The following is a 112,014-nucleotide window of genomic DNA, read 5'->3' as shown; positions in this document are numbered from 1 at the left end:
GACGAGAGCGGCTCCCTGCTCGGCGCGGTGACCGTCGACGACGTGCTGGACCACCTGCTGCCGGACGACTGGCGCGAGACCGAGTTCCACGAGGAGGAGGGGGCGGGGCATGGCCGCTGAACGCACGCAGGACCGGGAGCGCGAGCGCGAGCGGGCCGTGCCCCGGATCCGGCTCGACCTGCCGAGGGAGCGTCGGGCCCGGCTGCTGCCGGAGTACGACCCGGAGGCCTTCGGGCGCCTGTCGGAGCGGATCGCCCGCTTCCTGGGGACAGGCAGGTTCCTCGTCTGGATGACGCTGACGATCGTCGTCTGGGTGCTGTGGAACATCTTCGCGCCGGGGCCGCTGAAGTTCGACGAGTACCCGTTCATCTTCCTGACGCTCGCGCTGTCCCTCCAGGCCTCGTACGCGGCCCCGCTGATCCTGCTCGCCCAGAACCGGCAGGACGACCGGGACCGGGTCAACCTGGAGCAGGACCGGAAGCAGAACGAGCGGTCGATCGCGGACACCGAGTACCTGACGCGGGAGATCGCCGCGCTGCGCATGGGCCTCGGCGAGGTCGCCACGCGCGACTGGATCCGCTCCGAGCTCCAGGACCTCCTCAAGGAGATGGAGGAGCGCCGGGATCTATTCCCGTCCGGCGACGCGCGCGGAAGTGACGTACCCGACCGTTGACGGCCTTACGTGGGCCGGCGCTCCGCGCCGTACCATCGTCGGTATGGCTACGGAAGACGCGGTGCTCGAAGCACTGGCGACGGTGAACGACCCCGAGATCAACAAGCCGATCACTGAGCTCGGCATGGTCAAGTCGGTGGAGATCGAACCGGACGGCAGGGTCGCCGTCACGGTCTACCTGACGGTCTCCGGGTGCCCGATGCGCGACACCATCACGCAGCGCGTGACCGAGGCCGTCTCCCGGGTCGAGGGCGTCACCGGCGTCGACGTCTCGCTGGACGTGATGAGCGACGAGCAGCGCAAGGAGCTGGCGGCCGCGCTGCGCGGCACGACCGCCGAGCGCGAGGTGCCGTTCGCCAAGCCCGGCTCGCTGACCCGGGTCTACGCGGTGGCGTCCGGCAAGGGCGGTGTCGGCAAGTCCTCCGTCACCGTGAACCTGGCCGCGGCGATGGCCGCCGACGGCCTGAAGGTCGGCGTCGTCGACGCCGACATCTACGGCCACAGCGTGCCCCGGATGCTGGGCGCGGACGGCCTTCCGACCCAGGTCGAGAACATGATCATGCCGCCGTCGGCGAACGGCGTGAAGGTCATCTCGATCGGCATGTTCACCCCGGGCAACGCGCCGGTGGTGTGGCGCGGCCCGATGCTGCACCGCGCGCTCCAGCAGTTCCTCGCGGACGTGTACTGGGGCGACCTGGACGTCCTCCTCCTCGACCTGCCGCCGGGCACCGGCGACATCGCGATCTCGGTCGCGCAGCTCGTGCCGAACGCGGAGATCCTGGTCGTCACGACCCCGCAGCAGGCGGCGGCCGAGGTCGCCGAGCGGGCCGGCTCGATCGCCGTCCAGACGCACCAGAAGATCGTCGGCGTCGTGGAGAACATGGCGGGCCTGCCGTGTCCGCACTGCGACGAGATGGTGGACGTGTTCGGCACCGGAGGCGGCCAGAAGGTCGCGGACGGCCTGACGCAGACCACGGGCGCGACCGTCCCGGTCCTCGGCTCGATCCCGATCGACGTGCGGCTGCGCGAGGGCGGCGACGACGGCAGGCCGGTCGTCCTGTCCGACCCGGACTCCCCCGCGGGCGCGGCGCTCCGCGCCATCGCCGGCAAGCTGGGCGGCCGCCAGCGCGGCCTGTCGGGCATGAGCCTGGGCATCACGCCGCGCAACAAGTTCTGAGCGGGTCACGAAGAAGGGCGCCCCGGTTCGCCGGGGCGCCCTTCCGCCGTTCTCAGGCGTACGCGTCGAGGTCCTTGATCTGCGCGAACCCGAGCCCGTACGCGCTCATCCCCCGCCCGTACGCCCCCAGGTGCACGCCCGCCGCCGACCCGGCCAGGACCCAGCCGAACTCGGACTCGCGGTAGTGGAACGGCACCGGCACCCCGTCCACGGGCAGCGAGAGCGTCGTCCAGGCGGGCCCGTCGAGGTCGTCGGCGAGCTCGAAGGCCGTCTCGGTCTGCTGGTCCAGCCAGTGGTCGCGGGTCACGTGGTCCAGCGAGGCCGGCCAGGTGTGCACGAGCAGTCCGGAACCGGCCAGCCAGGCCGCGGAGGAGACCGTGGTGGCGTCGAGGACGCCCGTCCCGTCCCCGGTCCGCCGGACGGGGCTCGCCGCGACCGTCACGACGACGGCGAAACGCTCCTTCTCCGCACCGCTCGCGTCCGACCTTATCGACGGCGTGTCACCGTGCCCGATCGATCCGTGCTGCACGCTGCCGTCCGCCGCCGTGCCGACCTGCATCAGTCGCCGTGGCCCGGTGAAGGCCTCGTCGAGGCCGTACCAGGCGAAGGGCGCCCGCAGGAAGCCCTCGTCGATCCGCCGGGCCACGGGCATGCCCTCCACCCGGGTCGTGGTCTCCATCTCGGCCGCCTCCTCGTTCCGTCAACAGAGCGAGGATAGCCACCGGTACGCGCCGGGGCGGTGACAGCCCGTCGTCAGGTCGCGTCGGAGTCGTACGGGGGGCGCTCGGCGGCGCCCGGTTCGTCCCGCTTCTTGAGGAGGTCCGGGGTGCCCGCCGGCGTCCCGCCGGCCGCCGCCCCGCCGGTCGCCGAGCCGTTGACGGCGGGCAGGGTCTCGCGGCCGTGGACCGCGTCGGCGACCTCGTTCATCTCCTTCTTGAGGTCGAAGGTGCCGCGCAGGTCCTTGAGCTCCCTGAGGTCCTCGTTGTTCTCCAACTGCTTGCGGAGGAACGTCTTGGGGTTGAGGTCCTCGAACTCGAAGTCCTTGAACTCCGGTCCCAGCTCGCTGCGGATGTCGTTCTTCGCGCTGTCGGAGAACTCGCGGACCTTCCGGATGAAGCGCGAGACGTCCTGGATCACCTTCGGGAGCTTGTCCGGCCCGAAGACGAGCACGGCGAGGACCACGAGCGTCACCAGCTCGAGTGCGCCTATGTCGCTGAACACCTAGTAGCTCCTTCACGCCGGTCCGGGGCCCGGTCCACGGTACCCGCCGAAACTGCCGGGCGGGTACCTCGCGGTGTCCGCCGCATGGCGCTCAGGTGCCCTGCGAGGAGCCGAGCGTCAACGTCTTTGTCAGCTCTTTGCCGTCGCGGCGCAGGGTGAGCTCCAGACGGTCGCCGGGACGGTGGGCGCGGATCTTCACGATGAGCTCCTCGCCGTTGTGCACCCGCTGGCCGTCGACCTCGGTGATGACGTCGCCGGACCGGAGCCCCGCCCGGGCGGCCGGGCCGCCGGGCGTGACGGAGGCGGTGCCGTCCTTGCCCTTCTCGCCGACGCGGGCGCCGTCGCCGTTGTACTGCATGTCGAGGCTCACGCCGATGACCGGGTGGGTCGCCTTGCCGGTGCTGATGAGCTCCTCGGCGACCCGCTTGCCCTGGTTGATCGGTATGGCGAAGCCGAGGCCGATGGAGCCGGGCTGGCTCGCGCCCTCGCCCTCGCCGTCGCCGGAGCCGCCGGCCGCGCGGATCGCGCTGTTGATGCCGATGACCCGGGCCTTGGAATCGAGGAGGGGCCCGCCGGAGTTGCCGGGGTTGATGGGGGCGTCGGTCTGGAGCGCGTCGACGTAGCTGATGTCGCTGCCGTCGCCCTTCTCGCCGCCGGCGGTGATCGGGCGCTCCTTGGCGCTGATGATGCCGGAGGTCACGGTGTTGGAGAGGTCGAAGGGGGCGCCGATGGCGACGACGGGGTCGCCGACGCGCACGTTGTCGGAGTTGCCGAGGGGCAGGGCCTTGAGGCCGGAGACGCCGGTGACCTGGACGACGGCCAGGTCGTAGCCGGTGTCCTTGCCGACGAGCTTGGCGCGGGCGGTCTCGCCGCTGGAGAAGGTCACCGAGATGTCCGCGGAGGACCGGGCGCCGTCCACGACGTGGTTGTTGGTGAGGATGTGGCCCCGGGTGTCCAGGACGAAGCCGGTGCCGGTGCCGGACGAACCGCTGCCCTTGACGTGCAGGGTGACCACGCCGGGCAGGGCGCTGGCGGCGATCCCGGCCACGCTGTCGGGGGCGCGGCCGGTGTCCTCGGCGGCGGCCTGGGGCAGTTCGACGGCGGTGAGCCCGCCGTTGCGCTCGACGTACGCACCGATGCCGCCGCCGATGACGCCGGTGATCAGAGCGAAGACGAGCGCCCCGGCGACGGCGAGCCCCTTGCGGGACCGCTTCGCGGGCGGGGGTGGGAAGGCGGGCCCGCCGACGCCCCAGGGGTCGTACTGCCCCCAGGGCGCGGGCCCCTGCGGGTGCGGCTGGTGCTGGGGGTGCGCCTGGGGCGGTACGGGGCCCTGCTGGGGCGGTACGGGGGACGGGGGCCGCTGCACGGGCGGCGCGGGCGCCCACGGCCCGGGCTCGCCGTAGGGCGGCGTCCGGTACTCGTCGGGGGCGTGCAGGGGCCGGGCGGCGGCCTGCGGCTGCTCCTGCGGCGCGGGGGCGGCCTCGGTCGCCGGGGCCCGGTCCTGCTCCTGTGCCGGTTCCCGGTCCTGCGGCTCACCCTTGGTCAGGACGACGGAGGGGGCGACGGCCTCGGGGTCGGTCCCGGCGGCTCCGGCGGGCGCGATGGCCTCGGGGCCGGCCGGGGCGGTCGCCGTCGGCGGCTCCGGGGCCGTCGGCGGCTGTGGTGCGGGCAGGGGAAAGTCGCCGTCGCCCTCACCGGACGGAGACGGCGCGGGTATCCGCGCCGCCTCCGGTGTGCTCGAAGGACGGCTCCACCAGTTCGGCTTCCCGTTGTTCATGCTCTCCCCGCAACCGCTGACCCGTCCGCGCCCCTGGGTCGGGCGCCACTCCCCCTGGATTCAACCAGGTCGCGGGTCAACGGGGGGAGCCGAGCGGCCCGGTCGTCGGGCCCGGCGCCGGACCGGGTCCGGGAGCGAGGGCCGGCGGAAGGACCACCGGACCCGCCGCCCGCACGAACGGAGAGAGGGGGAGTGGGGGACGGGAAGGCGGGTATGCGAGGCCCACGGCCACCCGGGGCGAGACGAAGGAGTGCCCGGCCGTCAACGGGACCACGGCCGCCACGGGACCCCGCGGAACCGCCGCCGGGGCGAGCGCGGCGAGCGGCTCGGCGGCGACGAGCGCCTGGGCGCCCGTGCGCTCGCCGGAGCGCGTGCCGCGGGCGAGGGGCGTGCCCGTGCCGCCGCCCGCGGTGGTGGTGCGCAGCGGGGTGACCGCGCTGCCCGTGCCCTGGGCGCCGCGCCCGGCCGCGCTCACCGACGCGTCCAGCGGCAGCGTGCCGCCGAGGGCGATGGCCGCGAACGAGACGGCGCTGGCCGCCGCGAAGGCGAACCGCCGACCGCGTCCGCCGGATCCCGGGGAGCGGTCACCGACCTCGTGTATGCGGAAGCCCGTGGCGGGTCCCCCGGGGTGCGGGGTGACGGCCGCCGCCGTGGCGAAGCCGTCCGACTTCACCCCCCGGGTGCCGAGGAGTTCCTCGAAGGGGCTTTTGGGACCCCCGGAACCCCTGAGGCCGCCCGGGCCGCCCGGGCCGCCGAAGCCCCCGGGATCCCCCGACGGTTCGCCGGGTCCTCCCGGAAGTCCCTGGAGGCGGGCGAGGAAGCCCTCGGAGGGCGGTGGGGGCGCCGCGGAGGCGAAGACGCTCTTGAGGGTGCGCTGCGCGTCGGCCTCGGCCTTGCAGCGGGCGCAGGTCGCCAGGTGGGCGAGGACCCGCTCGCGGGCGTCGTGCCCCAGCTCGCCGTCGACGAGCGCGGCGAGCCGGTCCCCGAGGTGGTGCTCCGCGGGGGTCGGTGACGTGGGGAGTGTGCCGCTCACGCTGTGCCCGCCTCCCATCCGACGGAGGCGAGCGCACGCTCCGCCCGGGCCTCGGGCGAGCGGTGCTTGAGCGCCTTGCGGAGGTGGGAGCGCCCGCGGTGGATCCGGCTGCGGACGGTGCCGAGCTTCACGCCGAGGGTCGCGGCGATCTCCTCGTACGACAGTCCTTCGATGTCGCAGAGGACGACGGCCGCGCGGAACTCGGGCGCGAGGGTGTCGAGGGCCTGCTGCACGTCGGCGTCGAAGTGCGTGTCGTTGAAGGCCTGCTGCGGCGAGGGCTCGCGGCTGGGCAGCCGCTCGGCGGCGTCGTCGGCGAGCGCGTCGAAGCGGATGCGCTGCTTGCGGCGGACCATGTCGAGGAAGAGGTTGGTGGTGATGCGGTGGAGCCAGCCCTCGAAGGTGCCCGGCGTGTACGTCGACAGCGAGCGGAAGACGCGGACGAAGACCTCCTGGGTGAGGTCCTCGGCGTCGTGCTGGTTGCCCGTGAGGCGGTAGGCGAGGCGGTAGACCCGGCCACTGTGCGTGCTGACGATCTCCTCCCAGGTGGGAGGGGTCCACGCCTGCGATTCCGCATCCGATGCGAAGGTCGCCGTGGTGGGTGCGGAGTCCGCGGTGCGGGAACGGTCAGCGGTGTCGGTCACGGATTTCGGCTCACCCGCCGACCTGAGAAGGCGCCGAAGCACTCCTCCCCGATCCCCAGGCGCAGCCGCACCTCCCCTGTCGGCTCTGGTGGTGTCCAGTGGAGCCCCTACCATAGCCACCTCGCCCGTTAGTTCCGGATAAGAATCTTTACGCGAATTTGGAACCGGCTCGCCCGGCTGCCTCCGTCGCGTCCCTCCCCTGGTGAACGCCCGGTCCCATCTGCGGGTTCCCGCCGGCAGCGGATACAGTCACCGTTGCGTCAACTACGGGGACAGGAGAGGGCCATTACCGCCAACCGGCAGACGAGCTGGGCGTTCGCCGACGCCTTTGTCGCCGAGGACGAAGCACTGCGCTGGGCCCGTGAGCGGGCCCACGAGGCAGGGCTCCCCTCGGTGTCGCCGGGCACCGGCGGGGCGCTGCGCCTGCTCGCCGCGACGGCGGACGCCAAGGCGGTGGCGGAGATCGGCACCGGTACGGGCGTGTCGGGCATCTACCTGCTGCTCGGGATGCGGCCGGACGGGGTCCTGACGACCGTGGACCTCCAGCCGGAGCGGCAGCAGGTGGCCAAGACGGCCTTCCGCGCGGCGGGCTTCGCGGGCAACCGGGCCCGGTTCATCCCCGGCCGCGCCCTGGACGTGCTGCCCCGGCTCGCGGACGGCGGGTACGACCTCGTGTTCTGCGACGGCGACCGGCTCGAGTACCTGGACTACCTCGCTGAATCGTTGCGCCTGCTGCGACCCGGGGGCCTGGTCTGCTTCGAGGGCGTCTTCGCGGACGGCCGGACGATCGACTCGTCGGCGCAGCCGGCGGAGGTCCAGCGGGTCCGCGAGCTGCTGCGGGCGGTGCGGGAGAGCCAGGACCTGGTGGCCTCGCTGCTGCCGGTGGGCGACGGCCTGCTGTGCGCGGTGCGCCGCGGCTGACCGGTTCCACCGGTCCCGGAGCCGTACCCCTTTCCGAAGGGACCGCCCCCTGAGGCCGTACGGATCCCGGAGACACCGCCGCCCCGGCACGGCGGACCGTGCCGGGGCGGCGGTGGAAATCCTGGAGAGAGGGTCAGCCGACGACCTTCTTGAGGGCGTCGCCGAGTGCCTCGGCCTCGTCGGGAGTCAGCTCGACGACAAGCCGACCGCCGCCTTCGAGCGGAACGCGCATGACGATGCCCCGCCCCTCCTTGGTCACCTCGAGCGGGCCGTCACCCGTCCGCGGCTTCATGGCCGCCATGCTTGTTCCCCTTCCTGAAACCAGCCCATCGGCAACCGGGCAGCTCCTTGGTGTGGAGCACGCGTCACCGGCTTCGAACACATTGCTTCCAGGTCATTATCCCGCATGGCAGGACCCGATGACCAACATCGAATGGCATCGCTTGCGCAACGCGCTCTCTCATAACCCCACATTTCGGCGATCGGCCTGCGATACTTCGCCGCCCGGCGTCCGGTCGGCCACCCCCTTTCTTTGACGCAGCTCACATGTGCGGCGGGGGTGATCTCCGCCATGCTGTGCTGGTCAACCACGCGACGAGGCGGAGGAAACCCATGGCCGACACGGTGCTGTACGAGGTGAGCGACGGGCTCGCCACCATCACGCTCAACCGGCCCGAGGCCATGAACGCCCTGAACGTGGCGACCAAGGTCGCCCTCAGGGACGCGGCGGAGACGGCCGCGTCGGACCCCGCCGTACGGGCGGTGCTGCTCACGGCGGCCGGGGACCGGGCGTTCTGCGTCGGGCAGGACCTGAAGGAGCACGTGGGGCTGCTCCTGGCGGACCAGGAGTCCGGCACGCGCGACACCATGAACACGGTCCGCGACCACTACAACCCGATCGTCCGGGCGTTCGCCGGCATGCGGAAGCCGGTGGTCGCGGGCGTGAACGGCGTCGCGGCGGGGGCCGGCTTCGGCTTCGCGCTCGCGGCGGACTACCGGGTGGTCGCGGAGACGGCCTCCTTCAACACCTCCTTCGCGGGCGTCGCGCTCACCGCCGACTCGGGCGTGTCCTGGACGCTGCCGCGCCTGATCGGCGCGAGCCGCGCCTCCGACCTGCTGCTCTTCCCGCGCTCGATCAGTGCCCGGGAAGCGTACGAGCTGGGCATCGCGAACCGCCTGGTCCCGGCCGCCGACCTCGCCGCCGAGGCCGCGAAGACGGCCCGCGCCCTCGCGGACGGCCCGACGGTGGCGTACGCGGCCCTGAAGGAGTCCCTCGCGTACGGCGCCGACCACTCGCTCTCCGAGGCCCTGGACAAGGAGGAGGAGCTCCAGACCCTGGCGGGCGCGTCGGAGGACCACACCATCGCGGTCCGCGCCTTCGTCGCCAAGGAGAAGCCGGTCTACCTGGGCCGCTAGACGGTCTCCGCCGGGGCCTTCCCCGGGGTGGCGGCGAGGCCGCCGCCCCGGGCCGCGCAGTCCGCGAGGTGGTCGTCGACCAGGCCGCAGGCCTGCATCAGGGCGTAGGCCGTGGTGGGGCCGACGAAGCGGACGCCGCGCTTCTTGAGGGCCTTGGACAGGGCCGTGGACTCGTCGGTGACCGCCGGGACGTCGGCGAACGTGCGCGGGGCCGGGCGGGTCGCCGGATCGGGGGCGTACGACCAGATCAGGGCGTCGAGTTCGCCCGGCTCCCAGGTGGCGAGCAGCTTCGCGTTGGCGAGGGTGGCGTCGATCTTGGCCCGGTTGCGGATGATGCCCGCGTCCAGGAGGAGCCGCTCGCGGTCCGCGTCGCCGAAGGCCGCGACGGCGGCGATGCCGAAGTCCGCGAAGGCGCGCCGGAAGCCCTCGCGGCGGCGCAGGATGGTGATCCAGGACAGGCCCGACTGGAAGGCCTCCAGGCAGAGGCGCTCGAAGAGCGCGTCGTCGCCGTGGACCGGGCGGCCCCACTCCTCGTCGTGGTACGCCACGTAGTCCTCGGTCGACAGGCCCCAGGGGCAGCGCGCGAGGCCGTCCGGGCCGATGAGCGTCCCCGTGCCGGTCACGGGCGGCCGCCTTCGGCGTCGCCGGAGCCGGGGAGGGGACGGGAGCCGGAGCCGGGGAGGGGATCGGAGCCGGAGGCGGGACCGGAGTCCGAGCCGGAGCCGGGACCCGAGCCGGAGGCGGGACCGAGGCCCGGACCCGTGCCCCCTCCCCCGCCCGTGAGCGCCTCCTCAAGTTCCGCGATCCGGGCGTCCCGCTCGGCCAGCTCCGCGCCGAGGCGGACCAGGACGTCGTCCACGTCCGCCATCCGGTAACCCCGGGCGGCGACCGGGAGGCGGAGCGCCTCGACGTCGGCGCGGTCGACCGGCCGGGCGACCGGCAGGGGGTCGACGAGCTGCTCGGGCGCCGCCTCGGACAGCACCTCGCTCTCACCGCCGCCGACCACGGCCAGGGTCACCGCGGCGACGACCACGACCATCGTGATGAGCAGAAACCAGAACACCTGCGTGCCTCTTCCCGGAGTGGAAACCGTCCGGTGCCGATCGTGCCATGCGTCACCGACGGTTAGGGTCGCAGGCGAACGGACGCGAGGGAGGACAAGAGGGATGCTGCGCTTGGGACGGCGTGAGTTCGGGCCGCACGAGCCGGTGGTCATGGCGATCGTGAACCGGACCCCGGACTCCTTCTACGACCGGGGCGCGACCTTCCTGGACGAGCCCGCGCTCGCCCGGGTCGAGCAGGCCGTGGCCGAGGGGGCGGCGATCGTCGACATCGGCGGGGTGAAGGCGGGCCCCGGCGAGGAGGTGACGGCCGAGGAGGAGGCGCGGCGCACGGTCGGCTTCGTCGCCGAGGTCCGCAGGCGCCACCCGGACGTGGTGATCAGCGTGGACACCTGGCGGGCGGACGTCGGCGAGGCGGTCTGCGAGGCCGGGGCGGACGTCCTGAACGACGCGTGGGGCGGGGTCGACCCGCGGCTCGCGGAGGTGGCGGCGACGTACGGGGCGGGGCTCGTCTGCACCCACGCGGGGGGCGCGGAGCCGCGGACCCGGCCGCACCGGGTGGAGTACGAGGACGTGATGGCCGACGTCCTGCGGGTGACCGTGGGCCTCGCGGAGCGGGCGGCCGCGCTGGGGGTGCGCCGCGACGGGATCATGATCGACCCGGGACACGACTTCGGGAAGAACACCCGGCACAGCCTGGAGGCGACCCGGCGGCTCGGCGAGATGGCGGAGACCGGCTGGCCGGTGCTGGTGTCCCTGTCCAACAAGGACTTCGTGGGCGAGACCCTGGACCGCCCGGTGCAGGAGCGGCTGCTCGGCACCCTGGCGACGACGGCCGTCTCCGCGTGGCTGGGGGCCCGGGTGTACCGGGTGCACGAGGTCGCGGAGACCAGGCAGGTGCTGGACATGGTGGCGTCCATCGCCGGTCACCGTCCGCCGGCCGTGGCGCGGCGCGGACTGGCGTAGGGCGGCGAGAGGGGGCGCCGCGGTACGGCGCCCCCGGAAGCGGACCGGTCCTACTTGCCGGTCTCCTTGCTCACCAGCGCGACCGCCTCCTCCACGTCGTCCGTGACGTGGAAGAGCAGCAGGTCCTGCTCCGCGGCCTTGCCGCCCGCGACGACCGCGTCGCGCAGCCAGTCGACGAGACCCTTCCAGTACTCCGTCCCGAACAGGACGATCGGGAAGCGGGTGACCTTGCGGGTCTGCACCAGGGTGAGCGCCTCGAAGAGCTCGTCGAGGGTGCCGAGGCCGCCGGGCAGCACCACGAACCCCTGGGCGTACTTCACGAACATCGTCTTCCTGACGAAGAAGTACCGGAAGTTCATGCCGATGTCGACGTACGGGTTGAGGCCCTGTTCGAAGGGCAGCTCGATGCCGAGGCCGACCGAGACGCCCTTGGCCTCGCTGGCGCCCTTGTTGGCCGCCTCCATGGCGCCGGGGCCGCCGCCCGTGATGACCGCGAAGCCCGCCTCGACGAGAGCCCGGCCGAGCCGCACGCCCGCCTCGTACTCGGGCGAGTCCGGCTTGGTGCGGGCCGAGCCGAAGACGCTGATCGCGCTCGGCAGTTCGGCGAGGGCGCCGAACCCCTCGACGAACTCGGACTGGATGCGCATGACCCGCCAGGGGTCGGTGTGCACCCATTCCGAGTCGCCCTCGGTGTCGAGCAGCCGCTGGTCCGCCGTGCCCGGCTGGACCTGGTCCCTGCGCCTGAGCACCGGGCCCTGACGCTGCTCCTCGGGCTTCGCCACTCCCTCGGGAATGCCCATGGCCTGCTCCCTCCGCCGACCGGCGGCCCGTCGTGGACCGCCGACTGATCTTCTGGTCCGGTCAGGGTAGGACGACACAGGTGACGAAACGCGAAATTACGGAAGTCGGGCAGTCAGCCAGTCGCGGAGCCGGGCCTCGCAGTGGTGGATCCGCTCGACGACGACGTGCTCGTCCCGCTTGTGCGCGTACGTGGGATCGCCGGGCCCGTAGTTGACGGCGGGGACGCCGAGGGCGCTGAAGCGGGAGACGTCGGTCCAGCCGAACTTGGGGTGCGCGCTGCCGCCGACGGCCTTCATGAAGGCCTCCGCGGCGGGGTGGGAGAGGCCGGGCAGGGCGCCGGGGCTCTCGTCGTCGACGACGAGTTCGGCGACGTCGCAGTCGGCGAAGACCTCGCGGACGTGGGCCAGGGCCTCGGCCGGGGAGCGGTCGGGCGCGTACCGGTAGTTGACGGTGACGGCGCAGGCGTCGGGGATGACGTTGGTGGCGACGCCGCCCTCGATCGCCACGGCGTTGAGGCCCTCGTGGTACTCCAGGCCGTCGATGACCGGCTTGCGCGGCTCGTACGCGGCGAGGCGGGCGAGGATGGGGGCGGCGGCGTGGACGGCGTTGGAGCCCATCCAGGAGCGGGCGGAGTGGGCGCGCTCGCCGGCCGTGTGCAGGATGACGCGGAGGGTGCCCTGGCAGCCGCCCTCGACCTGGCCGTCGGAGGGTTCGAGGAGGACCGCGAAGTCGCCCTCCAGCCACTCGGGGTGCGCGGCGGCGATCTTCCCGAGGCCGTTGAGGTCGGCGGCGACCTCCTCGTTGTCGTAGAAGACGAAGGTGAGGTCCCGGTTGGGCTCGGGGACGGTGGCGGCGATCCGGAGCTGGACGGCGACGCCGGACTTCATGTCGGAGGTGCCGCAGCCCCACAGGACGCCGTCCTCGTCGAGGCGCGAGGGCACGTTGTCCGCGATCGGGACGGTGTCGACGTGCCCGGCGAGCACGACCCGCTCCGCGCGGCCGAGCGTCGTGCGGGCGACGACGTTGTTGCCGTACCGGTCGACGGTGAGGTGCGGCAGGGCGCGCAGGGCCCGCTCGATCGCGTCGGCGAGCGGCTTCTCGGTCCCGCTGACGGACGGGAGGTCGACGAGGGCTGCGGTGAGCGCGGCCCCGTCCAGGGACAGGTCGAGGGGGGCGTCGAGCGGGGTGATGTCAGCCATATGCCGACCCTAACCCGGCCTCCAGTACGGTGGGCCCCGTGTCCGAGCCCATCCGCCCCGCCCGCCGTGGCCGCCTCGCCCGTTCCGGGGTCGCCTTCGCCGTGCTCATCGGCCTCGCCTCGTACGTCGGCCTCCACCAGACGACGGGGAGCAGGGGCACTCCGCGGTGCGCCGTGGGCGGCGGCGACCACCGGTACGAGTTCACTCCGGAGCAGGCGTCCAACGCGGCGACGATCTCGGCCGTGGGCACCACCCGGGGGCTGCCGGAGCGGGCGGTGACGATCGCGCTCGCGACGGCGCTCCAGGAGTCGGCGCTGCGGAACATCGGGCACGGCGACCGGGACTCGCTCGGCCTCTTCCAGCAGCGTCCCTCGATGGGCTGGGGGACGCCGGCGCAGATCATGGACCCGGTGTACTCGGCGGGGAGGTTCTACGAGGGCCTGGAGAAGGTCCCGGGATACTCGCGGCTGCCGCTGACGGTGGCGGCGCAGAAGGTGCAGAAGAGCGGCTTCCCGCAGGCGTACGCGAAGCACGAGCCGGACGCCGCGCTGCTCGCCGCGGCCCTGACGGGCCGGACGCCGGCCGGCCTCTCCTGCACGGCGGACCCGGCGAAGGGCCGGCCGGGCGATCCCCGCCGGGTGCGCGCGGAGCTGGTACGGGCCTTCGGCGAGCGGGCGGCCCCGACGGTGGTGAGCGGCGGCCCGAGCGCGGGCCGGTCGGCGACGGGTCCGACGGTCCTCGTGGTGCCGGTGCGGCCGGTGGCGGGCGCGGGGCCCGGCGCGGACGAGCGGCGCGGCTGGGAGCTGGCGCAGTGGGCGGTGGCCCGGGCGGAGGTCCTGCGCATCGCGGAGGTCTCCTACCGGGACCGGGTCTGGCGCGCGGGCGAGGCCCTCGGCGGCTGGTCGAAGACCTCGGGCACCCCGGCGGGCGGCGATTCCGTCCGCGTGCGGCTGGCGGAGTAGCGGGAGATGCAGGGGACGCCCCGCGCACCGCGAACGGACCGCGGGGCGCGGTACTGACGCGTCTGCGCGGCGGCGTGCGCGGCGTGCCGGGAGCACTCGCGGGACGGTCGGACGCGGGACACGAGGTGCGGGGCACACTCGCGGGGCGGTCGAGCGCGAGAACGCGACTCGCGCGGTGATCGGACCGGGGCGTACGGGCGTTCCCCGCCTCACTCGGCCGGGGTACGGGGCCGAGGCGGGGCGCGGCGAATTCGGCGGGGGTTCCGGGCGGTTTTCCCGGAGGCTGGCACAGACCCTCAATTCTCTTTCCCCGCAAGGGAAGTGACGGTTCGCCAGGCGGCCACGCAATGACGCGTTCGTCCATTTTCCTCCCCGCCCGGCCCTGCGCCGCATTGCCAATTCTTTACCTCGGGCCGCCGCAACCTCTCCCTCCCCAGGGCCGGTTGTCACTGCGTCCGAACGCACACGTCGCACCTCGTCGAAGGAGCACCATGTCCCTCCCCCTGACCCGTCGGATCGCCCGCGCCGCCCTCATCGTCGCGGCCGGAGCAGCCCCCGTGGTCGGTGCGGCCGGCTCCGCGAGCGCCCTCGACCACGGCCTCGCGCCGGCCGGCGCCCTCGGCAGCCTGACCGCCGTGGACGTCGCCGAAGCGGGCAGCACCCTCGACGGCGCCTCGCGGTCCACCTCCGGCGTCGTCGGCCAGGCCGGCGAGGCCGCCGCCCCGGTCGCCGAGAAGGTCGCCGGCGACACCGCCGGCAGCACGGCGGGCAAGGTCGTCGGCAAGACCGCCGGCGCGGCCGCCGAGAGCGCCGAGGGCCCGACCGGCGGCGCCCTGGGCGGCGGCCTGCCGACCGGCCAGATGCTGGGCGGCCTGCCCCTCGGCGGCTGACCCTCCGCACGGAACGCCGGAAGGGCCCCGGGAGCGCACACCGCGCTCCCGGGGCCCTTCCCCGTGCGTCCGGCTCAGCCCAGGCGCTTGACGGCCGCCTCGACCCGCTCGTCCGTCGCCGTGAACGCCACCCGCACGAACCGCTCCCCGGCCTCGCCGTAGAAGTCGCCGGGCGCCACCAGGACGCCCTTCTCCGCCAGGTACGCCACCGTCTCCCAGCAGGGCTCGTCGCGGGTCGCCCACAGGTACAGGCTGGCCTCGCTGTGCTCGATCCGGAAGCCGTGGGCCTCCAGGGCCGTCCGCAGCGCCGCCCGCCGGGCCGCGTACCGCGCGCGCTGCTCGGCCACGTGCGCGTCGTCGCCGAGCGCCGCGACGGTCGCGGCCTGCACCGGGGCCGCGGTCATCATGCCGCCGTGCTTGCGGATCCGGAGCAGCTCGCCGAGCACGGCCGGGTCGCCCGCGATGAACGCGGCCCGGTAACCGGCCAGGTTGGAGCGCTTGGAGAGCGAGTGGACGGCGACGATCCCCTCGTACGAACCGCCGTTGACGTCCGGGTGCAGGACGGAGACCGGGTCGGCCTCCCAGCCCAGCTCCAGGTAGCACTCGTCGGAGAAGAGCAGGACGCCGTGCTCGCGCGCCCAGGCCACGATCCGGGTCAGCTCGTCCTTGCCGAGGACCTTCCCGGTCGGGTTGGACGGGGAGTTGAGCCAGAGCAGCTTCAGGCCGGCCGGGTCCAGCTCGGTGGGGTCGTCGTACACCACGGGCTCCGCGCCGCAGAGCCGCGCGCCGACCTCGTACGTCGGGTAGGCGAGCCGCGGGTAGGCGACCCGGTCCCCCGCGCCGAGCCCCCACTGCGTCGGCAGCCAGGCCACCAGCTCCTTGGAGCCGACGACCGGGAGGACGTTCTCGTGGACGAGGCCCACCGCGCCGAGGCGCCGCTCGCACCAGCCGGTGAGCGCGTCCCGCAGCTCCGGCGTCCCCCAGACGGTGGGATAGCCCGGCGAGTCCACCGCCGCCACCAGGGCCTCCTGGATCACGGCGGGGACCGGGTCGACGGGCGTGCCGACGGACAGGTCCACGATCCCGTCCGGGTGCGCCAGGGCCGTCTTCTTGTACGGCTCCAGCTTGTCCCAGGGGAAGACGGGGAGGCGCGAAGAGACTGCGCTCACGGGTTGGCTCACTTCCTCGTACCAGTGCGTACGGACTGACGGGCTCGGACCGGCCGTCTCGGGAAACGCGTCGGCCCCGCACGGCGGTGGGCGCCGTGCGGGACCGGATGCGGTCGATCAGCCGTTCTGCGGCGGCAGGGCGGCGACGAACGGGTGGTCCCGCTCGATCTCGCCGAGCTTGGAGGCACCACCGGGCGAACCGAGCTCGTCGAAGAACTCGACGTTCGCCTTGTAGTAGTCCTTCCACTCCTCCGGGGTGTCGTCCTCGTAGAAGATCGCCTCGACCGGGCAGACCGGCTCACAGGCCCCGCAGTCGACGCATTCGTCCGGGTGGATGTACAAGGACCGCTTGCCCTCGTAGATGCAGTCGACGGGGCACTCCTCGATGCACGCCTTGTCCTTGACGTCGACACAAGGCTGCGCGATGACGTAGGTCACGCTGTCGTTCCTCCTCGATAGGGCTGGTCTGCGCGGGAGCGCGGCGTCGTCGATGCCCGCACCTAGTATCTCCGTTCTCGGGGGCGATCCGAACAGGAGGGGTGGAGAAGCAGTGGAATTCACCGGCGGTGGACGCCTTGAGATCCGTGTCACCAGCGCTGACGTGGGAAAACGTGTCTCCGTTCGGTACGTGACCGACTCGGGCGAGGCGGGCGGCATGTTCACCGACGCGGTCGGGGTTCTCACATCCTGGGACAACGGGGTGCTGCTGATCACACGAAGGAGCGGCGAGGGCGTCCGGATCGCGGAATCCTCCCTGGTGGCGGGCAAGGTCGTGCCCGCCGCGCCGGCCCGCCGGCGGGGCCCGTCGGCCACCTTCCCGGAGCTGGCGCGGGCCACCGCGCGCGCGTGGCGGCCGGTCGAGGGCGAGATGCTCGGGGAGTGGACGCTGCGGGCCTCCGACGGATTCACCCGGCGGGCCAACTCCGTGCTCCCCCTGGGTGATCCGGGGCTCCCGGTCGCCGGGGCGCTGGCGTACGTACGGGAGTGGTACGCCGCCCGGAAGCTGCCCGCGTACGTCCAGACCGCGACCGGCGCCGAGGGCACGCAGGAGCTGCTCTGCGCCGAACTCGACCGGCTCGGCTGGCGGCGCGAGGTGTCCGCCGAGGTGCGGATCGCGGCGCTCGCCCCGATCGGGGACCTGGACGCCGACGTCTCCGCCGTCCGCCTCTCCCGCACCGCCGACGAGGCGTGGCTGCGCCGCTACCAGCGCTTCGAGGAGCCGGGTCCGGCGGTGCGGGAGGTCCTCGCCTCCGGTCCGAGCGCGTGGTTCGCGTCCGTGGCGGGCGCGGACGGGACACCGGCGGCCATCGGCCGCTGCGTCGTCGACGGGCGCTGGGCCGGCTTCATGGCCGTCGAGGTCGACCCGGCCCTCCGGCGCCGGGGCCTGGCCACGTCCGTGATGACCGCGCTCGCCCGCCGGGCCCTCGACGAGGGCGCGTCGGCGGCCTGGCTCCAGGTGGAGGCGGACAACGACGGCGCGCGGGCGCTGTACGACGGGATGGGCTTCGCGTCCCACCACCACTACCACCACTACCGATGGGCGGAGGCGTGACGGAGGAGGGGCCCCAGGGCGATCCGGCGGACGGGGCCGAGGACGATCCGGTGGACGGGGCCGAGGACGGGCCGGGGCGTGACCAGGAGCGCGCCCCGGGGCACGGCCCGGCGGGCGGTCGGGAGCACGGCCAGGAGCGCGGCCCGGCGGGCGGTCGGGAGCGCGATCGGGAGTACGGTCCGGCGGGCGGAGCCGAGGAGGAGCCCCCCGGGCCGCCCGACTGGCGGCGGAAGTTCGCGGAGGAGGCGCGGGCCGAGCGGCCCGACCTCGTGCGGCTCTGTCTGCTCATCGGGGCCGTGGCCGACCCCTCCGTCACCCGGCACGACCTCGACGCGGCCGAGATCGAGCTCGACCGGCTCGCCGGGCTCGTCCCGTACGCCACCCGCCTCACCGGCGACTGGGCCGTGGCGCTCGCCGCGCTCCTCGGCCGCCGCGAGGGGTTCGAGGGCGTGCCCGCCGACTACCAGCGCCTGGAGTCCTCGCTGCTCCACGAGGTGCTCCGGCGCCGCCGCGGGCTGCCGATCCTGCTCTCGGTCGTCTGGATGGAGGTCGCCCGCCGGGCCGGCGCGCCCGTGTACGGGCTCGGGCTGCCCGGCCACTTCGTCGTCGGCTTCGGCGACCCGGCCGACCTGGACCTCGCGGACCCGTTCGCGGGCGGGCGCGCCATGACCGGCGCGGACGCCGAGCTCCTGGTGGCGAGCGCCACCGGCGAGGCGCTCGACCGCTCGATGCTCCGGCCCGCCGAGCCCGGCGCGATCGTGCTGCGCGTCCTCAACAACATCCGCGCCTGGGCGTCCTCCCGCCCCGAGCGCTCCGGCGTCGCCCTGTGGGCGGTGGAGCTCGCCCTGCTCCTCCCCTCCCACCCGGCGAGGCTCCGCTACGAGCGCGCCGAGCTGCTCGTCCGGCGCGGGCAGTTCCTGACGGGCGCGGTGGAGATGGAGGCGTACGCGCAGGTGATGGACGCGGTGGATCCGGAGGCGGCGACCACCATCCGGCGGCGGGCCCTCGCGGCGCGGGCCCGGTTGAACTAGGGGGTGTCGTGGAACGGCCGCGGGGGCGGGTGGTCTCCCACCCGCCCCCGCGGCCGTTCGCGCTCGGACCGTCAGCCCTCGCCGGACAGGTCGATCGTCTTCGTGCGCTCGGCGGGCGTCTTGCCCAGGAGCGCGTCGCGCATCGCGAAGGCCACGTCGTCGGCGGAGACCTCGTGCTTGGTGCCGTCGCCCTTGGTGATCATGAGGCCGTCGAAGGCGCCGTCCAGGAGCCGCTCGATCGCCTTCTTGTCGTAGACCTCGACCAGCCGGCCGTCGACGGCCTTCATGGAGAGGATCTGCGGCAGCGACCGCGCCGGACCGAACTGGATCTCCTTGCCGCCCGCCCTGATCGTGATCCGGTCGGACATCGCGGGCTCCGCGAACTCCTTCATCGCCCGGTCCAGCTCGGCCTTGGTGACCGTCGGCTGGCGGGACGTCACCGGCAGCTCGACCACCTTGGCCTGGCCCGTCTCGACCTGGGCGCGGAAGGCGTCGCGGACCGAGTAGATCGAGCGCCGGACGTCCAGGCCCTTGCCGGGCTTGCCCTCGACCGGGGTCACCTTGTTCGGCGAGAAGAGGATCGTGCCCTCGGTCGCGGAGCCGGAGGCGCCCGCCAGGTCGGTCAGGGCGACGGCCAGCTTCTCCTCGTCGACCGGGAAGACCGGCTTGGCGACCCGGTCGCCGCCGAAGAGGGAGCCGATGACCGAGACGGGGTTGTAGTCGCTGCCCGCGGCGCCCCGGACGGTCTCCTGGCTGTCGAGGGAGAGGCCCGCCTTGTCCGGGGAGAGCTGGACCTTCTTGCCGCCGACGGAGAGCTGGAGCGGGGCGTGGGCGCGCTTGCCGAGCGCCGCCTCCAGCTTGTTGACGCCCTCCTCCTTCGTACCGCCGCCGATGTCCACGCCGAGCACGGTGGTGCCCTTGGGGACGTCGGAGTGGTTGAGGAGCAGTCCCGCGCCGTAGGCGACGCCGAGCAGGCCGACCAGCCCGGCGCCGACGAGGACCAGCTTGGAGCGGCCCTTCTTCGCCGGGGCCCGGCCGGCCGGAGGGGCCTGGCGCGCGGCCGGGGCGGGAGCGGGGACCGGGGCCAGCCGCTCCTCGATGCGCGGGGTGAGGTTCGGGCGGGCCGCCGCCGGCGGGACCACGGGGATGCCGCTGGTGAGCGTGTCGCCGGAGACGTGGCCCGCGGCCTCCGGGGCGCCCTGGCCGGGACCGCGGCCGGGGCCGGGCGCCGGGGCGGGCTGCTGGGGCGTCAGGATCGCGGTGTCGTCGGACATGCGGGGGGCTCCGCCGGGGAACGGGGAGCCGGCGCCCGGGACCTGCCCCTGGCCCTGCCCCCGTCCCTGCGCCTGTCCCTGTGCCCGTCCCTGGCCCGGGAAGGGGCCCTGGCCCGCGCCGACGGGGCCACCGGGGCCGCCGAGCGAGGCGGTGCCGGTGACCGGGCCGGTGGTCGGACCGGTCGGCGCCGCCGGACCGCGGTGGACGGGGGTGCCGCCGGCCGGGGTGCCGTCGTACGTCGGCGTGCCGCCGGAGGGCGTCCCGTCGTACTGCGGGACACCGCCCGCAGGGGTGCCGTCGTACGTCGGCGTGCCGCCCGCAGGAGTGCCGTCGTACATCGGCGTACCGCCCGCAGGCGTGCCGGTCTCGTACAGCGGGTTGCCCGGGACGGGGCCGGCCGGGGCCACCGGGCGGCTCGACGGGGCGCCGCCGACCGTCGGGACGCCCGAGGTCGCGGAGCCCGCGAAGCCCGTGCCCGGGGCGTCCGGGCCGGGCGCCGTCCGCTTCGGTCCCGGCGCGGGGGCCGGGGACGGCGCGGGAGCGGGCGCGGGGGGCGCGGACTTGCGCGGCGCGAACCAGTCGCTCGTCTCCTTCGCCTTCGGAGCGGCCTCCTCGGCCCTCGGCGGCTCCGGGGCCGCCACCGGCTCGGGCTCCGGCTCCACGACGGGGGCGGGCTCCGGCTCGGCCTCCGGCGCGGGCGCCTCGTTGACCGTCTTGCGGACCACGACCGGCGGGATCGGACGCGAACCCGGGATGTTGATCCGGATCCGGGTCGTCAGCGTCGTCTCGGTCTTGGGCTCCTCCGGCGGTGCGGACGCGGCGGCGGTCTCCTCCGGCGCGTCCTGCGTGGGGTGGAGCGACGGATACTGGCGGGAACCGTACGGCGGGGTGCCCGAGGGGTATGCGGCTCCACCGCGCCCCTGGGCGCCGGAGGACGAACTGTCAGTCTCTCGACCAGTTTCACGACTCAAAGCAGGATCTCCCGGTTGGCTCCACCGCCCGCTCTTGCTGGTGCTCGTGTGACCCGGGCGGTTCGGCGGCGCGCACCACCATACTGGCCGCCGCCGTCGCGCACCCGACCCCCGGGCCCCCGACGACGGGCAATCCGGCCGAAGTCGGGACGTCCCCGACCTCAAGTCCTCCTGTTCAACGGGTCGGTCGCGGCAGCCGGGACAGCGTGGCGCACATCACAGCGACACCCATGCCCCCGAAGAGGAAGAGCAGCTCGCCGACGCCCCCGCCGAACACCCCGTCGCCCTCGGGGCGTCCGAAGCTGAGCAGGACGACGGCGACGAGCCAGCCGACGCCCGCCGCGACCACGCCGGCCTGGGTGCCGGTGGCGCGCAGGCCGCCGTAGAAGAGGCCCCCGGTGGCGAGGAGTGCGAGGAGCAGGCCGGCGGGGAGCCAGGCGGCCTGGACGAGGGCGCCGGCGGCCCCGACGAGGGCGCCGAGGACGAGCAGGAGGACGTACCAGACGTAACAGACGGTGCGGGAGACGGGGAAGCCGTCGGATCCGGAACCGGACGACGAAGAACCGGACGACGGGGAACCGGACGCGCCGGGCCCGGACCGCGAGGAACCGGACGGCGAGGAACCGGACGCCCCGGAAGCGGAGGACGCGCGCCCGCGTCGGGGCGGATCCGGCGGGGAGGGGCTCACGCGGTCACCCCCGCGAAGAGGTCCGTCTCGCGCTCGCCCCCGGGGGCGCCGTGGACGCCCCGGACCAGCTCGTAGTACTCGGTGGTGAGGATCGGCTGCCCCAGGTCGTTGGAGAGGGCGAAGAAGGGCCCGTCGACCGCGACTTGGGTGGCGTGCGCGGCCATCGCGGCGCTCTTGCGGGCCGCCTGCTCCGGGGTCGCGGCGATCTCGGCCGTGATCCGGTCCTCGTCGACGACGCCGGGGACGTCGTCGGCGTCCGCGACCGCCGGGAAGGCGGAGCCCTCGGCGCGCAGCCGGGCGAAGCCGGCCTCGACGACGGGGCGCGGGACGCGGTTCCAGTAGACCTTGGCGATCGTGTGGGCCGGGCCGAGGTCGGGGCGGAAGTCCGGGTCCGCGGCCAGGTCGGCGGCGCGGGTGGCGACCCGGTGGGCCTGGATGTGGTCGGGGTGGCCGTAGCCGCCGTCGGGGTCGTAGGTGACCAGGACCTGCGGACGGGTCTCGCGGATCACCTCGACGAGGTACGGGGCGGCGGCGTCGACGTCCGTGTTCCAGAAGGCGCCGTCCCGCCCGTTCTGCTCGGCGCCCATCATCCCCGAGTCGCGGAAGCGCCCCGGGCCGCCGAGGAAGCGGTGGTCGGTGACGCCCAGCTCGGCCATCGCGGCGGCGAGTTCGCCGACGCGGTGCGGGCCGAGCCGGTCCTCGCGGTCCGGCGCCAGGTGGGCGAGGCCGGGCGGGATGACCTCGCCCTCCTCGCCGAGCGTGCAGGTGACGAGGGTGACGAGGGCGCCCTCGGCCGCGTACCTGGCCATGGTGACGCCGTTGTTGATCGACTCGTCGTCCGGGTGCGCGTGCACCAGGAGCAGCCGACGGGCGGGGAGATCGGACATGCCCCCACCCTACGAGACCCCGGGTCGCCGGACCGGGAGGAGACCCCGGGCCCGGGTGCTCAGAACTTGAGGCCGCCGATCATGCCCGCCACGTTGGTCGTGAGGGTGCTGATGGACGGAGCGATGGACGAGCTCGCCAGGTAGAAGCCCAGGAGCGCACAGATCGCCGCGTGCCCCGCCTTCAGACCGGATTTCCGGATCAGAAGGAAGACGACGATCGCCAGCAGCACCACCACGGAGATCGAGAGTGCCACGGCGGTTCACCTCCACACTTCTTCGGTCGGACTTCTTCGGTCGGTTCGTTCGGAGCGGTTCCGGCAAGGAGCAGAACGCATGTGCCAGACGGATGCCTACCCACCCAGCGCTACGGATCATAACTATCCGTGCCATCGCATCGATCGGCGGACGGAGGCACGAGGGGGGCGCACAGCGCTAGTTTCGGCCTCATGACCTTGTCTCGACAGCAGTCGGCCACACCCTCGGCCGGGCTCTCCTTCCCCCGCCAGTACGCCCGGACCCAGCGGTTCGCCCTGGGGGTCCCGCGCGGTTTCTCGGTCTCCCCGGACGGGGAGCGCGTGGTGTTCGTCAGATCCGCCTCCGGCACGGACCGTTCGCACCGGCTGTGGGTGCTCGACCTGCCGCCGGGGGGCGAGCCGGCGGAGCGGGTGGCGGCCGACCCGGAGGTGCTGCTCGCGGGCGCGGAGGAGGAGTTGTCCCCGCAGGAGCGGGCGCGGCGGGAGCGGAGCCGGGAGGGCTCGGCCGGGATCGTGGCGTACGCGGTGGACGGGGCCGTGGAGTTGGCGGCGTTCGCCCTGTCGGGGCGGCTGTTCGCGGCGGAGCTGCGGGCGGGGACGGCGCGGGAGCTTCCGGTGCCGGGGCCGGTGATCGACCCGCGTCCCTCGCCGGACGGGCGGCTCGTGGCGTACGTGGCGGAGGGCGCGCTGCGGGTGGTGGGCGCGGACGGCGCGGACGACCGGGCGCTGGCCGTTCCGGAGGACCCGCACGTCTCCTACGGATTGGCCGAATTCATCGCCTCGGAGGAGATGGGGCGGTATCGCGGCCACTGGTGGTCCCCGGGCTCGGACCGGCTGCTCGTGGCGCGGGTGGACGACCGGGCGGTGCGGTCCTGGTGGATCGCGGACCCGGCGCACCCGGAGCGGGAGCCGCAGCGGGTGGGCTACCCGGCGGCGGGGACGGACAACGCGGAGGTGCGGCTGTTCGTCCTGGGCCTCGACGGGTCGCGCGCGGAGGTGGAGTGGGACCGGGAGCGGTACCCGTACCTGGCGCGGGTCCACTGGTCGGCGGCCGGGGCGCCGCTGCTGCTCGTCCAGACGCGGGGGCAGCGCGAGCAGGCGCACCTGGCGGTGGACCCGGCGACCGGGGCGGTCTCGGCGGTGCTCGTGGAGGAGGACCCGGCGTGGCTGGAGCTGCTTCCGGGCGTGCCGGCGTGGAGCGCGGACGGGCGGCTCGTGCGGATCGCGGACGTCGCGGACGGCGGCGCGGACGTGGACACGGGAGACGGCGGGACGCGGGTCCTGGCCGTCGGGGACCGGGTCCTCACCGACGGGCGGCTGCACGTCCGGGCGGTCCTCGACGTCGGCCCCGGCGACGTCCTCGTGTCGGCCTCGGCGGGCGCGGGCGCGGAGGCGCCGGAGACCGGCGAGGTCCATGTGTACCGGGTGACGGAGGCGGGCGCCGAGCGGCTCTCCGAGGGCGTCGGCGTCCACGGCGCGGTGCGCGCGGGGGCGGTGACCGTCCTGGTGTCGGCGCGCCCGGACGAGCCGGGGAGCACGGCGCGGGTGCTGCGGGACGGCGAACGTGTCGCCGCGGTCGCCTCGTACGCGCAGCGGCCGGTGATCACCGCCCGGCCCCGGCTCACGGAGGCCGGGGCCCGGCGGATCCCGTGCGCGGTGCTGCTGCCCTCGGGGTACGCGGAGGGCGACGGGCCGCTGCCGGTCCTGATGGACCCGTACGGCGGCCCGCACGGGCAGCGGGTGGTGGCCGCGCACCACCCGCACCTGACGTCCCAGTGGTTCGCCGACCAGGGCTTCGCGGTGGTCGTGGCGGACGGGCGCGGCACGCCGGGTCGCTCCCCCGCCTGGGAGAAGGCGATCCTGCGCGACCTGACGCCGACCCTCGACGACCAGGTGGAGGCGCTGCACGCGCTCGCCGGGCGCTTCCCCCTCGACCTGGACCGGGTCGCGGTCCGGGGCTGGTCGTACGGCGGCTACCTGGCGGCGCGGGCGGTGCTGCGGCGGCCGGACGTCTTCCACGCGGCCGTCGTCGGGGCGCCGGTGACGGACTGGCGGCTCTACGACACGCACTACACGGAGCGGTACCTCGGCACCCCGCAGGACGACCCGGAGGTGTACGCGGCGCAGTCGCTGGTCACCGACGACGGGCTGTCGTCCCCGGAGGTGCCGGTCCGGCCGATGATGGTCGTGCACGGGCTCGCGGACGACAACGTGGTGGTGGGGCACGCGCTGCGGCTCTCCTCCGCGCTGCTCGCGGCGGGCCGCCCGCACGAGGTGCTGCCGCTGTCGGGGGTCACGCACATGACGCCGCAGGAGCAGGTGGCGGAGAACCTGCTCCTGCTCCAGGTGGACTTCCTGCGGCGGTCCCTCGGTCTCGACCGGGGCTGAGCCCGGGTCACCAGTGGGGCGGCCGGGGGTGCGGCGGGGGCGGGGACAGCGCCGCCGACGGGTGGGGGCCGGGCGCGGCGGCGGGGGCGCCGCGCCCGGCCAGGAGGACGAGGACGGCGACGCCCGCGAGCAGGCCGAGGACGGAGGTGAGGACGTCCGCCCGGTGCGGCGCGGGGAGGTCGGCGAGCCGTTCGAGGATCCCGTACCGCACGGCCCCGGCGGTCCCGGCGAGGCCGCGGGCGGTCAGGAACGCGCCGGCGAGCAGCCCGAAGGCGCGGCCGTGGCGGGCCCGCGCGAGGACGGAGCCGGCGGCCGTGGCGTACAGCGCGGCGAGGACGGCCGCCAGCCAGCCGGGCGGGGGCGCGAGAGCCGCCCCGACGACGGACCGGCCACCGGTGAACCGGTCGACGGTGATCTCGGAGGGCAGCCGGACGGCCCAGTACAGCTCCCAGCCGGCCGCGGTGAGGGCGGCGGCCGCGAGGAGGATCCCGGCGGCGACGGCGGGACCGGTGCGGGGGCGGCCGGGGAGCGGCTCGTACGGGGTCCGCGGCGGGCGGCGGCCGACGGCAGCGACGAGGACGAGACCGGCGGCGAGGGCCAGTTCGAGCAGGGCGGTGACGAGGGCCCCGCTCCCGGGCGTCCAGAGGCCGGGCAGGCGCAGGGCGAGGGTGGCGGTGCCGGTGGCGGCGAGCGCGGAGGCGGCGTGCGGCGAGCGGAGGGCGGCGACGGCGGTCGCCGCGGAGGCGACGAGGAGCACCGGGTCGACCAGGGAGGTGGCGGCGTGCCCGCGGGCGAGGAAGAACCGGTCCCCGGCCCAGTACCACGCGAGGTCGGCGGGCGAGCCGAGCGCGGCAAGGTCCTGGAGGATCCACACGGCGGCGACGAGGACGAGCGCGCCGCTGAGCGCGGCGCCGGTGAGTCGTGCCGGTCGTGTCACAGTCACGGCTTCGATACTCACGGTCGTGACCGGCCGAAACAAGCGGTTCCGGATATCCGGGGAGCGCGGGCGGCCGGCCGGGGCGCGCGAGGCGCTCCGGCCGGCCCACGGCACCCGCACGGCCGTACGCCGTGCAGCTTGGCGCGTCCGTATATCGGAGCCGAGTCGGGCGGGTTGCCCGGGTGTTAAGGGGTGCCGGGGGGCGGGGGGCCCGTCCTCGGGGGATCCGTCCTGTGGGGGTCCGTCCCCGGGAGGTCCGTCCCCGGGGCGTCGTCCTCCGGGCGGAGGAGGTGGCTGCCTCCCGGGGGCGGGGCGCCGCCCTCCGGCGGGGTCCCGGCGCCGGCCTCTCCCGGCTTCTCCAGGACCGGAGCACTGTCCCCCGGCTTCTCCAGGACCGCCCGGTGCTCCTCCGCGACCACGTGCTTCTCCTCCGCGAAGTGGCAGGCCGAGTCGTGGCGGGCCGGGCTGTCGGTGAGGCGGAAGACGGCCGGGACGGCGAGGAGCGGCACCTCCTGGGCGCAGCGTTCCCGCGCCTTCCAGCAGCGGGTGCGGAAGCGGCAGCCGGAGGGGATGTTCGCCGGGGAGGGCACGTCCCCGGTGAGGATGATCCGCTCGCGGTGGGCGCGCGCCTCGGGGTCGGGGACGGGGACGGCGGAGAGCAGCGCCTGCGTGTAGGGGTGGGTGGGGTGGTCGTAGATCTGGGCGTCGGTGCCGATCTCGACGATCCGGCCGAGGTACATGACGCCGACCCGGTCGGAGATGTGCCGCACGATGGACAGGTCGTGGGCGATGAACACGTACGACAGGGAGAACTCGTCCTGGAGCTTCTCCATCAGGTTGATGACCTGGGCCTGGACGGAGACGTCGAGGGCGGAGACCGGTTCGTCCGCGACGATGACCTCGGGCTGGAGGGCGAGGCCGCGGGCGATGCCGATGCGCTGGCGCTGGCCGCCGGAGAACTGGTGCGGATAGCGGTTGATGTACTCGGGGTTGAGGCCGACGACGTCCAGGAGGTCCTGGACCTTGCGGCGCCGGTCGCCCTTGGGGGCCACCTCGGGGTGGATCTCGTACGGCTCGCCGATGATGTCGCCGACGGTCATGCGCGGGTTGAGCGAGGTGTACGGGTCCTGGAAGACCATCTGGATGTTGCGCCGGACCGCCTTCAGGGCGCGCGCGGAGAGCGTGGTGATGTCCTCGCCCTTGTAGCGGATGGTGCCGGAGGTGGGCCGTTCCAGGTTGACCAGCATCTTCGCGACGGTCGACTTGCCGCAGCCGGACTCGCCGACGATGCCGAGGGTCTCGCCGGCGACGAGGTCGAAGTCGACGCCGTCGACGGCCTTGACGGCGCCGACCTGCTTCTTGAAGAGGACGCCCTGGGTGAGCGGGTAGTGCTTGTGGAGGTCCCGGACTTCGAGAATCGCCTCAGCCATGGAGGCACTCCTTCCAGAAGTGGCAGGCGCTGGCGCGCGGCACCGGGGACTCGGTCACCTCGTACAGCGGGGGCTCGTCGGTCCGGCAGACGTCCTGGGCCATCGGGCAGCGCGGGTTGAAGGCGCAGCCGGGCGGGATGTGCAGCAGGTTGGGCGGCAGGCCCTTGATCGCGTAGAGCTCCTGGCCCTTCTGGTCCAGGCGCGGGATCGATTCGAGCAGGCCCTTGGTGTAGGGGTGGGCGGGGGCCTTGTAGATCTCGTGGACGGGGGCCTGTTCGACGATCCGGCCCGCGTACATCACGGCGATCTTGTCGGCCACGTCGGCGACGACGCCGAGGTCGTGGGTGATGAGGATGAGGCCCATGTTCAGCTCGCGTCGGAGCTCGGCGAGCAGGTCCATGACCTGGGCCTGGACGGTGACGTCGAGGGCGGTGGTGGGCTCGTCCGCGATGATCAGGTCCGGTTCCAGGGCGAGCGCCATGGCGATCATGATGCGCTGGCGCATGCCGCCGGAGAACTGGTGCGGGTACTGGCCGACGCGCTCCTTGGCGGCGGGGATGCGGACCCGGTCCATCAGCTCGACGGCCTTGGCCCGGGAGTCCTTCCGGGACATCCCCCGGTGGACCTGGAACATCTCGCCGAGCTGGTCGCCGACGCTGAGGACGGGGTTGAGGGAGGACAGCGCGTCCTGGAAGACCATCGCCATCCGGGCGCCCCGGATCTTGCGCCGCTCGTCCTCCCTGAGCTTCAGGAGGTCCTGGCCCCGGAAGAGGATCTCGCCCTGCGTGATCCTTCCCGGCGGGACGTCGAGGATGCCCATGACGGCCTGGGCGGTGACGGACTTGCCGGAGCCGGACTCGCCGAGGACGGCCAGGGTCTCCCCCGCGTCGACGGAGTAGTCGACGCCGTTGACCGCCTTGGCCACCCCGTCCCGGGTGTGGAACTCCACGTGCAGGTCGCGCACTTCGAGCAGCATGGGTCCCTACCTCAGCTTGGGGTCGAGGGCGTCGCGGACGGCGTCGCCGAGCATGATGAAGGCGAGCACCGTGACGGCCAGCGCGCCGGCCGGCCAGAGCAGCATGTGCGGGGCGTTGCGGATGTACTGCGAGGCCGAGGAGATGTCGATGCCCCAGGAGACGGTGGGGGGCTTGAGGCCGACGCCGAGGAAGGAGAGCGTGGCCTCCAGGGAGATGTACGTGCCGAGGGCGATGGTGGCGACGACGATCACCGGGGCCACGGCGTTGGGCGTGATGTGCCGGAGCAGCATCCGGGAGTTGGAGGCGCCGAGCGCGCGGGCGGCCTGGACGTAGTCGTTCTGCTTGGCGGTGATGACGGAGCCGCGGGCGATGCGGGAGATCTGCGGCCAGCCGAGCAGCACCATGAAGCCGATGACGGGCCAGACGCTGTTGTTGCTGACGACGGAGAGGAGGACCAGGCCGCCGAGGACGACGGGGATGGCGAAGAAGATGTCGGTGATCCGGGAGAGGAAGCCGTCCCAGGCGCCGCCGTAGAAGCCGGCGAGGCCGCCGAGGACCGAGCCGAGGAGGGTCACGCCGAGGGTGGCGAGGACGCCGACCTGGATGGAGGCCCTGGCTCCGTAGACCGTGCGGGTGTAGACGTCGCAGCCCTGGCCGTTGAAGCCGAAGGGGTGGCCGGGCTGGGAGCCCTCCTGGGCCTTGGAGAGGTCGCAGTCCAGCGGGTTGCCGCTCGCGATGAGCTGCGGCCAGATGGCGATGACCACCAGGAAGAGGATGACCAGGCCGGAGACGATGAAGATCGGGTTGCGGCGCAGGTCGTGCCAGGCGTCGGACCAGAGGGAGCGGGCCTTCTTGTCGGGTCCGGTGCCGTCGGGGCCGCCGGGGACCCTCTCCAGGGTCTCGGCCTCGGACATCGCGAGGTCGGTGGCGCCTCCGGCCCCGGTCGAGGCGATGGCCGATCCCTCGTCGTGGTGCTCGGGCATCTCAGGCATAGCGGATCCTCGGGTCAAGGACGGCGTACAGGAGGTCGACGAGCAGGTTGGCCACCAGGAAGACCAGGACGAGGACGGTCACGAAGCCGACCACGGTCTGGGTGTTCTGGCGGAGGATGCCCTGGTAGAGCTGGTAGCCGACCCCGTGGATGTTGAAGATCCGCTCGGTGACGATGGCGCCGCCCATGAGCGCGCCGATGTCGGTGCCGATGAAGGTGACGACGGGGATGAGGCTGTTGCGCAGCAGGTGCCGGGTGATGACCCGGCGGCGGGGCAGGCCCTTGGCGACGGCGGTGCGGACGTAGTCGGCGCGCTTGTTCTCGGCGATCGAGGTCCGGGTGAGCCGGGTGACGTAGGCGAGCGACACGGAGGCGAGGACCAGGCCGGGGACGATCAGTTCGTCGAAGGGGGCCTCGGAGGAGACCGAGGGGTCGATCCACTTCCACTTGACGCCGAGGAGGAGCTGGACGAGCAGGCCGGTGACGAAGGTCGGGACGGAGATGACGACCAGGGTGAGCAGCAGCACGCCGGTGTCGACGGGGCGGCCGCGCTTGAGGCCGGTGAGGACGCCGAGGCTGATGCCGATGAGGATCTCGAAGACGATGGCGACGATGGTGAGGCGGATGGTGACCGGGAAGGCGTCGGCCATCAGCTCGGTGACCTCCTGGCCGTTGAAGGCCGTGCCGAAGTCGCCGGTGAAGACGTTGCCCATGTAGGTCAGGTATTGCTGCCAGACCGGCTTGTCGAGGCCGAACTCCTTCTTGAGCTGGGCGGCGGTCGCCGGGTCGCACTGGCGGTCGCCGCACAGTCCGGCGACGGGGTCGCCCATCACGTTCACCATCAGGAAGATCAGCAGCGTGGCGCCGAAGAAGACCGGGATCATCTGCAGCAGTCGCCGGATCACGTATCGACCCATGGGGGACTCCGGGGGTTGGCTCCGGGAAGGGATGCGGGAAGGCGTACGGCCCGGCGCGGGGGTCCGCGGGCCGGGCCGTCGGCCTTGCTACGCCGTCAGTTCACCTTGATCTGGTCGTAGACCGGGACGCTGAAGGGGTTCAGGGTCACGTTGCTCACGCGCTCCGAGTAGCCGGCGCTGCCGTTCTGGTACCAGAGCGGGATGGCGCCCATGTCGTCGCGGAGGACTTCCTCGGCCCGCTGGAAGAGTCCGACGGCCTTGGCGGTGTCGGCCTCGGCGTTGGCCTGGTTCACCAGCTTGTCGAACTCGGGGTTCGTCCACTTGCCGTCGTTGGACGAGGCGTTGGTGTAGTACAGCGGCTGGAGGAAGTTCTGGATGAGCGGGTAGTCCATCTGCCAGCCGGCGCGGAACGGACCGGTGAGCTTCTGCGTGGTGACCTGGTTGCGGTAGTCGGCGAAGGTGCCGACGGGGTTGCCGACGCAGGCGCGGTCGTTGCCGAGGGCCCGGTTGATGGAGTTGCAGACCGCGTCCACCCACTCCTTGTGGCTGCCGGTGTCGGCGTTGTACGAGATCTTCATGGTGCCGCCGGGGATGCCGCCGCCCTCGGCGACCAGCTTCTTCGCCTCGGCGGCGTCGTACTTGCAGAGGTCGCCGCAGACGTCCTTGAAGCCGCCGTCCTCGCCGAGGACGGGCGAGGTCCAGTCGACGGCGGGGGTGCGGGTCTTCTGGAAGATCGTCTCGGTGATCTGGTTCCGGTCGATCGCCCGTGACAGGCCCTGGCGGAGCTTCGCCTGGTTCGGCTTGTTCCAGTTCGCGTCGTAGAACGGGAAGGAGAGGGTCTGGATGATGCCGGCGGGCACGTTGATGTACCGGTCGCCGAGGTCGGCCTCGACGTTCTTGAGCTGGGCGGCGGGGACGTCGTCGACGAGGTCGAGGTTGCCGGCGATCAGGTCGGTGTAGGCGGTGTTGTTGTCGGTGTAGACCTTGAGGGTCACGCCGCCGTTCTGCGCCTTGTCGCTGCCGGGGTAGGCGTCCCACTTCTTCAGGACCATCTGGGACCCCTTGGAGTAGGAGTCGATGGTGTACGGGCCGTTGCCGACGGGCTTCGAGAGCCAGCCGGCGTGGTCGCTGAAGAAGGTCTGGGGCAGCGGGGCGAAGGCCGCGTAGCCGAGGGTGACGGGCCAGGTGGAGAACTTCTGGGTGAGCTTGACCGTGAAGGTGCGGTCGCCGGTGACCTTGAGGCCGGACATGGTCTCGGCGGTGGGCTCGCCCTTCTCGGGGTGGACCTGGTCGTAGCCCTGGATCTGGCCGAAGAAGTAGGCGTTCTTCTGGTTGTTCTTCAGGTGGGCGCCGTAGTTCCAGGCGTCGACGAAGGACTTGGCGGTGACCTTCTCGCCGTTGGAGAAGGTCCAGCCGTCCTTGACGGTGACGGTGAAGTTCGTCGAGTCCGTGGTCTCGATCTTCTCGGCGAGCATGTCCTTGGCCTCGCCGGTCTTGGGGTCGTACTGCTTGAGCCCCCGGAAGATCATGGACAGGACCTTGCCGCCCTGGACCTCGTTGGTGTTGGCGGGCTCCAGCGGGTTCTGCGGGTCGCCCCACGAGGAGGACACGACGCCGTCGGCCCCTCCGCCGCCGCCGCTGTCGCCGCCGCCGCAGGCGGTCGCCGCGAGGGCGACGGCGGTGGCCAGAGCGGCCCACTTGGCGTGCGTGGCTCCGCGCATGGAGTGCCTCCCGTATGTACCGATTCGCACTGAGAGCCCCAATATCACCCCGCATCAGCGCGCCTGCACGTTGTCGGCGCCCATCAGTGCGACGGCGGGGGCGCACGGAAAACGGCCGGCTCCCGGCGCCGTGGGGCGCCGGGAGCCGGCCGTGCGGAACCGCGCGGGTGTCAGTGCACCGGGACGACCTGCTTCTCCTCGGCGAAGTGGCACGCCGAGGGGTGGGCGGCCGGGGTGTCCTGGCCCTGGAAGACGGCCGGCACCGCGAGGAGCGGCACCTCCTGGGCGCAGCGCTCCTGCGCCTTCCAGCAGCGGGTGCGGAAGCTGCAGCCCGACGGCGGGTTCGCCGGCGAGGGCACGTCACCGGTGAGGATGATCCGCTCGCGGTGCGCGCGGGCCTCCGGGTCCGGCACCGGCACCGCGGAGAGCAGCGCCTGCGTGTACGGGTGCGTCGGGTGCTCGTAGATCTGCGCGTCCGTACCGATCTCGGCCATCTTGCCGAGGTACATGACGCCGACGCGGTCCGAGATGTGCCGGACGATCGACAGGTCGTGCGCGATGAAGAGGTAGGAGAGGTTGAACTCGTCCTGGAGCTTCTCCATCAGGTTGATGACCTGGGCCTGGACGGAGACGTCCAGGGCCGAGACCGGCTCGTCGCAGATGATGATCTCGGGGTTGAGCGCGAGGCCGCGGGCGATGCCGATGCGCTGGCGCTGACCGCCGGAGAACTGGTGAGGGTACCGGTTGATGTACTCCGGGTTCAGACCGACGACGTCCAGGAGCTCCTGCACCTTGCGGCGCCGGTCGCCCTTCGGGGCCACCTCGGGGTGGATGTCGAAGGGCTCGCCGATGATGTCGCCGACCGTCATGCGCGGGTTGAGCGAGGTGTACGGGTCCTGGAACACCATCTGGATGTTCCGGCGGACCGCCTTCAGGGCGCGCCCGGACAGCTTGGTGATGTCCTGGCCCTTGTAGAAGACCTCGCCCGCGGTGGCCCGCTCCAGGTTCATCAGGAGCTTGGCGACCGTGGACTTGCCGCAGCCGGACTCGCCCACGATGCCGAGGGTCTCGCCCTGGTAGAGGTCGAAGGAGACCCCGTCCACGGCCTTGACCGCGCCGACCTGCTTCTTGAAGAGGACGCCCTGCGTCAGCGGGAAGTGCTTCTTCAGACCGCGCACCTGGAGGATCGGCTCGCCGCGGCCCACGGGGGCCTCGATGGCGGCGACCAGAGCCTCTTCGTTGGCGGCGGCCACGGCCTCGTCGTTCTTGCCGAGGTCAGCCATGGATCGTCTCCTTCCAGAAGTGGCAGGCGCTCTTGCGGCCCGGAAGGTCCGTGCCGTCCTGCTCGGTGACCGGCACCAGGGCCGGGATCTCCGTGCGGCAGATGTCCTCGGCCTTCGGGCAGCGCGGGTTGAAGGCGCAGCCGGTGGGGACGCGGAGCAGGTTGGGCGGCAGGCCCTTGATCGCGTAGAGCTCCTGGCCCTTCTGGTCCAGGCGCGGGATCGAGTCGAGGAGACCGCGGGTGTACGGGTGGGCCGGGCGCTTGTACAGCTCGTGCACGGGCGCCTGCTCGACGATCCGGCCGGCGTACATCACGGCGATCTTGTCCGCGACGTCGGCGACGACGCCGAGGTCATGGGTGATCAGGATCAGGCCCATGTTGTATTCCTGCTGGAGCTCCGCGAGGAGGTCCATGACCTGGGCCTGGACGGTCACGTCGAGAGCCGTGGTGGGCTCGTCGGCGATGATCAGGTCCGGCTCCAGGGCGAGCGCCATGGCGATCATGATGCGCTGGCGCATGCCGCCGGAGAACTGGTGGGGGTAGTCGGTGACCCGGGCCTTGGCGGCCGGGATCTTGACCTTGTCCATCAGCTCGATGGCCTTGAGCCGGGCGTCCTTCTTGGACAGGCCCTGGTGGACCCGGAACATCTCGCCGAGCTGGTAGCCGACGTTGAGGACCGGGTTCAGGGAGGACAGCGCGTCCTGGAAGATCATCGCGATCTTGCGGCCGCGGATCTTCCGGCGCTCCTCCTCGGACATCTTCAGCATGTCCTGGCCGCGGAACAGGATCTCGCCCTGCGGGATCTTGCCGGGGGGCATGTCGAGGATGCCCATGATGGCCTGCGCGGTGACGGACTTGCCGGAGCCGGACTCGCCGAGAACGGCGAGGGTCTCGCCGGCGTTCACCGAGTAGTTGACGCCGTTGACCGCCTTGGCCACGCCGTCACGGGTGTGGAACTCCACGTGCAGGTCGCGGACTTCGAGCAGCGGTCCGGTGCCGGACCCGTCGCGCGGCGCGGGGACGGCCGCGGTCTTGTCGATGATGCTCATCTTTTACGCCCTCCTCAGCGCAGCTTGGGGTCGAGGGCGTTGCGGACGGCTTCGCCGAGCATGATGAACGCCAGGACGGTGAGGCTCAGCATGATCGACGGGTACAGCAGGATGTGCTGCGACGTACGGATCGCCTGAACACCCGCGGAGATGTCGACACCCCACGAGACGGTCGGGGCGGCGAGGCCGAGCCCCAGGTAGGACAGGGTCGCCTCGGCGGAGATGTAGCCGCCGAGGGCGATGGTGGCGACGACGATCACCGGGGCCATGGCGTTCGGCAGGATGTGCCGGAACAGGATCCGGGTGGTGCCGGCGCCGAGCGCCTTGGCGGCGTGGACGTAGTCGGCCTGCTTGACCGTGATCACGGCGCCGCGCATGACGCGGGCCATCTGCGTCCAGCCGAGGAAGGCGAGGGCGAAGACGACGACCCAGACGGTGCGCTCGACGAAGGCCTGCAGGACGACCATCGCGCCGAGCAGGAAGGGGATGCCGAAGAAGATGTCGGTCAGACGGGAGAGGACCGTGTCCACCCAGCCGCCGAAGTAACCGGCGATCATGCCCACGATGCCGCCGAGGACGGTGACGATCAGGGTGACGCAGACGCCGACGATGATCGAGGCACGGGTGCCGTAGATCAGGCGGGCGTAGACGGAGCGGCCCTGGATGTCGTAGCCGAGCCAGCCGGGGGAGCCGATGTCGCCGAGCTCGGGCTTGCCGACGTAGTGCTTGACGAGGTCGCCCGCCGTGGGCGAGGCGCTGGTGAACATCCCCGGGAACGCGGAGATGAGCAGCAGGAAGAAGATCAGCACCGACGACACGAGGAAGTACGGGTTGCGGCGCAGGTCGCGCCAGGCGTCGCCCCAGAGCGAGCGGGGCTTCTCCTGCTTGCCCTGCGGGGCGGACGGCTCCACCGGAGGGGTGGTGACGGCGTCCACCGCCGTCGCGGCTGTGGTCTTGGTCGCGTCAGGCATACCGGATCCTCGGGTCCAGGACCGCGTACAGCAGGTCGATGAGCAGGCTGGTGACGAGGTAGACGACCACCAGGACGGTGACGAGGCCGACGAGCGTGCTGCCCTCGCGGCGGCTGATCGACTCGTAGATCAGACCACCGACGCCCTTGACGTTGAAGATGCCCTCGGTGACGACCGCGCCGCCCATCAGGGCGCCGATGTCGGTGCCGAGGAAGGTGACGACGGGGATCATCGAGTTGCGCATGAGGTGGACGCCGATGACGCGCCGCTTCGGCAGGCCCTTGGCGACGGCCGTGCGCATGTAGTCGGCGCGCAGGTTCTCCGCCATGGAGGTGCGGGTGAGCCGCGCCACATAGGCGAGGGACAGTCCGCCGAGGACGATGGCGGGGGCGATCATCTCGGACAGGAGCTGGTCGTTGCTGACGTTCGGCGCGATCCAGCCGAGCTGGAAGGCGAACACCATCTTGATCAGGAAGCCGAGCACGAAGACCGGGATCGAGATGATCAGCAGGGTGAAGATCAGGATCGCGTTGTCGGCCATGCGGCCGGCCCGGAGGCCGGCGATGATGCCGAGGCCGAGGCCGAAGACGAGCTCGAAGGCGAAGGCGAGGGCCGCGAGCTGGATGGTGACGGGGAACGCGTCGCCCAGGACTTCGGTCACAGGCCGGTCGTTGCGGATCTGCGTACCGAAGTCGAAGTGGAAGAGGATTCCACTGATGTAGTCCCAGTACTGCTTCAGGATGTGCTGGTCGAGACCGAGCTTGTGTCTGATCTCCGCGATGGTCGCGGGCGACGCCCCCTTGTCGCCGAACAGACCGGCCACGGGGTCACCGGGCAGGCTGTAGACCATGAGGAAGATCAGCAGGGTTGTCCCGAAGAAAACCGGGATCATCTGGAGCAGTCGTCGTGCGACATAGCGCCCCATCATGCCTCCGTTGAGATGTGACGGCCGCAGCCGAGGGCCCTCCCCCGGACACGCCTGCCCGGATTCGGACAGCGCGGTGCCGTGGAAGGGCCCCCCAGCCGCTGCGTAAGGCGCCGGAACGGGACTGACGATCCGTCAGTCCCGTGACGGCGTGCGGACTACGCTTTCGGGTTTACTTGTGGACCTCGACGCCGGTCAGGATCGGGTCGCCGTCCTGGCCGTAAGCCACGCCCGAAACCTTCTCGGAGTAGCCCGCGTTGACCTTGTAGTACCAGAGCGGGATGGACGGCATGTAGTTGACCAGGTCCTTCTCGATGGCCTGATACTGCTTCACCGACTCGTCCAGCGTCGCCGCGGAGTCCGCCTTGGCGATCTTGGCGTCCAGCTCCTTGTTGGAGAAGTCGCCCTGGTTGCCCGCCGCACCCGTACGGAACAGGTCCGAGATGAAGTTGGCGTTCACCGGGTAGTCGAGCACCCAGCCGGAGCGGTAGAACGACTTGACCTGCTTGGTCTTGCGGGCGGTCAGGTCGGCCTGGAAGTCCGGCTTGCCGTCACCGACACAGGCGACGCCCGTGGACTGGGTGATGGAGTTGCAGACCGCGTCCACCCACTCCTTGTGGCCGCCGTCGGCGTTGAACTGGATGGAGATCTTGTTGCCGGGGACGCCGCCGCCGGCCTTGATGAGCTCCTTGGCCTTGGTCGGGTCGAACTTGGTGACGTCGACCGCGTTCGGCTGGTAGCCGAGCACACCCTTGGCGACCCAGCCGGTGGCGGGCTCGCGGGTGCCCTGGAGCACCGTCTTGGTGATGGTGGCGCGGTCGATCGCCATCGAGAGGCCCTGGATGACCTTCGGGTCGACCGGCTTCGGCTTCTTCCACTGGTCGGCGTAGAAGGCGACGGCCATGGTCTGGATCGCGGAGTACGCCTGGTCGACGGCGCGGTCGCCGAGGTCCTGGCGGTAGACCGGGAGGTCCTTCGGGGCGATCTGGCGCAGGACGTCGACGTTGCCCGACTTCAGGTCCTCGTAGGCGGCCTCGAGGGTGGTGTAGTTCTTGAAGACCACACCGCCGTTCTTCGCCTTGTTCGGGCCCTTGTAGTCGTCGTAGCGGACGATCTCGATCTGCTTCTTGTGGTCCCAGCTCTTGAACTTGTAGGGACCGTTGCCGATCGGCTTCTGGCCGGCGGCCTTGGTGTCCTTGTAGAAGGACTCCGGCAGCGGCGCGAAGACGATGTAGGCGAGCTTGTGCGCGAAGTACGGAACGGCCTTCGACAGCTCGATGGTGAAGGTGTTCTCGTCGACGACCTTCAGACCGTCCAGCTTGTCGGAGGTGGGCTTGGCGCCCTCACCCTCCGGGCTGAGCTTCTCGAAGCCCTTGACGTCCGCGAACCACGTGTTGAGGCCCATGGCGTTCTTGACGTTGGCGTTCCAGTTCCACGCGTCCACGTAGGACTTGGCGGTCACCGGGGTGCCGTCGTGGAAGGTCCAGCCGGGCTTGAGCTTGACGGTCCACGTCTTCGAGTCCGTCGTGGTGACCGACTCGGCGTTGATCATCTCCAGCGAACCGTCGGCCTTGTAGTCGACCAGGGTCGAGAACAGGCCCGCCATGACCGCGGAGCCGTTGGACTCCATCGTGTCGCCGGTGTACAGGGGCTTCTCCGGCTCACCGAGCTCGATGGAGAAGATTCCGTTCGGGTCAACAGCGCCCTTGGCGTCGCTGCCGCCGTCGCTCTTCCCCCCGCCACAGGCGGTCGCAGCAAGGGCGACGATGATCGCGCCCGTTACCCACTTGGCGCTCTTGGCACCGCGCATGGGTTCCTCCTCATGAGTCCACTTTGTCACTACAAGAGGGGCACTCCGAGTTTCGCCGACACCCCTGACGGCTATGCACTCAAGTGCCCCGAGTGTGCTCGTGAGTCGGCACTCCCCACAGTGCGTGACCCATTGACCCGAGCTCAATGGAGCCAACTATTAAGTACGTCCGGGCCGTAAACCACACTTAAGTGGTCTCGTTTTGACAACATCACCCCGCCCCGAGGTACCGAAATCCGGACAAAGTGAGTCCAGACAGACACCCCCGAAACGGACTGTTAATACACGTTCCGGAGAGCGATGACCGGTATCCGGACAGAGGGTCACCTAATTCGACTTGACGGCGGGACCGGGATCCACCCTCCCCCCCGGCCCTGCGGCGGCCCGTCGGCGGCCGGTCGGCGGTCCGTCGGCGGTCCGTCCGGCGGCCCTTCCGCCGGGGGAGCACGACTGAGCCCCGCCGGGGCCGGCGGGGCTCAGGTCGTACGGGCGGGACCGGTCCAACCGGCCCCGGATCAGCCGTTCTTGGCGCGCGAGGACGCGCGACCGCGCGCGTTCTGGTCCAGGATCACCTTGCGGATGCGCACGGCCTCCGGGGTGACCTCGACGCACTCGTCGTCGCGGCAGAACTCCAGGGACTGCTCCAGGGAGAGCTTGCGCGGCGGGACGATCGCCTCGAAGGAGTCGGCCGAGGAGGAGCGCATGTTGGTGAGCTTCTTCTCCTTGGTGATGTTCACGTCCATGTCGTCGGAGCGCGAGTTCTCGCCGACGATCATGCCCTCGTACACCTCGGTGCCGGGGTCGGTGAACAGGACGCCGCGCTCCTGGAGGTTGGTCATCGCGAAGGCGGTGACGGCGCCGGCGCGGTCGGCGACCAGCGAACCGTTGTTGCGGGTCGTCAGGGTGCCGAACCACGGCTCGTGGCCCTCGTGGATCGAGTGGGCGATGCCCGTGCCGCGGGTGTTGGTGAGGAACTCCGTACGGAAGCCGATGAGGCCGCGGGACGGGACGACGAACTCCATGCGGACCCAGCCGGAGCCGTGGTTCGACATGTTGTCCATGCGGCCCTTGCGGACGCCCATGAGCTGCGTGACCGCGCCCATGTGCTCCTCGGGCACGTCGACCGTGAGGCGCTCGACGGGCTCGTGCACCTTGCCGTCGACGAGCTTGGTCACGACCTGCGGCTTGCCGATGGTGAGCTCGAAGCCCTCGCGGCGCATCTGCTCGACCAGGATGGCGAGCGCGAGCTCGCCGCGGCCCTGGACCTCCCAGGCGTCGGGGCGCTCGGTGTCGAGGACGCGGAGCGAGACGTTGCCGATGAGCTCGCGGTCCAGACGGTCCTTGACCTGGCGGGCCGTGACCTTGCGGTTCTTGACGGCGGCCTTGGCGTCCGCGCCCTTGCCCGTGCCGCCGCGGCCGACGAGCGGCGAGGTGTTGGTGCCGATGGTCATGGAGATGGCCGGCTGGTCGACCGTGATCAGCGGCAGCGCGATCGGGTTCTCCGGGTCGGCCAGGGTCTCGCCGATCATGATGTCGGGGATGCCGGCGACGGCGCAGATGTCACCGGGGCCGGCGACCTCGGCCGGCTTGCGGGTGAGCGCCTCGGTCATCATCAGCTCGGTGATGCGGACGTTGGAGATCGTGCCGTCCCGCTTGATCCACGCGACCGTCTGGCCCTTGCGCAGCTCGCCCTGCTCGACGCGGAGCAGCGCGATGCGGCCGAGGAAGTTGTCGGCGTCGAGGTTGGTGACGTGCGCCTGGAGCGGCGCCTCCTCGTCGTACACCGGGGCGGGGACGTGCTCCAGGATGGCGTTGAAGAACGGCTCCAGGCTGTCGCTGTCGGCGGGAACGGTGCCGTTCTCCGGCTTGGTCAGCGAGGCGATGCCGTCACGGCCGCAGGCGTAGACGATCGGGAACTCGATCTGGTCCTCGTCCGCGTCCAGGTCGAGGAACAGGTCGTAGGTCTCGTTGACGACCTCGTCGATCCGGGAGTCCGGGCGGTCCGTCTTGTTGATGCAGAGGATGACGGGCTTGCGCTGCTGGAGGGCCTTGCGCAGCACGAAGCGGGTCTGCGGGAGCGGACCCTCGGAGGCGTCGACCAGGAGGACGACCGCGTCGACCATCGACAGACCGCGCTCGACCTCGCCACCGAAGTCGGCGTGGCCGGGGGTGTCGATGATGTTGATCGTGATCGGGGCCCCGCCGTCCTTGGGGTGGTACTTCACCGCCGTGTTCTTGGCGAGGATCGTGATGCCCTTCTCACGTTCCAGGTCGTTCGAGTCCATCATGCGGTCGTCGAGCTGCTGGTGGGCGGCGAAGGCACCGGCCTGCTTGAGCATGGCGTCGACGATGGTCGTCTTGCCGTGGTCGACGTGGGCGACGATGGCGACGTTACGGATGTCGTGGCGCGTGGGCATGGGTGGCTTGCGCTTCTCTCGGATCGTGGGAATCGGCGTCAGTTCCTCTTACGCCCGCCGGGCGGACGCGCCACGGCTGTCTCCATGGTACGGGGCTGCCGTGCAAGAGGCTTCCCCGCCCGGGTTCCGAGAGGGTCTACTGGGAGGTTTCGAGGGTGTGGGGGGAGGTCGTGCGGCCGGGTCAAGGGGCCGACGCGATCCTGCCCGCCGGGGCCACCGGCGGGCAAGGAAGTTGAGCTGGTTCTGAGGTTGTGACCTGCGCTTTCAGCCGCTTCGGCGCTTTCGGTGGTTTCGTGCCGGGCCGCTAGCCGTGCTTCCGGTCGGTTACCCCGGTCCCCTCGGGGCCCTTGGGGGTCTCCTTCTTCTTGAAACCGATGTCCTGGTAGCGGGGGGCGGCGAAGCCCCAGGCCCCCGCGTTCACCAGGTCGGCCCTGGCGGCGACGAGCTGCGGGCGCTGGTAGAGGGGGATGGAGCCGGCCGCGGCCCAGATCCGGGCGTCGGCCTGGCGCACGAGCTCCAGGGCCTCCTCCTCGTCGAGCGTGCCCGCCGCCTGGTCGAACAACTGGTCGATGCGGTCGGTGCCGACCCGGGAGTAGTTCTGCTCGACCAGGAGCGAGCCGTCCGAGGCCGCCTCGGGCTTGGCGAAGATCGGCCGGGCGTCGGTCGCGGGGAAGGCGGAGGCCGGCCAGGAGTAGAGGGCCAGGTCGTAGTCGCCCGAGGCGATGTGGTCCTTGAAGAAGCTCTCGTCGGAGACCTTGGTGACCTCGGTGCGGATCCCGACCGCGTCGAGCATCCGGACGATCCGGTCCCCCACCGTCCGCAGCGGCTCGGAGCCCGGTCCGGACGGCAGGACGAAGCGGAGGCTGAGCGCCTTGCCGTCCTTGCCGAGGGCCTGGTTCGCCCCGGGGACGGCGGCGGGCGCGGCGGTGCCGCGCGGGGCGTAGGCCCCGGCCACCCCCCGGTCGGGCCCGGCGGCCCGCGGGGCGCGGGCGGCGGCGCCCGTACCGGTGTCGAGGGCCTCGGCCCGGGCGAGGGCCCCGGTCCGGGTGTCGAGGGCTTCGGCCCGGGCCTGGAGGGCGGCGCTCTGCCGGGCGGCGGCGGAGGCCGGGGCGAGGACCCGGGTGCCGCTCTCGGGGCCGCCGGCGACGGGGGCGGGGGCGGCGCCCGGCTTGTCGTCGCCGACGACGTAGAGGCCCTCGTCGGAGGGGGTGTCCCCGGAGGCGTCGTCGCTCTTCTCCTTGGCGTCGGCGCTCGGCGTGCCCTTCGCGGGCTTCTCCGCCTTCTCGGCCGCCTCCTTCTCGGCCGCCTCCCTCTCCGCCTCGCTGCCCGCCTTGGTGCCGGCGGGCCGCTCGGCCGCCCCGCCGGGGACCCAGCCGGCGTCGGCGAGGAGCGCCCGCGCCTCCTCGGTGTTCTGGCCGCCGAGGGCGTCGCTGCTGTCCTTGTACGCCGCCTGGCCGGCGAGGGCCAGGTGGCTGCCGGGGGGCTTCGCCGGGAGGCCGAGCGGCTTGAGTACGGATTCGGCCAGTTCCTGGCGGTCGATGGCGCGGGCCACCGCGCGCCGCACCCGCTCGTCGGCGAGCGGCCCGGACTCGCCGTTCAGCGAGAGCTGGGTGTAGGCGGGCTCCAGGGACTTGCGGACCGCGTACTTCGCCAGGGTGTCCTGCGCGCTCGCGTACCGGGCGATCGCCTCCTGGTTCTCCTTGCGGGCGGCCCGCACCTCCTCGGCCTTCTCCTCGTCGGAGCCGTGGGCGAGGGCCCAGGACCTCAGGGCCTTGGAGGGGGTGATCGAGGAGCCGGGGCCGTGGGCGAGGGCCGCCTGCGCGCCGTTCCGTCCGGCGCGGGCGTCCCGGACCGCCAGGGAGATCCGCTCGGCCGTGGAGCGGTCGATCTCGGCCAGGTCGAGCGTGCCCGCGGCGAGGGCCTCCGCCCGGTCGGCCCGGGGGACGGCCTTGAGGACGAGGGTGTCGAGCTTGGCGGGCTGCCCCCACCAGCGGGGGTTGCGGGCGAGGGTGACGGCGCCGCCCTCGGTGTCGACCGACTTCAGCAGGAACGGTCCCGCGGTGGCCTTGAGGGCGGTGCGCGCGCCGTCGTTGAAGGCGTCCGGGGACCCCATCACCTGCTTCGGGTAGAGGGGGGTGAAGAGGGACTGCCAGTCGGCGTAGGGCTTGGCGAAGGTGACTCGCACCTCCAGGTCGTTCTTGCCCCGCTCGATCTTCTCGATCCGCTCGTAGCCGGAGTTCCGGGCGGTCCAGTACGCGGTGTCGCGGCCGCTCAGGGCCCGCCACTGGGCGACGAAGTCGGGCGCCCCGATCTCGCGCCCGTCGCTCCACACGGCCTGCTGGTTGAGCTTGTAGAGGACGACCTGCCTGGGCTCGGTCTCGACGACCTGCGCGGACTCCAGGTAGTCGGGGTTCCGCTGCGGCCGGCCCCGCTGGTCGAGGGTGTAGAGGGCGGGGAGCACGGCTCCGGCGATGCGGGAGGTGGCGGCGTCGGCGTCGGCCTGGAAGGCGTTGAGGGTGGCGGGGGCCGCGTCGACGGCCCAGCGCAGGGTGCCGCCGTCGGCGACCCGGTCGCGCGGGGCGGGCGCGTTGTCCTGGGCCGCGAGCGGGGCCGCGTCGGTCTCGTCGTCCGCGCTGCATCCGGCGAGGACGGAGACGGCGAGGACGGCGCTGGTGAGGGCGGCGACGGTGCGGAGCGTCCGGGCTCGGGGGCTCTTGGGGCATGTCCCCCCGTGAGGGGCGCCGATCTGGGACATGTCTTGTACCCCTTCGTCCAGATTCATTCCATTTGGGGATGATCACACCTACTGTTCATCCACTGAAAAGGAAGAAGGGAATCCGGCCATGCCGACACGGCGGCATGGCCGGAAAACGCCACCCGGGCGGCCCAACGGGGTCCCGGCGGGAGCCTGACGGGGCGGGTGGTACGGGGGTCAGGCCGCGGCCCGGCCCTCGGCACCCTTCGCCCCCGCCCCCGCCCCTGCCCCCGCCCCCGCGCTCCAGTGGCCGAGGACGGGTTCGGCCGGAGTGCGGGCGGCGAGGCACAGGGTCCGGCCGTGCCGGGCGAAGAGCTCGTCGCGCGAGGTGAATACGGAGGCCTCCCGGCGACCTCCGGACGGCCCGGCCCGGTCGCGAGGGGACATACCCGGACATAGCCTCGCGTGTGTGACGCGAAGGTATGCGGTGCGGGCGGGTGCGGTGCGGGCATGTGCGGCGCGGACGGGTGCGGCGCGGTCTCGTGGAGCGCGGACGGCCGCCCGGGTCCTTCTCGCGGTCCTGGTGGCCGTGGGGTGGCTCGTCGCTCCCGCCGCAGGCAGTGTTCCCTCCGCACAGGGCGGCCTCGCCGCGGCCGGTGCTCCCCCTGCACACGGCGCGCCCGCCGCGGTCGGTGCTCCCGCCGCACCTGGCGTCCGCGCCGCGCACGGCGTCCCCGCCGCCCCCGGCGTCCGCGCCGACGACCCCGTCGTCCTGTCCCGGGACGGGCAGATCACCGACCGGGTGGGCGCGCTGGGCGACCGCCGCGCCTCCGTGGAGCAGGCCCTCGACCGGCTCTACGAGCAGGAGCGCGTCCAGCTCTTCGTCGTCTACGTGCGGGACTTCTCCGGGCGCTCGGGCCAGAGCTGGGCCGACGCCACCGCCGAGCGCAACGGCTTCGGCGCCGACGACCTCCTGCTCGCCGTCGCCACCCACGACCGGCGGTACGGCTACTCCGCCGACCCCGGCTCCGGCCTCACGCAGGCGCGGCTCGACGAGGTCGCGCGGACCGCGATCGAACCGGCGCTGCGGCAGAACGACTGGGCCGGGGCCGCCGTCGGCGCGGCGGACGGCTACGGCGCCGTCCTCGCGGGCCGGCCCGTCACCGCTCCCCCGATCACCCCCGGGCCCGCCGACCCGGGCGGCGCGGCCGGCGACGGCCCCTCGGGCTCCGACCTGATCCTGCCCGTGGTGCTGGTCGGCGGCGCCGGGGCGGTGGCGGCCTACGCGTACGCCAAGCGGCGCCGGCGGACCCGGACCCGCACCACGCCCGCGAACGGACAGGGCTGGGGGCCGCCGAAGGAGCCCGCGCCGCCGACCCTGGAGGAGCTGGACGGGCGGGCCCGCCGGACCCTGGTCGCCACCGACGACGCGGTCCGCACCAGCCAGGAGGAGCTGGGCTTCGCGTCGGCACAGTTCGGCGAGGAGGCGGTGCGGCCCTTCACCGAGGCCGTCGCCTTCGCCCAGGAGCAACTGACGGCGTCGTTCCGGCTGCGGCAGAAGCTCGACGACGCCTTCCCCGAGGACGACGCGACCCGCCGGAGCATGCTGGAGGAGATCCTGCGGCGCTGCGGGGAGGCGGACGCGCGGCTCGACGCCGAGACCGAGTCCTTCGACCGGCTCCGGGCCCTGGAGCGGAACGCCCCCGAGGCGCTGGCCGCGGTCGGGGCCGCGCTCCGGGAGCAGACGGCCCGGTCGGGTACGGCCGAGGCGGCCCTGACCGCCATGCGCGAGCGGTACGCGGAGACGGCGGCCTCGCCCGTCGCCGGCGACGTCGAGCAGGCGAAGGACCGGCTGGCCTTCGCGCGGGAGCGGGTCGACGAGGCCCGGCGGCGGATCGACGCCGGTGACAACGGCGGGGCGGCCGTGCACGTACGGGCCGCCGAAGGAGCCGTGGACCAGGCGGCCCGGCTGATCGAGGCGGTGGACCGGCGGGCGCAGGAGCTGGCCGAGGCCGTGGGCCGGCTGCCGGGGGTGCTCGCGGAGACGGACGCGGACCTCGCGGACGCCCGCGGCCTCCTGAAGGGGACCGCCGCCGGGGTGTCCACGGCCGACCTCCAGGGCCGGATCGCCCGCGCCGAGGCGGTGGTGGCCGAGGTGCGGCGGGGCGTGGAGGCCGGGCGGTACGACCCGATCGGCGCCCTGCGCCGGGTCGAGGAGGCCGACGCGGCCCTCGACGAGGCCCTGGAGGGGGCGCGGGAGCGCGAGTCGGGCACGCGGCGCGCCCGCGCGCTCCTCGACCAGGCGATGCTGACGGCCCGTTCGGCGATCGGGGCGGCGTCCGACTACGTCGCCACCCACCGGGGCGCGGTGGGCAGCGAGGCCCGGACGCGGCTGGCCGAGGCCGGGCGCCGCTGGGAGAAGGCGCAGGCCCTCGCGGCCGGTGACGACCCGCAGGCCGCCCTCGCGGAGGCCCGGCAGGCGGACGCGCTCGCCCGGCGGGCGCAGGACCTCGCCGAGCGGGACGTCCGCGCGTACGGGAACCCGAACGGCACGGGCGGGATGCCGGGGGCGGGGGGAGGCTCCGGCGGGCTCGGCGGCGCGGTGCTCGGCGGCATCATCCTCGGCGGCCTCTTCGGCGGAGGCGGCGGAAGGGGCGGCGGGCCCGGGGGGTTCGGGGGCGGCGGCGGGGGCTTCGGGGGCGGCGGCTTCGGCGGCGGGCCCGGCAGCTTCGGCGGCAGCGGCACGCGCGGCCGGCTGGGCGGCGGCGGACGTTTCTGACGCCGGGCCGCCCCCAGGACCCTTCCCGACCTTCCCCGTCCGTCCCTCTCCCACCTCGCACCCCTCGCACCCCCAAGGAGAAGCGCCATGAGCAAGCAGACCGTCCTCGGCCGGGTCACCCAGTTGGCGAAGGCCAACATCAACGCCCTGCTGGACCAGGCGGAGGACCCGCAGAAGATGCTGGACCAACTGATCCGCGACTACGCGAACAACATCGCGGACGCGGAGGAGGCGGTGGCCGCGACCATCGGCAACCTCCGGCTGATGGAGCAGGATCACCAGGAGGACGTGGAGGCGGCGAAGGAGTGGGGCGGCAAGGCGCTCGCCGCCAGCCGGAAGGCGGACGGGCTGCGGAGCGGCGGGCAGGCGGCGGAGGCGGACCGCTTCGACAACCTGGCGAAGGTGGCCCTCGGCCGCCAGCTCCAGGCGGAGAAGGAGGCGCGGACGGCGGAGCCGACGATCGCCGCGCAGACCGAGGTGGTGGCGAAGCTCAGGACCGGCCTCGACCAGATGCGGGCGAAGCTCGGCGAGCTGGAGGCGAAGCGGGACGAACTGGTGGCCCGCGCCAGGTCGGCGCAGGCGCAGAACACGATGATGGACGCGGTGAAGAACATCGACGTCCTCGACCCGACCAGCGAGCTGAGCCGCTTCGAGGACAAGGTGCGCCGGGAGGAGGCCCGGGCCCTCGGCAAGCAGGAGCTGGCCGCCTCCTCGCTGGACGCGCAGTTCGAGCAGTTGGACGCGCTCGGGGACGACGCCGAGATCGAGGCCCGGCTGGCCGCGCTCAAGAAGTGACCGGGCGCCGCCCCCGTGCGCGTACGGCTCAGAACATGCTGAGCAACTGCTCCACCGTGGGTTCCGCCGCCTCCCCGCCCTCCGGCAGGGCCAGTTCGAACCAGACGGTCTTGCCGCGCGGGGTGCGGCGCGAGCCCCAGGAGGAGCTGAGCAGTCCGACGAGCTGGAGGCCGCGGCCGCCCTCGTCGGTGTCCTTGGCCCGGCGGCGGCGCGGCTGGACCAGGCCCGCGTCCCAGACCTCGCAGACGAGGGTGCGGTCGCGCAGCAGGCGCAGCCGGATCTCCCCCTCGCCGTAGCGCAGGGCGTTGGTGACGAGTTCGCTGACGAGGAGTTCGACGGTGTCGACGAGCGGGTCGAGGTCCCAGGCGGCGAGCTGGGCGCGGGCGAGTTCGCGGGCCCGGCCGACCGAGCGCGGCTCCCTGGGCAGGTGCCAGTCGCCGACGGCCTCGGCGGGCAGCCCCTGGATCCGGGCCATGAGGAGGGCGATGTCGTCCTCGCCGTGCCCCGTGTTCAGGCTGCCCAGGACCCGGTCGCAGACGTCCTCCAGGGGGCGGGACGGGTCGGTGAGGGCGCGCCGGAAGGCGCTGAGGCCCTCGTCCAGGGGGTGGTCGCGGGACTCGACGAGGCCGTCGGTGTAGAGGGCGAGGAGGGCGCCCTCGGGGATCTCGACCTCGACCTCCTCGAAGGGTTCGCCGCCGACCCCGAGGGGCATCCCGGGGGGCACGTCGAGCAGCAGGGCCTCCTCGCCGGGTGCGACGAGGACCGGCGGCAGGTGGCCGGCGTTGGCGAAGGTGCAGCGGCGGGTGACCGGGTCGTAGACGGCGTAGACGCAGGTGGCGAGGTAGACCTCGGAGAGTTCGGGGCCGCGGTTCTTGTGCGCGCGGGACTGCTGGGTGCCGATGGGGGCGCCGAGGCCGCGGGCGATCTCGTCGAGGTGGGAGAGGACCTCGGCCGGTTCCAGGTCGAGCTGGGCGAGGGTCCGCACGGCGGTGCGCAGTTCGCCCATGGCGACGGCGGCGCGCAGGCCGCGGCCCATGACGTCCCCGATGACGAGGGCGGTGCGGTGGCCGGGGAGTTCGATGACGTCGAACCAGTCGCCGCCGACCTCGGTGGCGTCGGTGCCGGGCAGGTAGCGGCAGGCGATGTCGAGTCCGGCGGCCTCGGGGTCGCCGGGCGGGAGCAGGCTGCGCTGGAGGATCAGGGCCCGCTCGTGCTCGCGGCGGTAGAGGCGGGCGTTGTCGATGCAGACGGCGGCCCGGGCGGCGAGTTCGACGGCGAGGGCCCGGTCGCGCTCCCCGAAGGGCTCGCTGCCCTTGGCGCGGGAGAACTGCACGAGACCGACGACGGTGTCGTGGGCGGTCATGGGGACGACCAGGGTGTGCCGGGCGAGGTCGCCGTCGTCGCCCTGCACCGTGCGGATCCGGCCGGTGCGCAGGGCTCCGGCGTACGGGGAGTTGAAGGGGTAGCGGTGGACGGCGCCGACCTCGACGGGGGCGGTGTCCGCACGGTCGGGGTCCGGGGCGTGCCCCCCGCCGGTTCTGCGGGGGGCGTCGGAGACGGCGCTGGCGAAGGCGACCCGGCGCAGTTCGGCGCTGCCGGCCCCGTACCCGACGTCGTGGGAGCTGCCCCACCGGCCCGGCGGCGCCTCGTCGCCGGTCAGCAGTCCCTGGTAGAGGTCGACGGAGGCGAGGTCGCAGAAGCCGGGGACGGCGACGTCGAGGAGCTCGCGGGCGGTGGCCTCCAGGTCGAGGGAGTTGCCGATGCGGGCGCCGGCCTGGTTGAGGAGGGCGAGGTTGCGGCGGGCGCTGGCGGCCTCCCTGGCCGCGTTGTGGCGGCGGGTGACGTCGATGCCGAGGCCCGCGACGCCGATCGGGCGGCCGGAGCCGCTGTGCACGCGGTAGAGGTTGATGGACCAGTGGCGGCGGTCCCTTGCGCCGGGGGCGGCGCCGACGATCCTCAGGTCGGTGACGGACTCGCCGGTCTCCAGGACCTTGCGGAGGGCGGTGGTCATCCGCTCGGCCTCGGCGCGGCCGAGGTAGTCGTGGACGGTGCGGCCCCGGTGGTCGTCGGCGTCGCCGCCGAAGACGGTGGCGAAGCGCCGGTTGGCCCGCCGCACGGTCAGGTCGGTGTCGAAGAGGAGGAAGCCGAAGGGAGATTGGCCGAATATCGCCTGGGAGGCGGCGAGGTCGGTCTCGATGCGGCGGAGGGCGCGCACGTCGACGACGATGCACAGCGCGGCCCGTTCGCCGGTCTCGGTCTCGCTCGGCATGACGTACATCTCGGCCATGCCGTGGGGGCGTTCCTCACCGGGCACGCGGAAGGGGACGAGGCCCGTCCACTCCTTGCCGTCGAGGATCTCCCTGACCCGCCGGTGGCCGCGCTCGCGCAGGTCGGCGGGCATGAAGACCTCCACCGGGTCCTTGCCCCTGGCCTCCTCCGCGGTGACTCCGAAGAGGTCCACGGCCCTTCGGCTCCACTGCTCGACCAGGCCGTCGGGCCCGATCGAGAAGGAGGCCACCCGGATGTAGTCGTAGAGGGAGCCGGGCGGGCTGCTCTGCCACACGACGCCGCCGCTCGCCGTCTCGGATATCTCGCTCACGCGACCGTCCCCTCCAGCTCACCGCACCGGACCGGCCATGCCCGCAGTATTCAGTACGGCGGGCCCCGGTGGTACGACGTTCACGATCACAGGGTGGTCTCGTTCGTTCCGTGCCGAGTACCGGTGATCGTTGTCCCACCCTCTTTACTCACCAGGGAGAGCCAGCTCGAACCATACGGTTTTGCCGGCCGTCCCCCCGCGGATCCCCCAGCGGCGGGCGGTGCAGGCCACGAGGCCGAGGCCGCGGCCCCCCTCGTCGTCGGGTCCGGGGGCCTTCGCGGTGGGCGGATCCGGAAGCGGATCGGAGACCTCCACGAGCAGGACCGGCGCGTGCGCCGGGCCGGCGCCGTCCGGGGGGACGCGGACCAGGCGGACCCCGATGGGTCCGGAGGCGTACCGCAGGGAGTTGGTCACCAGCTCGCTGACCAGCAGGACGGTCACGTCGCCGAGGACGCCGTCGAGGTCCCAGGAGCGCAGGGTCTCGCGCACCGCGTGGCGGGCGGTGCGCACGGCGTTCGCCTCGGCCGGGAAGGTCCACTCGGCGCGGTCGCCGTCGGTGTAGATCACACCCGATCACTTCCCCAGCCGTGCGTCAGCAGGAAGGCCCACGTGCCCTGGTGAGGTACTAATGGGGACATACCCACCATTTGGTGCAAGTTATCCCGCTGGGGGCGGTCACCGGCGCACGGTGGCACGAACGGCGTAGGGAGAGGGCCTCGCGCCCCACCGGAGGGCGCACCGCCGGAGGTGCCGACCGGGGGCCCGGCTCTCCGGCAGCCCCGGCACTCCGGGAGCCCCGGCACTCCGGCGGCCTCAGCGCTCCGGGAGTCTCCGCGCGGCCTCGGCGACGGCGGGGCGGTCCTGGTCGAGCCAGTCGACCGAGTCGACCTCCGCCCGGGTCAGCCAGCGCAGTTCGTCGTGGTCCTCCAGGGGGCGCGGCTCGCCGGAGAGGAGGCGGGCGGTCCACACCCGCAGGACGTACCCGGGCTTCAGCGGCCATTCGCCGGGGATGCGCTCCCCCGGCTCGACCTCCACGCCGAGCTCCTCCCGCAGCTCCCGGACCAGCGCCTCCTCCGGGCCCTCGCCCGGTTCGAGCTTGCCGCCGGGCAGTTCCCAGCGGCCGGCGAGGTCGGCGGGGGCGCTGCGCCGGGCGGCGAGCAGGCGCCCCCGGTCGTAGAGGGCGCCGGCGACGACCACCACGGGGACGGGGCGGGGCTCGTGGGGCGCGGCGGGCTCGGTGGTGCGTTCCGTCATGGGCGCGAGCGTAGTCCGGGGGCCGGGGCTCGCGGACGGGGCGGGCCCGGGGCTCAGAGCGCCGGGCTGCCGACGCGCTCGACCCAGTAGAGCTGCTTGTGGCCGCGGTCGTCGAGGGTGTCCGCGATCTTCTGCGCCTCGTCCTGGGTCGCGTACCGCCCCACCCGGTAGCGGTTGCCGTTGTCGTCCTGCCGGATGACGAGCCAGGGGAGGACAGGGCCGCTGTCGGTCATCGAGCTTCTCCCTCCGCCGGTCCGGTCGTCGTCGTGGATCTCCGGGAAACCGCAATCCGCATATGCCGGAGCTTACGCCTGACCTTCACACAGCGGATACGGGTTTGCACAAAGAGGCACGGTTCGGCCGGTTACCGACGGAGGGAGGCCGAAGTCAGGCGCCGGACATCGCCTTCGGGACGGTGGGCACCGGCATCAGGACGGGACCGCCCGCGCCCCCGGGCTCCTTGCGGCAGACGTCCCCGCACGCGGCGTCGAGCGAGCAGCACAGGGAGCAGATCGGACCCGCCTGGACGGGGCAGTCGGCGACGTCGGGCAGCTCGTAGGCCGTCTCGCAGACCGCGCAGGTGTGGGTCGCCCGCTCGTCGGCGACCTCGGCGCCGGGGCCGTTCACCGCATTGGGGCGGGCCAGGTAGTAGCGGCCCTTGGTGGCCCACGCGATCAGCGGGCAGAGGACCAGCGCGAGACCGGCGGCGATGAAGGTGGAGAACGCCTGCGCGTAGGTGCCGAAGAGGCCGAAGAAGGCGAGGATCGAGACGACGGAGGCGATCACCATGGCGCCGAAGCCCGCCGGGTTCACGGCGTACAGGTAGGCGCGCTTGAACTCGATGTACGGCGGGCTCCAGCCGGCCCGCTTGTTGATGACGAGGTCGGCGGCGACGGCCGTGATCCAGGCGATGCCGACATTGGAGTAGAACCCGAGCAGCTTGTTCAGGGCCGCGAACATGTTCATCTCCATCAGCGTCAGCGCGATGGCGAGGTTGAGGAAGATGTACCAGACGCGGCCGGGGTGGCGGTGGGTGACGCGGGAGAAGAAGTTCGACCAGGACAGCGAGCCGCTGTAGGCGTTGGTGACGTTGATCTTGATCTGGGAGACGATCACGAAGAGCGCGGCGGCGGGCAGGGCGAACGTGCCGAGCCAGGGCTTGAGGGCCTCGATCTGCGGGGCGATCGGCTCCAGGGCGCGGGTCGTGCCGACGGCCTCCAGGGCGACGAAGGCGAGGAGGGCGCCGCCGAGCTGCTTGGCGGCGCCGATGACGACCCAGCCGGGCCCGGCGGCGAGCACGGCGAGGTTCCAGCGGCGCCTGTTCGCCTCGGTCTTCGCGGGCATGAAGCGCAGGTAGTCGGCCTGTTCGCCGATCTGGGCGATCAGGGAGAGCGCGACGCCGGTGCCGAGTCCGAAGCCGATCCAGGAGAAGCCCGCACCGGCGCCCTCCGTGCCGCCGAAGGAGGTGAAGGCCCCCCAGGCGTCGGGTGCTTCGAAGGCGAGGACGACGAAGGGCAGCACCATGCCGACGATCCAGACCGGCTGGGTCCAGGCCTGCACCTTGGCGAGGGCGCCCATGCCGCGGAAGACGATCGGGATGACGATCAGGGTCGTGACCAGGTAGCCGATCTCGACCGGGAGGCCGACGGCCTGGTGCATGGCCTGGGCCATGATCGAGCCTTCGAGCGCGAAGAAGATGAAGGTGAAGGAGGCGTAGATGAGCGAGGTGAGGGTGGAGCCGAAGTAGCCGAAGCCGGCGCCGCGGGTGATCAGGTCCATGTCCAGGCCGTACGTCGCGCAGGCGCGGGCGATGGGGATGCCGGTGAGGAAGATGAGGGTGGCGGCGGTGAGGATCGAGGCGAGGCCGCTGCCGAAGCCGTAGGTGAACACGATCGAGGCGCCGATCGCGAAGTCGGCGAGGTAGGCGATGCCGCCGAGGGCGGTGCCCGCGACGGTGGCGGGGGACCAGCGGCGGAAGGAGTGCGGGGCGTAGCGCAGCGAGTAGTCCTCGCGGCTCTCGTCCGCGGCGAGTTTCGCGTAGCTGCGGCGGGGTTCGGGAGGGGGCGCGGCGCCCTCCGGCGCCTCGGGCGGGTCCGGGAGGGGGGCGGGGGTGGTGACCGTGTCCGTCATGAGGGTTCCTGTCGTCTCGTCCGACCGGATGCGGGTACGGACGAGGAAGGTAGGAGCCGGTCGTGACGGCCGGGGTCGGCACGCGGTTGCCGGGCGGTTACGCGGCCTGACGTGCCGTTAACTCGCGGTCACGGCGCCCGGACACGGGGCCCCGCTGAACGGTCGGACGGCCCCGGGGCGCCGCCCCCTCACCTCACCGGCAGGTGGTACGCGATGCGGTAGCGGTCGGCCGGGACCACGACGTCCGCCGTCTCGACGGCCCGGCCCGAGGCGTAGTAGGTGCGCTCCACCACCATCACCACGTGGCCCGGCACCCCGCCGAGCGCCAGGAGTTCCTCGGCGAGGCCGGGGCGGGCGCCGACCTCCTCCACCACGTTGTCCACGACGACGTCGATGGCGGCCATCCGCTCGACGACCCCGCAGCCGGCCAGGGGGCCCTCCTCCGGCAGCATGACCGGGGTCCGGCCGGTGACGGCGAGGGGCTCCCAGGAGGTGGAGACCATCATGGGCTCGCCGCCGTCCCGGTACACGTACCGCGTGCGCATCACCCGCTCCCCCGGCTCGATGCCGAGCCGCTCGGCGACCTCCGGACTCGCGGGCTCCTGCCCGCTGTTCGACTCCCAGGTGCCGCGGGCCCCCTCGGCCGCCTGCTCCTGGCGGAAGGGGCTGGCCCCGGAGACCGGGCGGTAGCCCGAGCGGGCGATCCGGCGCGGCACCGGGCGCTCCCGCACGTACGTCCCCGAGCCCGAGCGGCCCTCCACGAGTCCCTCGGCCATCAGTACCTTGCGGGCCTCCAGTGCGACGGTGTCCGACACCCCGTACTCCTCGCGGATGCGTGCCTGCGAGGGAAGGCGGGTATGGGGCGGAAGCGAGCCGTTGGCGATCTTCTCCCGCAGATCGCTCGCCACGCGCAGATAGGCGGGCTGCTCACCGAACGTCACTGGACACTCCCCTCAGGTTGACTGTCAGCTACAGACTGACAACCGTGGGTCGCGGACCGCAAGCATGGGCCAGAGTTTCACTCGAAGTGATGAACACCTGGCTACCACCCTCTCTACTCTCGGTTACCCCGGGGCGGATGCGGCCGAACCCCTTGACCCGTATTGGTACAGACCAATACGTTCCTGCCTGCGCGCCCCGCGCGCCGCACCTCTCCCCGCTCCACCGCGTTCCTCCCCTGCTTCCCCGTTCCTCCCCCGCTCCCCCGCTCCACCGCACGCTCCATCCCGCTCCGCACAGGAATGAGCCCATGCGTCCCAGAGCCACGTCCAAGCTGACCTTCGGTGCCGCCACCGCCGTCACCCTCGGCCTCCTCGCCGCCCTGGCACCCGCCGCCGACGCGCACCAGGCCCCGCGCGGATCCGCCCACGAGCCCGCCCACGGGCAGGCCCTCAAGCGGATCGGCTACTTCACCCAATGGGGCATCTACGGAAGGAACTTCCAGGTCAAGGACCTGGAGACGAGCGGCACGGCCGCCAAGCTCAGCCACATCAACTACGCCTTCGGCGTGATCGGGGCGGACGGCAAGTGCCTCATGGGCAACGCCCCCGGCTCCGACCCCTGGGCCGACTACGTGCGCCCCGTCGACGCCGCGAACTCCGTGGACGGCGTCGGCGACACCGACGGGCAGCGCCTGGCCGGGAACTTCAACGAGCTGCGCGAGCTGAAGGCGAAGCACCCCGGCCTCAAGGTCATGATCTCGCTGGGCGGCTGGAGCGGCTCCGCGCACTTCTCCGACGCGGTGCGCACGGACGCCGGCCGCAAGGCCCTCGTCGCCTCCTGCGTCGACACGTACATCAAGGGCGACCTGCCCGTGGACGGCGCCCGCGGCGGCGCCGGTGCGGCCGCCGGGATCTTCGACGGCGTCGATCTCGACTGGGAGTGGCCGGGCTCGGACGGCGCCCCGGGGAACGTGATCCGCCCCGAGGACAAGCCCAACTTCACCAAGCTCGTCCGGGAGTTCCGCGTCCAGCTCGACGCGTACGGGCGCTCGCTGAAGAAGCGGAAGCACTACGAGCTGAGCGCGTACGTGCCCACCGCCCCCGCCAAGATCGACGCGGGCTTCGAGGTCGCGAAGATCATGCGGGACTTCGACTTCGTGAACCTCCAGGGCTACGACTTCCACGTCTCCGGGGAGGCGAGGACGGCCCAGCAGTCCGCGCTGTACGCGAAGGACGACTTCAGCGTCGACCAGACCGTCAGGGCCTGGCTGCGGCGCGGCGCCCCCGCCCGCAAGCTCGTGGTCGGCATGCCCTTCTACGGCCAGGGCTGGACCGGCGTGACCGGCGGCGGCAACGGCCTCGGCAAGCCCGCGACCGGCCCCGCCCCCGCCACCTGGACGGCGGGCTCCGAGGACTACAAGTTCCTGAAGCGGCTCGCGGAGTCGGGGACGTACAAGCTCTACCGGGGCGAGCGGAACGGGCACGCCTGGCTCTTCGACGGCACCACCCTGTGGACCTACGACGATCCCACCGTGCTGCGCACCAAGGCGTCCTACGTCCGGAAGAACGGGCTGGGCGGCGCGATGGTCTGGTCCCTCGACGGGGACACCCCGGACGGCGAGCTGATCACCGCCATCGACCGGGGCCTGAACCGGCGCTGACCCCGCTCCCGTGCCCGGCCGCCCCGGGCCGACCGGGCACGGGGCGGCCGGGCACGGAGGCACGCGCGCGTGGGCCGTGCCTCAGGCCGAGGTGCCCGCGCCCTCCGGCGGAGTGTCCGTCAGCCCGAGCGCGCCCCGCGCGTCCCCGGTGCCGGGCAGGGCGTCGAAGGCCGCGTCGTAGGCCTCCCAGTACGCGTCCGGGTCGGCCGCCCCGGCCAGCTCGCGCCACCGCTTCGAGGCCGTCGCGAGGTCCTTCCGGAGCGTCGCGACCGGCTTGGTGGAGGCGCCGGGCCAGAAGTGCTCCCCGAGGCCCGCGTGCGCCCCGTCGAGCGCCGCCAGGACCTGGCCGGCCCAGGCCTTGTTGGCCGCGAAGTCCTCGTCGGGGTCCTCCTCCGGCTCCCGGTGGACGACCGTCTCGATCGGGTTCACGGACGTGAGGAAGTGCGTCTGGTCGGTGCTCAGGGTCGTGGCGTCGGAGCGCAGCGAGCCGCTGAACGGCTTCCTGTCGGCGGCGAGCGCGCAGATCACGGTCCGGTCGTCGAACTTCCAGCTCTGGCCGCTGGGCAGGTAGTAGAAGAGCCAGACCTCCTGCGGGATCGCCCAGGTGTCCATCGCGTACGCCAGGTTGGCCGTCTCGCAGCGCTTCTCCGCGAGCGCGTCGATCGCGTCCTCGCCGGGCCACGCGTCGAAGCCGGTGACCTCGAAGCCGCCGGTGACCTCGCCGTCGTGCGGGCGCGCGCAGTCGACGACGGTGATCTCCGTCGTGTACTCCTTCCGCATGCCGCGGTCGGTGAAGCACTGGCCGGTGCGCAGCGAGGACGGGGACTTGGAGCGGGCGGCCTCGTCGACGCCCTCCTTGAAGCCGCTCCACGCCGTGGAGAAGCCGCCGGTCGCCAGGCCGATCACGAGGAGCAGACAACTGAGGGCGGAGAGCACGATGCCCGCGATCGCGAGCCCCTTGCCCGCCTGGTCCCTCTTCCTGATCTGCGGGAGGGCCACGAGGCCCAGGACCAGGCCGAGGGGCGGGAGGCAGCAGACGATGCCGGAGACGAGGGAGCCGACGGCGAGTCCGTTGGTGGTCCGCGGGGGCCGCCCGTGGGGTCCGGGGCCGCCGGGCGGGCCGTAGGGACCGGCGGCGTACGGCCCGCCCGGGGAGGTGTACGGCCCGCCCGGGGAGGTGTACGGGCCCGGGGCGGGCCACCCCTGCGGCTGCGGGCCCCCTGGGGGCGGCGGGGGCGGCGGGGCCGGCTGGGTCGGGTCCACGGGTGGTTGCTCCTGCGGGGCGGTGATGCGAACAGACGAACGAGCGCGCATCGTACGCGGTCGAACGGGGGGCCGTCGCGCGCGTTTGCGGGGCGGGAGGGGCGGCCGCGCACGGCCGCGCAGACGGAAGGGGCGGCCGCCCGCAGGCGACCGCCCCCGTCATGCGGTGCTCGGGTCAGAACTGCAGGCCCCAGGAGTCGATCTTCCCGGTGTCGTAGGTCGCGTTGTCCGTGACCCGCAGCTTCCAGGTGCCGTTGGCGACCTCCGAGGAGGCGTTCACGGTGTACGTGGTGTTGATGTTGTCCGTGCTGCCGCCGGTGCCGAAGGCCTTCAGCGTGTACGCCGAGCCGTCGGGGGCGATCAACTGGACCTGGAGGTCACCGATGTAGGTGTGGACGATGTTCACCGGCACCTTGAGGGTGGCGGGGGCGTTGCCGGTGACGCCGGTGACGGCGATCGGGGACTCGACGGTCGCGTTGTCGGCGATGGCGTAGTCCGTGGTGTTCTCGAAGTTCTTGCCGGTGGGCGGAGGGGTGGTGCCGCCGTCGCCGACGTACAGGAGCCTGTTCGGGGAGCCGGAGCCCGGGTTGGTGACGACGTTCGGGGTGGCGGCGCTCGTCAGGGCCGTGGAGACCTGGGCCGGGGTCGCCGTCGGGTTGGCGGCGAGGTAGAGCGCGGCGGCGCCGGCGACGTGCGGGGTCGCCATCGACGTGCCGGAGATGGTGTTGGTGGCGGAGTCGCCGGTGTTCCAGGACGAGGTGATGGAGGAGCCCGGGGCGAAGAGGTCCAGGATCGAGCCGTAGTTGGAGTAGCTGGCGCGGGCGTCGGTGTTGGTGGTGGCGCCGACCGTGATGGCCTCCGCGACGCGCGCCGGCGAGTAGTTGGAGGCGTTGGCGCCGTCGTTGCCCGCGGCGACCGCGTAGGTGACGCCGGAGGCGATCGACCGGCGGACGGCCTCGTCGAGGACGGAGTCGACGCCGCCGCCGAGGCTCATGTTGGCGACGGCCGGCTTGACGGCGTTCCGCGTCACCCAGTCGATGCCGGCGACGACCTGGTCGGTGGTGCCGGAGCCCTGGTTGTCGAGGACGCGGACGCCGACGATCTTGGCCTTCTTGGCGACGCCGTACGAGGTGCCCGCGACGGTGCCGGCGACGTGGGTGCCGTGGCCGTGGCCGTCCTGGGAGACGTTGTCGTTGTCGATGGCGTCGAAGCCGTTGTAGGCCCGGCCGCCGAAGTCGCCGTGGCTGATGCGGACGCCGGTGTCGATGATGTACGCCGTGACGCCCTGGCCCGCGGCGTCCGGGTAGGTGTAGCTCCGGTTCAGCGGGAGGGCCTTCTGGTCGATCCGGTCCAGGCCCCAGGACGGCGGGGAGGGCTGCGTGGCGTCGATGGTGAAGACGCGGTTCTGGACGACCGACGTGACGGCGGGGTCGGCCGCGAGCCGCTTCGCCTGCGCCTCGGAGAGCTCGATCGCGTAGCCGTTGACCGCCGAGGTGTACGTGCGCTTGATCTTCGCGCCGAACTTGGCGGGGATCGCGCGGCCCCGGGCGGTCTCCGCCGGGGCGGACTCGTCGAGGGTGACGATGTAGCTGCCCGGGACGGTGTTTTCGGCTCCGGCGTTCTCGACGACGCCTTCCGGGGCGGCCGGGGCGGCGGTGGCCGGGAGGGCGGAGAGCGGGCCGAGGGTGAGGGCGGCGACGGCCACCGCGGCGGCGGTGGCGATTCTGCGACGCGAGTCACGCATCACTGACATGTGAGGGGTCCTCCTCATTGGTGGTGCGCTGCCGTGGGGGTGCGACAGGGACATGACAAGACGGCACGAGGCGTCCGGGCCGTTCCGCGTGTCCGGCTGTCGAGCGAAAGGTTGGCCGATCCATAGGAATCGCACAAGGGTGTCCGCCGCCCCGTAACGTCCGCGCCACACGGCTGCCATCCTGGCGACCATGACCGCCTACACGTGCCCCCGCTGCCGCGTCTCCTCGCCCGTGTCCGCGCTCACCTGGCGTTGTCCGGAGTGCCGGGGCCCGTGGGACCTCGACTTCGCGGGCGGGCCGGTCCCCCTCCCGTCCCTCGCGTCACGTGTGAATTCCTTGTGGCGTTACGCGGAGGCACTGCCTCCGCTGCCGTGCGCGCCGGAGGTGACCCTCGGGGAGGGCCGCACGCCCCTCGTCCCGCTGGGGGAATCCCCCTCCGGATCCGTCTCGGCCAAGCTCGACTTCCTCATGCCGACGCTGTCGTTCAAGGACCGGGGCGCGGTGGTGCTCGCCGCGCACGCCCTGCGCCTCGCGCGCGCCGGCGGCCTCGACCGGGTCGTGGCCGACAGCAGCGGGAACGCGGGCACGGCCGCCGCCGCGTACTGCGCGCGGGCCGGACTCGACTGCCGGGTGTACGTCCCCGGGGGCACGTCCCCGAAGAAGCTGGACCAGATCCGGGCGCACGGCGCCGAGGTGGTCGAGGTGCCCGGCGACCGCGAGGCGACGGCCCGCGCGGCCCGGGAGGCCGCCGACGAGCCCGGCACCTTCTACGCCTCGCACGTCCACAACCCGTACTTCACACAGGGCACCAAGACCTATGTGTACGAGCTGTGGGAGGAGCTCGGCGGACGGCTGCCCGACACGATCGTCGTCCCCGTCGGCAACGGCACCCTGCTCCTCGGCGCCGCCCTCGCGCTCGACGAGCTGCGCCGCCACGGGCTCGCGGACACCCGGCCCGCGCTCGTCGCCGTGCAGGCGGAGGCCGTGTCCCCGCTGGCCGGGGCGTTCCGCGCGGGCGCGGACGACGTCGCGGGACCGGCCGCCGTCCGCCCCACCCTCGCCGAGGGCATCGCGATCCCGGCGCCGCCCCGGGCCCGGCAGGTCCTGCGGGCGGTCCGGGCGACGGGCGGCACGTTCCTGACGGTGACGGAGGAGCGGATCCGCGCCGCCCAGCGGGACCTGGCGCGGCGCGGCCTCTTCGTGGAGGCCACCGCGGCGGCCTGCTGGGCGGCGGTGGGCGCGGCCCCGCCGCGCCCCGGACTCACGGTGGTGCCGCTGTGCGGGGCGGGGGCGAAGACGGGCCTGGCGCCCTGAAGGGCTCCGGCCCCGCACCGGTCAGAACTCGTCGGCGCCGTTGCGCAGCTCGTACGTCCAGTAGCCGGTCTTCGCGGCGGCCTCGTCGACCGCGAGGCCGCCGGCCGGGGCCTTGACGACGACGCTGCCCTCGGCCGGGCCGTCGGCGGCGAAGAGGTTCACGTGGAACTCCTTCACCACCACGTTGTCCTCGTGGACGCCGCCGAGGGAGATCCGCACGTTGGCGTAGGCGGACTCGCCGTTCTTCACCACGACCGGCACGGCGGGCCTGCTCTTCTCGACGGCCGGGACGTCCTTGGCGGTCTGGATCGGGCCGAAGGCGAGCAGCGGGTGCTTCAGCAGGGTGCAGGCGCTGCCGGAGACGTTGGTGGCGGTGAGGACGACGTGCTCGGTCGGGACCTCGTCCGCCTTCTTCACCGTGACCCTGACGTCGTCGTAGGCACAGGCCGGAGCCTTGGCGGAGGTCTTGCCGCCGGTGGAGCCGGTGGACGCGGTGGAGGCGGTCGTGCCCTTGCCGCCGGTCGTGGAACCGCCGGCGGTGGCCCCGCCGGACGTGGAGCCGCCGGCGGTGGTGGTCGAGCCGTCGGCGGCGCCCGGGTCTCCCTCGGCGGAGGTCCCGGCGTCGCCCGTGCCGGCGGCGGCCCGCGGGGCGGAGCTCGCGCTCCCGGCGTCCTTGGCGCCGGTGTCGTCGGAGCCGCCGCAGGCGGTCAGGCCCAGCGAGAGGGCGGCGGCGGCGACGGCCAGGACGGTGTTCTTGCGGTGGTGACGCATGGTGGTTCTCCCCCGGGAAGCGGTCGGTCGGCGCGCGGTCGGTGCTCCCGCGCCGGTGCACCCTTTCGGTGCGTACGCACCGGTTCGTCGATCGGTGCTGTATCCAGCTTCCCGTCCCGTACTGCCGTCCCGCTTGCGCGCCGCTAACGATCGGCTGACAGGCGCGAAAGGCGGGCGGCGGCCCGCGCCGAGCCCTCCGGGAAACCGGCCTTGTCGAAGGACACGATCGCGCGTTCGAGCTGGTCGGTGGCCTCTTCGAGGCGTCCGATCCCGGCCAGCGCCTCGCCCCGGGCGCTCTGGAGCTCGGCCCGCACGACCACCGCGTCGGGGGCGGCCAGCCCCTCCGCGCGCAGGACGTGCGCGAGCGCCGCCTCGTACTCCTGCGCCTTCAGGCAGTGGCCCGCCAGGTGCTGGAGGGTGAGGACCTGGGTGGAGGGGTGGCCGGTGCGGTCGGCGAGCGAGACCGCGTGCCGCATGAGCAGGCCGGCCCGCTCGTGCTCCCCGGTGGCGTCCAGGACGGCGGCGTGGTTGACGTGGGCGATGGCCTCGCTGATCGGGTCGCCCGCGCGGGCGGCCAGACCGGGCGCCTCCTCCAGGTGGACGAGCGCCTCGGCGTTCCGGCCCTCCGCGTGCAGGATCCAGCCGAGCAGCGCCCGGGTCCGGGACTGGGCGTCGACGTCGCCGATCCGCCGGGCGGAGGCGAGTCCGGCCTCCAGGAGCGGGGTCCAGTTGTCCCCGATCCGCACGAGCATCAGCGGCCACTGCACCAGGGCGAGCCGCCAGGCCCGGTCGTGCAGGCCGAGGGCGGCCGCGGCGGTGACGGCGCCCTCCAGGGCGGCGCGCTCGGCCGCGTACCAGTCGAGCGCCGCCGTGCGGTCCTCGAACTCCCGCGTGGCGGCGGGGCGCCGGGCGTCGGCGGGCAGCGCGTAGCAGGGCTGGGAGCCCGGTTCGGCGGCGGCGTCGGCCGCGAGCCCGGTGTAGAGGTAGTGGTCGAGGAGGCGGGGCAGCCCCTCGGGGTCGGCCTGCGGGGCGAGGTGGCGGGCGTAGAGGCGCACGAGGTCGTGCGGGGTCCAGCGGCCGGGGACGGCCTCGGTGAGCAGGTGCGCGGCGGCGAGCCGGTCCAGGTCGGCGGAGGCCTGCGCGGGCGAGGTCCCGGCGAGCGCGCCCGCCGCGAACCGGTCCAGGTCGGCGCCGGTGTGCAGGCCGAGCGCGCGGAACATGCGGGCGGCGGAGTCGGGGAGCTGCTGCACGGTGAGGCGCAGCGCGGCGGAGACCCCCCGGTCCTCGACGTCGAGCAGGGTCAGCCGGCCCTGTTCGTCGGCGAGTTCGCCGACCATCGCGCCGAGGGTCCAGGCGGGCCGTTCGGCGAGCCGGGCCGCCGTCACCCGCAGGGCGAGCGGCAGCCCGTCGCAGAGTCCGGCGAGCCGCGCGGCGGCGTCCGGCTCGGCCGCGACCCGGTCCTCGCCGAGGACGGTGGCGAGCAGGGCGGCGGCATCGGCCTCCGGCAGGTGGCCGAGCGGCACCGGCCGGGCGGCGTCGGAGGCGATGAGGCCGCCGAGCCGGTCGCGGCTGGTGACGAGGGTCGCGCAGTGGTCGCCGCCCGGCAGCAGCGGCCTGACCTGCCCGGAGGAGCGGGCGTTGTCGAGGACGACGAGCAGCCGGCGCCCGGCGGTGAGGGAGCGGAAGAGGGCGCCCCGCGCCTCGACGCCCTCCGGGATCCGCCGGTCCGGAACGCCGAGCGCGAGCAGGAACTCGCGCAGGACGGCGGTGGACTCGGGCGCGGGGGTCTCGCTGAAGCCCTTCAGATCGGCGAAGAGACGTCCGTCGGGGAAGCCGGCGCGCCGCTCGTACGCCCAGTGGACGGCGAAGGCCGTCTTGCCGACGCCGGCGGGGCCGGTGACGAGGCAGACGGGCCCGTCCCCGCCCCGTACCGCCCGGTCGAGCGCGGCCAGCTCGGCGCCGCGTCCGGTGAAGCCGCGCGGCGCCCGGGGCAGGCCCTCCGGCACCGGGACCTCGGCGGGCGGGGCGACGGGGCGGGCCGCGGGGGCGGGCTCCGCGGACCGGAGCAGCGTCGCGTACGCCTCGGCGAGCGTCTCGCCGGGGTCGACGCCCAGCTCCTCGGCGAGCAGCCGCCGGGTCCTGTGGTACCAGTCGATCGCGTCCGACTGGCGTCCGGAGCGGCCGAGGGCCAGCATCAGGGCGGCCGCGAGGGACTCGCGCAGGGGGTGGGCGACGGCCTCGGTGCGCAGCACGGCGGCGGCCCTGGCGTGCTCGCCGAGCTGTCCGTACGCCCGCGCCAGCGCCTCCACGGTGGCGAGCCGCAGCTCTTCCAGGCCGGTGGCGGCGGCCTCCAGGGGCCGGCTGTGGACGGTCCCGGTGAGCGCGGGACCCTGCCAGTACGACAGCGCCTCCCGCAGCATCCGGACCGCGTCGGCGGGCTGCCGCTGCACCCCGGCGAGCCCCACGAGCTCCTCGAACCGGTGCGCGTCCACCAGTGACTCCGGCATCCGCAGCACGTACGCCGAACCCTGGGTGGCGAGCTCGACCCCGTACGCCCCGGCGCCGTGCTCCGCGAGGAGGGCCCGCAGCCGCGAGACGTGCCCCTGGAGGACGGTCTTGGCGTGGACGGGCGGCTCCTCCTCCCACAGGGCGTCGATCAACTGCCCCACGTTCACCGCGCTGTTGGGGCGCAGCAGGAGCACGGCGAGGAGGCTGGACCGCTTGGCGGGTCCCAGGGCCACGTCCCCGTCCTCCGTCACCATCGCAACGGAGCCGAGCAGCCGGAACTCCACCTTCTCCACCTCCGCGATCACGCACCCCCGTCTTCCCCGGCAGTCGAGGATACGTGGGGGGAGGGGGCCGGCCGTGACGCGGAGTTCTCCCGTACCGCCCGGAGCGGCCGAATCCGGACGTGGCGTTTCGCACAGGGGGTGTACGGCGGTGGCCTGGTGTTTCAGCCCGGCGCGGACCACGCCGGGTGGAGGGCGACGAGATCAGACGTAGCCGTTCTCGACCGCGCGCCGGCCCAACTGGAAGCGGCTCTGGGCGCCCGGCTCCTCCATCAGCTCCGAGATCAGGCGCCGTTCGCTGCGCGGGGAGATGCCCAGGCGGCGGGCCGCGGCCTCGTCCGTGTAGCCCTGGGCCAGGAGGCGCAGCAGCTCGCGGGGCTGGGAGCCGGGGTCCTCCGGGCTGCGCCGGGGGCCTCGCCGAACGGGACCGCCTGCTGCCGCCGGGTTCCCTGCGCCTGGAGCGCTTCCGCGCCCCGGACCGGCCCGGCCTCCCCCGTCCGACGGGGGCTTCCAGGTGGAACTGCGCCGCACGGGCACGACCCTGCGGGTACCGCCCGACCGGACCCTCCTCGACGTGGTCCGCGAGGCGGTGCCGGGCGTCCCGTTCTCCTGCGAACAGGGCGTCTGCGGCACCTGCGAGACCAAGGTCCTCGCGGGCGCCCCGGACCACCACGACGTGCTCCTGACGGACGAGGAACGGGAGGCGGGGACCACGATGGTGATCTGCGTGGGCCGCTCCAGGAGCGCCCGGCTGACGCTGGACCTGTAGGACCGGAACCGGCGGGGCGCGGGCGGGCCGTGGCGCCTCACCCGAGGTACGCGAGGACCGCCAGGACTCTTCGGTTGTCGGCCCCTGGGAGCACCTGGTAGAAGAGTCCCGCACCTGACCCCTGCTCGAAGCCTCCGCAGCCCGCGCCGGCGACGACATCTTCGTCGCTCTCCCTGGATCGACCGCACCGACCTGTACCCGGAGAGGTGACAGATGCCGTTCCAGCACCCCGAGGAGATCGGCTACGGCTACGTCGTCGAGCGCTACGCGGCAAGGAAGGAATCGGGCCACGCGCGCTATCTCGTTCTGAAAAGCGGTCGGCTCCTGCGGCCCGAGTGGCCTCACGCCGAACGCTTCACCCGTCACCTCATCGACGACTCGGCCACGATCACCGACGCAGAGCTGGAAGCCCTCCTCGGCTACGAGTGGCGCTCACGCCTCACCGCCGCCTGGCTGATCGGCGTGGGCCGACGCGCCACGTTCCGCGAACGCATCGGCGACCTGCTCCTGGCCAGTGAGTTCTGCTTCTCCGGCAGCGCCTACTGCTTCGCCCTGGCCCGCTTCGGCACCCACACGGACGCCGAGATCCTCACCGCCTACCTCGACCACTACCTCCCCCGCACCGACCTCCACTACGACCAGCCGGCAGCCCTGGGCGCCCTCCTCCGCCTCGACGCCCACCTCGGCACCCACCATGCGGACCGTTTCACGGAACCCGACGGCCTCTGGGACGAGTGGACCAGGGGCACGGGACGCCTCGACCACCCCGACAACACCCCCGCCGGCCTTCGCCGCCGGACGGACCTCCACTGCGACTTCGCCCACGGCTGGACCCGGCCGTAGCCGCAGCACCCGCCCTCGGTCCGAACGCCGTCACGGCCGCAGCCACCGAGCCCGCGGGCCCTGGCAGAAGAGCCCCACCGACGCCGCGGGACCTGCGGCGCACCCCGAAGCCTCCTCGGCCATCGCTCCCCAGCCGACCGAAGTTCGCGCACCTCGGCCTCCCCACCCGCGGCCCGGCACGGTCGGTGATCATCCGGAAGGAACACGGAACTCCACCACGACCACTCTGAGCTGCGGTTATGCGGGCGCATCCCAGCACCATCCCAGCACGGGATTCACTGCAAAGTGAAAAAGATCCGAAAGCGCCAAGACTACGCATCACCACCCACCCTGGACACAGGCCGCGCAGCACTCCAGACGCTGTAATAGTATCTGTACTAGACTTGCAGCCATGAAGTCACCCCGCCCCGGCGGCACGGAGAACATCTCCGTCTCGATGCCCTCGGAACTCCTCGGCGCTCTCCGCACGCGTACCGGGAAGCGCGGCGTGTCCGCGTACGTGACGGCGGCGGTCCGGCATCAGCTCGCCATGGACGGCCTCGCCGAGATCGTGGCCGCCTACGAAGCGGAGCACGAGCCGCTCAGCGAAGCCGAAGTCCAGGCTGCGCAAAGCGAACTGTTTGGTGACGCACCGGCGCCGTACGCGTCGAACGACAGCGCCGCGTGAAGGAGCCCACGGCCAGGTCCCTGGTTCTCGACTCCCAGGCGCTGTCGCTGCTGTTGCGCAACGATCGCCAGATGATCACCCGGATCGAGGCCGCTCGACGCGTGGGGGTGCCGGTCCTCGTGTCGGCCCTGACGGCGGTGGAAGCCGTCCACGGGAAGACGGATACCGCCCGGCTGCGATGGCTTCTCTCCCGCCTTCAGGTCCAGGACGTCACCCAGGCGGACAGCCTCACCGCGGTGCAACTGCTGAGCGACGCCGGCGGCCTGCACGGCCACAAGTACGCCATCGACGCCCTCGTCGCCGCGATGGCGCTCCGCTCCCCGGGCCCCGTCCTCGTACTGACCTCGGACCGCGACGACTGGTCGAAACTGTGCGGCGACCGCGTACGGATCAAGGACGTCTGACCTCTCGGCGCTTACTCAGGTTGCATTCACCCGCTGATCGACTGCTGCTTCGTGAAAGGCGTCCGCGAGGGCAACGACGATCGCGTTGATGGCCGGCCCGCCGGTGGAGAAGTAGTCGGCCATCATGCCGTGGGCGTCCTGGTTGTCCGCGACTGCCTCCGTGACGGCCGCCTGGAAGTCTGGCGACTCGGGGAAAACGAGAAAACGGCCCGACCTGCTCCGGGGCAGATCGGACCGGCCTCTCGCCGTACGCGTCAGACGTTGAAGCGGAACTCCACCACGTCCCCGTCCTGCATCACGTACTCCTTGCCCTCCATGCGGGCCTTGCCCGCCGCGCGGGCGTCGGTGACCGAGCCCGTTTCGACGAGGTCGGTGAAGGAGATGACCTCGGCCTTGATGAAGCCCTTCTGGAAGTCGGTGTGGATGACGCCGGCCGCCTCGGGGGCCGTGGCGCCCTTCTTGATCGTCCAGGCGCGGGATTCCTTGGGGCCGGCCGTCAGGTAGGTCTGGAGGCCGAGGGTGTCGAAGCCGACGCGGGCGAGGGTGGCGAGGCCGGGCTCCTCGGCGCCGACGGACTGGAGGAGCTCCATGGCGTCCTCCTCGTCGAGCTCCGCGAGGTCCTGCTCCAGCTTGGCGTTCAGGAAGATCGCCTCCGCCGGGGCGACCAGGGCGCTCTGCTCGGCCTTGAAGGCGTCGTCCGTCAGCTCGTCCTCGTCCACGTTGAACACGTAGAGGAACGGCTTCGTGGTGAGCAGGTGCAGGTCGTGGAGGAGCTCCGCCTTCTCCGAGCCCTGGACGATGCCCTGCGAGAAGAGCGTGTCGCCCTTCTCCAGGATCGCCTGCGCCGCCTCGACCGCGGCGACCTTCGGCGCCACGTCCTTCTTGATCCGGGATTCCTTCTGGAGGCGCGGCAGCACCTTCTCGATCGTCTGGAGGTCCGCGAGGATCAGCTCCGTGTTGATCGTCTCGATGTCGTCCTTCGGCGAGACCTTGCCGTCGACGTGCACGACGTTCTCGTCCTTGAAGGCGCGGATGACCTGGCAGATCGCGTCCGACTCGCGGATGTTCGCCAGGAACTTGTTGCCCAGCCCCTCGCCCTCGCTCGCGCCGCGCACGATGCCCGCGATGTCGACGAAGTCGACCGTCGCCGGGAGGACGCGCTGCGAGCTGAAGATCTCCGCGAGCTTGGTCAGGCGGGCGTCGGGGACGCCGACGACGCCGACGTTGGGCTCGATCGTGGCGAACGGGTAGTTGGCCGCCAGCACGTCGTTCTTGGTCAGGGCGTTGAACAGGGTCGACTTGCCGACATTCGGCAGACCGACGATTCCGATCGTGAGCGACACGGTGGCGACTTCCTGAAGTGTGGATGGTGGGCCGATCCCCCAGTTTACGGGCGGGCCGAACCGGCCAGTGACGCCGACCTTCGGTCGATCTCGGGGGCAAGGTCACCCAAAGGGCGTGTCCCGGACCCGGTTCCCGCCCCCTCCCGACCTACGTTGGTCGGGTGGAGCAGCACAGGACAAGTCAGCCCCAGGGGCGCCGACGGCCGAAGTCGTCCGGTTCGCCGGCCGCCGCCCCGCCTCCCGCCGCGCCCTCCGGCCCACCCGTGGAGGGCGCCGCCGTGTACCGCGTGACCGGCAGAGCCGGGCGTACCCCCGGCGGCGCCGCCCGCGTCGAACGGGCCCCGGCGGCCGGCGCCCCCGGCCGTGGGCAGGGAGCCGGGGCCGGGCGCGCTCAAGGGGCCGCCCCTCCCGGCCGCGCCCAGGCCCCCGCCCGGCAGCCCGGCCGCCGCCCCGTGCCGCCCGTCGTCCTCGCCCTCCGGCGGCTGCCCTCGCCCCGTCTCACCGGGCTCGGCGCCGGGCTCTTCGCCTCCGCCGTCATGCTGGCGGTCGGCCTCCTCGACCTGCTGCTCCTCGACGGCTCCCCCGTCGTCTACGGGCTGCTGTTCCTGCCCGTCAGCGCCCTGACCGCGCTCTGGGTCCGCACCGCCGACCTCGTCACCGCCCCCATCGGCGTCCCCATCGCCTTCGCCGTCGGCGTCGTTCCCGTCGCGGGCGGCACCGGCGGCCTCGGCGGCCAGGCCATGGCCGTCGTGACCGCCCTCGCCGTGCACGCCGGGTGGCTGTACGGCGGCACCCTGGTCGCCGGTCTCATCGCCAGCGTCCGGAAGGTACGGGAGATGGGGCGACGGCAGCAGCGCACCCGGACCGCCACCGGGACCACCGGAACCACCAGGACCACCGGGTCCGCCGCTCCGGTCGCCAAGAGCGCCAAGGCCGCCAAGGCCCGGTGAGCCGAAGGTTCCGTGAGCCGAAGGCCAGGTGAGCCGAAGGCCAGGTGGGCCAAAAACCCCGTGGGTCAAAGGCCCGGCGAGCCGAAGGCCCGATGGGCCACCAGGCCCCGGACCACTGGCCCCGGCCCCCGGACCCCCCGGCCCCGGCCCCCCGCCCCCTCCTACTTCGCTCCCGCCGCCATCCCCGCCCCCACGATCCCCGCGTTGTTCTGGAGCTCCGCCGGGACGATCTCCGCCCGGATCCCCTCGATCAGCGGCAGGAACTTGTCCGCCTTGCGGCTGACGCCGCCGCCGATGATGAAGAGTTCCGGCGAGAACAGCATCTCCACGTGCGCGAGGTACTTCTGCACCCGCCGGGTCGCCCAGTGCTCCCAGCTCAGGTCCTCGTCCTCCTTGGCCTTCGTCGAGGCCCGCTTCTCCGCGTCGTGGCCCTTGAGCTCCAGATGGCCCAGCTCCGTGTTCGGGACGAGCCGGCCGTCCACGAAGAGGGCCGAACCGATGCCCGTGCCGAGGGTCAGCATGATCACCGTTCCCTTGCGGCCCCGGCCCGCGCCGAAGGTCATCTCCGCGACCCCGGCCGCGTCCGCGTCGTTCAGGACGGTCACGGGGAGGCCCCCGATCCGCTCGCCGATCAGCGCGCCCGCGTCGACGTCGATCCAGGACTTGTCCACGTTGGCGGCCGTACGGATCGTGGAGCCCGTCACCACGCCCGGGAAGGTCACCCCCACCGGGCCCGTCCAGCCGAAGTGCGCCACGACCTCCGCGACGCAGTCCGCCACACCGTCGGGTGTGGCGGGCTGCGGGGTCAGTACCTTGTGGCGCTCCTCGGTGAGCGTGCCGCGCTCCAGGTCCACGGGAGCACCCTTGATGCCCGAGCCGCCGATGTCCACTCCGAAGACGTTCATGGACCCACCGTAAGGGCTGGGGCGCCGAGTTACTCTCCGATCGGTCGCTCCCCGGCGGCCGGGGCCGCCGCGCCGAGCTTCTCGGCCACGGCCCGCAGGTCCTTGTCGCGGAGCTCCTTGGGGAGCGAGAAGGTCAGGGACTCGTCGGCTGTCTTGACGATCTCGACGTCCGCGTACCCCCGCTCGGCCAGCCACTCCAGGACCTCCTGCACCAGGACGTCCGGGACGGAGGCGCCGGAGGAGAGGCCGACGCTGGTCACGCCCTCCAGCCAGGCCTCGTCGATCTCGCTCGCGAAGTCGACCAGGTACGCGGCGGGCACGCCGGCCTGCTTGGCGACCTCGACCATGCGGATCGAGTTGGAGGAGTTCTTCGAACCGACGACGATCACCAGGTCGGCCTGGCCGGCTAGCTCCTTGATCGCGGTCTGGCGGTTCTGCGTGGCGTAGCAGATGTCGTCCGACGGCGGGGAGATGAGCTGCGGGAACTTCTCCTTCAGCGCGTCGACCGTCTCCATCGTCTCGTCGACCGACAGCGTGGTCTGGGAGAGCCAGACGACCCGGGAGGGGTCGCGGACCTCGATCTTGGCGACGTCCTCGGGGCCGTCCACGAGCTGGATGTGGTCCGGGGCCTCGCCGGAGGTGCCGATGACCTCCTCGTGGCCCTCGTGGCCGATGAGGAGGATGTCGAAGTCCTCCTTGGCGAACCGGACGGCCTCCTTGTGGACCTTGGTGACCAGCGGGCAGGTGGCGTCGATGGTCGCGAGCCGGCCCTGCCGGGCCTCCTCGTGCACGGCCGGGGCGACGCCGTGCGCGGAGAACATCACGATGTTGCCCGGCGGCACCTCGGTCGCCTGGTCGACGAAGATCGCGCCCTTCCGCTCCAGGGTCTGGACGACGTACTTGTTGTGGACGATCTCGTGCCGGACGTAGATCGGGGCCCCGTACTGCTCCAGGGCCTTCTCCACCGCGATCACGGCACGGTCCACGCCCGCGCAGTAGCCGCGGGGAGCGGCGAGCAGGACACGCTTCGGGCGGTTCGTCGCGGGGGCGTGATCGGGCGTCGACGCGGGCGTTGCAGTCATGCGTCCCATCGTAAGGCCGCCTCCCCGTGCGCCCGCGTCACCGCCCGCGCCGACGGACGCGCGGACGGGCTCGCCGACGGACCCGGTCCACCACCACCGCCGCGTCGCTCAGCGATTCCCCCGCCCTCGTGGCCGAAACTGGCCCCATGGCCGAGGAATCGCAGGTGGCGGCGGGCGGGAACGACGGCGGTGGCGGCAGCGGTGGCGGCGGTACGGAGCACACGGGGCTCCGGCGGAACCTCGGGTTCCGTGACCTGGTCGTCTACGGGCTGCTCTTCATCGCGCCCATGGCTCCCGTCGGCGTCTTCGGGACGCTCGACGCCAAGTCGCACGGCGCGGTCGCGCTCGTGTACGTGGTGGCGACGGTCGCCATGGCGTTCACGGCGTTCAGCTACGCCCAGATGGTGCGGGTCGCCCCGCAGGCCGGCTCCGTCTTCACCTACGCGCGCAAGGGCCTCGGGGAGGGGCCGGGCTTCGTCGCCGGGTGGATGGCGATGCTCGACTACCTGCTGATCCCCGCCGTCGCCTACCTCTTCGCGGGCATCGCCATGGAGGCGCTGGTCCCGGCGGTCGACCGGTGGGTGTGGACCGGGATCGCCGTGGTCCTCACCACCCTGCTCAACCTGTGGGGCGTGCGGGCGGCGGCCCGCGTCGGCTTCGCGGTGCTCGCCCTGGAGATCGTCGTCCTCCTCGTCTTCGTCGCGTCGGCCGTGGTGGTGCTCGTACGGGACGGGGCGCAGCGCGACTGGTGGTCGCCGCTGACCGGCGACGCGTCGTTCTCGCTCGCGGCGGTGATCGGCGCGGTCTCGGTCGCCGTCCTCTCCTACCTGGGCTTCGACGCGATCGCCTCCTTCGCGGAGGAGGTCACCGGCGGCTCGGCGAAGGTGGCGCGGGCGCTGCTGTTCTGCCTGGCGCTCGCGGGCACGCTCTTCGTGGCGCAGACCTGGCTGGTGGCGCTGCTGGAACCGGTCTCCTCGGCCGAGCTCGCCGCCGACCCCGGCAAGCAGGGCTCCGCCTTCTACGACGCCGTGGACACCTCGGTCGGCGACTGGCTGCACGACCTGGTGGCCGCCTCCAAGGCGATCGGCGCGGCCTTCGCGGCGCTCGCGGGGCAGGCGGCCGGCGGGCGGCTGCTCTTCGCGATGGGCCGCGACCGGCGGCTGCCACACCTGCTCGCCCGTACGGACGGGGGCGTGCCGCGCGTGGCGCTGCTGGTGTCCGCCGCGGTGACGATGGTGGCGGCGGTGTGGGCGGCGCGGCGGGACGACGGCCTCGACCACCTGGTGTCGGTGGTCGACGTGGGCGCGCTCACCGCCTTCGTCCTGCTGCACGCGAGCGTGGTGGGCTGGTTCGCCGTCCGCCGGGCGGAGGGGCCGCCGCACGTGCTGAAGCACGTGGTGGCGCCGGTCGTCGGCGCGGCGATCCTGGTCGCGGTCATCGTCGAGGCCTCGGCGGCGGCCCAGGTGGTGGGCGTGGTCTGGCTGGGGATCGGCCTGGTGGTGCTGGCCGTCCAGGGGGCCGCGCGGACGCGGTGAGCACGGGCGGCCGCGCGGGGCGGGGCGCGGGCCGTACGGACCGGGCCCGGGTCGGGGCCGTGCGGACCGGGACCCGGTCCGACCGGGGCCGAGGTCCGGACCGGGGCCCGCTCCGGCACCCGCCCCACCCCCCCGTACGCCGTCCTGACGTTGTCGTACCGCGCCGTTACGCTCGGTCCATGGCTCTGACTACGTCCGCCGAAACGCCGCTGCCCGTCGGTGAGGTCTCCCGGATGATCGGGGGGTGGATCGACCGGCTCGGAGCCGTCTGGGTCGAGGGGCAGATCACCCAGTTGTCGCGGCGCCCCGGGGCCGGGGTCGTCTTCCTGACGCTGCGGGACCCCTCGTACGACGTCTCGATCGGCGTCACCTGCTACCGGCAGGTCTTCGACGCGGTCGCGGACCTCGTGTCGGAGGGCGCCAGGGTCGTCGTGCACGCCAAGCCCGAGTGGTACGCGCCGCGCGGACAGCTCTCGCTGCGGGCCGCCGAGATCAAGCCGGTGGGGATCGGGGAGCTGCTCGCCCGGCTCGAACAACTGAAGCGGACCCTGGCCGCCGAGGGGCTGTTCGCGCTCGACCGGAAGAGGCCGCTGCCGTTCCTGCCGCGCCGGATCGGCCTCGTCTGCGGCCGCGCGTCGGCGGCCGAGCGGGACGTCCTGGAGAACGCGCGCCGCCGCTGGCCCGCCGTCGCCTTCGAGGTGCGGAACGTCGCGGTGCAGGGCGTGAAGGCCGTCCCGCAGGTCGTCCAGGCGGTCCGGGAGCTCGACGCGGACGAGGACGTGGACGTGATCGTCGTGGCCCGGGGCGGCGGCAGCGTCGAGGACCTGCTGCCGTTCTCGGACGAGCAGCTCGTCCGGGCCGTGGCCGACTGCCGTACGCCGGTGGTCTCCGCGATCGGGCACGAGCCGGACTCGCCCCTGCTCGACCTGGTGGCCGACCTGCGCGCCTCAACGCCGACGGACGCGGCCAAGAAGGTCGTCCCGGACGTCGGCGAGGAGCTGGAGCGGGTGCGCGGCCTGCGCGACCGGGCGCTGCGGACCGTGCAGGGGCTCCTGGACCGGGAGGAGCGCGGCCTGGCGCACGCGCTCGCGCGGCCCGTCATGGAGCAGCCGCTGCGCATGGTCGGGGTCCGCGAGGACGAGGTGTCCGCGCTGCTCGCCCGGAGCCGGCGGGTCCTCGGCCACCTCCTCGACCGGGCCGACTCGGAGCTCTCGCACACGCGGGCGCGGGTCCGGGCGCTGTCGCCCGCCGCGACCCTCGAACGGGGGTACGCGGTGCTCCAGCGGGCGGACGGCACGGTGGTCCGCTCCCCCGGCGAGGTCGCCGGGGACGAGGAGCTGCGGGCCCGGGTCGCGGAGGGCGAGTTCGCGGTGCGGCGCGTGGCGGACGCCGGCTGAGCGGCCTGCCGGAGGCCGCACCACCAACCACCCATCACATCATCTCGACGGATCGGCAGAAGGACGGACATGGCAGCGGGTACGAGCACGGGCAAGGGCACGGACGGGGCGGCGCTCGGGTACGAGCAGGCGCGGGACGAGCTGATCGAGGTCGTCCGGCGGCTGGAGGCGGGCGGGACCACCCTGGAGGACTCCCTCGCCCTCTGGGAGCGGGGCGAGGAGCTGGCGAAGGTGTGCCGGCTCCGTCTGGAGGGCGCCCGGGCCCGCCTGGACGCCGCGCTCGCCGCGGACGCGGACGGGGAGGACGGCGAGGACGGGGAGGACGAGGAGTGACCTTCCGGGCGCCGACGAGGGGTGACCTTCCGGGTGCCGACGGATCGGCCTTCCGGGGCGCGCCGCTCCTGGCGTAGACTCACGAGTGAAGCGGATCACTATCCGGATTGGATAGTTGAACTTTCACCAATCATGGGCGTACTGTCGAGGACGTCGCTCGAACTCTGTACGAGCAACCCCCACCTTGTGCAGTTTTGCGCAGTCCGGAAGGTACGCAGCATGTCTCTCGCCCTTGACCCCGCCGCCCAGGACCTCCTCTTCCGCGAGGCCCGCACCGCCAACACGTTCACCGACGAGCCGGTGACCGACGAGCAGGTGCAGGCGATCTACGACCTGGTGAAGTACGGCCCCACCGCCTTCAACCAGACCCCGCTGCGCATCACCCTGGTCCGCTCCCCCGAGGCCCGCGAGCGCCTGGTCAAGCACATGGCCGAGGGCAACCGGCCGAAGACCGCCACCGCCCCGCTCGTCGCGATCCTCTCCGCCGACAACGAGTTCCACGAGGACCTGCCGGCCCTGCTCCCGCACTTCCCGCAGGCCAAGGACATGTTCTTCGCCGAGCGCCCGGTCCGCGAGCAGTCCGCCCTGCTGAACGCCGCCCTCCAGGCCGCGTACTTCATCGTCGGCGTCCGCGCCGCCGGCCTGGCCGCCGGCCCGATGACCGGCCTGGACTTCGCCGGCGTCCAGAAGGAGTTCCTCGACGCCGACCACACCCCGCTGATGGTCGTCAACATCGGCAAGCCGGGCGAGGAGGCCTGGTTCCCGCGCTCCCCGCGCCTCTCCTTCGACGAGGTCGTCACCACCGTCTGAGACGCCCGGGACCGGTGACCACGGCCCGTACGGACACGGCGAAGGGCCCCGCACTCCACGAGTGCGGGGCCCTTTCCCGTATATCCCGAGGTACCGCTCAGACCTTCCGCGACCGGAGCGAGCCCGCCATCTCGGCCAGCCGCTCGAAGGACGCCGTGCCGGTCACCACGGTCGTCGCGCCACCCTCCGTCCGCACGAGCGCGTCGTACTTCGGGCCCTCCCAGCGGTGCCAGACCTGCCCGCCCACCGTCCGGGTCTTCCCGGTGTCCTTCGCCTTGTGGGTCACGTCGGGCACGAACTTGCCCGGCTCCGCCGTCGACTGGTGGATCGCCACGTACTGGGTGTCCGGGGAGAGGAAGCCGAGCTGCCAGGCGTCGGCCTTCTCCCGCTTGTACGAGACGACCGTCGCCTTCCAGCCCTTTTCGAGGCCCTCGGGGGCCAGCACCGGATACGGCGCCGCCCGCTGGGCCGTCAGGAGCTCGACCCGGTAGTCCTTCGCCTCCACCGGGTCCGCGTGCTCGTCGTGCGGGATGAAGAGATACATCACGCCCGCGGCGACCATGATCACACCGAGGGACTGGAACATCCCGCGTACCGTCTGCCTGCCTCGCATACCTGCCACGCTCCCCATGGTCGCATCACGGTCCCGTGCTCATACGTGGGCCCCTCTGCTCATTTTGTCGACCTGACGATAGAGTCACAGGACCCTCTTATTTTGCGGCCGTCGCCGTACAGAAAGGTGCGCCCCGATGACCGAGCACACCCTCCCGCCCGAGCTGGAGGTCTCTCCCGAGGCCCCCGACCGCAACCTCGCCCTCGAACTGGTGCGCGTCACCGAGGCCGCCGCCATGGCCGCGGGACGCTGGGTCGGCCGGGGCGACAAGATCGGCGCGGACGGCGCGGCGGTCAACGCCATGCGGACCCTGATCTCCACCGTCTCGATGGACGGCGTCGTCGTCATCGGCGAGGGCGAGAAGGACGAAGCCCCGATGCTCTTCAACGGCGAGCGGGTCGGCGACGGCACCGGCGCCGAGGTCGACATCGCCGTCGACCCGATCGACGGCACCACGCTCAACGCCAAGGGCATGCCGAACGCGATCGCCGTCCTGGCCGCCGCCGACCGCGGCACCATGTTCGACCCGTCCGCGGTCTTCTACATGGACAAGCTGGTCACCGGCCCCGAGGCCGCCGACTTCGTCGACATCAACGCCCCCGTCTCGGTCAACATCCGCCGGGTCGCCAGGGCGAAGAACTCCTCGCCCGAGGACATCACGGTCGTCATCCTGGACCGCCCCCGCCACGAGGGCATCGTCAAGGAGATCCGCGAGACCGGGGCCCGGATCAAGTTCATCTCGGACGGCGACGTCGCCGGTTCGATCATGGCCGTCCGCGAGGGCACCGGCGTCGACATGCTCATGGGCATCGGCGGCACCCCCGAGGGCATCATCTCCGCCTGCGCGATCAAGTGCCTCGGCGGCGTGATCCAGGGCAAGCTGTGGCCGAAGGACGACGCCGAGCGGCAGAAGGCGCTCGACGCGGGCCACGACCTGGACCGGGTGCTCTCCACCGACGACCTGGTCAGCGGCGACAACGTCTTCTTCGTCGCGACCGGCATCACCGACGGCGAGCTGCTGCGCGGGGTGCGCTACCGCGCCGAGACGGCGACCACGCAGTCCCTGGTCATGCGCTCGAAGTCCGGCACGATCCGCCAGATCGACTCCACGCACCGGCTCTCGAAGCTGCGCGCGTACAGCAAGATCGACTTCGACCGCGCGAAGTAGGCCGCGGCCGGGCGGGCCGGGCCCGCGGACGGTACGAAGAGGGGCGCCCCCATGTGCGGTGGGGGCGCCCCTTCCCGTACGGGCCGACGAAGGTCTCCGTGCCCGGCTCCGGTCCCGTCCTCCGGGTCCGGCGTCCCGGCTCCGCCCCCCGGTCAGCCCGCCTTGGCGATCCGCTCCGTCGCGGCCGCCTTCCTCAGCTCCACCTCGCGCCGCCGGCGCCGGGCGAGGACCACGCGGCGCTCCGCCGCCGTGAGCCCGCCCCACACCCCGTACGGCTCGGGCTGGAGCAGCGCGTGCTCGCGGCACTCGACCATCACCGGACAGCGCGCGCAGACCCGCTTGGCGGCCTCCTCGCGGGCGAGGCGCGCGGCCGTCGGCTCCTTGGAGGGGGCGAAGAAGAGTCCCGCCTCGTCACGGCGGCACACCGCTTCCGCGTGCCACGGGCCGCCCTCGTCCTCCCGGGCCGGGGTGCGGGCGGGGGGGACGGCGACGGCCTGGAGGGGCTGATGCGGCAGTTGCAGCACGGTCTACTCCTGACGACTGACGACGACTTCGCGGGCGAGGGGCGATGCCACGAGCCTTACCCGCTGTGCGCGCGCCTATGCACTGGGTACCGCGCCGTTCCGGACTGCGGAGGGGCGACGGCGGATTCCGGTCACCCGTCCCGGATCGCCGCCCCGCCCGCGAACTCCCGTCAGTGGCCGAGGTGTTTGCGCATCCTGTCCTGGAGGTCCGTGATCCACTTGCCGCGCTTGGGCCGCGCCTCGACGTTCCCGAAGACCGAGTAGCCGTTGATGACGACGACCGGGGCCTGCGGGTCGACGCCCTCCAGGGTGACGACCTCGAAGTTCCCGAAGATCCCGCTGCCGTTGCCGCGCAGGCTGATGTTCTCCGGGACCCGCACCTCGACGTTGCCGAAGATCGAGGTGGCGTTGATCGTGGTCAGGCGCTGGGCGAAGATCGCCTCGGTCAGGTCGATCTCGATGTTGCCGAAGAACGCGAAGGCGCTCGTCCGGCGGCTCACCCGCCAGCGGCCCTTGCGGGTGGTGCTGGAGAAGATCGCGACGAGGTTCTCCGGCTCGCCGTCCTGGTCGTCGGGCCCGTAGGCGTAGGCCGGGTCCGGCGCCGGCCGGGAGGTCCGGGCGGCCGGCAGGTCGCGGACGATCGGCTCCAGCTCCCCGACCGTCTTGGCCCGGTAGACCGCGTCGATCCGGTCCGAGTGCTCCTCGGCGTCGAGCCGCCCCTCGGCCAGGGCGTCCCTGAGGATGTCGGCGATCCGGTCCCGGTCCGCGTCCGAGGCCCGCAGCGAGCCCTGCGGATCGGCGAAGGCGGGGGCCGCGGGGGCGGTCTCGGCGGGGGCGGCCGACCGCTGCGGCTGCGGCTGCTTCTCGGGTTCGGGCTGCTTTTCGAGGTCCACGGAACCAGCCTAGCGAAACGCGATAGATCGCGACCAGGGGGCGGGGCCGGGACCTGTGGACGAAAGCGCGGCGGAGCATGATCGGGCCAAGTGAGCCTTACCTCACAGGACCGTCGAAACGGAGGCGTTCTACGCTGGAGGGCGCGTTGCCAACGGAGGCGGCGCCGCTGCCCGCCGAGTGAGGAATGACCGCCGTCATGCCAGAGTTTTCGTACTTCGATCTGCTCCCCCTGGGAGAGGACACCACGCCCTACCGCCTGGTGACCGCCGAAGGCGTCTCCACCTTCGAGGCCGACGGGCGTACGTTCCTCAAGGTCGAGCCCGAGGCGCTGCGGCGACTGGCCGCCGAGGCCGTCCACGACATCCAGCACTTCCTGCGCCCGGCCCACCTGGCCCAGTTGCGCCGGATCATCGACGACCCGGAGGCGTCGGGCAACGACAAGTTCGTCGCGCTCGACCTGCTCAAGAACGCGAACATCGCCGCCGCCGGCGTCCTCCCGATGTGCCAGGACACCGGCACCGCGATCGTCATGGGCAAGCGCGGCCAGAACGTGCTGACCTCCGGCCGCGACGAGGAGGCCCTGTCCAAGGGCGTCTACGACGCGTACACCAAGCTCAACCTGCGGTACTCGCAGATGGCCCCGGTCACCATGTGGGAGGAGAAGAACACCGGCTCGAACCTGCCCGCGCAGATCGAGCTGTACGCGACCGACGGCGGCGCGTACAAGTTCCTCTTCATGGCCAAGGGCGGCGGCTCCGCCAACAAGTCCTTCCTCTACCAGGAGACCAAGGCGGTCCTCAACGAGGCCTCCATGATGAAGTTCCTGGAGGAGAAGATCCGCTCGCTCGGCACGGCCGCCTGCCCGCCGTACCACCTGGCGATCGTCGTCGGCGGCACCAGCGCCGAGTTCGCCCTGAAGACCGCGAAGTACGCCTCCGCGCACTACCTGGACGAGCTGCCCACCGAGGGCTCGGCCGAGACCGGCCACGGCTTCCGCGACAAGGAGCTGGAGGAGAAGGTCTTCGAGCTGACGCAGAGGATCGGCATCGGCGCCCAGTTCGGCGGCAAGTACTTCTGCCACGACGTGCGCGTGGTGCGCCTGCCGCGCCACGGCGCCTCGCTGCCCGTCGCCATCGCCGTCTCCTGCTCGGCCGACCGCCAGGCCGTCGCGAAGATCACCGCCGAGGGCGTCTTCCTGGAGCAGTTGGAGACGGACCCGGCGCGGTTCCTCCCCGAGACCACCGACGAGCACCTCGACGAGGCCTCCGACGTCGTGCGGATCGACCTCAACCAGCCGATGGACGAGATCCTCGCCGAGCTGACCAGGTACCCGGTCAAGACCCGCCTCTCGCTGACCGGCCCGCTGGTCGTGGCGCGCGACATCGCGCACGCCAAGATCAAGGAGCGCCTGGACGCGGGCGAGGAGATGCCGCAGTACCTGAAGGACCACCCGGTGTACTACGCGGGCCCGGCGAAGACCCCCGAGGGGTACGCCTCCGGTTCCTTCGGCCCGACGACGGCCGGCCGCATGGACTCGTACGTGGAGCAGTTCCAGGCGGCGGGCGGCTCGAAGGTCATGCTGGCCAAGGGCAACCGCTCGAAGCAGGTCACGGACGCGTGCGGCGGCCACGGCGGCTTCTACCTCGGCTCGATCGGCGGCCCGGCGGCGCGCCTGGCGCAGGACTGCATCAAGAAGGTCGAGGTCGTCGAGTACGAGGAGCTCGGCATGGAGGCGGTCTGGAAGATCGAGGTCGAGGACTTCCCGGCGTTCATCGTCGTCGACGACAAGGGGAACGACTTCTTCCAGAACCCGGCGCCGGAGCCGACGTTCACGCACATTCCGGTGCGCGGCCCCGGCCTCGCCTGAGCCGGCGGCAGCACCCCGGAGAGCCCCCGGCCGTCAGCGGCACGGGGGCTCTTCCCTTCACGCGCTCCGTTCCGCCAGGGACTTGATGCCCGCGAGGGTCTTCTCCATGCCCGCGCGCAGTTCCTCGACGCGGGCGGCGACGATCCGCTCCTCGCGGTCCGGCCACCGGTCGAGGGCCAGGGAGACGCCGCTGCGGGCCGGGCCGAGGCGGGCCGACTGGCGGAGCCGGGTGCCGCCGTCCTCGGGCGCGAGGTCGTAGCGCCAGGTCGCCATGGGGCGCGCCGGGTCCGGTGCCGGGCCGCCGTAGCGGCCGTCCGCGTCCGTGACGGCCCAGGCGAACACCCGCCGCTCGCCCGCGGCCTCCAGCTCGGTCACGTGGGAGACGGTCCGCCACTCGCCGAGCAGCCGGTGGTGGTTGTGGCCCTCGAAGCGCGCGCCCACCCGGGGGCCTTCCGCGCCGTCGAGCCAGGCGGCGCGGCACAGTTCCGGGCTGAACCTGGCGGGCAGCAGGATGTCGGTCACCAGCTCCCAGACCCGCGGCACGGCCGCCCCGACGTGGATGTCACAGTGTGCGCTCGGCCCCTCGGCGTACCGCATGGCGCTCCCTCCCGTTCGGTCCTCCGATCATCCGGCGGGCCGGAGCGGGTCCACAACGGGACGCACGTCACCCGTACGGCACCTTGCCGGAAGCGGAACTCCCCCTCGGCGACGGGCGGTCGGAAAGTCGCCACCGACCGGTGGTCCTCCCGTGGCCTACCCGTCAGTATGAGTCGCGAGCATGTCAACCACTGAGTCGGTCGACCTCTCGGGAGCCCCCCATGCCCTCCACCCCCCTCCGCAGGCGCGCCGCCGCCGGTTCCACCGCCGCGCTGGCCCTCTCCGCCGTCCTCGTCGTCGGGCCCGCGCCCGCCGCCTCCGCCGCCACCGCGTCCGTCTCCTCCGACCCGGACGCCCACGTGGTGTCGACCGCCGCGCTCGCCGGCATCGACTACGGCACCTGGCGCCGTGACGTGGCGGCCGTCGTCGCCGAGGCGCGTCCGTACGTCGAGGAGCGCGCGAAGGACGCCGGACGCGAGAAGCAGGCGCTCGTCCTCGACGTCGACAACAGCTCCCTGGAGACGGACTTCCACCCGTTCTGGGAGCTGCCCACCCCGGCCATCGCCGAGGTCCGCGCCCTCGTCCGGGACGCCCACGCGCGCGGGGTGGCCGTCTTCTTCGTCACCGCCCGCCCCGGGATCGTCCACGGGCTCACCGACTGGAACCTGAAGAAGGCCGGCTACCCGGTCGACGGCCTGTACGTGCGCTCGCTGCCCGACCTGTTCGCCGAGGTCAGCGCGTACAAGACGGAGAAGCGCGCGGAGATCGAGGCCAAGGGCTACACGATCGTCGCGAACATCGGCAACAACACCGGCGACCTCGTCGGCGGTCACGCCGAGCGCACCTTCAAGCTCCCGGACTACGGCGGCAAGCTCTCCTGACGTCCTCGCGGGGCCGGCCCGGGGTTAGTCTGCCGATCATGAGACCTTCGATACGGCTCCTGCTCCCCGTCCTCCTCGCGGCGGGGCCGCTGCTGACCGGCTGCGGCGGCCCCGAGCCGCTCCCGGAGGTCACCCCGGGGCCGCGCCCGACGGCCGCGAAGCCGACGACCGCGAGGCCCTCGGACGCCGGGGCGCCGGGCGCGGCCGTCGCGGCGGCCTCCCTCGGCGGGCCGGGGACGGCCTGTCCGCTGCCGGTCTCCTTCTCCCTCGCGCAGGCGTGGGAGCCGAAGGCGGTCAGGAACCCGGAGGACCCGGAGTTCGCGGTGCTCACCCGCCAGGGGCCGGCCACCGTCCGCTGCGAGGTGGACGCCAAGCCGGCCGGACACATCGGCTTCCTGCGGGTGTGGACGGCGGAGAAGGGCTCCGCCTCCTCGTCCGCCCGGGCCCTCCTCGAAGCCTTCGTGAAGGCGGAGAAGGGGAGCTCCGGCGCCGCGTACCGGGAGACGACGGCGGGCGCGCTGCCCGCCGTCGAGGTGGCCTACACGGTGCGGAGCGAACTCCTCGACGAGGAGAAGGAGGAGCGCGCCTTCGCCGTCGCCACCCCGAAGGGCGCGGTCGTCGTCCACCTCGGCGGCATGGACACCGAGGAGCACCGGGCGATGGTCCCGGCGTACGAGCTGGCCCGTACGACCCTGAAGGTGCTCTGAGCCGTGGCCGTGGCCCCCGTCCGGCAGGGGACGGGGGCCACGGCGTCGCCGTGGAACGAGCGGCTACGCGAACTTCTGGCTCGCGGAGCCGTCGCAGGCCCGGAGCCTGATCTGCTCCTTCGCCGCGCCCTGGGTGAGGCACGTGCCGGTCGCGGCGGCGGGCCGGAGGGTGGCGCCGTCGCGGACGAACCTCTGGTTGGCGCCGCCGTGGCAGTTCCAGAGGATCAGGCCGGTGCCGGCGCGGTACTGGAGGTCGGGCACGTCCAGGCAGCGGTCCTGGGTGAGGCCGGTGTGGACGGTCTGCCGGGCGGAGTCGTACCACCAGGTCTGGTTGCGGCCGTCGTGGCAGTCCCAGCCGAGGACCCGGGTGCCGTTGGCGCTGGTGGCCGCGTCGACGTCCAGGCAGTCGCCGGTCGCCTGGTTCCTCAGCGGGCGGTAGGCGTCGTCCCAGGCGAGCGGGAAGAGGGTGGGCCTCCCGGTGGAGTTCACGTCGGCGCAGCTCGCCTCGCGCAGGCCCGAGGCGTAGAGCTGGGTGAGGCAGGAGGCGAAGGCGGCGTGCCCGCGCGCGTTGGGGTGGAAGGACTGCCGGACCGAGTTCTCGTCCGGGAGGCCGGGCTTGGAGAGGTCGATGTAGAGGCCCCGGGCCCAGGGGTCCTCCGTGCAGACCTCGTGGCCGTGGAAGAGGCGGGAGTTGTCGAGGTAGATGGCGCCGGTGGACGCGGCGGCCTTCCGCATGCCGCGCTCGAAGGCGGGGACGGCGGTGTTCCGGCCCCAGACGGTGTCGGAGTCGTACCCCATGCCGCCGCAGACCAGCTTGCCGGGGAAGTTCGGGTTGTCGCGGAAGTCGGGGCCGATCGGGCTGGGGTAGCCCATGAGGACGAGCTTGTAGTCGCCGTCGGCGTACCCGGCGTCGCGCATGACCGTCCTGAGGTCGCGGACGGTCTGCTCGACCTTGGGGACGAGTCCGTCGACGCGGGCCTGCCAGGTGGGGGCGTACTTGGGCTCGCAGGCGCCCTGGCTGAGCAGGTAGCGGGTGACGCAGTCGGTCATGACGGGGCCGAACTGGAGGTCGTCGTTGGCCCCGGCGACGAGCAGGACCATCTTGACGCGGGTGTTGCGGGCCTTGATGGCGAGGCTGTCGCTCTGGACGAGTTCGTCGGCGTACTGCGGGGAGCCGCCGAGCTTGATGTTTCCGGTGTACGCGCCGGAGCAGGAGACGTTGAAGGTGAGGTCCGCGGCGATCCCGGTGCGGTGGACGGCGGCGTCGGGCGAGCGGTGACACCAGTTGGAGGGGCCGTTGGTGGGGGGTTCGTAGGTGCCGACGCCCTCGCCGGAGATCTCGCTGTCACCGAGCGAGATCAGGCCGCTCTTGCGCTGGTCGAGCGGGCGTTCCTCGGGGCTTCCGTAGATCTTGGTGGCCTCGGCCGCCCGGATCGCCTCCAGGGCGGGCGGGAGGGGCACGGAAGCGGTGGCGGCGGTCCTCGTACCCGCGGTCGTGTCGGCCGCGCCGGCGGGAGCGGCGGCCGCGATCATCGTTCCGAGGACCGCGGCGGCCGTGGCGACGGCGGCGACGGGTCGGCGGAACCTGTACCTGGTGCGCGTCATTGCGCCTCCTGGAAGTGGGGTTACCCACGGTTTTTACTGGCCGGTACGCGCCTTGGGAATACATCGAACAAGACAAGTGCTCACCTTTTACGGGAGGTTGAAGAAGATGAACGACAGCGAGCAGCACGGCGGGGACGACCGGGACTTCCGGATCGAGCACGACTCCATGGGCGAGGTGCGGGTCCCCGCACACGCCAAGTGGCGGGCCCAGACCCAGCGGGCGGTGGAGAACTTCCCGATCTCGGGCCAGCGCCTGGAGCGCGCCCACATCGAGGCCCTGGCCCGGATCAAGGCCGCCGCCGCCCAGGTCAACGCCCGGCTCGGGGTGATCGACGCGGACCGCGCGGAGGCGATCGCCGCGGCGGCGGAGGAGGTCGCGGAGGGGCGTTGGGACGCGCACTTCCCCGTGGACGTCTTCCAGACCGGCTCGGGCACCTCGTCCAACATGAACACCAACGAGGTGATCGCCACCCTCGCCACCGAGCGGCTCCCGGAGGGCCGGGAGGTGCACCCCAACGACCACGTGAACGCCTCGCAGTCCTCCAACGACGTCTTCCCGTCCTCCATCCACATCGCGGCGACCGGCGCCGTGGCCCACGACCTGATCCCCGCCCTGGAGCACCTGGCCGCCGCCCTGGAGCGAAAATCGGCCGAATTCGCGAAGGTCGTGAAGTCGGGCCGCACGCACCTGATGGACGCCACCCCGGTCACCCTCGGCCAGGAGTTCGGCGGCTACGCGGCCCAGGTGAGGTATGGGGTCGAGCGGCTGCGCGGCGCGCTCCTCCGGCTCGCCGAACTCCCCCTCGGCGGTACGGCGGTGGGCACCGGCATCAACACCCCGGCCGGCTTCTCCGCCGCCGTCATCGCGGAGGTCGCCCGGACCACCGGACTGCCGCTGACCGAGGCCCGCGACCACTTCGAGGCGCAGGGCGCCCGCGACGGCCTGGTGGAGACGTCCGGGCAGCTCAGGACCATCGCCGTCTCCCTCACCAAGATCGCCAACGATCTGCGCTGGATGGCCAGCGGGCCGCGCACGGGCCTGGCCGAGATCAACCTCCCCGACCTCCAGCCCGGCTCCTCGATCATGCCGGGCAAGGTGAATCCGGTGATCCCCGAGGCGGTCCTGATGGTCGCCGCGCAGGTGACCGGAAACGACACCACGGTGGCGGTGGCGGGCGCGGCCGGGAACTTCGAGCTCAACGTGATGCTGCCGGTGATGGCCAAGAACCTGCTGGAGTCCGTACGCCTTCTGGCCAACGCCTCCCGGCTGCTGGCGGACCGCACGGTCGACGGGATCACGGCCAACGTCGAGCGCGCCCGCGAGTACGCCGAGTCCTCGCCGTCCGTGGTCACCCCGCTCAACAAGTACATCGGCTACGAGGAGGCCGCGAAGGTCGCCAAGAAGTCCCTCGCGGAGCGCAGGACCATCCGCGAGGTGGTCCTGGAGTCCGGCTACGTCGAGCGGGGCGACCTCACGGTGGAACAACTGGACGAGGCGCTGGACGTGCTGCGGATGACGCACCCGTAGGGAGGGGCCGCCCGGCTCGTGCGTGACCCGCGTCGCAGCGGCGGTGGGAGCGCGCCCCTAAGATCTGCGCATGACAGGATCGGACGCCTCTCAGCACTGGGCGCCGGGGGACCACGTCCTCTGGCGCTACCGCGGCAACGGCACCGGGGCCGTGCACATCTGCCGGCCGGTGACGGTCGTGCGGGACACGCCCGAGCTGCTCGCGGTCTGGATGGCGCCCGGCACCGAGTGCGTCCGGCCCGTGCTCGCCGACGGCACCCCCGTGCACGACGAGCCGCTCGCCACCCGCTACACCGCCCCCCGGACCACCGAGCGGGCCCGCTGGGCGGGCAGCGGGGTGCTGAAGCTGGCCCGGCCCGGCGAGCCGTGGTCGGTGTGGCTGTTCTGGGAGCGCGGCTGGCGCTTCCGCAGTTGGTACGTGAACCTGGAGGAGCCGCGGACCCGCTGGTCCGGCGGCTTCGACTCCGAGGACCACTTCCTCGACATCTCCGTCTACCCCGACCGGAGCTGGCTGTGGCGGGACGAGGACGAGTTCGCGCAGGCCCAGCGGTCCGGCCTGATGGGCCCGGAGCAGGCGGCGGAGGTGCGGGCCGCCGGGCGGCGCGCGGTGGAGCGGATCCGGGCGTGGGGGGAGCCGTTCTCGGACGGCTGGGAGCACTGGCGGCCCGATCCGGCGTGGCGCGTTCCGGAACTGCCGGCGGACTGGGACCGCACCCCGGCGCACACCGGGCCGTGAGACCCTTGTTGCACCCCCCGGGTTCAAACGTAGGATCGTCCTCCGCACGTCGGAGACGGATCGACCAGCACGTCGGAGCTACTGAACAGTACGTCAGCGACCGAACAGCACACTGGACCTGACCGCCAGTCACCCACGAGGGGGAGAGCAGTGCCGGACGTCCGCCCGGGTGTTCAGGGCCCCGTCGTCGCCGTGACGCGCGGAGCGTCCACATCCGCCGCGTACGAGGGGTTTATCCCCGCCGAAGGCGCGGCATCGGCGAGAAGAGCGAGTGCATCGCACCACCGGCCCGGACGGACGGAATCCCACGCGTGACGGAGCATCCCACCTCCCACGAAGGCCGCCAGCCCCTGGCTGCCCGGCCGCAGGAACGCGCCCGCCCCCGCCAGGAGGCGGCGGCCGGCCTGCCCGACGTGCCCGCGCAGCCGGGCGGAGCGCCGGTCCCCGGTACGGAGTCCCCGGCGGCGCCCGGCGTGCCCGCCGCGCCCCTCGGGGGCGGCCCGGGAGGTCCGGGCGCCGTGGCCGTCGCCGTCTCCCCGCAGCCGTCCGGCGGCGGGAGCACCGCGGCGCGGCGCGAGGGCGAGCGGCTGCGGTTCGTCGGGGCGGCGACCCGCCGCATCGCCCGCGGCATCGACCTGGACGAGATCGTGCTCGGCCTGTGCCGGGCGACCGTGCCCACGTTCTCCGACGAGATCCTGGTCTACCTGCGCGATCCGCTGCCGGTGGGCGACGAGCGCCCGGTGGCGCCGTTCGTGCTGCGGCTGCGCCGGACGGACCGGCTGCGGTTAACGGACCCGGAGTCCGAGGAGCTCGTCCTCGTGCCCGATCCGGATCCGACCCCCGCGGCCGAACTCTGCGAGGTGCGGTCCGGAGGGGCGCTCGCCGAGGTGCTGCGCGGGGTGCGGCCGGTCTTCGGCGACTCCGCCGCCGCCCGGGAGGCGCTGGGCGAGCTGCTCGGCACCGACCATCCGCTGCCCGGCGGGCTGCGGGCGATACTGGCTCCGCTGCGCGGCCGGCGCCGGGTGATCGGCGCGGCCGTGTTCCTGCGCCGTCCCGAGCGGTCCGGGTTCGAGCCGAACGACCTCCTGGTGGCGGCGCAGTTGGCCACGCACACCGCGCTCGGCATCGACAAGGCCGTCCTGTACGGCCGGGAGGCGTACATCGCGGACGAGCTCCAGCGGACGATGCTGCCGGACTCGCTGCCGCAGCCGACCGGGGTCCGGCTCGCCTCGCGCTACCTGCCGGCGGCCGAGACGGCCCGGGTGGGCGGCGACTGGTACGACGCGATCCCGCTGCCCGGCAGCCGGGTCGCCCTGGTCGTGGGCGACGTCATGGGCCACTCCATGACCTCGGCGGCGATCATGGGCCAGTTGCGCACCACCGCGCAGACCCTGGCCGGGCTCGACCTGCCGCCGCAGGAGGTCCTGCACCACCTGGACGAGCAGGCGCAGCGGCTCGGCGAGAACCGGATGGCCACCTGCCTGTACGCGGTGTACGACCCGGTCTCGCACCGGATCACGGTGGCGAACGCCGGCCATCCGCCGCCGATACTGCTCCACCTGGGCGGGCGCGCGGAGGTCCTCCGGGTGCCGCCGGGCGCCCCGATCGGGGTGGGCGGGGTGGACTTCGAGGCGGTCGAGCTGGACGCCCCGGCCGGTGCCACGCTGCTGCTCTACACCGACGGCCTGGTGGAGTCGCGGCTGCGGGACGTGTGGACGGGGATCGAGCAGTTGCGGGAGCGCCTGGCGGCGACCGCGCAGCTCACCGGGCCCGACCACTCGCCCCCGCTGGAGGCGCTCTGCGACGACGTCCTCGACATGCTGGGGCCGGGCGACCGGGACGACGACATCGCGCTGCTCGCGGCCCGGTTCGACGGGATCGCGCCGAGCGACGTGGCGTACTGGTTCCTGGATCCGGAGGACGCGGCCCCGGGCCGTGCCCGGCGGCTCGCCCGGCGGGCGCTGGCCCGCTGGGACCTGGAGGACCTCACGGACTCGGTGGAGCTGCTGATCAGCGAGGTCGTGACGAACGCCGTGCGGTACGCGGAGCGGCCGGTGACGCTGCGGCTGCTCCGTACGGACGTGCTGCGCTGCGAGGTCGGCGACGACTCCCCGCAGTTGCCCCGGCAGCGGCGGGCACGGGACACCGACGAGGGCGGGCGCGGCCTGTTCCTGGTGAACCGGCTGGCCCGGCGCTGGGGGGCGACCCGGCTCTCGGGCGGCAAGGTGGTCTGGTTCGAGCTGGCGACCCGTACCTGAGCGGGCCGTCCCCGGACGTGCGGAAGGCCGGACCCCGGCGGGGGGGTCCGGCCTTCCGTGCGTCTACTGCCGCTGGGCCGTCGGGCGGACGGGCCTGCCGGTTCCGTCGCCGCCCGGCCCGGGGTCGGTGCCGCCACCGCCGTCGGGCGGGTCGATCGAGGGCGGCGGGGACGGCTCCCCGGTCGTCGGCTCCTCGGTGGGCGTCGGCGCGGTGGTGGCCGGGTCGCTCGTCCGGGTCGGCGGGGTGGTGGCGGGCTCGGTCGTCGGCGCGGACGTGGTGCTCGGCGGGGCCGTGGTCGGCTCGTCCGTCGGCTCCTCGGGGGCCTCGGTGGTGGCGGTGGGGTCCGGGTCCGGCTCGGCGGCGTCCGTCCCGTCGGTCTCCAGGTCGAACCGCGCGTCGGAGCCGCCGTTCAGGGCGCGGGTCGTGTACTCGCCCCAGATCCGGGCGGGCGTCCGGCCGCCGTTGGCGCGGCCCGGGTTGATGGTGTTGGTCAGGGTGACCTGGTTGCCCTTGGCGTCCTCGCCGAAGAGGGCGACGGCGGTGACGAGTTCGGGGGTGTAGCCGACGAACCAGGCGGAGCGGTTGTTCTCGGAGGTGCCGGTCTTGCCCGCGGCCGCGTAGTCCCCGGCGGCGCGGGTGCCGGAGCCGCTGCGCACGACGCCCGTCATGGCCTTGGTGGCGGTGTCGGCGGCCTCGCGGGTGATGACCTGACCGCCGAGCGGGCTCGGGGTCCGGACCGTGCGGTCACGGTGCTCGGCGGACTTCACCAGGGCCGGGGAGACCCGCTTGCCGTGGTTGTCGAGGGTGGCGTAGACGCCGGCCATGTCCAGGGTCGAGGCGTTCATGACGCCGAGGGAGATGGCGGGGGCCTCGGGGAAGTCCTTGCCGTCCTTCATGCCGAGGGCCAGGGCGGTCTTCTTCACCTTGTCCGGGCCGACGTCGACGATCATCTGGGCGTAGACCGAGTTGATCGAGCTGTTGGTGGCCCGCTGGACGGTGACGGGGCCGTAGTCGTCGTCGTCCTCGTTCTCCGGGGCGAAGGGGATGTCGCTGCCCACGACCGGGCGCTTGCTGGTGCCGTCGTAGATCGTGCCGAGGCCGATGCGCCGTCCGTCCTGGGTCTTCGCGTGGTTCTCGATCGCGGAGGCGAGGACGATCGGCTTGAAGGTGGAGGCGGGCTGGTAGTCGCGGCGGGTCGCGTTGGAGATCCAGTGCTCGGTGGCGCCGACGCCGCCGTACATCGCGACGACCGCGCCGGTCTTCGGGTCGACGGAGGTGGCGCCGGCCTGGACGACGGCGTGCTTCTTGTCGCCCTTGCGGTCGAGCTTGGACTCCAGCTCCTCGTCCACGGCCGCGACGAGCGCCTTCTGCTTCTTCTCGTCGATGTTGAGGGTGATCGTCCAGCCGCCGGCCTTGATGTCCTCCTCGCTGACGCCCTGGCGCATCAGCTCCTGGTTGGCGGCCTCGACGATGTAGCCGGTCTGGCCCTCCATGCCGGGCAGGGGCCTGGGCTTCTGCGGCACGGGGAACCTCATGCCGGTGCGCTCGGACGACGACAGCCAGCCCTCCCCGACCATGTTGTCGAGGACGTAGTTCCAGCGCGCCTCGACGAGCTTGCGGCCGGTGGCGTTCGCGGCGGTCCAGTCGTACTGGTTGGGGGCCTGGAGCAGGGCGGCGAGGTAGGCGCCCTGGGCGGTGGTGAGCCGGGAGGCGTCGACGCCGTAGTACGAGCGGGCGGCGGCCTGGACGCCGTAGGCGCTGCGCCCGTAGTAGCTGGTGTTCATGTACCCGGCGAGGATCTCGCTCTTGGTCATGTTCTCATCGACCTTGATGGCGATGACCATTTCCTTGAGCTTGCGGGTCGCCGTCTGGTCCTGGCTCAGGTAGTAGTTCTTGACGTACTGCTGGGTGATGGTCGAGCCGCCCTGCTTGCCCTTGCCGGTGAGGGTGGACCAGGCGGCGCGGGTGGTGCCCTTGATGTCGACGCCGTTGTCCTTGTAGAAGCTCTTGTTCTCGGCGGCGACGAACGCCTGCTGGACCTTCTGCGGGATCTTGTCGAGACCGACGATCTCGCGGTTGATCTCACCGGTGCGGGCGAGGATCTTGCCGTTGGCGTACTTGTAGATGTTGCTCTGCATCGTGGCCTCGGCGTTGGCCGTCGGCACCGGGACCATGAGGTAGACGACGTACAGGGCGCCCATGCCGAGCAGGCAGGACACGACGAAGGTGCCCAGGAGCTTCTTCCAGGAGAAGAGGCGGCGTATGCCGCTCTTCTTCGCCTTGCCCGTGTCAGGTCGGCCCATGTGTTCCGTCGCTCCGCTCGTCGTGTGTCCCGGCGCTCCGGCGTGTGCCCGCGCGCGCCGGATCAGCTCAGCAAGCTAACACCGGCAGGGCGGACAAAGGAGACCGATCACGTCTTTTCAGGACGTGAGAATCAGCACCCGCGCCCAGAGGAACCGACGCCCGAAAACCCCGAACGGTTGCGCGAAGGGGGCATTCCGCTTGTCGCGCGGCGCTATACATCACGCGTATACACACCGTGTACAGTGACCGGCATGTCCATCGGTCACACCCTCCTCGGGCTCCTGGAGTCCGGCCCGCGCCACGGCTACGACCTCAAGCGCGCCTTCGACGACAGATTCGGCCACGACCGGCCGCTCCACTACGGCCAGGTCTACTCGACCATGTCCCGGCTCCTGAGGAACGGCCTCGTGGTCGTCGACGGCGTCGAGGCGGGCGGCGGTCCCGAGCGGAAGCGGTACGCCGTCACCGAGGCCGGCGTCACCGACGTCGCCCAGTGGCTCGCCACCCCCGAGAAGCCGGAGCCGTACCTCCAGTCCACGCTCTACACCAAGGTCGTCCTCGCCCTGCTGACCGGGCGCGGGGCCGACGGCATCCTCGACGCCCAGCGCTCCGAGCACCTGCGCCTGATGCGCGAGCTCACCCGGCGCAAGAAGGACGGCGACCTCGCCGACCAGCTCATCTGCGACCACGCCCTGTTCCACCTGGAGGCGGACCTGCGCTGGCTGGAGCTGACCGCCGCCCGGCTCGACCGGCTCGCCGAGGAGGTCCGCCGATGACCGCGCGCCTCCCGGGACACGCGGAGGGGACGGCCCGCCGATGACCTCCGCACCCCTCCTGAGGGCCACCGGCCTCGACAAGGCCTACGGGCCGACCCCGGCGCTCGCGGGCGCCGACTTCGCGCTGCGGGCCGGCGAGGTCGTCGCCGTCATGGGCCCCTCCGGCTCCGGCAAGTCCACGCTGCTGCACTGCCTGGCCGGGATCGTCCGGCCCGACGCCGGCACCATCGCCTACGACGGGCGCGAGCTCACCGCGCTCTCCGACCGCGAGCGCAGTTCCCTGCGCCGCACCGACTTCGGCTTCGTCTTCCAGTTCGGCCGGCTCGTCCCCGAGCTGACCTGCGTGGAGAACGTGGCCCTCCCGCTCCGCCTCGACGGCGAGAAGCGGAAGGCCGCCGAGGCCAGGGCCGTCGAGTGGCTCGCCCGCCTGGAGGTCGACGCCGTCGCGGCCAAGCGCCCCGGCGAGATATCCGGCGGCCAGGGCCAGCGCGTCGCCGTCGCCCGCGCGCTCGTCACCGCCCCCCGGGTGATCTTCGCCGACGAGCCGACCGGCGCCCTCGACTCCCTCAACGGCGAACGGGTCATGAGCCTGCTCACCGAGGCCTCCCGGGACACCGGCGCCGCCGTCGTCCTCGTCACCCACGAGGCCAGGGTCGCCGCCTACTCGGACCGCGAGATCGTCGTGCGCGACGGCCGGGTGCGGGACGCGGAGTGGGCGGCATGAAGCTCCGCGTCTGGGCCCGCGACCTGGCGCTGGGCGCCCGGTTCGCCGTCACCGGCGGGCGCCCCGGCCTCCTGCGCACCCTGCTGACCGCGACCGGCGTCGGCTTCGGCGTGGCGCTGCTGCTGCTCGCCGCCTCCCTGCCGAACATGCTCTTCCAGCGGGAGGTGCGGGAGTCGGTCCGCGCCGTCGACGGGAGCCGGGAGGTCACCGCCCCCGGGCCCCGCACCTTTCTCCACCTCGACCGGTCCACCACCTACCGGGACGACGTCGTCTCCGGGCTGCTGCTGCAGCCCGACGGCGACGCGCCCCCGCTCCCCCCGGGCGCGGCCGCGTTCCCCCGGACCGGCGAGATGCTGGTCTCGCCCGCGCTCCGCGACCTGCTGGACTCCCCCGAGGGCGCCCTGCTCGAGGAGCGGCTCCCCTACGAGGTGGCCGGGACCCTCGGCAAGGACGGGCTCATCGGCCCGGCCGACCTGCGGTACGTCGCCCACGTCGACTTCCTCGACAGCGGCAACCTCGACGGGCGCGGCGAGCGCTTCGGCTGGTCGGTGCCCGAGGAACCGATGAACGCCTTCCTGATCCTCCTCGTGGTCGTCGCCTGCGTCGTCCTGCTCCTGCCCGTGCTCGTCTTCGTCGCGACCGCCGTCCGCTTCGGCGGCGAGCAGCGCGACCGGCGGCTCGCGGCGTTCCGGCTGGTCGGCGCGGACGCCCCCATGACCCGGCGGATCGCGGCCGGCGAGTCCCTCGCGGGCGCGCTCCTCGGCCTCCTGGCCGGCGCCGGACTCTTCGCGGCGGCCCGGCAGTTCGCCGGCGCCTTCACCCTCTGGGACGTCAACGCCTTCCCCTCCGACGTCGTGCCGATGCCCGCGCTCGCCGCCCTCGCCCTCGTGACCGTTCCGGTCGCCTCGGTCGTGGTCAGCCTCGTCGCGCTGCGCGGGGTGGCGATCGAACCGCTCGGCGTCGTCCGGGACTCCTCGCCGCGCCGCCGCCGGCTGTGGTGGCGGCTGCTGCTGCTGGCGGCCGGCGCCGCCCTGCTCGCCCCGCTCATGGGCCGGGTCTCGGTGACCGAGACCAGCATCGACACCGTGCCCGTCGTGGCCGGCACCGTCCTCTTCCTCATCGGCCTGACCACCCTCCTGCCGTGGCTGGTCGAGGCCGGGGTGAGGCGACTGCACGCGGGCCCGGTGGCCTGGCAGCTCGCCGTCCGCAGGCTCCAGTTGAGCAGCGGCACGGCGGCCCGCGCGGTCAGCGGCATCGTCGTCGCGGCCACCGGCGCCATCGCGCTCCAGATGCTCTTCCAGGCGATGGAGAACGAGTTCACGCTGCCGACCGGCGAGGACTCGTCCCGCGCCCAGGTCGCCGTCGGCTTCCGCGGCAGGACCGCCGGCGAGGCCCGCGACATCACCGCCCGCTTCGCGCGGACCGAGGGCGTCGACGAGGCGATGTCGGTCGTCGAGTCGCACGTGTGGCGGCCCGGCCCGCCGGAGAAGGGCAGGGACTTCGCCCCGTCGGCCCCGCTCCGGGTCGGCGACTGCTCCTCCTTGCGGGAGTTCGCCGTCCTGCCCTCCTGCCGGGACGGGGACGTCTTCGTCCTCCTCGCGCACGGCGCGCAGGGCTCCCCGGACGACGCCCGGATCACCGCGGTCGCGCGGCCGGGCGCCACGGTCGCCCTGCGCGACCCGCACCCGCCGCGGGACGGGCCGGAGCGGCCCGCGAACGGCCCGCTGCCGCAGTGGCGGATCCCCGCGGGCGCGAAGGCCGTGGACTCCCGCCCCGACCCGACGGGCATGTACCAGTACGGCGTCCTCGCCACCCCGTCGGCGATCGACACCCACCTGCTCCCCGAGCCCTACGCGCAGAACATGATCCGGCTCGACCCGGCCGTGCCCGACGCGGCCGACCGCGCGCGGAACACGGCGGCGGCGATCGATCCGACCGCCTGGGTGAAGGACCTGAAGGAGACCGAGCGCGGCACGGCCTTCTCCAGCGTCCGCACCGGCATCCTCGTCGGCTCCGCCCTGACGATGCTCCTGGTGGCGGCCTCGCTCCTGGTCACGACCCTGGAGCAGCTCAGGGACCGCAAGCGGCTGCTCTCCTCGCTCGTCGCCTTCGGCACCCGCCGCTCCACCCTGGCCCTGTCGGTGCTGTGGCAGACGGCGGTGCCGATCGCCCTCGGCCTCGCGCTCGCCGTGGCGGGCGGGCTCGGCCTCGGGGTCGTCCTGCTGAAGATGGGCGGGCAGCCGGTCCAGGACTGGTGGGTGTTCCTGCCCGTGGTCGGCATCGGCGCCGCCCTGATCGCACTGGTGACGCTGCTGAGCATGCCGGCCCTGTGGCGGCTGATGCGCGCGGACGGGCTGCGCACGGAGTAACCCGTCGACCGTACGTACGGATACGGGCGGCGGTTCCTGGTGCCGGGGGGCTTCAGGAACCGCCGCCCGCCCCCGTACCTGATGCCAGGGGTCTCAGGTCCCGCCGTCCACCACCCGTACCGGCAGTCCCCTCATCGCCCCCCGCAGCGCCTCCGCCAGCTCCTGGAACTCGGCCTGCCGGGCCGCGCCCGTCCGCATCGCGAGGGCGATCCGGCGCGAGGGGGCCGGATCGGCGAAGAGGCCGGTCCACAGGGCGGAGTTGCGGGCGGTCTCGACCGTGACGGCGGTGCGCGGCAGCAGGGTCACGCCGAGCCCGCCCGCGACGAGCTGGACCAGGGTGGCGAGGCCGGCCGCGGTGGTGGTGACCTCGGCGCCGTCCGAGCGCCCGGCCTCGCGGCAGATGTCGAGGGCCTGGTCGCGCAGGCAGTGCCCCTCGTCCAGGAGGAGCAGCCGCAGCTCCCTGAGCTCCTCGCGCGGGATGTCCTCCCGCCCGGCCAGCGGGTGCCCGGCCGGGGTGACCAGGACGAAGTCCTCGTCGAACAGCGGGAGTTCGGTGACGCCCGGCACCCCGAGCGGCACGGCGAGCAGCAGCAGGTCGAGCCGTCCGGCCGCGAGCCCCTCCAGGAGCGAGGAGGTCTGCTCCTCGTGGACCTGGAGGTCGAGCTCCGGGTAGCGCCGGTGGACCAGGCGCAGGACGGTGGGCAGCAGATAGGGGGCGACGGTCGGGATCACCCCGAGCCGCAGCGCCCCGGTGAACGGGGCCCGGGCCGCCTCCGCCTCCTCCATCAGCCCGGCCACCGCGTCGAGGACCGTCCGGGCCCGCGCCGCGAGCCGCTCCCCCGCGGGCGAGAGCAGCACCTTCCGCGTCGTACGCTCGAGGAGCTGGACACCGAGTGCCTCTTCGAGTGCCGAAACCGCGCCCGAGAGCGCGGGCTGGCTCATGCCGATGGCGGCCGCCGCGTCGCGGAAGTGCAGATGCTCGGCGACCGCCGCGAACGCTCTGAGCTGGGAGAGGCTCGGCTGCTTGGTGCGGTGCGGGCCGTGCGGGGGGCTGTACGGGGATGCCACTGATAACCACCTTCGATCAACACGACCCACTCTAGCTATTTCACTGATCAATGCACTCCGTGCCATGCTGGTGATCCGTCCAACCCCCAAGGAAGCCCCTCAAAAAGGGCGCTTCCCCGCTACAAGGAGAGCGCGTGCTCACTGTCGGTGACCAGTTCCCCACCTACGACCTGACCGCCTGCGTGTCGCTGGAGAGCGGCAAGGAGTTCGAGCAGATCGACCACAAGTCCTACGAGGGCAAGTGGCGCGTGGTGTTCTTCTGGCCGAAGGACTTCACCTTCGTCTGCCCGACCGAGATCGCCGCGTTCGGCAAGCTGAACGACGAGTTCGCGGACCGCGACGCCCAGATCCTCGGCGTCTCCGGCGACTCCGAGTTCGTGCACCACGCCTGGCGCAAGGACCACGACGACCTGCGCGACCTGCCCTTCCCGATGCTCGCGGACTCCAAGCACGACCTGATGCGGGACTGCGGCGTCGAGGGCGAGGACGGCTTCGCCCAGCGCGCCGTCTTCATCGTGGACCCGAACAACGAGATCCAGTTCACCATGGTGACCGCCGGCTCCGTCGGCCGTAACCCCAAGGAGGTCCTGCGGGTCCTGGACGCCCTGCAGACCGACGAGCTGTGCCCGTGCAACTGGAGCAAGGGCGAGACCACGCTCGACCCGGTCAAGCTCCTCTCGGGCGAGTGATCCGCCATGGCTCTCGATGAACTCAAGGCCGCCATACCGGACTTCGCCAAGGACCTGAAGCTCAACCTGGGCTCGGTCATCGGCAACAGCGACCTCCCCCAGCAGCAGCTCTGGGGCACCGTCCTGGCCTGCGCGATCGCCTCGCGCTCGCCGAAGGTGCTCAAGGAGCTGGAGCCGGAGGCCCGGGAGAACCTGAAGCCCGAGGCGTACCAGGCCGCCAAGTCCGCCGCCGCGATCATGGCGATGAACAACGTCTTCTACCGGACCCGGCACCTGCTGTCGGACCCCGAGTACGGGACGCTGCGCGCCGGTCTGCGGATGAACGTCATCGGCAACCCGGGCGTGGAGAAGGTCGACTTCGAGCTCTGGTCGCTGGCCGTCTCCGCGATCAACGGCTGCGGCCAGTGCCTGGACTCGCACGAGCAGGTCCTGCGCCAGTCCGGTCTCGATCGCGCCACCATCCAGGAGGCCGTGAAGATCGCCGCCGTGATCCAGGCGGTCGGCGTCACCCTCGACGCGGAAGCGGTCCTCGCCGAGCAGGCCTGACCGCGGGCCGTACGGTCCCTTGCGGGACTGTACGAGACCGTACGGGACCTCATGGGAAGGGCGGCTCCACCGGACACACGGTGGGGCCGCCCTTTCGCGTACGCGCCGGTGGCGGTGCCGCCCGCCGCCGCGCGCTCAGTCGATGTGCAGGTGGGTCACGTGACCGTAGTCCTTGGTGATCCTCTCCCCCTTGCCGAAGGTGTGCCGGTAGCGCCAGCCGTCGCCGGGCTCGTACTCGAACCACCCGGCGTTGTTGCCGCTGCCGAACCGCTCCACACCGCCCTGCCCGACGGCCAGGTCGCCCGCGTTGGCGAAGCACCGCAGGGTGCCCGTCCCGTTGGGGTTGCGGATGCCGAACTGCAGGTACTCGCCGTTGAAGTCGGCCTGGCAGTGGAAGAAGTCGACCTCGTTGGTCGCGGCGGCCGGCACGGTCCCGGCGAGCAGGGCCGCGACGGCCAGCCCCGCGACGACGACGCTCCGCCGGCCCCGCCCGGCGCTCATGGACCTCGGGGACCTCATGGACCTCACGGACCTCATGGGCGGTGTCCTTCCTGTGGTACGGGCTCCAGGGCGCGGCGGCCCCCACCGGGCCGCGCGCCGCGACCATGGTGGAGGGCCCGGTGCGACCCGGAGGGGCGGCACGCCGGTCGTACGGCGGCCCGGCGGAGGCCACCCGCGCGCACCGGGGGCGCGTGCCCGGCGCACACCGCCGTCACGGCCCCGGAGGAAACGTCACTTCTTGAGCGGGGCCCTTCACTTCTTGAGCGCGGCCCTTCACTTCTTGAGCGCGGCCATCAGGACGAGCAGGTCCTGGATCATCGGGACGTCGATCCCGGAGAGGTCGGCCGACGTCCCGGAGGAGACCATCTCGCCGTTCAGCGTGTAGTCCTGGCTGAAGATGTCGATCTGGAACTCGGCCTGGCCGTCGAGGACCCGGAGCCGGCCCCCCTCCTCCTCCATGTCGTCGAAGAAGGCCTGCTCGCCGATGCCGTCGATCTTCTTCAGGATGCCGAACTGCTGCGCGCGGGCCTCGAACTCCGGCCCCGGGTCGACCACCTTGTGCAGGGTGTACGTGATCTCGACGCTCTGCCCGCCCTCCTCCGGGCCGAAGCCGATCGAGCACGACGCCTCGCTGATCGCCGGTTCGTCCACCGCGGGGGCCGAACCGTGCTCCCGCCGCTTGCCCAGGGCGTCGGCGAGCGCGTCGAGGCGTGCCACCTCGCAGAGGTCGTCCACCTGCCGGTACCCCTGGAGGTCCGGTCCCGCCGGTTCCCCCCGCCCGTACGCGTAGAGCCCGGCGCCCCAGACCGCCGAGGCCGCGACCGCGCCGCCGAGCGCCCACAGCCAGGGGCGGCGGGTCCGCGGCGGACCGGGCGGCGCGGCCTCGGTGAGCACCTCGGACCTCTCGAAGTCCGCGGCGCCCACCAGCTCCGGTTCCGATATCACATGTCCTCCCCCTTGCCCCCCGCCGAGCCGGGGGCCGGCGTCGGGGCCACTTCGTACGCGGTCGCCCCGCGCGGCTCCGGCGTGCTGCGCAGGGCCTGTTCGGTGCTGTAGGCACGAAGGTAGCCGACCGCCGTGTTGGTGACGGCGACCAGCGGGACGGCGACGACGGCGCCGCCGATGCCGGCGGTCAGACCGCCGGCGGCGACCGCGAGGACGACGGCCAGCGGGTGCACCCGCACCGCGCGGCCGAGGATGAACGGCTGGAGGACGTGGCCCTCGATCTGCTGCACGGCGAGGACGACGACGAGCACCATGAGGGCGGTGAACACCCCGTTGGTGACGAGGGCGACGACGACGGCGAGGGCTCCGGAGACCACGGCGCCGACCAGCGGGATGAAGGCGAAGAGGAAGATGAAGACGGCGAGCGGCACGGCCATCGGCACGTCGAGGAAGTAGAGGCCGATGCCGATGAAGACGGCGTCGATGAGGGCGACGAGGACCGTGCCCCGCACGTAGGCGGTGAGGGTGCGCCAGGCGCGCGGCCCGGCGCCCGCGACGCCCGGGCGGGCCTGGGCGGGCACCAGCCGGAGCGTCCACTCCCAGACCTTCTTCCCGTCGTACAGCAGGAAGAGCGTCGAGAACATGGCGAGGAGGATGCCGGTCATCGTCTCGACGACGACCGTGACGCCCTGGAGGCCGACCTGGGTGATCTGCTCGGCGTTGGTGCCGACGGAGTCGCTGAGGTTCTTGGCGATGCCGTTGATCTGCTGCTCGGTCACGTGGAAGGGGCTGTTGAGGAGCCAGCGCTTGAGCTCCTCGATGCCGTCCTTGACCTGGTCGGACAGGTTGTCGATGTTGTCCATGACCTGCCAGACCACGAACCAGCCGACCAGGCCCATCACGACGAAGCCGGAGACGGCGGTGACGGCGGTGGCGAGGCCGCGGGGCAGGCCCTTGCGGCGCAGCATGGCCACGGTGGGCTGGAGCAGGGCGGTGACGAGGAGCGCGGCGACGAACGCGAGGACGACCAGTTGTACGGAGCTGATCACCTTCATCAGGACCCAGACGGTCCCGGCGAGGACGAGCAGGCGCCAGCCCGCCTCGGCGGCCACGCGCATCCCCCAGGGGATCGCGGCGGCGGGGTCGGGGCGCGCGGCGACGGCCGGCGCGTACGAGGGGGGCGCGGGGACGGAGAGGCCGGAGTCGGCGGACGCATCGCTCCCGGAGGCACCCTCCGGGTCCTCCTGGTCCCCCTGGTCCGGGAGGGGCGCGGCGGTGTCCGGGTCGACCCCGGGCCGTGCGGGGGCGGTCGCGCGGGGGCGGTCGCCGGGTCTCCCGTACGGCAGGTCGAGCTCGTCGTCCCGCTCCGCCTCGGCCCGGCGCTCGTCGAGACGTCGGCCCGCACGGCTCAGGCCCTCGCCCAGCCGGTTCAGCCACCCTGGCACTCTCGACATGTCGTTCCCTCTTCCCCCGCACTCTTCCCGATGGCTCCCCGGGTGCCCCTGGATCCCCGAACCTACACGTCCGCGCACGAGAAGCCCCTCACCGCGGTGACGGGACGGTGGGGGCCGGCCGGGGTCGAGGAGGACTACCGGCTGATCCGGTCCGTCGAGCGGGTCGGCCTCCACGAGGGGCGATACCCCTGACGGGGGGGCGTCGGCGACGCGTCCGCCCGGACCCGTCACGACCGCGTATCCGTCACGGCCGCAGGCTCTTCACGGCCGCGGACTCTTCACGGTCGCGGACTCTTCACGGCCGCGGAAACGACGGAGCCGGGCGCCCCGTACGGGCCGCGCCCGTGCGCGGTCGTGTCGGAGCACCCGGCGTCCGTGCCGCGTGCGGTCCGCGACCCGCCCTCGGGCGGTCGCGGATCACGTCTCAGTACCAGCGGTTGGCCTGCCAGAAGGACCAGGCGCCGCACGGGCTGCCGTAGCGGTCGTCCATGTAGTTGAGGCCCCACTTGATCTGGGTGGCGGGGTTGGTCTGCCAGTCGGCTCCGGCCGAGGCCATCTTGGTGCCCGGCAGGGCCTGGACGAGGCCGTAGGCGCCCGAGGAGGCGTTGGTCGCGCGGTAGTTCCAGCTCGACTCGTGGTCCACGATGTTGCTGAAGCACTGGAACTGCGAGGCCGGCACGATCTGGCGGGCGATCGCCTTGACCTCGGAGACGGTGTAGGAGCCCTGGGCGGCGAAGGACGAGATGTCGCGGGCCGAGGAACGGCTGGCGCGCTCGGCCTCCTCCTTCTCCTTGCGCTCCTTCTCGGCCTTGGCCTTCGCCTCGGCCTCGGCCTCGGCTTCGGCCTTGACGGCCGCTTCCTTCTTGGCCTCGGCGTCCTTGGCGGCGCGGATGCGGGCCGCTTCCTCCGCGGACTTCTTCGCGGCCGAGTCGGCCGCGGCGGCCTGCACGGAGGCCTGCTCCGCGAGGGACGAGACCTGCACCTGCGCCTGCTCGCCCGCGGGGATGTCCGCGAGCAGCGTGGTGTCGGCGGCGGTGGCCTCGAAGTTGTCGTCGGCGGGCTGCGCGGCGTTGCCCGAGGCGACGCCGACGACGGCGCCGACGGTGGTGACCGCAGTGGCCGAAGCCACCGCGAATCCCCGGACCGAGATCCGGCTCACACGGTTTCCTTCCAGCATCGCCCGCACAGGTGACCACACGGGCGAAATCTTGCCCCTGGCACTGGTCTCCGACGTACGGGGTCACAGGAGACACGGGCCCGTGGTGCTGTGGGCGGCATACGGCGGACGGCTGTTGAGTTGTTCGCGGTGCGCTCCCCGGAGGGTGCACGGGTGCCGTATGCGGGGCCTGACGGAAGCAAGACTCTGCCGGACGGCGATGCCGCAAGGCAATTCTGTGTTGCGTGTGAAAGCTCACATCGCGAAAGGGGCAGGTGTTTTGACGGATGTGGCGGACACGGCGACGCCGCCCGGCTAAGCTCCTGCGCTCTGCCGGGCGGCGTCAACGTCCGTACGCGTACGGAAAGGTACGAAACGGTCAGATCTGAACGTCCTCCAGCATCTCCGTGACGAGCGCGGCGATCGGGGAGCGCTCGGAGCGGGTGAGGGTGACGTGGGCGAAGAGCGGATGCCCCTTCAGTTTCTCGACCACGGCGACGACTCCGTCGTACCGGCCCACCCGGAGGTTGTCGCGCTGGGCGACGTCATGGGTGAGCACGACCCGCGAATTGGCCCCGATCCGGGACAGAACGGTCAGCAGGACGTTCCGCTCCAGGGACTGGGCCTCGTCCACGATGACGAAGGCGTCGTGGAGGGAGCGGCCCCGGATGTGGGTGAGGGGCAGGACCTCCAGCATCCCCCGGCCGAGCACCTCCTCGACGACCTCGCGGCTCGCGACCGAGGACAGGGTGTCGAAGACGGCCTGCGCCCACGGGCTCATCTTCTCGGCCTCGCTGCCCGGCAGGTAGCCGAGCTCCTGGCCGCCGACCGCGTACAGCGGGCGGAAGACCATCACCTTCTGGTGCTGACGGCGCTCCAGGACCGCCTCCAGGCCCGCGCAGAGGGCCAGCGCGGACTTGCCGGTGCCGGCCCGGCCGCCCATCGAGATGATGCCGACGTCCGGGTCGAGCAGCAGGTCGAGCGCGATCCGCTGCTCGGCGCTGCGGCCGCGAAGCCCGAAGGCCTCCCGGTCGCCCCGGACGAGCCGTACGTTCCCCTCGGCGGTGACCCGGCCGAGCGCCTTGCCGCGCTCGGACTGGAGCACCAGGCCCGTGTGGACCGGGAGCTCGGCGGCCTCCGGCACGTACAGCGTCTCCTGGTCGTAGAGCAGGTCCACCTGGTCGGCGGAGAGGGCGAGGTCGGACATCCCGGTCCAGCCGTTGGCGTCCGTGATGGCGAGCTCGGCCCGGTACTCCTCGGCGAGGAGCCCGACCGAGGAGGCCTTGATGCGCAGCGGCAGGTCCTTGGAGACGACCGTGACGTCGTACCCCTCGGCCTGGAGGTTGCGCGCGACCGCGAGGATCCGTGAGTCGTTGTCCCCCAACCGGTAGCCGGCGGGCAGGACGCCGGGGTCGGAGTGGTTGAGTTCGACACGCAGGGTGCCGCCCAGGTCCCCCACGGGGAGCGGGGCGTCCAGGCGTCCGTACCGGACCCGGAAGTCGTCGAGCAGGCGCAGGGCCTGCCGGGCGAAGTAGCCGAGCTCCGGATGGTGCCGCTTGGCCTCCAGCTCCGTGACCACGACGATCGGGAGCACCACCTCGTGCTCCTCGAAACGGGACACGGCGTTGGGGTCGGCCAGCAGGACGCTGGTGTCGAGAACATAGGTGCGCCGGTCGGAAAGGCGGCGCTTCGTGCTGGTCACCACGGAAGGACAGACCCCCTCTGAAGACCCTTGCGAGGTCGGGGCGCGACGGAACCGGTGTCGCTGCGGGATGGGACCGGGTTCAGGCCACGATGCGCGGGCCGAACCACGGCCCTCCGCTTCTCCCGTGCGTGTCCCGCACGGTCGTCCTGGTGCAAGGGGCCTCCCGGGTGGCGGTCTCCGTGCCGCTCACTTCACCAGGGATATGCCCTCGAACGACCTCGGCCATGCCAGGGCGCATGACGACGTCTTCGTGAACACGAGGTGATCGGTTCCGGCCGGGGGTGACGGGCCGGGTGACGGGCCGGACGGCGGACCGGGTGACGGGTTCCGTATGACCCGTACGGGCGGGGCGAAACCCGGCCTCAGGTCCCGTAGCGCCGGTGCCGGGCGGCGTAGTCGCGCAGCGCCCGCAGGAAGTCGACCTTGCGGAAGGCCGGCCAGTGGACCTCGCAGAAGTAGTACTCCGAGTGGGCGCTCTGCCAGAGCATGAACCCGGAGAGCCGCTGCTCGCCGCTGGTGCGGATGACCAGGTCGGGGTCGGGCTGGCCGCGCGTGTAGAGGTGCTCCGAGATGTGCTCGACGTCGACGATCTCGGCGAGCTCCTCGAAGCTGGTGCCGCGCTCGGCGTGCTCCAGGAGCAGGGAGCGGACCGCGTCGGCGATCTCCTGGCGGCCGCCGTAGCCCACGGCGACGTTCACGAGTATCCCCGTGTTGCCCCGGGTGGTCTCCTGGGCCTCCTTGAGCACGGTCTGGGTGCGGGCGGGCAGCAGGTCCATCGTGCCGACGTGGTGGACCCGCCAGCGCCCGTCGGCGGCCAGGGCGCGCACGGCGTTCTCGATGATCCCGAGCAGCGGGACGAGCTGCTCCTCGGGCCGGTTCAGGTTGTCCGTGGAGAGCATCCAGAGCGTGACGACCTCGACGTCGGTCTCGGCGCACCAGCCGAGCAGCTCCTGGATCTTGTCCGCGCCCGCCTTGTGTCCCTGCTCGGGGGTCCCGCCGGACGCCTTGGCCCAGCGCCGGTTCCCGTCGAGGATGACCCCGATGTGCTTGGGCACCTGGGCGTGGTCGAGACGGCCCTCCACCCGGCGTGCGTAGAGCCCGTACACCAGGTCGCGCAGGTTCACCGTTCTTTACCCCTCTGTGCAGCGACGGACCCCAGGCATCGGCGGTCCGCAGGCGGCCACAGTACTGCGCCGGGGCTGCGGGCTCCCAGCCCGGGACGGTCACAAGTCCGTGATAAGCAGAGATACGTGACTGATTCCCCCCTGTACCGCGCTGCCGCGGACCGTTACGACACCATGGAGTACCGCCGCACGGGCCGCAGCGGCCTCAAGCTCCCGGCGGTCTCGCTCGGCCTCTGGCACAACTTCGGCGACGACCGCACGCTGGACTCCCAGCGCGCGATCCTGCGCCGCGCCTTCGACCTGGGCGTCACCCACTTCGACCTGGCGAACAACTACGGGCCGCCGCCCGGCTCGGCCGAGCTGAACTTCGGCAAGCTCTTCGCCCAGGACTTCGCCCCCTACCGGGACGAATTGGTCATCTCGACCAAGGCCGGCTATCTGATGCACCCGGGGCCGTACGGCGAGTGGGGCTCCCGCAAGTACCTGCTGTCCTCGCTCGACGCCTCCCTGGACCGGATGGGCCTGGACCACGTCGACATCTTCTACTCGCACCGCTTCGACCCGGAGACCCCACTGGAGGAGACGATGGGGGCCCTGGCCTCCGCCGTCCAGCAGGGCAAGGCGCTGTACGTCGGCGTCTCCTCGTACACCGCTGAGCAGACCGCCGAGGCCGCGCGGATCCTGAGGGAGATGGGCGTCCCGGCCCTGATCCACCAGCCCTCGTACTCGATGATCAACCGCTGGACCGAGGAGGACGGCCTCCTCGACACCCTGGAGGCGGCCGGCATGGGCTGCATCTCCTTCGTGCCGCTGGCGCAGGGCCTGCTCACCAACAAGTACCTGAAGGGCATCCCGGAGGGCTCCCGCGCCACCCAGGGCAAGTCCCTCGACCCGAACCTGCTCTCCGACGAGGTCCTGCGGCGCCTGCGCGGCCTCGCGGACATCGCGGAGCGGCGCGGCCAGTCCCTGGCGCAGCTCGCGCTGTCGTGGGTGCTGCGGGACCCGCGGATGACGTCGGCCCTGATCGGCGCGTCCAGCGTCGCCCAACTGGAGGAGAACGTGGCCGCGCTCGCCGGCGCTCCCCTGACGGACGAGGAGCTGACGGAGATCGACTCGTTCGCGGTGGACACGGCGGGCACGAACATCTGGGCCGGCCGGGGCTGACGTCTCCCTTTCCCGGAGGGAAGGAAGCTGACGTCCCCCTTCTCCGGAGGGAAAGAAAACGGGCCGGTCCGTGGGGGGGATACGGACCGGCCCGAGGGGGGGTTTCCACCATAACCCTTCGATAGTCGTCCCGCGCGCCACGTACGCCCGAAGTCCCGCCCGGAATCCCCCGGATCCCGTGCGGGACAAGGGCTGTGGGGCCTCGTGGCGGGTTTACGCCCCGGCGTGGCGGCGGGGTTCCGTCCCTCCCAGGGGGGACCGGGGGGCGGGGGCGTGACGTTGACGCGGGGACACGCGTGCGCGTGGAGGGCGATCCCGGGGCGGGTGCGGGCCGGGGCAGGCCTCACGAGGGGCCCGGGCCGAGGAGGCCTTACGGAGGGCCCGGGCCGAGGAGGGTGAAGGCGCCGTACGCGGCGGAGGCGAGGGCGAGGGCGGCGAGGACCGGGGCGGCGGTGCGGGTCCCGAGGCGCGCGAGGGCGGCGGCGGGCGGGAGCAGCAGTCCGAAGGCGGGCATCATCAGGCGCGGCCGGGAGCCGAAGTAGGCGGCGCCGACGAGAGAGACCAGGACGACGCCGACCGTGTACACGAGCAGGGGCAGGGGCTGCCGCTGCCGTACGCAGAGGACGACGAGCCGGGCGAGCAGGGCGAGCGCGGCGGTCAGGCCGAGGGCGGCGGGCCAGGGCAGGCCCGCGATGAACCGGGCGAGCGCGAGGCCGCCGTCGACGGAGTTGCCCCAGGCGGCCTGGACCTCGAAGTAGGCGGTGGGGCTGTCCTCCCGTACGCCGACGTACACGACGTACCCGAGCCAGCCCAGGGGCGCGATCAGCACGCCGGCCACCGTCCGCGCGGGCAGCCGGCGGTCCCGTACGAGAGCGGCGAGGGCGGTGATCCCGAGCGCGGCGATCAGGGCGGCGGCCGTCGGCCGGGTGAGCCCGGCGGCGACGCAGAGGGCCCCCGCCAGGATCCAGCGGTCGCGCAGGACCGCGTACAGGGACCAGGCGGCGAGGGCGGTGAAGAGGGTCTCCGTGTACGCCATGGACTGGACGAACGCGGTCGGGTACACGCCCCACAGGACGGCGAGCAGGACCCCGGTCCTCGGCCCGAAGGCGTGGGCGCCGCACTTGTGGATGCCCCCGGCGGCGACGAGGCCCGCCGTCCAGGAGACGAGGAGCCCGGCGCCGGCGGCGTCGAGGGGAAGGACGGCGGAGAGGCCGCGCTCCAGGGCCGGGAGGAGCGGGAAGAAGGCCAGGTCGGAGTGGACGTCGCCGTGGGGCAGGACGGTCTCGTACCCGTAGCCGTGCTCGGCGATCCGCACGTACCAGACGGAGTCCCAGCGGCCCTTGAGCCGGTGCAGCCCGTCCTCGCCGGTCGCGGCGGCGGCGATCGCGAGGACGACGAGGCCGATCACGCGGGTGGCGGCGTAGCCGCCGAGGGCGAGGAGGGCGGGGCGGCCCGGACGGTCGGGGCGGTCGGGCCGGGACGGGAGCATGGGTTCGATTATCGCGGGCGGTCGGGACGGGGCGGATTCGGCCCGGGGCTCAGGCCAGGAGGCGGTACACGACGGCGAGGGTCACCAGCGCCGCCAGTGCGACGGCGGCGAGCAGCCGGGCCCGCTCCTTGGAGGGCCACACGGCGACGTGCGGTCCGCCGCGTCCGGGAACGACGAAGAACACCCGGTGGGGGTGGGAGGCGAGGACGACGCGCGCCAGGGGGAGGTGGCGCAGGGTGATCCGGCGGCTTATCTCTCCTTCGTGCGGGAGGAGCCAGGACTCCAGGAGCCCGGCCACCTCCCCGTCGGTGTCGCGCGCCAGGGAGGAGCGCGGGCCGACCACGCGGACGTCGGTCCAGTCACCGTGGTCACGGGCGGTCCTCCACGCCCCGTACGGCAGGACGGGGGAGGAGACCTTGACCTTCACGACGAACGGGCTCCTGGTGACGACGCCCTCGGTCCACGTCACGGTCCTCGCGGTGCCCCCGCAGCGGCGGTGGGGGACGGTGCCCGCCCGGTCGCAGTCGGGGCAGGCGCGGGAGCCCGACCCGCCGCACCGGGTGCAGGTGCTCTTGCCGCGTCCGCCGCATCCGGCGCACGCGGCCTGCCTGGTGCCGCACTGGCCGCACGTGACGCGCCCTTCCCTGCCCGTTCGTCCCGCGGTCCCCCGGTCGCGTGACCGGCGGCTGCGGCGACCGGTGCCGTCGCACCACAGGCAGGCGGCGATCCCGTGGCAGTCGCCGCAGGCCTTGGCCGGGGCGCACGGCAGCTCGCCGCCGCCCTTGCAGCGCTCACAGGCCACCAGGCCGTTGCCGCAGTCGCAGGCCCGGTCGTCCACGGAACCGCGCCGCACCAGTCGCAGCGTCGTCTCGGTCGTGGGGTCCTCGGGGGGCGGTATGCGGTACGTGTGGAGGCCGGGACCGTACACGGGCCGGTCCGACAGGTCGATGAAGCCCTGGTGGAACCGCTCCTCCTCCGTACGGGTCTCCACGCAGCGCAGGATCTGCCCTTCGATCAGGAGGTGCCGGGTGATGTCCGCCCCGCCCGGGGGCACTTGACCGGCCCCGTCGTGCTCCTCGACCCGGCGCCGCACGGCCGCCAGGACGTCCTCGTCGCTCAGCACGCTCGCGCCACCCCCCGGTCCGCGCCGGAGCGCGTCAGCCTCGGCGTGTTCACGGAACGATACTCAAGTACCCCTGGGGAGAGGCGAGTTAAATAGGGCGGGGTGCGCGGAGAGGCCGGCGGGGGGACTGGCGGAGAGGTCGGTGGAGAGGGTGGCGGAGAGGTCGGGCGCAGGGGTCAGCCGAGCGGTCTCATGCGGGCGAACTTTCCGGCCATGACGGGGCCGAGCCGGTGGACGAGGGCGTGTCCGGGCTCGTGCGGGGAGGGCAGGTCGCCCAGGAAGGAGGTGACGATGACCTCGTCGACGCCGAGGACGCCACGGCGGCTCTCCTCCTCCAGGAAGGCGAGCGTGCGGCGCCAGTCGGGTGCGGCCGGGTCCTCGCCGAGGAAGGACCGGACGGTGTCCTGGACGACCTCCCAGAAGAACACGTGCGGCAACACACCTCCCTGGAGGAGCACATGGGTCTCGTAGGCCTTACGGAACTCCGGGATCCGGGCGACGAGGTCACTGACCAACTGCACACCCGGCGTCACGCTCGGCGTCGTCGTCATCTGTCCAGAATGCTCCTGCCCGACGACCGCGTCCCGCCACTTTTACGCTTTCCTGGAAACGCCTTTCGCCGGGTTTTCCCGGAGAGGGGCGAACTGTCCCTCTTTCGTGGTGGATCGGTCGGGTGTACGGGGCGGAGGGTGAGTGCCCGGTCGACTTCGAGCCGCCACGGCCCCGGCCCTCAGGGCGTCCCCAGGAGCAGGCCGAGCAGGGCGCCGCCGATCATGAACGGCCCGAACGGGATCGCGGACTTGCGGTCCGCCTTGCGGAGCAGGACGAGACCGAGCCCGTACGCCCCGCCCAGCAGGAACCCGGCGAAGGCGCCCGCGAAGAGGACGGTCCAGCCGTACCAGCCGAGGAGGGCGCCCAGCGGGAGCGCGAGCTTGACGTCGCCGAAGCCCATGCCGTTCGGGTTGATCACGAAGAGCAGGAAGTACGCGGCTCCGAGCACGAGTCCGCCGAGCAGCGCGTGCCCGAACGAGCCCGCCGCGCCGGGCAGCAGCGCGGCCGCCCCGAGCAGCAGGGGGACCAGCGCGGCGAGCGGCAGCGTGAGCTGGTCGGGCAGCCGGTGGACGCGCAGGTCGACCGTCGCGAGGAGCGCGGCGAAGGGCGCGCAGAGCAGCCACACCCCCAGCTCCGGCCGGAACCCGGTCGACGCGGCGAGCGCGGCGCAGGCCGCGGCGAGGACGAGCGGGACGGCGGGCGTGGTGCGCAACGGGACGCCGGTTTCCTGGGAGGGCTCTCCCTCGGCCGTGGCGTCGGCACCGGCGTCGGCGGTGAGCACGTCACGCGGCTCGGGTGCCGGGGCGGTCGCGGCCGGGACGGTCAGCGCGCACGTCCGGCACCGCGCTCCGCCGAGCCAGCCGCGGGCGGGGCCCAGGAGGGTATGGCCCTGCGGGCAGGTGTCCCGCCACGCCTCCTCGGGCTCCACGGAGAGCCGGTACGCGGCGCGCGGCACGAGCAGGCCGGTGGCGGCGCCCCACAGGGCGGCGAGGGCGATCAGCGTGGCGTCCACGCGGTCGACCCTAGGGCGGGGCTCTGACACCGGGCATGGGCCCAGGGGCCCACTGTTCCGGGCCGGGGGCCCAGAGCGGGACCCGGAGCGGGAGCGCTACGGTCTCGGGCCATGGGGAAATGGCGTGACGGCAGAGGCACTTTGGGCGTCCCGGGCCGGGACGGGGCGATCCCCCTGGAGGTGGCCGCCTCGTACGGGGCGCGGCGACGGGGGCTGCTCGGACGGGACGGCGTCGAGGGGGCGCTGCTGATCACCCCGTGCAACGGCGTGCACACCTTCCGGATGCGCTTCGCGATCGATGTCGCCTATCTGGACCGGAGGTTGAACGTCGTCGCCGTGAAGACGATGAGGCCGGGCCGCATGGGCCGGATCAGTCTGCGGGCCCGGCACGTGCTGGAGGCGGAGGCCGGGGCGATGGCGCGCTGGGGGCTGGCGCCCGGCGTCCGGCTCACGCTCTCCGTGTGAACCGGCCGGCGGGGCCGCACCGGGATCGTTCCGGTGCGGCCCCGCCGGGGCGGACGTACAGGCGTACGGGCTACGAGCCCTGGGCGCGCAGGAAGGAGACCTCCACGCGGCGGTTCTTCTTGCGCCCCTCCTCCGTGCTGTTGCTGGCGATCGGGTACTGCTCGCCGTAGCCACGGATCTCGTACGTGATCCCCGCGGCGGCGAGCTGCTGTTCGAGCACGGTGTGCACGGCCTGGGCGCGCTGCTTGGAGAGCACGTCGCCGTGGGCCGAGGAGCCGAGGTCGTCGGTGAAGCCGAAGACGCGGACCCTCTTGGCGTCCTGCTTCTTGATCTCGGCCGCGATGGCGGCGATGCGCGCGTTGGCGACGGCGGACAGCTTCGCGCTGTCCTTGCCGAAGAGGACCTCCGCCTGGAGCGCGAACTTGATGTCCGTGTTCGTGTCCTCGCGGCGCTCGGTGCCCTCCAGGTCCTCGACGATGGACTTGATGTCGAGCACCTTGGGCGGGGCGAGCTCGGCGCCGTCGGGGATCTTGAGGTCGGGGTCCTTCGCGTCGATCTCCACGCTGGGCACGCTGGAGGCCGACGGGTACGGGTTGTCGTCCGCCGCCGCGGGTGGTGCGGGGAGACCGAACGCGAGCGTTCCGGTGAGAGCGACACCGGCCGCGCGCGCGGCGGTCCGCCGACTGCGGGTCAGGGTCACGGTCATCAGGAGATCTCAATCGTGCCGGTGGTGAAACCGGGGAAGGTGAGGCCTACTTCGGTGGTGGTGTTCGGGGGGGCGGGGAACTGGGCGAAGAAGGGAAGGGTCTCGCCGGCTTCGATCAAGGAGGTGTACTTCGTGGTGGTCAGCGGACGGTTGTCCGTGTCACGCAGCACGTAGTAGCGCTTCTTCTCCTTGGAGTCCGTCAGGGTCATCGCCCCGAACGAGCTTCCGGTGAGAGCGACTTCCTGCTCCAGGCCGTTCCAGCGAACGGAGGGGGTGTAGTCCTCGCCACTGGTGTTCTTGATTTCACCCGTGACCGTGAGGAAGCCACCTTGATCGCGCTTCGCTCCGTGAATCACCATCTCGACGCCCTTCTCGCCCTTGAAGGTGGCGAGAATCGTGCTGTCGTCGGGTGGAGTCTTACCGTCTTCGCTCTTGGTCGGCTCCTCCTTCCCGGGAGTCGGTACCGAGGAAGAGGCGTTCCCCTGCCCCTGCCCCTGTCCCTTCCCGTCCTCGTCGCCGCAGGCCGCGAGCGAGAAGGTCAGGGCCGCCGCCAACAGGGCGGCTGCGCCGATTCGACGCGTCGTCCTCACATGCCGAATGCTCATGAGTGGTGATTCCTTTGCGTTCGTTCGCGGTCAGTCCTTGGCCAGGTGGACGTCGAACAGGTCCGCCATGTCCGGAAGGAGATCCAGTCTCGTCGGGTCGATGACCCACTTCTCGCCGTCACAGACGAACTGGCCCGGAGAGGGCTTCTCTTTTTCCTCGTCGGGGTCCTCGTCCTCGCCGTCTGCTGGGGGCTCCTCGGTGGCTTCATTGCGCTTGAAGGTGCACCGGGGCTCGACCACGGCCGTCGCCTTGGCCTCCGCGTACTTTCCCTCGGTCCCCTCGACGATGCTCTTGCCGACCGACTTCTCCGACTTGACCTCCACCGTGGCACCCCAGCGCCCGTCCGCAAGAGGGGCACAACCGATGCTCCGCGCGCCGTTCTCCGCGGCGAAGCGTGAGGCCTCGGAGCACCCCGCATCCGGGTTCCCTACGGTTCCGTCGATGAGGCGCCCCAGCCAGACCGGGTCGAGAATGTTCAGACGAAGGACTTCGTCCAGTCCGTCCCGGGAATCCTTGGCGGCGGCCAGCGCCGCGGCGTCCGCGGCCGTCTGCGTCTCGTTGCGCCTGACGTCCGCCTGCCCGAACGCGAAGAACATCAACGCGAGAAAGAGCAGACCGACCACCGCTGCGATGTACAGCGGTGCGGCCTGCCCTGAATCGCCGTAAGGACGAGGCGTCACTTGATGACGCTGTTGATCTTCTGCTTGAACTTGTCGGCGATCGTGCTGCCCATGTCCGTCGCCAGCAGCGCCGCGAGGATCGCGACCACGAGGATCGTGATGCCGACGTACTCCATCGCGCCCTGTCCCCGGTCCCGGCGCTTCTGCAGGGCGTCGACGCGGGTGTTCACCCAGGAGCCGACGTAGACCTTGGCGGTGGTGGCGGCCTTCAGCGTGGTGTCGCTCATGCTGTTCCCCTCCCGGTTCGGCCGGCCCGCGGCCGGTCTCGCTTCCGACACGAGGAACGTACGCCGGGGCGACGTCCCCGGGCATGGGTCCCAGGGCCCAAGCACGGTCCCAAACGACCGGGTGGGCCCGCGGGTCCGTGGGGTGCTCAGTCATGGCGCGGCGCCCCTCTCCGGGCGATGCCGTTCCAGCGGGCGATGGCCTCGCCCCGGCTGCCGGCGTCGAGCTTGGCGAAGATGCGGTTGATGTGGTTCTTGACGGTCTTCTGGCTGATGAAGCAGGTGGCGGCGATCTGCTGGTTGGTCATGCCCGACGCGATCAGGTCCATCACCTCCGCCTCCCTCCGGCTCAGCTCGGACAACACGGCCCCGTCGGTCTGGGGGGCCAGTGAAGACTGTCCCACATTCGCTTGCAGAAGCGAATGACTTTGGGGAGATTGCGACCCTGGCGCGATCGAGCCAACTTCCCTGTAGTCGCTTCGCATTGGTGAAGCGTTTGAGCTCCGCTGCTGTTCCTGCACGTATGCGGGTGCAGACGGTTGGTCGGGGGTCGCGAACGCCCTCCCCAAGCCCTCCGGCAGGGGCTGCCCGGGGGCCCTGCCCCCCGGCGCGCCTCCCCGCAGCGACTCCAGGAGCGCGGCGGAGGCGGAGTGGGTGAAGTGGGCCCGGCCCCGTCTGATGTCGTGTACGGCCTCCACCAACTGGTCGGCGGTGAACTCGCCGTGGACGAGGTAGCCGCCCGCGCCCAGGCGCAGGGCCTCGTGGACGATCTCGCTCTCCCGGCTGTACGTCATCATCAGCACCGGGGCGATCCGCACCAGGTGCGGCAGGGCCGAGATGCCGTCCACGCCGGGCATGCGGACGTCCAGGAGCACGACGTCGGGCCGGTGCCGGACCGTGGCCTCGTAGGCCTGGCGGCCGTCCGCGCTCTCCGCGACGACCTCGATGTCGTCCCGTCCGGAGAGCAGCACGCTCAGGCCGGCCCGTACGACGGGGTTGTCGTCGGCCACGACCACCCGTAGCGGTGTCGCGGCGGCGGGCGGCCGGTCCGGCAGGGCGGGGAACCCCTCCGGCGCGGGCGTGGGGCCGG

At 72.7% G+C, this 112,014-nt stretch carries 104 protein-coding genes (2 of these 104 running past the window's edge); 38 read left to right on the top strand and 66 right to left on the bottom strand.

Features of this window, described 5'->3' with window-relative positions:
- The 3 genes in view from ACFYNX_RS18440 to ACFYNX_RS18430 are tightly spaced (at most 43 nt apart) and all read left to right on the top strand, a layout consistent with a single transcriptional unit that may run on beyond the window.
- Nucleotides 1-120, top strand: the 3' portion of a protein-coding gene (locus ACFYNX_RS18440) for a magnesium transporter MgtE N-terminal domain-containing protein (RefSeq protein WP_365541163.1). The gene continues 1,167 nt to the left of window position 1, outside the view; 120 of the gene's 1,287 nt are visible here — the last part of the coding sequence; its start codon lies off the left edge, out of view; its stop codon occupies nt 118-120.
- The gene (locus ACFYNX_RS18435) at nt 110-673 is read left to right on the top strand and encodes a DUF1003 domain-containing protein (RefSeq protein ID WP_388662507.1); all 564 of its coding nucleotides are present in this window, start codon (nt 110-112) and stop codon (nt 671-673) included. The genes ACFYNX_RS18440 and ACFYNX_RS18435 overlap by 11 nt, the downstream gene beginning before the upstream one ends.
- A gap of 43 nt (nt 674-716) precedes the next feature.
- Entirely contained in the window at nt 717-1,850 is a 1,134-nt protein-coding gene (locus tag ACFYNX_RS18430) for an Mrp/NBP35 family ATP-binding protein (protein WP_125657759.1), read from the top strand.
- A 52-nt stretch (nt 1,851-1,902) separates the two neighbouring features.
- Here ACFYNX_RS18430 and ACFYNX_RS18425 read toward each other — a convergent pair whose 3' ends face one another.
- The 5 genes from ACFYNX_RS18425 to sigE form a co-directional block, all read right to left on the bottom strand.
- Nucleotides 1,903-2,529, bottom strand: a complete 627-nt coding sequence (locus ACFYNX_RS18425) for a hypothetical protein (protein WP_365541160.1) — start codon at nt 2,527-2,529, stop codon at nt 1,903-1,905.
- A gap of 74 nt (nt 2,530-2,603) precedes the next feature.
- Nucleotides 2,604-3,071, bottom strand: coding sequence for a sec-independent translocase (locus ACFYNX_RS18420; protein ID WP_388662504.1), 468 nt, complete (start codon nt 3,069-3,071; stop codon nt 2,604-2,606).
- 91 nt (nt 3,072-3,162) lie between these two features.
- The gene (locus ACFYNX_RS18415; RefSeq protein ID WP_388662502.1) at nt 3,163-4,848 is read right to left on the bottom strand and encodes a trypsin-like peptidase domain-containing protein; all 1,686 of its coding nucleotides are present in this window, start codon (nt 4,846-4,848) and stop codon (nt 3,163-3,165) included.
- A gap of 76 nt (nt 4,849-4,924) precedes the next feature.
- Nucleotides 4,925-5,881 carry an anti-sigma factor family protein gene (locus ACFYNX_RS18410; protein ID WP_388662500.1) on the bottom strand — a complete coding sequence of 319 codons (957 nt, stop codon included), beginning with the start codon at nt 5,879-5,881 and terminating at the stop codon, nt 4,925-4,927.
- A complete protein-coding gene (sigE, locus tag ACFYNX_RS18405; RefSeq protein WP_125657747.1) occupies nt 5,878-6,636 on the bottom strand; it encodes an RNA polymerase sigma factor SigE in 759 nt (252 codons plus the stop codon). Before sigE ends, ACFYNX_RS18410 begins: the two co-directional genes overlap by 4 nt.
- Nucleotides 6,637-6,777: 141 nt before the next feature.
- Between sigE and ACFYNX_RS18400 the strand changes: the two genes are divergently transcribed.
- Nucleotides 6,778-7,443: an O-methyltransferase gene (locus tag ACFYNX_RS18400; RefSeq protein ID WP_125657744.1), complete on the top strand. Its 666-nt coding sequence runs from the start codon at nt 6,778-6,780 to the stop codon at nt 7,441-7,443.
- 133 nt (nt 7,444-7,576) lie between these two features.
- On the opposite strand, the gene ACFYNX_RS18395 is transcribed toward ACFYNX_RS18400, so the two are convergent.
- Nucleotides 7,577-7,744, bottom strand: coding sequence for a DUF3117 domain-containing protein (locus tag ACFYNX_RS18395; protein WP_009997451.1), 168 nt, complete (start codon nt 7,742-7,744; stop codon nt 7,577-7,579).
- A gap of 311 nt (nt 7,745-8,055) precedes the next feature.
- Here ACFYNX_RS18395 and ACFYNX_RS18390 point away from each other — a divergent pair, with 311 nt between their 5' ends.
- The gene (locus tag ACFYNX_RS18390; RefSeq protein WP_388662497.1) at nt 8,056-8,859 is read left to right on the top strand and encodes an enoyl-CoA hydratase/isomerase family protein; all 804 of its coding nucleotides are present in this window, start codon (nt 8,056-8,058) and stop codon (nt 8,857-8,859) included.
- Here the strand turns inward: ACFYNX_RS18390 and ACFYNX_RS18385 are convergent.
- Nucleotides 8,856-9,482, bottom strand: a complete 627-nt coding sequence (locus ACFYNX_RS18385) for a DNA-3-methyladenine glycosylase I (RefSeq protein ID WP_365541152.1) — start codon at nt 9,480-9,482, stop codon at nt 8,856-8,858. The two genes, ACFYNX_RS18390 and ACFYNX_RS18385, sit on opposite strands and share 4 nt — an antisense overlap.
- A complete protein-coding gene (locus ACFYNX_RS18380; protein ID WP_388662495.1) occupies nt 9,479-9,922 on the bottom strand; it encodes a hypothetical protein in 444 nt (147 codons plus the stop codon). Before ACFYNX_RS18380 ends, ACFYNX_RS18385 begins: the two co-directional genes overlap by 4 nt.
- 103 nt (nt 9,923-10,025) lie before the next feature.
- Between ACFYNX_RS18380 and folP the strand changes: the two genes are divergently transcribed.
- Complete coding sequence (gene folP, locus ACFYNX_RS18375; protein WP_125657732.1) at nt 10,026-10,886, top strand: dihydropteroate synthase; 861 nt, start codon at nt 10,026-10,028, stop codon at nt 10,884-10,886.
- Nucleotides 10,887-10,936: 50 nt separating this feature from the next.
- Here folP and ACFYNX_RS18370 read toward each other — a convergent pair whose 3' ends face one another.
- Nucleotides 10,937-11,686, bottom strand: coding sequence for a TIGR00730 family Rossman fold protein (locus tag ACFYNX_RS18370; RefSeq protein ID WP_121833362.1), 750 nt, complete (start codon nt 11,684-11,686; stop codon nt 10,937-10,939).
- A gap of 96 nt (nt 11,687-11,782) precedes the next feature.
- A complete protein-coding gene (gene dapE, locus ACFYNX_RS18365) occupies nt 11,783-12,886 on the bottom strand; it encodes a succinyl-diaminopimelate desuccinylase (RefSeq protein ID WP_388662492.1) in 1,104 nt (367 codons plus the stop codon).
- A 29-nt stretch (nt 12,887-12,915) separates the two neighbouring features.
- Here dapE and ACFYNX_RS18360 point away from each other — a divergent pair, with 29 nt between their 5' ends.
- Both ACFYNX_RS18360 and ACFYNX_RS18355 read left to right on the top strand, forming a co-directional pair.
- Nucleotides 12,916-13,848 (top strand): hypothetical protein, encoded by a 933-nt coding sequence (locus ACFYNX_RS18360; RefSeq protein WP_388662490.1) that lies wholly within the window; start codon nt 12,916-12,918, stop codon nt 13,846-13,848.
- Nucleotides 13,849-14,339: 491 nt separating this feature from the next.
- Nucleotides 14,340-14,738 carry an ATP-binding protein gene (locus ACFYNX_RS18355; RefSeq protein ID WP_365541143.1) on the top strand — a complete coding sequence of 133 codons (399 nt, stop codon included), beginning with the start codon at nt 14,340-14,342 and terminating at the stop codon, nt 14,736-14,738.
- 74 nt (nt 14,739-14,812) lie between these two features.
- On the opposite strand, the gene dapC is transcribed toward ACFYNX_RS18355, so the two are convergent.
- Complete coding sequence (gene dapC / locus ACFYNX_RS18350; protein ID WP_365541142.1) at nt 14,813-15,907, bottom strand: succinyldiaminopimelate transaminase; 1,095 nt, start codon at nt 15,905-15,907, stop codon at nt 14,813-14,815.
- Nucleotides 15,908-16,024: 117 nt separating this feature from the next.
- Nucleotides 16,025-16,345 (bottom strand): ferredoxin, encoded by a 321-nt coding sequence (gene fdxA / locus ACFYNX_RS18345; RefSeq protein WP_053640884.1) that lies wholly within the window; start codon nt 16,343-16,345, stop codon nt 16,025-16,027.
- A 112-nt stretch (nt 16,346-16,457) separates the two neighbouring features.
- Here fdxA and ACFYNX_RS18340 point away from each other — a divergent pair, with 112 nt between their 5' ends.
- Nucleotides 16,458-17,459, top strand: a complete 1,002-nt coding sequence (locus tag ACFYNX_RS18340; protein WP_388662487.1) for a GNAT family N-acetyltransferase — start codon at nt 16,458-16,460, stop codon at nt 17,457-17,459.
- On the top strand, nt 17,456-18,490 hold the full coding sequence (locus ACFYNX_RS18335; protein ID WP_388662485.1) for a tetratricopeptide repeat protein: 1,035 nt from the start codon (nt 17,456-17,458) through the stop codon (nt 18,488-18,490). Before ACFYNX_RS18340 ends, ACFYNX_RS18335 begins: the two co-directional genes overlap by 4 nt.
- A gap of 71 nt (nt 18,491-18,561) precedes the next feature.
- Here ACFYNX_RS18335 and ACFYNX_RS18330 read toward each other — a convergent pair whose 3' ends face one another.
- The 4 genes from ACFYNX_RS18330 to ACFYNX_RS18315 all read right to left on the bottom strand — a co-directional run bounded on the left by ACFYNX_RS18330 (nt 18,562) and on the right by ACFYNX_RS18315 (nt 22,565).
- Complete coding sequence (locus ACFYNX_RS18330; protein WP_388662589.1) at nt 18,562-20,103, bottom strand: hypothetical protein; 1,542 nt, start codon at nt 20,101-20,103, stop codon at nt 18,562-18,564.
- A gap of 808 nt (nt 20,104-20,911) precedes the next feature.
- Nucleotides 20,912-21,424, bottom strand: coding sequence for a DUF6113 family protein (locus ACFYNX_RS18325; protein WP_388662483.1), 513 nt, complete (start codon nt 21,422-21,424; stop codon nt 20,912-20,914).
- Nucleotides 21,421-22,311 carry an N-acetyl-1-D-myo-inositol-2-amino-2-deoxy-alpha-D-glucopyranoside deacetylase gene (mshB, locus tag ACFYNX_RS18320; RefSeq protein ID WP_388662481.1) on the bottom strand — a complete coding sequence of 297 codons (891 nt, stop codon included), beginning with the start codon at nt 22,309-22,311 and terminating at the stop codon, nt 21,421-21,423. Before mshB ends, ACFYNX_RS18325 begins: the two co-directional genes overlap by 4 nt.
- A 59-nt stretch (nt 22,312-22,370) precedes the next feature.
- The gene (locus tag ACFYNX_RS18315; protein WP_053640878.1) at nt 22,371-22,565 is read right to left on the bottom strand and encodes a hypothetical protein; all 195 of its coding nucleotides are present in this window, start codon (nt 22,563-22,565) and stop codon (nt 22,371-22,373) included.
- Nucleotides 22,566-22,757: 192 nt separating this feature from the next.
- Between ACFYNX_RS18315 and ACFYNX_RS18310 the strand changes: the two genes are divergently transcribed.
- Entirely contained in the window at nt 22,758-24,953 is a 2,196-nt protein-coding gene (locus ACFYNX_RS18310; RefSeq protein WP_388662479.1) for a prolyl oligopeptidase family serine peptidase, read from the top strand.
- A 7-nt stretch (nt 24,954-24,960) separates the two neighbouring features.
- On the opposite strand, the gene ACFYNX_RS18305 is transcribed toward ACFYNX_RS18310, so the two are convergent.
- From ACFYNX_RS18305 to ACFYNX_RS18240, 14 genes are all read right to left on the bottom strand, one after another.
- Nucleotides 24,961-25,896, bottom strand: a complete 936-nt coding sequence (locus ACFYNX_RS18305) for a hypothetical protein (RefSeq protein ID WP_388662477.1) — start codon at nt 25,894-25,896, stop codon at nt 24,961-24,963.
- Between the two features lie 179 nt (nt 25,897-26,075).
- Entirely contained in the window at nt 26,076-27,320 is a 1,245-nt protein-coding gene (locus ACFYNX_RS18300; RefSeq protein ID WP_388662475.1) for an ABC transporter ATP-binding protein, read from the bottom strand.
- Nucleotides 27,313-28,296, bottom strand: a complete 984-nt coding sequence (locus ACFYNX_RS18295) for an ABC transporter ATP-binding protein (RefSeq protein ID WP_388662473.1) — start codon at nt 28,294-28,296, stop codon at nt 27,313-27,315. Before ACFYNX_RS18295 ends, ACFYNX_RS18300 begins: the two co-directional genes overlap by 8 nt.
- Before the next feature lie 6 nt (nt 28,297-28,302).
- A complete protein-coding gene (locus tag ACFYNX_RS18290) occupies nt 28,303-29,289 on the bottom strand; it encodes an ABC transporter permease (protein WP_365546117.1) in 987 nt (328 codons plus the stop codon).
- A complete protein-coding gene (locus ACFYNX_RS18285) occupies nt 29,282-30,205 on the bottom strand; it encodes an ABC transporter permease (RefSeq protein WP_365546114.1) in 924 nt (307 codons plus the stop codon). Before ACFYNX_RS18285 ends, ACFYNX_RS18290 begins: the two co-directional genes overlap by 8 nt.
- A gap of 95 nt (nt 30,206-30,300) precedes the next feature.
- Nucleotides 30,301-31,926, bottom strand: a complete 1,626-nt coding sequence (locus ACFYNX_RS18280) for an ABC transporter substrate-binding protein (RefSeq protein WP_388662470.1) — start codon at nt 31,924-31,926, stop codon at nt 30,301-30,303.
- A gap of 170 nt (nt 31,927-32,096) precedes the next feature.
- The gene (locus ACFYNX_RS18275) at nt 32,097-33,209 is read right to left on the bottom strand and encodes a dipeptide ABC transporter ATP-binding protein (RefSeq protein WP_365546108.1); all 1,113 of its coding nucleotides are present in this window, start codon (nt 33,207-33,209) and stop codon (nt 32,097-32,099) included.
- Nucleotides 33,202-34,257: an ABC transporter ATP-binding protein gene (locus ACFYNX_RS18270; protein WP_365546105.1), complete on the bottom strand. Its 1,056-nt coding sequence runs from the start codon at nt 34,255-34,257 to the stop codon at nt 33,202-33,204. Before ACFYNX_RS18270 ends, ACFYNX_RS18275 begins: the two co-directional genes overlap by 8 nt.
- A 14-nt stretch (nt 34,258-34,271) precedes the next feature.
- The gene (locus tag ACFYNX_RS18265) at nt 34,272-35,228 is read right to left on the bottom strand and encodes an ABC transporter permease (protein WP_388662467.1); all 957 of its coding nucleotides are present in this window, start codon (nt 35,226-35,228) and stop codon (nt 34,272-34,274) included.
- Nucleotides 35,221-36,153, bottom strand: a complete 933-nt coding sequence (locus tag ACFYNX_RS18260; protein ID WP_365546162.1) for an ABC transporter permease — start codon at nt 36,151-36,153, stop codon at nt 35,221-35,223. Before ACFYNX_RS18260 ends, ACFYNX_RS18265 begins: the two co-directional genes overlap by 8 nt.
- A 172-nt stretch (nt 36,154-36,325) precedes the next feature.
- Nucleotides 36,326-37,963, bottom strand: coding sequence for an ABC transporter substrate-binding protein (locus tag ACFYNX_RS18255; protein ID WP_125664418.1), 1,638 nt, complete (start codon nt 37,961-37,963; stop codon nt 36,326-36,328).
- A 515-nt stretch (nt 37,964-38,478) separates the two neighbouring features.
- Nucleotides 38,479-40,380 carry a translational GTPase TypA gene (gene typA, locus ACFYNX_RS18250; RefSeq protein ID WP_383319618.1) on the bottom strand — a complete coding sequence of 634 codons (1,902 nt, stop codon included), beginning with the start codon at nt 40,378-40,380 and terminating at the stop codon, nt 38,479-38,481.
- Nucleotides 40,381-40,684: 304 nt separating this feature from the next.
- Entirely contained in the window at nt 40,685-43,135 is a 2,451-nt protein-coding gene (locus ACFYNX_RS18245; protein ID WP_388662464.1) for an ABC transporter family substrate-binding protein, read from the bottom strand.
- A gap of 177 nt (nt 43,136-43,312) precedes the next feature.
- Nucleotides 43,313-43,522 (bottom strand): hypothetical protein, encoded by a 210-nt coding sequence (locus ACFYNX_RS18240; protein ID WP_388662462.1) that lies wholly within the window; start codon nt 43,520-43,522, stop codon nt 43,313-43,315.
- 325 nt (nt 43,523-43,847) lie between these two features.
- On the opposite strand from ACFYNX_RS18240, the gene ACFYNX_RS18235 reads away from it, so the two are divergent.
- Together ACFYNX_RS18235 and ACFYNX_RS18230 are read left to right on the top strand one after the other, a co-directional pair.
- On the top strand, nt 43,848-45,854 hold the full coding sequence (locus ACFYNX_RS18235; RefSeq protein ID WP_388662587.1) for a TPM domain-containing protein: 2,007 nt from the start codon (nt 43,848-43,850) through the stop codon (nt 45,852-45,854).
- An 87-nt stretch (nt 45,855-45,941) separates the two neighbouring features.
- Nucleotides 45,942-46,649, top strand: a complete 708-nt coding sequence (locus tag ACFYNX_RS18230) for a PspA/IM30 family protein (RefSeq protein WP_388662460.1) — start codon at nt 45,942-45,944, stop codon at nt 46,647-46,649.
- A gap of 28 nt (nt 46,650-46,677) precedes the next feature.
- On the opposite strand, the gene ACFYNX_RS18225 is transcribed toward ACFYNX_RS18230, so the two are convergent.
- The 6 genes from ACFYNX_RS18225 to ACFYNX_RS18200 all read right to left on the bottom strand — a co-directional run bounded on the left by ACFYNX_RS18225 (nt 46,678) and on the right by ACFYNX_RS18200 (nt 53,573).
- Complete coding sequence (locus tag ACFYNX_RS18225; protein ID WP_388662459.1) at nt 46,678-49,248, bottom strand: SpoIIE family protein phosphatase; 2,571 nt, start codon at nt 49,246-49,248, stop codon at nt 46,678-46,680.
- Nucleotides 49,249-49,392: 144 nt separating this feature from the next.
- Nucleotides 49,393-49,815 (bottom strand): ATP-binding protein, encoded by a 423-nt coding sequence (locus ACFYNX_RS18220; RefSeq protein WP_365546086.1) that lies wholly within the window; start codon nt 49,813-49,815, stop codon nt 49,393-49,395.
- Between the two features lie 246 nt (nt 49,816-50,061).
- Nucleotides 50,062-50,502 carry a (deoxy)nucleoside triphosphate pyrophosphohydrolase gene (locus ACFYNX_RS18215; protein ID WP_388662456.1) on the bottom strand — a complete coding sequence of 147 codons (441 nt, stop codon included), beginning with the start codon at nt 50,500-50,502 and terminating at the stop codon, nt 50,062-50,064.
- A 53-nt stretch (nt 50,503-50,555) separates the two neighbouring features.
- Nucleotides 50,556-50,735: an SPOR domain-containing protein gene (locus tag ACFYNX_RS18210; protein ID WP_125668424.1), complete on the bottom strand. Its 180-nt coding sequence runs from the start codon at nt 50,733-50,735 to the stop codon at nt 50,556-50,558.
- 154 nt (nt 50,736-50,889) lie between these two features.
- Complete coding sequence (locus ACFYNX_RS18205) at nt 50,890-52,632, bottom strand: purine-cytosine permease family protein (protein ID WP_388662455.1); 1,743 nt, start codon at nt 52,630-52,632, stop codon at nt 50,890-50,892.
- A gap of 188 nt (nt 52,633-52,820) precedes the next feature.
- A complete protein-coding gene (locus tag ACFYNX_RS18200) occupies nt 52,821-53,573 on the bottom strand; it encodes a GntR family transcriptional regulator (protein ID WP_388662453.1) in 753 nt (250 codons plus the stop codon).
- Between the two features lie 308 nt (nt 53,574-53,881).
- On the opposite strand from ACFYNX_RS18200, the gene ACFYNX_RS18195 reads away from it, so the two are divergent.
- A complete protein-coding gene (locus ACFYNX_RS18195) occupies nt 53,882-55,234 on the top strand; it encodes a glycoside hydrolase family 18 protein (RefSeq protein WP_388662451.1) in 1,353 nt (450 codons plus the stop codon).
- A gap of 81 nt (nt 55,235-55,315) precedes the next feature.
- On the opposite strand, the gene ACFYNX_RS18190 is transcribed toward ACFYNX_RS18195, so the two are convergent.
- Entirely contained in the window at nt 55,316-56,497 is a 1,182-nt protein-coding gene (locus ACFYNX_RS18190) for a DUF4190 domain-containing protein (RefSeq protein WP_388662449.1), read from the bottom strand.
- Nucleotides 56,498-56,672: 175 nt separating this feature from the next.
- Nucleotides 56,673-58,250 (bottom strand): S8 family serine peptidase, encoded by a 1,578-nt coding sequence (locus ACFYNX_RS18185; protein ID WP_388662447.1) that lies wholly within the window; start codon nt 58,248-58,250, stop codon nt 56,673-56,675.
- Between the two features lie 190 nt (nt 58,251-58,440).
- On the opposite strand from ACFYNX_RS18185, the gene ACFYNX_RS18180 reads away from it, so the two are divergent.
- Nucleotides 58,441-59,565 carry a pyridoxal-phosphate dependent enzyme gene (locus ACFYNX_RS18180; RefSeq protein ID WP_365546067.1) on the top strand — a complete coding sequence of 375 codons (1,125 nt, stop codon included), beginning with the start codon at nt 58,441-58,443 and terminating at the stop codon, nt 59,563-59,565.
- A 21-nt stretch (nt 59,566-59,586) separates the two neighbouring features.
- Here ACFYNX_RS18180 and ACFYNX_RS18175 read toward each other — a convergent pair whose 3' ends face one another.
- The 3 genes from ACFYNX_RS18175 to ACFYNX_RS18165 all read right to left on the bottom strand — a co-directional run bounded on the left by ACFYNX_RS18175 (nt 59,587) and on the right by ACFYNX_RS18165 (nt 63,656).
- Entirely contained in the window at nt 59,587-60,336 is a 750-nt protein-coding gene (locus ACFYNX_RS18175) for a DUF4232 domain-containing protein (RefSeq protein WP_388662445.1), read from the bottom strand.
- Nucleotides 60,337-60,479: 143 nt separating this feature from the next.
- Nucleotides 60,480-63,128 carry a BTAD domain-containing putative transcriptional regulator gene (locus tag ACFYNX_RS18170; protein ID WP_388662585.1) on the bottom strand — a complete coding sequence of 883 codons (2,649 nt, stop codon included), beginning with the start codon at nt 63,126-63,128 and terminating at the stop codon, nt 60,480-60,482.
- A 201-nt stretch (nt 63,129-63,329) separates the two neighbouring features.
- Nucleotides 63,330-63,656: a response regulator transcription factor gene (locus tag ACFYNX_RS18165; RefSeq protein ID WP_388662443.1), complete on the bottom strand. Its 327-nt coding sequence runs from the start codon at nt 63,654-63,656 to the stop codon at nt 63,330-63,332.
- Between ACFYNX_RS18165 and ACFYNX_RS18160 the strand changes: the two genes are divergently transcribed.
- The 4 genes from ACFYNX_RS18160 (at nt 63,640) to ACFYNX_RS18145 (ending at nt 65,808) form a co-directional block, all read left to right on the top strand.
- Nucleotides 63,640-63,894 carry a 2Fe-2S iron-sulfur cluster-binding protein gene (locus ACFYNX_RS18160; protein ID WP_388662441.1) on the top strand — a complete coding sequence of 85 codons (255 nt, stop codon included), beginning with the start codon at nt 63,640-63,642 and terminating at the stop codon, nt 63,892-63,894. The genes ACFYNX_RS18165 and ACFYNX_RS18160 overlap by 17 nt on opposite strands.
- 213 nt (nt 63,895-64,107) lie before the next feature.
- Nucleotides 64,108-64,737 carry a DUF6000 family protein gene (locus tag ACFYNX_RS18155; RefSeq protein WP_388662439.1) on the top strand — a complete coding sequence of 210 codons (630 nt, stop codon included), beginning with the start codon at nt 64,108-64,110 and terminating at the stop codon, nt 64,735-64,737.
- A gap of 391 nt (nt 64,738-65,128) precedes the next feature.
- Nucleotides 65,129-65,404 carry a hypothetical protein gene (locus ACFYNX_RS18150; RefSeq protein WP_014048106.1) on the top strand — a complete coding sequence of 92 codons (276 nt, stop codon included), beginning with the start codon at nt 65,129-65,131 and terminating at the stop codon, nt 65,402-65,404.
- Complete coding sequence (locus ACFYNX_RS18145; RefSeq protein WP_388662437.1) at nt 65,401-65,808, top strand: DNA-binding protein; 408 nt, start codon at nt 65,401-65,403, stop codon at nt 65,806-65,808. The genes ACFYNX_RS18150 and ACFYNX_RS18145 overlap by 4 nt, the downstream gene beginning before the upstream one ends.
- Before the next feature lie 254 nt (nt 65,809-66,062).
- Here the strand turns inward: ACFYNX_RS18145 and ychF are convergent, their stop codons facing one another.
- Nucleotides 66,063-67,151 (bottom strand): redox-regulated ATPase YchF, encoded by a 1,089-nt coding sequence (gene ychF / locus ACFYNX_RS18140; RefSeq protein ID WP_365546052.1) that lies wholly within the window; start codon nt 67,149-67,151, stop codon nt 66,063-66,065.
- A 278-nt stretch (nt 67,152-67,429) separates the two neighbouring features.
- Here ychF and ACFYNX_RS18135 point away from each other — a divergent pair, with 278 nt between their 5' ends.
- A complete protein-coding gene (locus ACFYNX_RS18135; RefSeq protein WP_388662435.1) occupies nt 67,430-68,101 on the top strand; it encodes a DUF6542 domain-containing protein in 672 nt (223 codons plus the stop codon).
- A 161-nt stretch (nt 68,102-68,262) separates the two neighbouring features.
- Here ACFYNX_RS18135 and ppgK read toward each other — a convergent pair whose 3' ends face one another.
- Both ppgK and ACFYNX_RS18125 read right to left on the bottom strand, forming a co-directional pair.
- Nucleotides 68,263-69,006 carry a polyphosphate--glucose phosphotransferase gene (gene ppgK / locus ACFYNX_RS18130; RefSeq protein ID WP_365546049.1) on the bottom strand — a complete coding sequence of 248 codons (744 nt, stop codon included), beginning with the start codon at nt 69,004-69,006 and terminating at the stop codon, nt 68,263-68,265.
- Between the two features lie 29 nt (nt 69,007-69,035).
- Nucleotides 69,036-70,097 (bottom strand): 4-hydroxy-3-methylbut-2-enyl diphosphate reductase, encoded by a 1,062-nt coding sequence (locus tag ACFYNX_RS18125; protein ID WP_365546047.1) that lies wholly within the window; start codon nt 70,095-70,097, stop codon nt 69,036-69,038.
- A 137-nt stretch (nt 70,098-70,234) separates the two neighbouring features.
- Between ACFYNX_RS18125 and ACFYNX_RS18120 the strand changes: the two genes are divergently transcribed.
- The 4 genes from ACFYNX_RS18120 (at nt 70,235) to ACFYNX_RS18105 (ending at nt 74,163) form a co-directional block, all read left to right on the top strand.
- The gene (locus ACFYNX_RS18120) at nt 70,235-71,623 is read left to right on the top strand and encodes an APC family permease (RefSeq protein WP_388662432.1); all 1,389 of its coding nucleotides are present in this window, start codon (nt 70,235-70,237) and stop codon (nt 71,621-71,623) included.
- 179 nt (nt 71,624-71,802) lie between these two features.
- Entirely contained in the window at nt 71,803-73,020 is a 1,218-nt protein-coding gene (gene xseA, locus ACFYNX_RS18115) for an exodeoxyribonuclease VII large subunit (RefSeq protein WP_365546041.1), read from the top strand.
- A gap of 69 nt (nt 73,021-73,089) precedes the next feature.
- Complete coding sequence (locus tag ACFYNX_RS18110; protein WP_388662430.1) at nt 73,090-73,353, top strand: exodeoxyribonuclease VII small subunit; 264 nt, start codon at nt 73,090-73,092, stop codon at nt 73,351-73,353.
- A 219-nt stretch (nt 73,354-73,572) separates the two neighbouring features.
- Entirely contained in the window at nt 73,573-74,163 is a 591-nt protein-coding gene (locus ACFYNX_RS18105) for a malonic semialdehyde reductase (protein WP_125667034.1), read from the top strand.
- Between the two features lie 97 nt (nt 74,164-74,260).
- Here the strand turns inward: ACFYNX_RS18105 and ACFYNX_RS18100 are convergent, their stop codons facing one another.
- Entirely contained in the window at nt 74,261-74,794 is a 534-nt protein-coding gene (locus tag ACFYNX_RS18100) for a DUF4245 domain-containing protein (RefSeq protein ID WP_388662428.1), read from the bottom strand.
- A gap of 118 nt (nt 74,795-74,912) precedes the next feature.
- On the opposite strand from ACFYNX_RS18100, the gene glpX reads away from it, so the two are divergent.
- Complete coding sequence (gene glpX, locus ACFYNX_RS18095) at nt 74,913-75,944, top strand: class II fructose-bisphosphatase (RefSeq protein WP_053645839.1); 1,032 nt, start codon at nt 74,913-74,915, stop codon at nt 75,942-75,944.
- A 152-nt stretch (nt 75,945-76,096) separates the two neighbouring features.
- On the opposite strand, the gene ACFYNX_RS18090 is transcribed toward glpX, so the two are convergent.
- Nucleotides 76,097-76,468: a WhiB family transcriptional regulator gene (locus tag ACFYNX_RS18090; protein WP_053645841.1), complete on the bottom strand. Its 372-nt coding sequence runs from the start codon at nt 76,466-76,468 to the stop codon at nt 76,097-76,099.
- A 170-nt stretch (nt 76,469-76,638) separates the two neighbouring features.
- Complete coding sequence (locus tag ACFYNX_RS18085) at nt 76,639-77,361, bottom strand: DUF1707 domain-containing protein (RefSeq protein ID WP_365546030.1); 723 nt, start codon at nt 77,359-77,361, stop codon at nt 76,639-76,641.
- A gap of 197 nt (nt 77,362-77,558) precedes the next feature.
- On the opposite strand from ACFYNX_RS18085, the gene ACFYNX_RS18080 reads away from it, so the two are divergent.
- Nucleotides 77,559-79,229, top strand: a complete 1,671-nt coding sequence (locus tag ACFYNX_RS18080) for a fumarate hydratase (protein WP_388662425.1) — start codon at nt 77,559-77,561, stop codon at nt 79,227-79,229.
- A gap of 57 nt (nt 79,230-79,286) precedes the next feature.
- Here the strand turns inward: ACFYNX_RS18080 and ACFYNX_RS18075 are convergent, their stop codons facing one another.
- Nucleotides 79,287-79,826, bottom strand: coding sequence for an SRPBCC family protein (locus ACFYNX_RS18075; RefSeq protein WP_388662423.1), 540 nt, complete (start codon nt 79,824-79,826; stop codon nt 79,287-79,289).
- A gap of 221 nt (nt 79,827-80,047) precedes the next feature.
- Here ACFYNX_RS18075 and ACFYNX_RS18070 point away from each other — a divergent pair, with 221 nt between their 5' ends.
- Nucleotides 80,048-80,707 (top strand): HAD family acid phosphatase, encoded by a 660-nt coding sequence (locus tag ACFYNX_RS18070; RefSeq protein ID WP_388662421.1) that lies wholly within the window; start codon nt 80,048-80,050, stop codon nt 80,705-80,707.
- A gap of 38 nt (nt 80,708-80,745) precedes the next feature.
- On the top strand, nt 80,746-81,414 hold the full coding sequence (locus ACFYNX_RS18065) for a lipoprotein (RefSeq protein WP_388662419.1): 669 nt from the start codon (nt 80,746-80,748) through the stop codon (nt 81,412-81,414).
- A gap of 63 nt (nt 81,415-81,477) precedes the next feature.
- Here the strand turns inward: ACFYNX_RS18065 and ACFYNX_RS18060 are convergent, their stop codons facing one another.
- Entirely contained in the window at nt 81,478-83,019 is a 1,542-nt protein-coding gene (locus tag ACFYNX_RS18060) for a ricin-type beta-trefoil lectin domain protein (protein WP_388662417.1), read from the bottom strand.
- A gap of 106 nt (nt 83,020-83,125) precedes the next feature.
- On the opposite strand from ACFYNX_RS18060, the gene ACFYNX_RS18055 reads away from it, so the two are divergent.
- The 3 genes from ACFYNX_RS18055 (at nt 83,126) to ACFYNX_RS18045 (ending at nt 87,541) form a co-directional block, all read left to right on the top strand.
- Nucleotides 83,126-84,547, top strand: coding sequence for a class II fumarate hydratase (locus ACFYNX_RS18055; protein ID WP_388662415.1), 1,422 nt, complete (start codon nt 83,126-83,128; stop codon nt 84,545-84,547).
- Between the two features lie 70 nt (nt 84,548-84,617).
- The gene (locus ACFYNX_RS18050; RefSeq protein ID WP_125663281.1) at nt 84,618-85,283 is read left to right on the top strand and encodes a DUF402 domain-containing protein; all 666 of its coding nucleotides are present in this window, start codon (nt 84,618-84,620) and stop codon (nt 85,281-85,283) included.
- Nucleotides 85,284-85,594: 311 nt separating this feature from the next.
- Nucleotides 85,595-87,541, top strand: coding sequence for an ATP-binding SpoIIE family protein phosphatase (locus ACFYNX_RS18045; protein ID WP_365546010.1), 1,947 nt, complete (start codon nt 85,595-85,597; stop codon nt 87,539-87,541).
- 63 nt (nt 87,542-87,604) lie between these two features.
- On the opposite strand, the gene ACFYNX_RS18040 is transcribed toward ACFYNX_RS18045, so the two are convergent.
- Nucleotides 87,605-89,845, bottom strand: coding sequence for a transglycosylase domain-containing protein (locus ACFYNX_RS18040; protein WP_365546007.1), 2,241 nt, complete (start codon nt 89,843-89,845; stop codon nt 87,605-87,607).
- A gap of 252 nt (nt 89,846-90,097) precedes the next feature.
- Here ACFYNX_RS18040 and ACFYNX_RS18035 point away from each other — a divergent pair, with 252 nt between their 5' ends.
- From ACFYNX_RS18035 to ACFYNX_RS18025, 3 genes are read left to right on the top strand one after another with little or no spacing between them, the layout of a single operon-like run.
- Nucleotides 90,098-90,622: a PadR family transcriptional regulator gene (locus ACFYNX_RS18035; protein WP_388662413.1), complete on the top strand. Its 525-nt coding sequence runs from the start codon at nt 90,098-90,100 to the stop codon at nt 90,620-90,622.
- A gap of 40 nt (nt 90,623-90,662) precedes the next feature.
- Complete coding sequence (locus ACFYNX_RS18030; RefSeq protein ID WP_365546000.1) at nt 90,663-91,346, top strand: ABC transporter ATP-binding protein; 684 nt, start codon at nt 90,663-90,665, stop codon at nt 91,344-91,346.
- Nucleotides 91,343-93,715, top strand: a complete 2,373-nt coding sequence (locus ACFYNX_RS18025; protein WP_388662411.1) for an FtsX-like permease family protein — start codon at nt 91,343-91,345, stop codon at nt 93,713-93,715. Before ACFYNX_RS18030 ends, ACFYNX_RS18025 begins: the two co-directional genes overlap by 4 nt.
- 93 nt (nt 93,716-93,808) lie before the next feature.
- Here ACFYNX_RS18025 and ACFYNX_RS18020 read toward each other — a convergent pair whose 3' ends face one another.
- The gene (locus ACFYNX_RS18020) at nt 93,809-94,783 is read right to left on the bottom strand and encodes a LysR substrate-binding domain-containing protein (protein ID WP_365545994.1); all 975 of its coding nucleotides are present in this window, start codon (nt 94,781-94,783) and stop codon (nt 93,809-93,811) included.
- A 134-nt stretch (nt 94,784-94,917) separates the two neighbouring features.
- Between ACFYNX_RS18020 and ACFYNX_RS18015 the strand changes: the two genes are divergently transcribed.
- Nucleotides 94,918-95,472 carry a peroxiredoxin gene (locus ACFYNX_RS18015; RefSeq protein ID WP_062752446.1) on the top strand — a complete coding sequence of 185 codons (555 nt, stop codon included), beginning with the start codon at nt 94,918-94,920 and terminating at the stop codon, nt 95,470-95,472.
- Nucleotides 95,473-95,478: 6 nt separating this feature from the next.
- A complete protein-coding gene (locus ACFYNX_RS18010; protein WP_062752447.1) occupies nt 95,479-96,018 on the top strand; it encodes an alkyl hydroperoxide reductase in 540 nt (179 codons plus the stop codon).
- Nucleotides 96,019-96,153: 135 nt separating this feature from the next.
- On the opposite strand, the gene ACFYNX_RS18005 is transcribed toward ACFYNX_RS18010, so the two are convergent.
- The 6 genes from ACFYNX_RS18005 to ACFYNX_RS17980 form a co-directional block, all read right to left on the bottom strand.
- A complete protein-coding gene (locus ACFYNX_RS18005) occupies nt 96,154-96,519 on the bottom strand; it encodes a beta/gamma crystallin domain-containing protein (protein WP_388662408.1) in 366 nt (121 codons plus the stop codon).
- Nucleotides 96,520-96,792: 273 nt separating this feature from the next.
- A complete protein-coding gene (locus ACFYNX_RS18000; protein ID WP_388662406.1) occupies nt 96,793-97,464 on the bottom strand; it encodes a hypothetical protein in 672 nt (223 codons plus the stop codon).
- Nucleotides 97,461-98,918 carry an AI-2E family transporter gene (locus ACFYNX_RS17995; RefSeq protein ID WP_388662404.1) on the bottom strand — a complete coding sequence of 486 codons (1,458 nt, stop codon included), beginning with the start codon at nt 98,916-98,918 and terminating at the stop codon, nt 97,461-97,463. The genes ACFYNX_RS18000 and ACFYNX_RS17995 overlap by 4 nt, the downstream gene beginning before the upstream one ends.
- A 424-nt stretch (nt 98,919-99,342) precedes the next feature.
- Nucleotides 99,343-100,095, bottom strand: a complete 753-nt coding sequence (locus ACFYNX_RS17990) for a transglycosylase SLT domain-containing protein (RefSeq protein ID WP_388662402.1) — start codon at nt 100,093-100,095, stop codon at nt 99,343-99,345.
- Between the two features lie 358 nt (nt 100,096-100,453).
- Nucleotides 100,454-101,779, bottom strand: coding sequence for a PhoH family protein (locus ACFYNX_RS17985; protein ID WP_125663299.1), 1,326 nt, complete (start codon nt 101,777-101,779; stop codon nt 100,454-100,456).
- A gap of 362 nt (nt 101,780-102,141) precedes the next feature.
- Nucleotides 102,142-102,903, bottom strand: a complete 762-nt coding sequence (locus tag ACFYNX_RS17980; RefSeq protein ID WP_365545973.1) for an isoprenyl transferase — start codon at nt 102,901-102,903, stop codon at nt 102,142-102,144.
- A 126-nt stretch (nt 102,904-103,029) separates the two neighbouring features.
- Between ACFYNX_RS17980 and mgrA the strand changes: the two genes are divergently transcribed.
- The gene (gene mgrA, locus ACFYNX_RS17975) at nt 103,030-104,067 is read left to right on the top strand and encodes an L-glyceraldehyde 3-phosphate reductase (protein ID WP_365545970.1); all 1,038 of its coding nucleotides are present in this window, start codon (nt 103,030-103,032) and stop codon (nt 104,065-104,067) included.
- A 370-nt stretch (nt 104,068-104,437) separates the two neighbouring features.
- On the opposite strand, the gene ACFYNX_RS17970 is transcribed toward mgrA, so the two are convergent.
- From ACFYNX_RS17970 to ACFYNX_RS17955, 4 genes are all read right to left on the bottom strand, one after another.
- Nucleotides 104,438-105,556, bottom strand: coding sequence for a hypothetical protein (locus ACFYNX_RS17970; RefSeq protein WP_388662399.1), 1,119 nt, complete (start codon nt 105,554-105,556; stop codon nt 104,438-104,440).
- Between the two features lie 49 nt (nt 105,557-105,605).
- Nucleotides 105,606-106,679: a hypothetical protein gene (locus ACFYNX_RS17965; RefSeq protein ID WP_388662397.1), complete on the bottom strand. Its 1,074-nt coding sequence runs from the start codon at nt 106,677-106,679 to the stop codon at nt 105,606-105,608.
- Between the two features lie 176 nt (nt 106,680-106,855).
- Complete coding sequence (locus ACFYNX_RS17960) at nt 106,856-107,230, bottom strand: hypothetical protein (protein WP_388662395.1); 375 nt, start codon at nt 107,228-107,230, stop codon at nt 106,856-106,858.
- A 179-nt stretch (nt 107,231-107,409) separates the two neighbouring features.
- Nucleotides 107,410-108,243 carry a prepilin peptidase gene (locus tag ACFYNX_RS17955; RefSeq protein WP_388662393.1) on the bottom strand — a complete coding sequence of 278 codons (834 nt, stop codon included), beginning with the start codon at nt 108,241-108,243 and terminating at the stop codon, nt 107,410-107,412.
- Nucleotides 108,244-108,354: 111 nt separating this feature from the next.
- Here ACFYNX_RS17955 and ACFYNX_RS17950 point away from each other — a divergent pair, with 111 nt between their 5' ends.
- Nucleotides 108,355-108,708 (top strand): DUF192 domain-containing protein, encoded by a 354-nt coding sequence (locus tag ACFYNX_RS17950; protein ID WP_388662391.1) that lies wholly within the window; start codon nt 108,355-108,357, stop codon nt 108,706-108,708.
- A 70-nt stretch (nt 108,709-108,778) separates the two neighbouring features.
- Here ACFYNX_RS17950 and ACFYNX_RS17945 read toward each other — a convergent pair whose 3' ends face one another.
- The 5 genes from ACFYNX_RS17945 to ACFYNX_RS17925 all read right to left on the bottom strand — a co-directional run.
- On the bottom strand, nt 108,779-109,414 hold the full coding sequence (locus ACFYNX_RS17945; RefSeq protein WP_388662389.1) for an OmpA family protein: 636 nt from the start codon (nt 109,412-109,414) through the stop codon (nt 108,779-108,781).
- Nucleotides 109,414-110,019: a hypothetical protein gene (locus tag ACFYNX_RS17940; protein ID WP_388662387.1), complete on the bottom strand. Its 606-nt coding sequence runs from the start codon at nt 110,017-110,019 to the stop codon at nt 109,414-109,416. The genes ACFYNX_RS17945 and ACFYNX_RS17940 overlap by 1 nt, the downstream gene beginning before the upstream one ends.
- A 30-nt stretch (nt 110,020-110,049) precedes the next feature.
- On the bottom strand, nt 110,050-110,700 hold the full coding sequence (locus ACFYNX_RS17935) for a pilus assembly protein TadG-related protein (RefSeq protein ID WP_388662385.1): 651 nt from the start codon (nt 110,698-110,700) through the stop codon (nt 110,050-110,052).
- Nucleotides 110,697-110,927: a hypothetical protein gene (locus tag ACFYNX_RS17930; RefSeq protein WP_388662383.1), complete on the bottom strand. Its 231-nt coding sequence runs from the start codon at nt 110,925-110,927 to the stop codon at nt 110,697-110,699. Before ACFYNX_RS17930 ends, ACFYNX_RS17935 begins: the two co-directional genes overlap by 4 nt.
- A gap of 146 nt (nt 110,928-111,073) precedes the next feature.
- On the bottom strand, nt 111,074-112,014 hold the 3' portion of the coding sequence (locus tag ACFYNX_RS17925; RefSeq protein ID WP_388662381.1) for a response regulator. The gene runs 22 nt beyond the window's last position; only the last 941 of its 963 coding nucleotides appear in the window; its start codon lies beyond the right edge, outside the window; its stop codon occupies nt 111,074-111,076.

Source organism: Streptomyces sp. NPDC007872 (assembly GCF_042868165.1).
Classification (GTDB): Bacteria; Actinomycetota; Actinomycetes; order Streptomycetales; family Streptomycetaceae; genus Streptomyces.
This window is presented reverse-complemented; position numbering and strand designations above follow the sequence as displayed.

Excerpts from the sequence above, each read along its gene's own strand:
- ACFYNX_RS18435 (WP_388662507.1), top strand. The coding sequence starts at position 110 with ATGGCCGCTGAACGCACGCAGGACCGGGAGCGCGAGCGCGAGCGGGCC.
- ACFYNX_RS18430 (WP_125657759.1), top strand. The coding sequence starts at position 717 with ATGGCTACGGAAGACGCGGTGCTCGAAGCACTGGCGACGGTGAACGAC.
- ACFYNX_RS18425 (WP_365541160.1), bottom strand. The coding sequence starts at position 2,529 with ATGGAGACCACGACCCGGGTGGAGGGCATGCCCGTGGCCCGGCGGATC.
- ACFYNX_RS18415 (WP_388662502.1), bottom strand. The coding sequence starts at position 4,848 with ATGAACAACGGGAAGCCGAACTGGTGGAGCCGTCCTTCGAGCACACCG.
- sigE (WP_125657747.1), bottom strand. The coding sequence starts at position 6,636 with ATGGTAGGGGCTCCACTGGACACCACCAGAGCCGACAGGGGAGGTGCG.
- ACFYNX_RS18395 (WP_009997451.1), bottom strand. The coding sequence starts at position 7,744 with ATGGCGGCCATGAAGCCGCGGACGGGTGACGGCCCGCTCGAGGTGACC.
- ACFYNX_RS18390 (WP_388662497.1), top strand. The coding sequence starts at position 8,056 with ATGGCCGACACGGTGCTGTACGAGGTGAGCGACGGGCTCGCCACCATC.
- folP (WP_125657732.1), top strand. The coding sequence starts at position 10,026 with ATGCTGCGCTTGGGACGGCGTGAGTTCGGGCCGCACGAGCCGGTGGTC.
- ACFYNX_RS18370 (WP_121833362.1), bottom strand. The coding sequence starts at position 11,686 with ATGGGCATTCCCGAGGGAGTGGCGAAGCCCGAGGAGCAGCGTCAGGGC.
- dapE (WP_388662492.1), bottom strand. The coding sequence starts at position 12,886 with ATGGCTGACATCACCCCGCTCGACGCCCCCCTCGACCTGTCCCTGGAC.
- ACFYNX_RS18355 (WP_365541143.1), top strand. The coding sequence starts at position 14,340 with ATGTCCCTCCCCCTGACCCGTCGGATCGCCCGCGCCGCCCTCATCGTC.
- ACFYNX_RS18330 (WP_388662589.1), bottom strand. The coding sequence starts at position 20,103 with ATGTACGACGGCACTCCTGCGGGCGGCACGCCGACGTACGACGGCACC.
- mshB (WP_388662481.1), bottom strand. The coding sequence starts at position 22,311 with ATGTCCGATCTCCCCGCCCGTCGGCTGCTCCTGGTGCACGCGCACCCG.
- ACFYNX_RS18310 (WP_388662479.1), top strand. The coding sequence starts at position 22,758 with ATGACCTTGTCTCGACAGCAGTCGGCCACACCCTCGGCCGGGCTCTCC.
- ACFYNX_RS18300 (WP_388662475.1), bottom strand. The coding sequence starts at position 27,320 with ATGGCTGAGGCGATTCTCGAAGTCCGGGACCTCCACAAGCACTACCCG.
- ACFYNX_RS18295 (WP_388662473.1), bottom strand. The coding sequence starts at position 28,296 with ATGCTGCTCGAAGTGCGCGACCTGCACGTGGAGTTCCACACCCGGGAC.
- ACFYNX_RS18290 (WP_365546117.1), bottom strand. The coding sequence starts at position 29,289 with ATGCCTGAGATGCCCGAGCACCACGACGAGGGATCGGCCATCGCCTCG.
- ACFYNX_RS18285 (WP_365546114.1), bottom strand. The coding sequence starts at position 30,205 with ATGGGTCGATACGTGATCCGGCGACTGCTGCAGATGATCCCGGTCTTC.
- ACFYNX_RS18280 (WP_388662470.1), bottom strand. The coding sequence starts at position 31,926 with ATGCGCGGAGCCACGCACGCCAAGTGGGCCGCTCTGGCCACCGCCGTC.
- ACFYNX_RS18275 (WP_365546108.1), bottom strand. The coding sequence starts at position 33,209 with ATGGCTGACCTCGGCAAGAACGACGAGGCCGTGGCCGCCGCCAACGAA.
- ACFYNX_RS18270 (WP_365546105.1), bottom strand. The coding sequence starts at position 34,257 with ATGAGCATCATCGACAAGACCGCGGCCGTCCCCGCGCCGCGCGACGGG.
- ACFYNX_RS18265 (WP_388662467.1), bottom strand. The coding sequence starts at position 35,228 with ATGCCTGACGCGACCAAGACCACAGCCGCGACGGCGGTGGACGCCGTC.
- ACFYNX_RS18260 (WP_365546162.1), bottom strand. The coding sequence starts at position 36,153 with ATGGGGCGCTATGTCGCACGACGACTGCTCCAGATGATCCCGGTTTTC.
- ACFYNX_RS18255 (WP_125664418.1), bottom strand. The coding sequence starts at position 37,963 with ATGCGCGGTGCCAAGAGCGCCAAGTGGGTAACGGGCGCGATCATCGTC.
- typA (WP_383319618.1), bottom strand. The coding sequence starts at position 40,380 with ATGCCCACGCGCCACGACATCCGTAACGTCGCCATCGTCGCCCACGTC.
- ACFYNX_RS18245 (WP_388662464.1), bottom strand. The coding sequence starts at position 43,135 with ATGTCCCAGATCGGCGCCCCTCACGGGGGGACATGCCCCAAGAGCCCC.
- ACFYNX_RS18240 (WP_388662462.1), bottom strand. The coding sequence starts at position 43,522 with ATGTCCCCTCGCGACCGGGCCGGGCCGTCCGGAGGTCGCCGGGAGGCC.
- ACFYNX_RS18230 (WP_388662460.1), top strand. The coding sequence starts at position 45,942 with ATGAGCAAGCAGACCGTCCTCGGCCGGGTCACCCAGTTGGCGAAGGCC.
- ACFYNX_RS18215 (WP_388662456.1), bottom strand. The coding sequence starts at position 50,502 with ATGACGGAACGCACCACCGAGCCCGCCGCGCCCCACGAGCCCCGCCCC.
- ACFYNX_RS18210 (WP_125668424.1), bottom strand. The coding sequence starts at position 50,735 with ATGACCGACAGCGGCCCTGTCCTCCCCTGGCTCGTCATCCGGCAGGAC.
- ACFYNX_RS18205 (WP_388662455.1), bottom strand. The coding sequence starts at position 52,632 with ATGACGGACACGGTCACCACCCCCGCCCCCCTCCCGGACCCGCCCGAG.
- ACFYNX_RS18195 (WP_388662451.1), top strand. The coding sequence starts at position 53,882 with ATGCGTCCCAGAGCCACGTCCAAGCTGACCTTCGGTGCCGCCACCGCC.
- ACFYNX_RS18185 (WP_388662447.1), bottom strand. The coding sequence starts at position 58,250 with ATGTCAGTGATGCGTGACTCGCGTCGCAGAATCGCCACCGCCGCCGCG.
- ACFYNX_RS18180 (WP_365546067.1), top strand. The coding sequence starts at position 58,441 with ATGACCGCCTACACGTGCCCCCGCTGCCGCGTCTCCTCGCCCGTGTCC.
- ACFYNX_RS18175 (WP_388662445.1), bottom strand. The coding sequence starts at position 60,336 with ATGCGTCACCACCGCAAGAACACCGTCCTGGCCGTCGCCGCCGCCGCC.
- ACFYNX_RS18155 (WP_388662439.1), top strand. The coding sequence starts at position 64,108 with ATGCCGTTCCAGCACCCCGAGGAGATCGGCTACGGCTACGTCGTCGAG.
- ACFYNX_RS18150 (WP_014048106.1), top strand. The coding sequence starts at position 65,129 with ATGAAGTCACCCCGCCCCGGCGGCACGGAGAACATCTCCGTCTCGATG.
- ppgK (WP_365546049.1), bottom strand. The coding sequence starts at position 69,006 with ATGAACGTCTTCGGAGTGGACATCGGCGGCTCGGGCATCAAGGGTGCT.
- ACFYNX_RS18125 (WP_365546047.1), bottom strand. The coding sequence starts at position 70,097 with ATGGGACGCATGACTGCAACGCCCGCGTCGACGCCCGATCACGCCCCC.
- ACFYNX_RS18120 (WP_388662432.1), top strand. The coding sequence starts at position 70,235 with ATGGCCGAGGAATCGCAGGTGGCGGCGGGCGGGAACGACGGCGGTGGC.
- xseA (WP_365546041.1), top strand. The coding sequence starts at position 71,803 with ATGGCTCTGACTACGTCCGCCGAAACGCCGCTGCCCGTCGGTGAGGTC.
- ACFYNX_RS18110 (WP_388662430.1), top strand. The coding sequence starts at position 73,090 with ATGGCAGCGGGTACGAGCACGGGCAAGGGCACGGACGGGGCGGCGCTC.
- ACFYNX_RS18105 (WP_125667034.1), top strand. The coding sequence starts at position 73,573 with ATGTCTCTCGCCCTTGACCCCGCCGCCCAGGACCTCCTCTTCCGCGAG.
- ACFYNX_RS18100 (WP_388662428.1), bottom strand. The coding sequence starts at position 74,794 with ATGGGGAGCGTGGCAGGTATGCGAGGCAGGCAGACGGTACGCGGGATG.
- glpX (WP_053645839.1), top strand. The coding sequence starts at position 74,913 with ATGACCGAGCACACCCTCCCGCCCGAGCTGGAGGTCTCTCCCGAGGCC.
- ACFYNX_RS18080 (WP_388662425.1), top strand. The coding sequence starts at position 77,559 with ATGCCAGAGTTTTCGTACTTCGATCTGCTCCCCCTGGGAGAGGACACC.
- ACFYNX_RS18075 (WP_388662423.1), bottom strand. The coding sequence starts at position 79,826 with ATGCGGTACGCCGAGGGGCCGAGCGCACACTGTGACATCCACGTCGGG.
- ACFYNX_RS18070 (WP_388662421.1), top strand. The coding sequence starts at position 80,048 with ATGCCCTCCACCCCCCTCCGCAGGCGCGCCGCCGCCGGTTCCACCGCC.
- ACFYNX_RS18065 (WP_388662419.1), top strand. The coding sequence starts at position 80,746 with ATGAGACCTTCGATACGGCTCCTGCTCCCCGTCCTCCTCGCGGCGGGG.
- ACFYNX_RS18060 (WP_388662417.1), bottom strand. The coding sequence starts at position 83,019 with ATGACGCGCACCAGGTACAGGTTCCGCCGACCCGTCGCCGCCGTCGCC.
- ACFYNX_RS18055 (WP_388662415.1), top strand. The coding sequence starts at position 83,126 with ATGAACGACAGCGAGCAGCACGGCGGGGACGACCGGGACTTCCGGATC.
- ACFYNX_RS18050 (WP_125663281.1), top strand. The coding sequence starts at position 84,618 with ATGACAGGATCGGACGCCTCTCAGCACTGGGCGCCGGGGGACCACGTC.
- ACFYNX_RS18040 (WP_365546007.1), bottom strand. The coding sequence starts at position 89,845 with ATGGGCCGACCTGACACGGGCAAGGCGAAGAAGAGCGGCATACGCCGC.
- ACFYNX_RS18035 (WP_388662413.1), top strand. The coding sequence starts at position 90,098 with ATGTCCATCGGTCACACCCTCCTCGGGCTCCTGGAGTCCGGCCCGCGC.
- ACFYNX_RS18030 (WP_365546000.1), top strand. The coding sequence starts at position 90,663 with ATGACCTCCGCACCCCTCCTGAGGGCCACCGGCCTCGACAAGGCCTAC.
- ACFYNX_RS18025 (WP_388662411.1), top strand. The coding sequence starts at position 91,343 with ATGAAGCTCCGCGTCTGGGCCCGCGACCTGGCGCTGGGCGCCCGGTTC.
- ACFYNX_RS18010 (WP_062752447.1), top strand. The coding sequence starts at position 95,479 with ATGGCTCTCGATGAACTCAAGGCCGCCATACCGGACTTCGCCAAGGAC.
- ACFYNX_RS18005 (WP_388662408.1), bottom strand. The coding sequence starts at position 96,519 with ATGAGCGCCGGGCGGGGCCGGCGGAGCGTCGTCGTCGCGGGGCTGGCC.
- ACFYNX_RS17995 (WP_388662404.1), bottom strand. The coding sequence starts at position 98,918 with ATGTCGAGAGTGCCAGGGTGGCTGAACCGGCTGGGCGAGGGCCTGAGC.
- ACFYNX_RS17990 (WP_388662402.1), bottom strand. The coding sequence starts at position 100,095 with ATGCTGGAAGGAAACCGTGTGAGCCGGATCTCGGTCCGGGGATTCGCG.
- ACFYNX_RS17970 (WP_388662399.1), bottom strand. The coding sequence starts at position 105,556 with ATGCTCCCGTCCCGGCCCGACCGCCCCGACCGTCCGGGCCGCCCCGCC.
- ACFYNX_RS17960 (WP_388662395.1), bottom strand. The coding sequence starts at position 107,230 with ATGACGACGACGCCGAGCGTGACGCCGGGTGTGCAGTTGGTCAGTGAC.
- ACFYNX_RS17950 (WP_388662391.1), top strand. The coding sequence starts at position 108,355 with ATGGGGAAATGGCGTGACGGCAGAGGCACTTTGGGCGTCCCGGGCCGG.
- ACFYNX_RS17945 (WP_388662389.1), bottom strand. The coding sequence starts at position 109,414 with ATGACCGTGACCCTGACCCGCAGTCGGCGGACCGCCGCGCGCGCGGCC.
- ACFYNX_RS17940 (WP_388662387.1), bottom strand. The coding sequence starts at position 110,019 with ATGAGCATTCGGCATGTGAGGACGACGCGTCGAATCGGCGCAGCCGCC.
- ACFYNX_RS17930 (WP_388662383.1), bottom strand. The coding sequence starts at position 110,927 with ATGAGCGACACCACGCTGAAGGCCGCCACCACCGCCAAGGTCTACGTC.